Source organism: Flavobacterium suncheonense GH29-5 = DSM 17707 (genome assembly GCF_000430025.1).
Classification (GTDB): domain Bacteria; phylum Bacteroidota; class Bacteroidia; order Flavobacteriales; family Flavobacteriaceae; genus Flavobacterium; species Flavobacterium suncheonense.
In genome coordinates this window covers 71,434-186,776 of sequence record NZ_KE387021.1, presented here as the reverse complement: position 1 = coordinate 186,776, position 115,343 = coordinate 71,434, and the positions used below count along the sequence as shown (strand labels likewise).

Annotated in this window: 112 protein-coding genes, 1 tRNA gene and 1 other RNA gene (1 of these 114 running past the window's edge); 46 read left to right on the top strand and 68 right to left on the bottom strand. The window is 39.0% G+C overall.

Annotated features, from left to right (window positions below):
* Positions 1–1,960 carry the 5' portion of a putative LPS assembly protein LptD gene (locus tag G498_RS0113375; protein ID WP_240470449.1) on the bottom strand. 797 nt of this gene lie to the left of the window's left edge, so the window shows 1,960 of its 2,757 coding nt (coding positions 1–1,960); the start codon lies at positions 1,958–1,960; its stop codon lies beyond the left edge, outside the window.
* 40 nt (positions 1,961–2,000) lie between these two features.
* Here G498_RS0113375 and G498_RS0113370 point away from each other — a divergent pair, with 40 nt between their 5' ends.
* The 9 genes from G498_RS0113370 (at position 2,001) to bshA (ending at position 12,181) form a co-directional block, all read left to right on the top strand.
* Positions 2,001–3,104: an N-acetylmuramoyl-L-alanine amidase family protein gene (locus G498_RS0113370; protein WP_026981619.1), complete on the top strand. Its 1,104-nt coding sequence runs from the start codon at positions 2,001–2,003 to the stop codon at positions 3,102–3,104.
* Between the two features lie 55 nt (positions 3,105–3,159).
* Entirely contained in the window at positions 3,160–4,122 is a 963-nt protein-coding gene (locus G498_RS0113365; protein ID WP_026981618.1) for an MlaD family protein, read from the top strand.
* A 21-nt stretch (positions 4,123–4,143) separates the two neighbouring features.
* Positions 4,144–5,484, top strand: coding sequence for a (Fe-S)-binding protein (locus G498_RS0113360; protein ID WP_026981617.1), 1,341 nt, complete (start codon positions 4,144–4,146; stop codon positions 5,482–5,484).
* A gap of 28 nt (positions 5,485–5,512) precedes the next feature.
* Positions 5,513–6,304, top strand: coding sequence for a (Fe-S)-binding protein (locus tag G498_RS0113355; RefSeq protein WP_026981616.1), 792 nt, complete (start codon positions 5,513–5,515; stop codon positions 6,302–6,304).
* Complete coding sequence (locus G498_RS0113350) at positions 6,304–6,933, top strand: hypothetical protein (protein ID WP_026981615.1); 630 nt, start codon at positions 6,304–6,306, stop codon at positions 6,931–6,933. Before G498_RS0113355 ends, G498_RS0113350 begins: the two co-directional genes overlap by 1 nt.
* Before the next feature lie 102 nt (positions 6,934–7,035).
* Complete coding sequence (locus G498_RS0113345) at positions 7,036–7,518, top strand: hypothetical protein (protein ID WP_026981614.1); 483 nt, start codon at positions 7,036–7,038, stop codon at positions 7,516–7,518.
* Positions 7,519–7,549: 31 nt separating this feature from the next.
* Complete coding sequence (locus G498_RS0113340; protein ID WP_026981613.1) at positions 7,550–10,456, top strand: glycoside hydrolase family 3 N-terminal domain-containing protein; 2,907 nt, start codon at positions 7,550–7,552, stop codon at positions 10,454–10,456.
* Positions 10,457–10,490: 34 nt separating this feature from the next.
* Positions 10,491–10,961: a DUF1801 domain-containing protein gene (locus G498_RS0113335; RefSeq protein ID WP_035744117.1), complete on the top strand. Its 471-nt coding sequence runs from the start codon at positions 10,491–10,493 to the stop codon at positions 10,959–10,961.
* 68 nt (positions 10,962–11,029) lie between these two features.
* A complete protein-coding gene (bshA, locus tag G498_RS0113330; protein WP_026981611.1) occupies positions 11,030–12,181 on the top strand; it encodes an N-acetyl-alpha-D-glucosaminyl L-malate synthase BshA in 1,152 nt (383 codons plus the stop codon).
* A 45-nt stretch (positions 12,182–12,226) separates the two neighbouring features.
* Here the strand turns inward: bshA and G498_RS0113325 are convergent, their stop codons facing one another.
* Positions 12,227–12,736: a hypothetical protein gene (locus G498_RS0113325; RefSeq protein WP_026981610.1), complete on the bottom strand. Its 510-nt coding sequence runs from the start codon at positions 12,734–12,736 to the stop codon at positions 12,227–12,229.
* A 106-nt stretch (positions 12,737–12,842) separates the two neighbouring features.
* Positions 12,843–13,649 carry a hypothetical protein gene (locus G498_RS0113320; RefSeq protein WP_026981609.1) on the bottom strand — a complete coding sequence of 269 codons (807 nt, stop codon included), beginning with the start codon at positions 13,647–13,649 and terminating at the stop codon, positions 12,843–12,845.
* Between the two features lie 227 nt (positions 13,650–13,876).
* On the opposite strand from G498_RS0113320, the gene aroC reads away from it, so the two are divergent.
* Both aroC and G498_RS0113310 read left to right on the top strand, forming a co-directional pair.
* Positions 13,877–14,917: a chorismate synthase gene (gene aroC / locus G498_RS0113315; protein ID WP_026981608.1), complete on the top strand. Its 1,041-nt coding sequence runs from the start codon at positions 13,877–13,879 to the stop codon at positions 14,915–14,917.
* A gap of 61 nt (positions 14,918–14,978) precedes the next feature.
* A complete protein-coding gene (locus tag G498_RS0113310; RefSeq protein WP_131387675.1) occupies positions 14,979–15,725 on the top strand; it encodes a T9SS type A sorting domain-containing protein in 747 nt (248 codons plus the stop codon).
* A 52-nt stretch (positions 15,726–15,777) separates the two neighbouring features.
* On the opposite strand, the gene G498_RS0113305 is transcribed toward G498_RS0113310, so the two are convergent.
* The gene (locus tag G498_RS0113305) at positions 15,778–16,194 is read right to left on the bottom strand and encodes a thiol-disulfide oxidoreductase DCC family protein (protein ID WP_026981606.1); all 417 of its coding nucleotides are present in this window, start codon (positions 16,192–16,194) and stop codon (positions 15,778–15,780) included.
* Between the two features lies 1 nt (position 16,195).
* A complete protein-coding gene (locus tag G498_RS0113300; protein WP_026981605.1) occupies positions 16,196–18,367 on the bottom strand; it encodes an endonuclease MutS2 in 2,172 nt (723 codons plus the stop codon).
* An 83-nt stretch (positions 18,368–18,450) separates the two neighbouring features.
* On the opposite strand from G498_RS0113300, the gene G498_RS0113295 reads away from it, so the two are divergent.
* Positions 18,451–19,116 (top strand): uracil-DNA glycosylase, encoded by a 666-nt coding sequence (locus G498_RS0113295; protein ID WP_026981604.1) that lies wholly within the window; start codon positions 18,451–18,453, stop codon positions 19,114–19,116.
* Between the two features lie 32 nt (positions 19,117–19,148).
* On the opposite strand, the gene G498_RS0113290 is transcribed toward G498_RS0113295, so the two are convergent.
* The 5 genes from G498_RS0113290 to G498_RS0113270 all read right to left on the bottom strand — a co-directional run bounded on the left by G498_RS0113290 (position 19,149) and on the right by G498_RS0113270 (position 23,800).
* Positions 19,149–19,697, bottom strand: coding sequence for a hypothetical protein (locus G498_RS0113290; RefSeq protein WP_026981603.1), 549 nt, complete (start codon positions 19,695–19,697; stop codon positions 19,149–19,151).
* Positions 19,698–19,708: 11 nt separating this feature from the next.
* Positions 19,709–20,293 (bottom strand): hypothetical protein, encoded by a 585-nt coding sequence (locus G498_RS0113285; RefSeq protein WP_026981602.1) that lies wholly within the window; start codon positions 20,291–20,293, stop codon positions 19,709–19,711.
* Between the two features lie 44 nt (positions 20,294–20,337).
* Positions 20,338–21,258 carry a transglutaminase domain-containing protein gene (locus tag G498_RS0113280; RefSeq protein WP_240470450.1) on the bottom strand — a complete coding sequence of 307 codons (921 nt, stop codon included), beginning with the start codon at positions 21,256–21,258 and terminating at the stop codon, positions 20,338–20,340.
* Positions 21,259–21,285: 27 nt separating this feature from the next.
* The gene (locus G498_RS0113275; protein WP_026981600.1) at positions 21,286–22,131 is read right to left on the bottom strand and encodes a substrate-binding domain-containing protein; all 846 of its coding nucleotides are present in this window, start codon (positions 22,129–22,131) and stop codon (positions 21,286–21,288) included.
* Positions 22,132–22,285: 154 nt separating this feature from the next.
* Positions 22,286–23,800: a succinate CoA transferase gene (locus tag G498_RS0113270; protein WP_026981599.1), complete on the bottom strand. Its 1,515-nt coding sequence runs from the start codon at positions 23,798–23,800 to the stop codon at positions 22,286–22,288.
* 154 nt (positions 23,801–23,954) lie between these two features.
* Here G498_RS0113270 and G498_RS0113265 point away from each other — a divergent pair, with 154 nt between their 5' ends.
* Positions 23,955–24,758 carry an AraC family transcriptional regulator gene (locus tag G498_RS0113265; protein ID WP_026981598.1) on the top strand — a complete coding sequence of 268 codons (804 nt, stop codon included), beginning with the start codon at positions 23,955–23,957 and terminating at the stop codon, positions 24,756–24,758.
* Positions 24,759–24,764: 6 nt separating this feature from the next.
* On the opposite strand, the gene G498_RS0113260 is transcribed toward G498_RS0113265, so the two are convergent.
* The 5 genes from G498_RS0113260 to G498_RS15775 all read right to left on the bottom strand — a co-directional run bounded on the left by G498_RS0113260 (position 24,765) and on the right by G498_RS15775 (position 27,920).
* Positions 24,765–25,307, bottom strand: coding sequence for a GNAT family N-acetyltransferase (locus G498_RS0113260; protein ID WP_026981597.1), 543 nt, complete (start codon positions 25,305–25,307; stop codon positions 24,765–24,767).
* Positions 25,308–25,310: 3 nt separating this feature from the next.
* Positions 25,311–26,183, bottom strand: coding sequence for a nucleoside phosphorylase (locus tag G498_RS0113255; protein WP_035744120.1), 873 nt, complete (start codon positions 26,181–26,183; stop codon positions 25,311–25,313).
* A gap of 105 nt (positions 26,184–26,288) precedes the next feature.
* On the bottom strand, positions 26,289–26,621 hold the full coding sequence (locus G498_RS0113250) for a translation initiation factor (RefSeq protein ID WP_026981595.1): 333 nt from the start codon (positions 26,619–26,621) through the stop codon (positions 26,289–26,291).
* A gap of 75 nt (positions 26,622–26,696) precedes the next feature.
* Positions 26,697–27,650, bottom strand: coding sequence for an isopenicillin N synthase family dioxygenase (locus G498_RS0113245; protein WP_026981594.1), 954 nt, complete (start codon positions 27,648–27,650; stop codon positions 26,697–26,699).
* A 108-nt stretch (positions 27,651–27,758) separates the two neighbouring features.
* On the bottom strand, positions 27,759–27,920 hold the full coding sequence (locus tag G498_RS15775; protein ID WP_154656458.1) for a hypothetical protein: 162 nt from the start codon (positions 27,918–27,920) through the stop codon (positions 27,759–27,761).
* A gap of 123 nt (positions 27,921–28,043) precedes the next feature.
* Between G498_RS15775 and G498_RS0113235 the strand changes: the two genes are divergently transcribed.
* Positions 28,044–30,020, top strand: coding sequence for an alpha-ketoacid dehydrogenase subunit alpha/beta (locus G498_RS0113235; RefSeq protein ID WP_026981593.1), 1,977 nt, complete (start codon positions 28,044–28,046; stop codon positions 30,018–30,020).
* 64 nt (positions 30,021–30,084) lie between these two features.
* Here G498_RS0113235 and G498_RS0113230 read toward each other — a convergent pair whose 3' ends face one another.
* Together G498_RS0113230 and G498_RS0113225 are read right to left on the bottom strand one after the other, a co-directional pair.
* Positions 30,085–30,447 carry a DUF2200 domain-containing protein gene (locus G498_RS0113230; RefSeq protein WP_035744123.1) on the bottom strand — a complete coding sequence of 121 codons (363 nt, stop codon included), beginning with the start codon at positions 30,445–30,447 and terminating at the stop codon, positions 30,085–30,087.
* Positions 30,448–30,468: 21 nt separating this feature from the next.
* Complete coding sequence (locus G498_RS0113225) at positions 30,469–30,894, bottom strand: DUF1801 domain-containing protein (protein WP_026981591.1); 426 nt, start codon at positions 30,892–30,894, stop codon at positions 30,469–30,471.
* Positions 30,895–31,237: 343 nt separating this feature from the next.
* On the opposite strand from G498_RS0113225, the gene G498_RS0113220 reads away from it, so the two are divergent.
* Both G498_RS0113220 and G498_RS0113215 read left to right on the top strand, forming a co-directional pair.
* Complete coding sequence (locus G498_RS0113220; protein WP_026981590.1) at positions 31,238–31,900, top strand: hypothetical protein; 663 nt, start codon at positions 31,238–31,240, stop codon at positions 31,898–31,900.
* A 33-nt stretch (positions 31,901–31,933) separates the two neighbouring features.
* A complete protein-coding gene (locus tag G498_RS0113215; protein WP_026981589.1) occupies positions 31,934–32,335 on the top strand; it encodes a hypothetical protein in 402 nt (133 codons plus the stop codon).
* 38 nt (positions 32,336–32,373) lie between these two features.
* Here G498_RS0113215 and G498_RS0113210 read toward each other — a convergent pair whose 3' ends face one another.
* A complete protein-coding gene (locus tag G498_RS0113210) occupies positions 32,374–33,168 on the bottom strand; it encodes a hypothetical protein (protein ID WP_131387676.1) in 795 nt (264 codons plus the stop codon).
* A 464-nt stretch (positions 33,169–33,632) separates the two neighbouring features.
* Between G498_RS0113210 and G498_RS0113205 the strand changes: the two genes are divergently transcribed.
* Positions 33,633–34,127: a hypothetical protein gene (locus G498_RS0113205; RefSeq protein ID WP_051269912.1), complete on the top strand. Its 495-nt coding sequence runs from the start codon at positions 33,633–33,635 to the stop codon at positions 34,125–34,127.
* A gap of 166 nt (positions 34,128–34,293) precedes the next feature.
* Here the strand turns inward: G498_RS0113205 and G498_RS0113200 are convergent, their stop codons facing one another.
* From G498_RS0113200 to G498_RS0113135, 14 genes are all read right to left on the bottom strand, one after another.
* Complete coding sequence (locus G498_RS0113200; RefSeq protein WP_026981586.1) at positions 34,294–34,854, bottom strand: DUF4256 domain-containing protein; 561 nt, start codon at positions 34,852–34,854, stop codon at positions 34,294–34,296.
* Positions 34,855–34,877: 23 nt separating this feature from the next.
* A complete protein-coding gene (locus tag G498_RS0113195) occupies positions 34,878–35,291 on the bottom strand; it encodes an OsmC family protein (RefSeq protein WP_026981585.1) in 414 nt (137 codons plus the stop codon).
* Positions 35,292–35,387: 96 nt separating this feature from the next.
* Positions 35,388–35,753 carry a VOC family protein gene (locus G498_RS0113190; RefSeq protein ID WP_035744124.1) on the bottom strand — a complete coding sequence of 122 codons (366 nt, stop codon included), beginning with the start codon at positions 35,751–35,753 and terminating at the stop codon, positions 35,388–35,390.
* Between the two features lie 2 nt (positions 35,754–35,755).
* Entirely contained in the window at positions 35,756–36,505 is a 750-nt protein-coding gene (locus G498_RS0113185) for a maleate cis-trans isomerase family protein (protein WP_026981583.1), read from the bottom strand.
* On the bottom strand, positions 36,502–37,137 hold the full coding sequence (locus tag G498_RS0113180) for a class I SAM-dependent methyltransferase (RefSeq protein WP_026981582.1): 636 nt from the start codon (positions 37,135–37,137) through the stop codon (positions 36,502–36,504). The genes G498_RS0113185 and G498_RS0113180 overlap by 4 nt, the downstream gene beginning before the upstream one ends.
* Before the next feature lie 8 nt (positions 37,138–37,145).
* Complete coding sequence (locus tag G498_RS0113175) at positions 37,146–38,057, bottom strand: fumarylacetoacetate hydrolase family protein (RefSeq protein ID WP_026981581.1); 912 nt, start codon at positions 38,055–38,057, stop codon at positions 37,146–37,148.
* A gap of 78 nt (positions 38,058–38,135) precedes the next feature.
* The gene (locus G498_RS0113170; RefSeq protein WP_026981580.1) at positions 38,136–39,245 is read right to left on the bottom strand and encodes a cupin domain-containing protein; all 1,110 of its coding nucleotides are present in this window, start codon (positions 39,243–39,245) and stop codon (positions 38,136–38,138) included.
* Between the two features lie 202 nt (positions 39,246–39,447).
* Complete coding sequence (locus G498_RS0113165) at positions 39,448–40,428, bottom strand: carbon-nitrogen hydrolase family protein (protein ID WP_026981579.1); 981 nt, start codon at positions 40,426–40,428, stop codon at positions 39,448–39,450.
* A 10-nt stretch (positions 40,429–40,438) separates the two neighbouring features.
* Positions 40,439–40,861, bottom strand: coding sequence for an acyl-CoA thioesterase (locus G498_RS0113160; protein WP_026981578.1), 423 nt, complete (start codon positions 40,859–40,861; stop codon positions 40,439–40,441).
* Between the two features lie 12 nt (positions 40,862–40,873).
* A complete protein-coding gene (locus G498_RS15185) occupies positions 40,874–42,454 on the bottom strand; it encodes an FMN-binding glutamate synthase family protein (protein ID WP_035744126.1) in 1,581 nt (526 codons plus the stop codon).
* Positions 42,455–42,458: 4 nt separating this feature from the next.
* A complete protein-coding gene (locus tag G498_RS0113150; RefSeq protein ID WP_026981577.1) occupies positions 42,459–44,051 on the bottom strand; it encodes an AMP-binding protein in 1,593 nt (530 codons plus the stop codon).
* 16 nt (positions 44,052–44,067) lie between these two features.
* A complete protein-coding gene (locus G498_RS0113145; protein WP_026981576.1) occupies positions 44,068–46,371 on the bottom strand; it encodes an oxidoreductase in 2,304 nt (767 codons plus the stop codon).
* A 2-nt stretch (positions 46,372–46,373) separates the two neighbouring features.
* A complete protein-coding gene (locus tag G498_RS0113140) occupies positions 46,374–46,829 on the bottom strand; it encodes an SRPBCC domain-containing protein (RefSeq protein WP_026981575.1) in 456 nt (151 codons plus the stop codon).
* Position 46,830: 1 nt separating this feature from the next.
* Entirely contained in the window at positions 46,831–47,436 is a 606-nt protein-coding gene (locus G498_RS0113135) for a flavin reductase family protein (RefSeq protein WP_035744129.1), read from the bottom strand.
* A gap of 182 nt (positions 47,437–47,618) precedes the next feature.
* On the opposite strand from G498_RS0113135, the gene acs reads away from it, so the two are divergent.
* On the top strand, positions 47,619–49,526 hold the full coding sequence (acs, locus tag G498_RS0113130) for an acetate--CoA ligase (RefSeq protein ID WP_026981573.1): 1,908 nt from the start codon (positions 47,619–47,621) through the stop codon (positions 49,524–49,526).
* 28 nt (positions 49,527–49,554) lie between these two features.
* On the opposite strand, the gene G498_RS0113125 is transcribed toward acs, so the two are convergent.
* The 3 genes from G498_RS0113125 to G498_RS0113115 all read right to left on the bottom strand — a co-directional run bounded on the left by G498_RS0113125 (position 49,555) and on the right by G498_RS0113115 (position 53,056).
* The gene (locus tag G498_RS0113125; protein WP_026981572.1) at positions 49,555–50,157 is read right to left on the bottom strand and encodes a 3'-5' exonuclease; all 603 of its coding nucleotides are present in this window, start codon (positions 50,155–50,157) and stop codon (positions 49,555–49,557) included.
* Between the two features lie 3 nt (positions 50,158–50,160).
* Positions 50,161–52,080: a DUF294 nucleotidyltransferase-like domain-containing protein gene (locus G498_RS0113120; RefSeq protein ID WP_026981571.1), complete on the bottom strand. Its 1,920-nt coding sequence runs from the start codon at positions 52,078–52,080 to the stop codon at positions 50,161–50,163.
* 109 nt (positions 52,081–52,189) lie between these two features.
* Complete coding sequence (locus G498_RS0113115) at positions 52,190–53,056, bottom strand: EamA family transporter (protein ID WP_026981570.1); 867 nt, start codon at positions 53,054–53,056, stop codon at positions 52,190–52,192.
* A gap of 462 nt (positions 53,057–53,518) precedes the next feature.
* On the opposite strand from G498_RS0113115, the gene G498_RS15180 reads away from it, so the two are divergent.
* Positions 53,519–55,138 carry a T9SS type A sorting domain-containing protein gene (locus G498_RS15180; protein ID WP_081694243.1) on the top strand — a complete coding sequence of 540 codons (1,620 nt, stop codon included), beginning with the start codon at positions 53,519–53,521 and terminating at the stop codon, positions 55,136–55,138.
* Between the two features lie 60 nt (positions 55,139–55,198).
* Here the strand turns inward: G498_RS15180 and G498_RS0113105 are convergent, their stop codons facing one another.
* Genes G498_RS0113105 through pelF form a run of 5 tightly spaced genes read right to left on the bottom strand, consistent with a single transcriptional unit; the run spans position 55,199 to position 65,018 of the window.
* Complete coding sequence (locus G498_RS0113105; protein WP_026981569.1) at positions 55,199–59,071, bottom strand: DUF2194 domain-containing protein; 3,873 nt, start codon at positions 59,069–59,071, stop codon at positions 55,199–55,201.
* An 11-nt stretch (positions 59,072–59,082) separates the two neighbouring features.
* Positions 59,083–61,053 (bottom strand): hypothetical protein, encoded by a 1,971-nt coding sequence (locus G498_RS0113100; protein ID WP_131387677.1) that lies wholly within the window; start codon positions 61,051–61,053, stop codon positions 59,083–59,085.
* Between the two features lie 3 nt (positions 61,054–61,056).
* Positions 61,057–61,812 (bottom strand): endo alpha-1,4 polygalactosaminidase, encoded by a 756-nt coding sequence (locus G498_RS0113095; RefSeq protein ID WP_161625346.1) that lies wholly within the window; start codon positions 61,810–61,812, stop codon positions 61,057–61,059.
* A 40-nt stretch (positions 61,813–61,852) separates the two neighbouring features.
* Positions 61,853–63,517, bottom strand: coding sequence for a hypothetical protein (locus G498_RS0113090; RefSeq protein ID WP_240470451.1), 1,665 nt, complete (start codon positions 63,515–63,517; stop codon positions 61,853–61,855).
* Positions 63,480–65,018, bottom strand: coding sequence for a GT4 family glycosyltransferase PelF (gene pelF, locus G498_RS15175; RefSeq protein WP_081694242.1), 1,539 nt, complete (start codon positions 65,016–65,018; stop codon positions 63,480–63,482). Before pelF ends, G498_RS0113090 begins: the two co-directional genes overlap by 38 nt.
* A gap of 365 nt (positions 65,019–65,383) precedes the next feature.
* Between pelF and G498_RS0113080 the strand changes: the two genes are divergently transcribed.
* The 3 genes from G498_RS0113080 to G498_RS0113070 all read left to right on the top strand — a co-directional run bounded on the left by G498_RS0113080 (position 65,384) and on the right by G498_RS0113070 (position 67,440).
* Positions 65,384–65,752 (top strand): hypothetical protein, encoded by a 369-nt coding sequence (locus G498_RS0113080; RefSeq protein WP_026981565.1) that lies wholly within the window; start codon positions 65,384–65,386, stop codon positions 65,750–65,752.
* A 164-nt stretch (positions 65,753–65,916) separates the two neighbouring features.
* Positions 65,917–66,192, top strand: a complete 276-nt coding sequence (locus G498_RS0113075; RefSeq protein ID WP_026981564.1) for a DUF3817 domain-containing protein — start codon at positions 65,917–65,919, stop codon at positions 66,190–66,192.
* 9 nt (positions 66,193–66,201) lie between these two features.
* Positions 66,202–67,440 (top strand): mechanosensitive ion channel family protein, encoded by a 1,239-nt coding sequence (locus G498_RS0113070; protein ID WP_026981563.1) that lies wholly within the window; start codon positions 66,202–66,204, stop codon positions 67,438–67,440.
* A 132-nt stretch (positions 67,441–67,572) separates the two neighbouring features.
* On the opposite strand, the gene G498_RS0113065 is transcribed toward G498_RS0113070, so the two are convergent.
* Complete coding sequence (locus tag G498_RS0113065) at positions 67,573–67,947, bottom strand: acyl-CoA thioesterase (protein WP_026981562.1); 375 nt, start codon at positions 67,945–67,947, stop codon at positions 67,573–67,575.
* The gene (locus G498_RS0113060; protein ID WP_026981561.1) at positions 67,944–68,360 is read right to left on the bottom strand and encodes an NUDIX domain-containing protein; all 417 of its coding nucleotides are present in this window, start codon (positions 68,358–68,360) and stop codon (positions 67,944–67,946) included. Before G498_RS0113060 ends, G498_RS0113065 begins: the two co-directional genes overlap by 4 nt.
* A gap of 96 nt (positions 68,361–68,456) precedes the next feature.
* On the opposite strand from G498_RS0113060, the gene G498_RS0113055 reads away from it, so the two are divergent.
* Positions 68,457–68,852 carry a hypothetical protein gene (locus tag G498_RS0113055; protein ID WP_026981560.1) on the top strand — a complete coding sequence of 132 codons (396 nt, stop codon included), beginning with the start codon at positions 68,457–68,459 and terminating at the stop codon, positions 68,850–68,852.
* A 79-nt stretch (positions 68,853–68,931) separates the two neighbouring features.
* Here G498_RS0113055 and G498_RS0113050 read toward each other — a convergent pair whose 3' ends face one another.
* Genes G498_RS0113050 through G498_RS0113035 form a run of 4 tightly spaced genes read right to left on the bottom strand, consistent with a single transcriptional unit; the run spans position 68,932 to position 72,216 of the window.
* The gene (locus tag G498_RS0113050; protein WP_026981559.1) at positions 68,932–69,597 is read right to left on the bottom strand and encodes a DUF2461 domain-containing protein; all 666 of its coding nucleotides are present in this window, start codon (positions 69,595–69,597) and stop codon (positions 68,932–68,934) included.
* Between the two features lie 47 nt (positions 69,598–69,644).
* A complete protein-coding gene (locus G498_RS0113045) occupies positions 69,645–70,157 on the bottom strand; it encodes a hypothetical protein (RefSeq protein WP_026981558.1) in 513 nt (170 codons plus the stop codon).
* Positions 70,158–70,162: 5 nt separating this feature from the next.
* Positions 70,163–71,542 carry a sensor histidine kinase gene (locus G498_RS0113040; RefSeq protein ID WP_035744133.1) on the bottom strand — a complete coding sequence of 460 codons (1,380 nt, stop codon included), beginning with the start codon at positions 71,540–71,542 and terminating at the stop codon, positions 70,163–70,165.
* Positions 71,542–72,216, bottom strand: a complete 675-nt coding sequence (locus G498_RS0113035) for a response regulator transcription factor (protein WP_026981556.1) — start codon at positions 72,214–72,216, stop codon at positions 71,542–71,544. Before G498_RS0113035 ends, G498_RS0113040 begins: the two co-directional genes overlap by 1 nt.
* Positions 72,217–72,337: 121 nt before the next feature.
* Between G498_RS0113035 and G498_RS0113030 the strand changes: the two genes are divergently transcribed.
* A complete protein-coding gene (locus tag G498_RS0113030; protein WP_026981555.1) occupies positions 72,338–74,431 on the top strand; it encodes an LTA synthase family protein in 2,094 nt (697 codons plus the stop codon).
* Here the strand turns inward: G498_RS0113030 and G498_RS0113025 are convergent.
* Both G498_RS0113025 and fabG read right to left on the bottom strand, forming a co-directional pair.
* Entirely contained in the window at positions 74,428–76,455 is a 2,028-nt protein-coding gene (locus G498_RS0113025; protein ID WP_026981554.1) for a hypothetical protein, read from the bottom strand. The two genes, G498_RS0113030 and G498_RS0113025, sit on opposite strands and share 4 nt — an antisense overlap.
* A 49-nt stretch (positions 76,456–76,504) precedes the next feature.
* Positions 76,505–77,251, bottom strand: a complete 747-nt coding sequence (gene fabG / locus G498_RS0113020; RefSeq protein WP_026981553.1) for a 3-oxoacyl-[acyl-carrier-protein] reductase — start codon at positions 77,249–77,251, stop codon at positions 76,505–76,507.
* Positions 77,252–77,604: 353 nt separating this feature from the next.
* Here fabG and G498_RS0113015 point away from each other — a divergent pair, with 353 nt between their 5' ends.
* Genes G498_RS0113015 through G498_RS0113000 form a run of 4 tightly spaced genes read left to right on the top strand, consistent with a single transcriptional unit; the run spans position 77,605 to position 80,095 of the window.
* A complete protein-coding gene (locus tag G498_RS0113015) occupies positions 77,605–77,988 on the top strand; it encodes a hypothetical protein (protein ID WP_026981552.1) in 384 nt (127 codons plus the stop codon).
* Between the two features lie 5 nt (positions 77,989–77,993).
* Positions 77,994–78,764: a polyphosphate polymerase domain-containing protein gene (locus tag G498_RS0113010; RefSeq protein ID WP_026981551.1), complete on the top strand. Its 771-nt coding sequence runs from the start codon at positions 77,994–77,996 to the stop codon at positions 78,762–78,764.
* The gene (locus G498_RS0113005; RefSeq protein WP_081694241.1) at positions 78,745–79,383 is read left to right on the top strand and encodes a DUF4956 domain-containing protein; all 639 of its coding nucleotides are present in this window, start codon (positions 78,745–78,747) and stop codon (positions 79,381–79,383) included. The genes G498_RS0113010 and G498_RS0113005 overlap by 20 nt, the downstream gene beginning before the upstream one ends.
* On the top strand, positions 79,376–80,095 hold the full coding sequence (locus tag G498_RS0113000) for a DUF2490 domain-containing protein (RefSeq protein WP_081694240.1): 720 nt from the start codon (positions 79,376–79,378) through the stop codon (positions 80,093–80,095). Before G498_RS0113005 ends, G498_RS0113000 begins: the two co-directional genes overlap by 8 nt.
* Before the next feature lie 47 nt (positions 80,096–80,142).
* On the opposite strand, the gene sucD is transcribed toward G498_RS0113000, so the two are convergent.
* The 8 genes from sucD to G498_RS0112960 all read right to left on the bottom strand — a co-directional run bounded on the left by sucD (position 80,143) and on the right by G498_RS0112960 (position 87,543).
* Positions 80,143–81,015 carry a succinate--CoA ligase subunit alpha gene (gene sucD, locus G498_RS0112995; protein ID WP_026981548.1) on the bottom strand — a complete coding sequence of 291 codons (873 nt, stop codon included), beginning with the start codon at positions 81,013–81,015 and terminating at the stop codon, positions 80,143–80,145.
* A gap of 105 nt (positions 81,016–81,120) precedes the next feature.
* Positions 81,121–81,483 carry a nuclear transport factor 2 family protein gene (locus tag G498_RS0112990; RefSeq protein ID WP_026981547.1) on the bottom strand — a complete coding sequence of 121 codons (363 nt, stop codon included), beginning with the start codon at positions 81,481–81,483 and terminating at the stop codon, positions 81,121–81,123.
* Complete coding sequence (locus G498_RS0112985) at positions 81,473–82,414, bottom strand: UDP-3-O-(3-hydroxymyristoyl)glucosamine N-acyltransferase (protein WP_026981546.1); 942 nt, start codon at positions 82,412–82,414, stop codon at positions 81,473–81,475. The genes G498_RS0112990 and G498_RS0112985 overlap by 11 nt, the downstream gene beginning before the upstream one ends.
* A 15-nt stretch (positions 82,415–82,429) precedes the next feature.
* A complete protein-coding gene (efp, locus tag G498_RS0112980) occupies positions 82,430–82,996 on the bottom strand; it encodes an elongation factor P (protein WP_026981545.1) in 567 nt (188 codons plus the stop codon).
* Positions 82,997–83,041: 45 nt separating this feature from the next.
* Positions 83,042–83,830: an acyl-ACP--UDP-N-acetylglucosamine O-acyltransferase gene (lpxA, locus tag G498_RS0112975; protein ID WP_026981544.1), complete on the bottom strand. Its 789-nt coding sequence runs from the start codon at positions 83,828–83,830 to the stop codon at positions 83,042–83,044.
* A gap of 10 nt (positions 83,831–83,840) precedes the next feature.
* On the bottom strand, positions 83,841–85,229 hold the full coding sequence (locus G498_RS0112970) for a bifunctional UDP-3-O-[3-hydroxymyristoyl] N-acetylglucosamine deacetylase/3-hydroxyacyl-ACP dehydratase (RefSeq protein WP_026981543.1): 1,389 nt from the start codon (positions 85,227–85,229) through the stop codon (positions 83,841–83,843).
* Positions 85,230–85,248: 19 nt separating this feature from the next.
* Positions 85,249–86,277, bottom strand: coding sequence for a UDP-3-O-(3-hydroxymyristoyl)glucosamine N-acyltransferase (lpxD, locus tag G498_RS0112965; protein WP_026981542.1), 1,029 nt, complete (start codon positions 86,275–86,277; stop codon positions 85,249–85,251).
* A gap of 30 nt (positions 86,278–86,307) precedes the next feature.
* Positions 86,308–87,543: an HD domain-containing protein gene (locus G498_RS0112960; RefSeq protein WP_026981541.1), complete on the bottom strand. Its 1,236-nt coding sequence runs from the start codon at positions 87,541–87,543 to the stop codon at positions 86,308–86,310.
* 150 nt (positions 87,544–87,693) lie between these two features.
* Between G498_RS0112960 and porX the strand changes: the two genes are divergently transcribed.
* The 5 genes from porX (at position 87,694) to G498_RS0112935 (ending at position 91,568) form a co-directional block, all read left to right on the top strand.
* The gene (gene porX, locus G498_RS0112955; protein ID WP_026981540.1) at positions 87,694–89,247 is read left to right on the top strand and encodes a T9SS response regulator signal transducer PorX; all 1,554 of its coding nucleotides are present in this window, start codon (positions 87,694–87,696) and stop codon (positions 89,245–89,247) included.
* A gap of 103 nt (positions 89,248–89,350) precedes the next feature.
* Positions 89,351–89,770, top strand: a complete 420-nt coding sequence (gene tsaE / locus G498_RS0112950; protein WP_026981539.1) for a tRNA (adenosine(37)-N6)-threonylcarbamoyltransferase complex ATPase subunit type 1 TsaE — start codon at positions 89,351–89,353, stop codon at positions 89,768–89,770.
* 53 nt (positions 89,771–89,823) lie between these two features.
* A complete protein-coding gene (locus tag G498_RS0112945; RefSeq protein ID WP_026981538.1) occupies positions 89,824–91,017 on the top strand; it encodes an alanine dehydrogenase in 1,194 nt (397 codons plus the stop codon).
* Positions 91,018–91,061: 44 nt separating this feature from the next.
* Entirely contained in the window at positions 91,062–91,436 is a 375-nt protein-coding gene (locus G498_RS0112940) for a DUF4258 domain-containing protein (protein ID WP_026981537.1), read from the top strand.
* 57 nt (positions 91,437–91,493) lie between these two features.
* Positions 91,494–91,568: transfer RNA gene (locus tag G498_RS0112935), tRNA-Val, on the top strand.
* 387 nt (positions 91,569–91,955) lie between these two features.
* Here G498_RS0112935 and G498_RS0112920 read toward each other — a convergent pair.
* Positions 91,956–93,122 carry a proline dehydrogenase family protein gene (locus tag G498_RS0112920; RefSeq protein WP_026981536.1) on the bottom strand — a complete coding sequence of 389 codons (1,167 nt, stop codon included), beginning with the start codon at positions 93,120–93,122 and terminating at the stop codon, positions 91,956–91,958.
* 95 nt (positions 93,123–93,217) lie between these two features.
* Here G498_RS0112920 and aroB point away from each other — a divergent pair, with 95 nt between their 5' ends.
* From aroB to G498_RS0112895, 5 genes are all read left to right on the top strand, one after another.
* Positions 93,218–94,285 (top strand): 3-dehydroquinate synthase, encoded by a 1,068-nt coding sequence (gene aroB / locus G498_RS0112915; RefSeq protein WP_026981535.1) that lies wholly within the window; start codon positions 93,218–93,220, stop codon positions 94,283–94,285.
* Between the two features lie 56 nt (positions 94,286–94,341).
* Positions 94,342–94,521 carry a hypothetical protein gene (locus G498_RS16045; protein ID WP_026981534.1) on the top strand — a complete coding sequence of 60 codons (180 nt, stop codon included), beginning with the start codon at positions 94,342–94,344 and terminating at the stop codon, positions 94,519–94,521.
* 59 nt (positions 94,522–94,580) lie between these two features.
* Positions 94,581–95,987, top strand: a complete 1,407-nt coding sequence (locus G498_RS0112905) for an arginine decarboxylase (protein WP_026981533.1) — start codon at positions 94,581–94,583, stop codon at positions 95,985–95,987.
* Positions 95,988–96,011: 24 nt separating this feature from the next.
* Positions 96,012–96,986, top strand: coding sequence for a deoxyhypusine synthase family protein (locus G498_RS0112900; RefSeq protein ID WP_026981532.1), 975 nt, complete (start codon positions 96,012–96,014; stop codon positions 96,984–96,986).
* Between the two features lie 87 nt (positions 96,987–97,073).
* Positions 97,074–97,427, top strand: coding sequence for a hypothetical protein (locus G498_RS0112895; RefSeq protein ID WP_026981531.1), 354 nt, complete (start codon positions 97,074–97,076; stop codon positions 97,425–97,427).
* A 39-nt stretch (positions 97,428–97,466) separates the two neighbouring features.
* Here the strand turns inward: G498_RS0112895 and G498_RS0112890 are convergent, their stop codons facing one another.
* The 3 genes from G498_RS0112890 to G498_RS0112880 all read right to left on the bottom strand — a co-directional run bounded on the left by G498_RS0112890 (position 97,467) and on the right by G498_RS0112880 (position 99,792).
* Positions 97,467–97,994, bottom strand: coding sequence for a DinB family protein (locus G498_RS0112890; RefSeq protein ID WP_026981530.1), 528 nt, complete (start codon positions 97,992–97,994; stop codon positions 97,467–97,469).
* Between the two features lie 79 nt (positions 97,995–98,073).
* Entirely contained in the window at positions 98,074–98,553 is a 480-nt protein-coding gene (locus tag G498_RS0112885; protein WP_026981529.1) for an Lrp/AsnC family transcriptional regulator, read from the bottom strand.
* An 84-nt stretch (positions 98,554–98,637) separates the two neighbouring features.
* Positions 98,638–99,792, bottom strand: a complete 1,155-nt coding sequence (locus G498_RS0112880; RefSeq protein ID WP_026981528.1) for a M14 family metallopeptidase — start codon at positions 99,790–99,792, stop codon at positions 98,638–98,640.
* A 314-nt stretch (positions 99,793–100,106) separates the two neighbouring features.
* Here G498_RS0112880 and G498_RS0112875 point away from each other — a divergent pair, with 314 nt between their 5' ends.
* A complete protein-coding gene (locus G498_RS0112875; protein WP_026981527.1) occupies positions 100,107–100,595 on the top strand; it encodes a helix-turn-helix domain-containing protein in 489 nt (162 codons plus the stop codon).
* On the opposite strand, the gene G498_RS0112870 is transcribed toward G498_RS0112875, so the two are convergent.
* On the bottom strand, positions 100,596–101,153 hold the full coding sequence (locus tag G498_RS0112870; protein ID WP_026981526.1) for a 1-acyl-sn-glycerol-3-phosphate acyltransferase: 558 nt from the start codon (positions 101,151–101,153) through the stop codon (positions 100,596–100,598).
* Between the two features lie 57 nt (positions 101,154–101,210).
* On the opposite strand from G498_RS0112870, the gene G498_RS0112865 reads away from it, so the two are divergent.
* Positions 101,211–101,873, top strand: coding sequence for a spermidine synthase (locus tag G498_RS0112865; protein ID WP_026981525.1), 663 nt, complete (start codon positions 101,211–101,213; stop codon positions 101,871–101,873).
* On the opposite strand, the gene G498_RS0112860 is transcribed toward G498_RS0112865, so the two are convergent.
* The 3 genes from G498_RS0112860 to G498_RS0112850 are packed head-to-tail and all read right to left on the bottom strand — an operon-like array spanning position 101,874 to position 104,592.
* A complete protein-coding gene (locus G498_RS0112860) occupies positions 101,874–102,398 on the bottom strand; it encodes a GNAT family N-acetyltransferase (RefSeq protein ID WP_026981524.1) in 525 nt (174 codons plus the stop codon).
* Between the two features lie 2 nt (positions 102,399–102,400).
* The gene (kdsB, locus tag G498_RS0112855; protein ID WP_026981523.1) at positions 102,401–103,126 is read right to left on the bottom strand and encodes a 3-deoxy-manno-octulosonate cytidylyltransferase; all 726 of its coding nucleotides are present in this window, start codon (positions 103,124–103,126) and stop codon (positions 102,401–102,403) included.
* Between the two features lie 44 nt (positions 103,127–103,170).
* The gene (locus G498_RS0112850) at positions 103,171–104,592 is read right to left on the bottom strand and encodes an ATP-dependent DNA helicase (RefSeq protein ID WP_026981522.1); all 1,422 of its coding nucleotides are present in this window, start codon (positions 104,590–104,592) and stop codon (positions 103,171–103,173) included.
* A gap of 111 nt (positions 104,593–104,703) precedes the next feature.
* Between G498_RS0112850 and G498_RS0112845 the strand changes: the two genes are divergently transcribed.
* Both G498_RS0112845 and rsmD read left to right on the top strand, forming a co-directional pair.
* A complete protein-coding gene (locus G498_RS0112845) occupies positions 104,704–105,510 on the top strand; it encodes a DUF3822 family protein (protein ID WP_026981521.1) in 807 nt (268 codons plus the stop codon).
* Entirely contained in the window at positions 105,507–106,097 is a 591-nt protein-coding gene (rsmD, locus tag G498_RS0112840; RefSeq protein WP_026981520.1) for a 16S rRNA (guanine(966)-N(2))-methyltransferase RsmD, read from the top strand. Before G498_RS0112845 ends, rsmD begins: the two co-directional genes overlap by 4 nt.
* 80 nt (positions 106,098–106,177) lie before the next feature.
* Here rsmD and rnpB read toward each other — a convergent pair.
* Positions 106,178–106,489: RNase P RNA component class A (gene rnpB, locus G498_RS15550), an RNA gene on the bottom strand.
* Positions 106,490–106,613: 124 nt separating this feature from the next.
* Here rnpB and G498_RS0112835 point away from each other — a divergent pair.
* The 3 genes from G498_RS0112835 (at position 106,614) to G498_RS0112815 (ending at position 108,891) form a co-directional block, all read left to right on the top strand.
* Positions 106,614–106,916, top strand: a complete 303-nt coding sequence (locus G498_RS0112835) for a hypothetical protein (RefSeq protein ID WP_026981519.1) — start codon at positions 106,614–106,616, stop codon at positions 106,914–106,916.
* Positions 106,917–107,098: 182 nt separating this feature from the next.
* Complete coding sequence (gene dnaX / locus G498_RS0112830) at positions 107,099–108,184, top strand: DNA polymerase III subunit gamma/tau (protein ID WP_026981518.1); 1,086 nt, start codon at positions 107,099–107,101, stop codon at positions 108,182–108,184.
* A gap of 263 nt (positions 108,185–108,447) precedes the next feature.
* On the top strand, positions 108,448–108,891 hold the full coding sequence (locus G498_RS0112815; protein WP_081694239.1) for a hypothetical protein: 444 nt from the start codon (positions 108,448–108,450) through the stop codon (positions 108,889–108,891).
* Between the two features lie 24 nt (positions 108,892–108,915).
* Here G498_RS0112815 and G498_RS0112810 read toward each other — a convergent pair whose 3' ends face one another.
* The 3 genes from G498_RS0112810 to G498_RS0112800 form a co-directional block, all read right to left on the bottom strand.
* A complete protein-coding gene (locus G498_RS0112810) occupies positions 108,916–109,806 on the bottom strand; it encodes a Ppx/GppA phosphatase family protein (RefSeq protein WP_026981516.1) in 891 nt (296 codons plus the stop codon).
* A gap of 94 nt (positions 109,807–109,900) precedes the next feature.
* On the bottom strand, positions 109,901–112,015 hold the full coding sequence (gene ppk1 / locus G498_RS0112805) for a polyphosphate kinase 1 (protein WP_026981515.1): 2,115 nt from the start codon (positions 112,013–112,015) through the stop codon (positions 109,901–109,903).
* Positions 112,012–112,500, bottom strand: coding sequence for a SixA phosphatase family protein (locus G498_RS0112800; protein ID WP_026981514.1), 489 nt, complete (start codon positions 112,498–112,500; stop codon positions 112,012–112,014). The genes ppk1 and G498_RS0112800 overlap by 4 nt, the downstream gene beginning before the upstream one ends.
* 423 nt (positions 112,501–112,923) lie before the next feature.
* Here G498_RS0112800 and G498_RS0112795 point away from each other — a divergent pair.
* Positions 112,924–115,343, top strand: a 2,420-nt coding sequence (locus G498_RS0112795; protein WP_211227767.1) for an HYR-like domain-containing protein, incomplete at its 3' end; no start/stop codon positions are given.

Below are 115,343 nucleotides of genomic sequence, written 5' to 3'. Positions count from 1 at the left end.
CTTTAGCTTCAAAAGTGTTGCTTAACGACATACCGATGTTGTTCGAATAACTTTTGCCCGGAGCTCCGAAGATTCCGTTTTCAAATCTTGTGTAATCTGCGTAGGTTGTTCCTGTTGCGTCTAAGGCATAAGTGTCATAATACCTTTCAAAACTAGGAGTATACCCATAAGAAACCCCTGGGCGCATTACGTGACGGATGGCCTGAATTTTTTTATCCTCACCAAAATTAAAAGTACCGTAAATGGTAGTACCGATACTTGCGTTGAAATTGTAAGTTCTGAAAGCATCAAAGCCGTTCACATCTTTGGTTTCAACATTATTTGTTAAAGGATTATAAGCTTTCTCAATCGTTTTAAAATACCAGACTTCATTATAATTTGTACTGGTAGTTACACTAAAGTATTTAAATACCTTGAAGTTTGTACTGATTGGAATACTGTGCTGAAACCCGTTTTTAGAGTCACGAAACATTTCCGATTTGAAAAACAGGGAATCCGTTGTCCGTATTCGGTTTTCCCCTCTGATATTATACTGAAAGTTGATGTTTTTAAGAATTCCTTTTTTAGTCCCGTTTTTTGGTGCAAAAGGGTAAATACGATCGACACTTGCCTGAAAAGTAGGTAAGGTCATGTCAATCTGTTCGGAGTTTGTGTTTTGGGAATGTGTGGCCGTAATCGACATATTCACTTGAGGAACCGTCTGAAAAGTTCTGGAATAGGAAACCGACGAACTTAAATTATTGTTCATGGATGAACCGATATTCATCTGATTTAATGACTGACGGAAATATTGACTGCTCCCCATATTTACAGAAGCAGAAAATCTAGAATTCGGACTGGCTTTCGGGTCCTGCGAATGCGACCATTGGATGTTGTACTGTCTTGATTTTGAATAATCAGGAAACCCTTTTTCACTGAAAATCTGATTCTCAAAACGAATATTTACCCGTCCGTTAAATCTATAGCGTTGGGCATAACTGCTTTCAAATCGCAAGGCATAACTTCCATTAGTGTAATAATCACCCAAAACCGCCAAGTCATAATAATCACTCAAGGCAAAATAATAACCGCCGTTCTGAAGGAAATACCCACGCTGTCTTGTGTCTCCAAAGGTTGGGATGATAAACCCTGAAACAGCTTTTTCACTCATCGGAAAATAAGCAAACGGTAAGCCAAGCGGCGTAGGGACATCAGCAATAACCATATTGGTTAATCCTGATACTACTTTTTTTCCCGGCACAAATTTAATTTTCCGTGCTAAAAAATAATATTCAGGGTCTTCAATGTTTTCAGAAGTTGTGAAACGGGCGTTCTTCATGAAATAAACTGAATCGTTTTCCCGCTTGCTGATTTCAGCTTTTACGCGAAATTCGCCTTGTTCTGTTCTGGAATTCCAAACTAATGCTTTCTTGGTTTTAGTATTAAATCGAATCGAATCGGGTTCAATCACATTGGTTCCTTGCTTAAAAACCGGTCTCTGACTTAAATTTCCCACACTGTCTTTTATGCGTCCGGCGTACACTTCGTTTTTTTCATAATCGAAAACGATAATTCCGGATTTCAGTTCGAAGTCTTTATAGTATAATTCGGCCTGATTGTATAAAGTAAGCTGTTTTTTCTTTTGGTCTATTTTTTCGTAGTCAACAGCTTTTCGTTTTACAATTCCTTCTAAAAGGGGTTTCTTTTTTTTGATGGAATCGTTTTTCACGGTGTCTTTTACCTTAAGCACGTCGGAGATGCCTAAATTTACGCTATCTTTCTGTTTATCAACAGGTATAGATACAGATTTTGTTGGATTTTCCTGAGAGTAAATTTTCAAATTCCCCAATGTTAGGAAAAATGATAATAAAACGATATGAAATAAGTTTGTACGCAACGCTTTTAATACTATTTTTGTAAAAATCTGGCTTAATTTTTGACGGTTCAAACTTACATAATATTTTTCATCAAAATTAAGCATTTAGTAAAATTATAACCTATCCAGATTAAATAAAAAGAATATGACAGGGATTATCGGAAAAAAGCTATTGATTACAGGATTTTTGATCCTGTCAGGATATATTGTATCGGCTCAGAATAACGCAAAATTCCGCGTGGTTTTGGATGCTGGACACGGAGGAAACGATTTTGGCGCCACTTATCACGGCTATGTGGAAAAAAACAACGCCCTAAACGTAGTCCTGAAAGTAGGCCGGATTCTTGAAAAAGATGCCGGAACTCAGGTTATTTACACCAGGAAAACAGATGTTTTCATTCCGTTGGATGAGCGTGCGGACATCGCCAATAAGTCTAAAGCAGACATTTTTGTTTCCATTCACTGTAATGCCAATAAGAATACGGCCGCAAGTGGTTCGGAAACTTATGTAATGGGGGTAACCCGAAATGCCGCTAACCTTGAAGTAGCGAAAAAAGAGAATGAGGTAGTTACTCTGGAGAAAGACTATAAGGTAAAGTACGACGGTTACGATCCGAAATCGCCGGAGTCTGTAATCGGGATGACATTAATTCAGGAAGAGTATTTAGACCAGAGCATAGAACTGGCAGCAGGTGTTCAGGACCAATTTGACGGCAAAGTAGGAAGAAAAAACCGCGGTGTAAAACAAGCAGGTTTCCTTGTGCTTAGAAAAATCTACATGCCGAGAATCCTTATCGAGATGGGATTTGTGTCCAACAAAGAAGAAGGTGCCTTTTTAAGTTCGGATGAAGGTCAGGAAAAAATTGCCGAAGCGATTGCCAATGCGATTTTAGATTACAAAAAAGAATATTTCGTTCCGGGTACCGAAGAATATGTGGCTCCCGAACCCAGAAAAGTTGATACACCCAAAGTGAATACTCCGAAAGCAGTCAATACCAAGGGAATTGTTTTTAAGGTTCAGATTTCGGCCAGTTCTAAGAAGTTAGAGTTACGGGCCAATAATTTTAACGGTCTTGACAATATTTCTATGGAAGAAGGAACTGTCAACAAATATTTCCATGGTAATACCAATGATTATGAAGAAGCCAAAAAGGATCTGGAAGTTGCAAAATCCAAAGGGTATACATCGGCTTTTATCGTTGCCTATAAGAACGGAAAGAAGATTTCACTGAAGGAAGCTTTGCAATAATATAAAACCATTCTAAATTATTTTGTTTTAATTTTGTTTTAAAAATATATTGATTTTGAAAATTACCAGAGAAGTAAAGACAGCAATCTTAGTTATAAGTTCTATTTTATTATGTTTTTGGGGATATACATTTCTAAAAGGCAAAAACTTATTTGATAACTCAAGAAAGTTCTATGTAGTATACGATAATGTGGAAGGATTAGCACCTTCAGCAGCCGTTACGATAAACGGATTGACAGTTGGGAAAATCAACACTATTACCATTCAGGAAAATACTGGGAAATTGTTGGTTGAAATTCAGATGAATAACGATTTTCCAATTGCAAAATCAAGTACGGCAAGTATTTACGAACCTGGTTTTATCGGAGGGAAACAAATCGCCATTACTCCAAACTTTGAAGACAAAAACTATGCAGAATCCGGAGATTATCTTCAGCCGGAAGTAAAATTAGGATTAACCGCTTCCTTGGAGAAAAATTTAGCACCGATTCAGGAAAAATTAGACAAACTTTTACTGAATGCCGATGCCATGATTACTAACATTAACAATGTATTGGATGCTAATACACAGGCTAACCTTAAAAAAACCATTGCCGAACTGAATACTACCATGACGAATTTCAGCGCAGTTTCAGGCGATTTAAAGAAAATCACTTCTGAAAACAAAGAGAAATTAGGCTCAATGGTGGCCAATCTGGATAAAACTACGGGTAATTTTGCTAAAATTTCTGAAGATTTAGAAAAAGCCAAGTTAGGAGCAACGGTTGAAAATCTTGAAAAAACATTAGCTAATGTAAACAAATTAATGGCCGATATGGAATCCGGAAAAGGAACTATGGGTAAACTGATGAAAGATGAAGCGATGTATAACAACCTTACCAAAGCATCGAAAGAAATCGAATTACTTTTACAGGATTTACGATTACATCCAACCCGTTACGTAAACGTTTCGCTTTTCGGGAAAAAAGAAAAACCTTATGTAGCGCCAACAACCGCAACAGAACAACCAAAGAAATAACACCAACTTTAAACCAACCCTATGAGTATATTGCCTAATATAATGTTTGCCGTTATTCTTATTGCAGGAGGCGGATATTTTGCGATGAACCTTAAAAAGATTATCCGAAATATTAAGTTAGGACAAGATGTAAACCGTTCCGATAACCCTTCGGCCCGTTGGAAAAACATGGCGCTTGTGGCATTCGGTCAGAAGAAAATGTTTGCCAGACCTGTTCCGGCAATTCTGCATTTTGCGCTTTATACAGCGTTCGTAATCACTCAAATCGAGTTATTGGAAATTTTGATTGACGGGCTTTTTGGAACACACCGTTTTTTCAAACCGTCTTTAGGAGGTTTTTATACTTTTTTAATAAGTTTTATTGAACTGTTATCGGTATTGGCTTTAACAGCTACCGTGTTGTTTTTATCCCGAAGAAATTTACTGAAACTTCCGCGATTAAACATGAAAGAACTTATGGGTTGGCCTATGAAAGACGCCAACTTAATCCTTATCATGGAAATCATTTTGGTTTGTTGCATCTTCACCATGAACGGAACGGACGAAGTTTTGTATAATATTGGGAAATCTCATTTTGAAGGTCAGGGTTCTTTCGGATTCACGGTTTCACAACATTTAGGACCGGCACTTTTCGGAAATTTAAGCGAAGGAACTTTACATGTTTTAGAGCGAGCAGGATGGTGGGGACACTTTATAATGGTAATGGCTTTCCTTAATTATTTGTATTTCTCAAAGCATTTACACATCATTTTTGCTTTCCCGAATACTTATTTTGCAAATTTAAATCCGCAGGGGCAATTCGATAATCTTCAGTCAGTTACCAATGAGGTAAAACTGATGATGGATCCCAATGCAGACCCGTTTGCAGCACCGGCTCCAGACGCTGATGCAACACCGGCAAAATTCGGAGCAAGCGATGTTCAGGATTTAAACTGGGTTCAGTTACTGAATGCCTACACTTGTACGGAATGTGGTCGTTGTACCTCTTCCTGTCCGGCTAATCAGACCGGTAAGAAACTGTCACCTCGTAAAATCATGATGGATACCCGCGACCGTTTGGAGGAAGTTGGTAGAAATATAGATGCCAACAAAGGCGTTTTCGTTCCGGACGGAAAATCATTATTAAACGATTACATCACACCGGAAGAACTTTGGGCTTGTACTTCATGTAATGCCTGTGTGGAAGAATGTCCGGTAAACATCAGTCCGCTTTCTATCATTATGGATATGCGAAGATATTTGGTAATGGAACAAAGTGCCGCTCCGGTAGAGTTGAACAACATGATGACCAATATCGAAAACAACGGTGCGCCATGGCAGTACAACCAAATGGATCGTCTAAACTGGAAAGACGAAGCTTAATTATTAACGATTTCAACAATAAAGAGATATGTCAGCAAATTTAACAGTACCTACGATGGCCGAAATGATGGCACAGGGCAAACAGCCGGAAGTATTATTCTGGGTAGGTTGTTCAGGTAGTTTTGATGATAGAGCAAAGAAAATTACGAAAGCATTTGTAAAATTATTAAATCAGGCAAATGTTTCTTTTGCGGTTTTAGGTACGGAAGAGAGCTGTACCGGAGATCCTGCAAAACGCGCCGGAAACGAATTTTTGTTTCAGATGCAGGCCATGACCAATATCGAAGTCATGAACGCTTACGAAATTAAGAAAATCGTAACGGCTTGCCCACACTGCTTCAACACGATTAAAAACGAGTATCCGGAATTGGGCGGAAAATACGAAGTTGTACACCATACGGAATTTTTGAAGTCGCTTTTAGACAGCGGCCGTTTGTCTATTGAAGGCGGTCAGTTTAAAGGAAAGCGAATCACCTTCCACGACCCGTGTTATTTAGGACGTGCCAACAATGTTTACGAAGCACCTCGTGATTTAATCAAAAAATTAGATGCCGAACTGGTAGAGATGAAGCGTTCCAAAAAGAACGGTTTATGCTGTGGTGCCGGAGGAGCTCAGATGTTTAAAGAACCTGAAAAAGGGAACAAAGACATCAACGTGGAAAGAACCGAAGATGCTCTGGAAACCCGACCGGAAATTATCGCGGCAGGTTGTCCTTTCTGTAACACCATGTTAACCGACGGTGTGAAATTCAAAGAAAAAGAAGGTTCAATCAAAGTAATGGACGTAGCCGAATTAATCGCAAATGCCCAGGACTTATAATGAAGAAAATTCTTTTAACAGCATTAATTTTTTCGGGCACTGTTACCGTTTCCGGACAACAATTAGACAAAGAAGCACTACTCAGCCTTATGGCAAAAGAAACCTGTGAGTGCTTACAATCCAAAAAGGAAAAAATTGTTGATGAAAACAAGTTAAAAGCGGAAACAGGTTTTTGTATCATTGCCAGTTACACCAAGCATTCCGAAGAAGCTAAAACGGTTTTCGGACCTATATTTGAAGACACCAAAAAGGCTGAAAAATTAGGGGAAGAAGTAGCCATGAAAATGATTACGGTTTGTCCTGATACTTTTAAGACTTTGGTGGAAACCTTTATGACAGAAGAAGCAGCAGCTGATGAAAAAGCATCAGAAGTTTTCACACCTTCTGTTTCAGGTAAAGTTGTAGAAGTTAAAACGGGTGATTTTATCACATTAGTCATTGCTGATGCATCCGGCAGAAAACATTCCCTTTTATTATTAATGCCGTTTGAAGGTGCCAACTTGCTTATCGAAAACAAGCTGAAGAAAAGCCAATCTGTAGAAGCCAGATATTTCGAACAAGAGTTTTACGATCCCAAAACTAAGGATTATAAATATTTCAAAGTTCTTGATTTTTTAGAACTGAAGTAAAGCAAAATTTAAAACCTTAAGCACTTTCTTAAGGTTTTTTTATGCTGATAAGTTTTCAGAAAGTTCATTTAATAGCTTACTTTTGTGCTTTAACCATTTTATATGTTAGTAGATTTTAATACATTACCGGAAGATTCCAGAATTTGGGTATACCAGTCCGACCGTAAATTCACCGATGATGAAATTCAGGAAATCGAATCGGCCTTGGCAGAATTTGTGAGCCAATGGTCGGCTCATGGCTCAGGTTTGGAAGCTTCCTTTTTAACGAAATACAATCGTTTTATTATTATAGCTGTAAATCAGGGCATTCAGGCAACTTCGGGCTGTTCGATTGATGCTTCTGTAAGTTTTATTCAGAGTCTGGAGAAAAAATACAACGTAGATTTACTGGACCGTATGAATGTAACTTTCCGTTTAGGAGAATTCATTGCCTACAAACCGCTTATTGATTTTAAAAAAATGGTCAAGGAAAAAGCAGTTTCCGAAAACACCATTGTTTTTAATAATTTGGTGAATACCGTAGGAGAATGGCAGGATTTTTGGGAGGTTCCTGCTAAAGAAAGTTGGCACAGCCGCTTTTTTTAATCAACTGTAATTTTAATTCCGATTCTTTATAATGCGTTATCTTTCTTTACTTTTTCTTTTTTTTGCTCAATTTGTCTGGTCGCAGGCAGATGTCGATCCTATTCTGAAATATGACGATGTCCGTGAAAAAGTATGGGTAGACAGCATCTACAACCAGCTTACTTTTGAAGAAAAAGTAGGACAGTTGTTCATGGTGGCCGCGTATTCCAATAAAGACGCTGAACATGTAAAGTCCATCGATAAATTAATAGAAGAATACAAAATCGGAGGATTGATTTTTTTCCAGGGCGGACCGGTTCGTCAGGCGAAACTAACCAATCGCTATCAGTCCAAATCGAAAGTGCCTTTGTTCGTGGGAATTGATGGGGAATGGGGACTGAGCATGCGTTTGGATTCCACGTACCGCTACCCTTGGAACATGACTTTGGGCGCTGTTCAGGATATGAAACTCATTGAAAAAATGGGAAAACAGATGGGAAAACAGGCCAAACGATTAGGACTTCACTTTAATTTTGCACCGGTTCTCGACATCAACACTAATCCTCTAAACCCAATTATCGGAAACCGTTCTTTTGGGGAAGACAAGAACAATGTAACCGAAAGAGCACTTGCCCTAATGAAGGGAATTCAGAGTGAAGGTGTTTTAGCCACCGGAAAACATTTCCCCGGACATGGCGATACTTCCACCGATTCGCACCATACGTTGCCGTTCGTGAATTTTTCAAAAGAACGTTTTGAAGAAGTTGAATTTCATCCGTATAAAAAACTGTTCCGCGAAGGACTTGCCAGTGTAATGGTGGCTCATTTAAACGTTCCGAGTCTTGAACCCAGAGACGGGTTTCCTACTTCCATTTCGTATAATGTGGTAACCAATATTCTAAAAAAAGAACTGAATTTCAAAGGTTTAATATTTACCGACGCTTTAAACATGAAAGGCGCCAGCAATTTTAAACAGCCTGGCGATATTGATTTAGAAGCGTTCTTAGCCGGTAATGATATTCTGTTATTTGCCGAAAATGTTCCGGTGGCGCTGGAGAAATTCTGTCAGGCGTATAACGATTCGTTGTTTGATGACGCGCGTTTGGAACATTCCGTAAAGAAAATTTTAAAATACAAGTACAAAGTAGGGCTTAACAAATACAAACCGATAGATTTAAAAAATCTGTATGAAGATTTAAATGCTTCCGAATATGAGGATTTGAACTATCAGTTGTATGAAAATGCCGTTACCGTTTTAAAGAAAGAAGAACATAATTTCCCGATTACCAACTTAGCCGAAGAAAATATCGCTTATGTAAAGTTGGGAGATGACAGCAACGATACGTTTCTGAACGGCCTGAAAACCTATTCAAGAATTGACGAAATTGAAACCGACAGCATTCCTCTGATGCTGGAAAACCTTGAAAAATATTCTAAGGTAATTGTTGGTTTTCACAAAGCCGATGGTGCCTGGAAAAAACACGATTTCAAAGCAAATGAATTGGCCATTTTAGATTCAATAGCTAAACGAAAGAACGTTACGTTAGCGGTTTTCGCTAAACCGTATACGCTTTTATCGGTTAAAGATTTCAGCAAAATAACGAATGTGGTTTTGGCGTATCAGAACAACGCTATTGCCCAAACCGTTGCGGCGGAAGTTATTTTCGGCGCCATTGGTGCTAAAGGGAAAATTCCGGTTTCGATAAACAATTTCGTTAAAGTTGATGATGGCTTAAAAACGTCTAAAACCAATATTTTATCGTACTCTACACCCAAAAGTGTAGGGATGGACCCTTCTGTTTTATCGAAAATTGATGTTTTGGCCAAAAAAGCAATTGACGGGAACATGACACCGGGCATGCAGATTCTGGTTGCTCGAAAAGGGAAAATTGTGTACCAGAAAGCTTTTGGCTATCACGATTACAGAAAAGACACGAAAGTAAGTAATTCAGATGTTTACGATTTGGCTTCCTTAACGAAAATCCTGTCTACGTTGCCGAATGTGATGCAGTTGTATGATAAAGGGAAAATCAAATTTGACACCAAGCTGGGGCAAATGCTGCCGCTGTTTCAAAATACCGATAAGAAAGACATCACGCTGAAAGAAATGTTGACCCATCAGGCAGGACTTCAGGCCTGGATTCCGTTTTATCAGGCTACTTTAGACAGTACAAACCATCCGTCTAAAAAGTATTACCGTAAAACCTATTCCCCGGAATTTTCGTTGCAGGTTTCCGAAAATTTATTCCTGAGAAAAGACTATCAGGACACCATTATGAAACGCATCGCAGACAGTAAATTACTGCCAAAAAAACAGTACAAATACAGCGATTTTACGTTCATCATTCTCAAAGAATATCTGGAAAAAACACAGCACAGAAGCTTGGATTTTTTAAGTTATCACAACTTTTACAAACCAATGGGCATGAATTACATGATGTACAATCCGTTGCACAGAATGGATATGAGTGTAATTCCGCCAACGGAAAAAGACAAATACTTCCGCTATACGACGGTTCAGGGGTATGTGCACGATATGGGCGCGGCTATGCAAGACGGTGTAGGAGGACATGCCGGTTTATTTGCCAATGCGGTGGATGTAGCGAAAATGATGCAATTGTTCCTTCAGAAAGGAAATTACGGCGGACATCAGTATTTCTCCGAAAAAACCTTTGATGCGTTCAACGATTGTGCGTATTGTAACGTAGGCAACCGAAGAGGAATGGGCTTCGACAAACCACAATTACAAGGAGAAGGGCCAACTTGCGGATGTGCTTCCATGACCAGCTTCGGACATACCGGTTTTACAGGTACAATAGCCTGGGCCGATCCTGAAAAAGACCTAATTTACGTGTTTTTATCCAACCGTACATTCCCGGATTCAGCGGATAATAAGCTGTCTAAAAACAATATCCGAGAAGACATTCAAAAAGTGATTTACGAAGCTTTGACAGATTAATTAAATAGTTTATTTTAGAAGGAAAAATTATAAAATGCAGTCATCAGCAAAATCAACGGAAGACTATTTAGATTCTTTGCCGGACGACAGAAAACCGGCCATGGAAAAACTGAGAAATACCATTGTAAAAAACCTTCCCAAAGGATTTGAAGAAACCATGAGTTACGGTATGTTGGGCTGGGTGGTTCCGCATTCGATGTATCCCAAAGGCTATCATTGCGATCCTAAACTGCCGTTGCCTTTTTTAAGCATTGCTTCCCAGAAAAATTTCATTGCCGTCTATCACATGGGGATTTATTCCGATTCCAATCTTTTAAACTGGTTTACTTCAGAATATCCTAAACATGTGAAAACCAAATTGGATATGGGCAAAAGCTGTATCCGCTTTAAAAAGCCGGACCTGATTCCTTTCGAACTGATTGGCGAACTGGTACAGAAAATGTCACCGGCCGATTGGATTTTAAAATACGAAGAGGCTTTAAACAAAGGGTTCAGACAAAGTTAATATTATCTAAAAGTAAGGCAAAACCTTACTTTTTTGCTGTAAATTAGTGTCCACTTAGAAACAAAAAAATGAAAATCGCTATTGTTTGTTATCCTACTTTTGGTGGTAGTGGTGTTGTAGCAACAGAATTGGGTCTTGAACTGGCCCGTCGCGGACACGAAATCCATTTTATTACGTACAGTCAGCCGGTTCGTCTGGCGCTTTTAAATCCGAACATTCATTATCACGAAGTTAATGTTCCGGAATATCCGCTGTTTCATTATCAGCCTTATGAACTGGCGCTTTCCAGTAAGCTGGTGGATATGGTAAAATTGCACAAAATCGAAATTTTGCATGTGCATTATGCCATTCCCCATGCATACGCCGGTTATATGGCAAAGCAAATGCTTAAGAGTGAAGGCATCCGGATTCCGATGATTACAACCCTGCATGGTACGGATATAACACTTGTGGGAAATCATCCGTTTTATAAACCGGCGGTTTCTTTCAGCATTAATAAATCGGATTATGTTACTTCGGTTTCCCAGAGTTTAAAAGAGGATACGTACAAACTGTTCGACATCAAAAAAGAGATTGAAGTAATTCCGAATTTTATAGAAATAGACAAGGAAAGAACCGATGTGAATTCGGCCTGTCATCGTTCTTTGATGGCAACTCAGGATCAGAAGATTATCACGCATATCAGTAATTTCAGAAAAGTAAAACGTATTCCGGACGTAATCAAAACCTTTTACGAAATCCAAAAGACGATTCCCTCCAAATTAATGATGGTAGGGGAAGGCCCTGAAAAAGAAATTGCAGAGAAAATGTGCGATGACCTGAAAATCAACGACAAGGTAATTTTCTTCGGAAACAGTAACGAAATCGACAAGATTCTGAGCTATTCTGATTTGTTTTTACTTCCGTCGGAAACGGAAAGTTTCGGGTTGGCCGCTTTGGAAGCAATGGCATCCGGAGTTCCGGTGATTTCAAGTAATTCAGGAGGATTACCTGAGGTAAACAAACAAGGTTTTTCAGGTTATCTGAGTAATGTTGGAGATGTGGAAGACATGGCCAAAAATGCCATTACAATTTTATCCGACGACGAAACCCTTCTGAAATTCAAGAGAAATGCACTCGAACTGGCTAAAGAATTTGATATTCTGAAAATTATGCCGATTTATGAAAAGCTTTATGAAAAGGCTTTGCAGAAATATGAAGATAAAAACATGGTGAAATAAATAATAAAAAAACCCGACTTAAAAGTCGGGGTTTTTTTATTCAGTTTAGAATTTGTATCGGATACTCAAACCAAAGTCGGCTCCAAAACTATCATCTCTAACATCATTGTAATCACTACTTACATAAATTTCAGGTCTAAAGTCTAAAGAGATTTGTAATGGGATATCAAAGTTATATTCGATACCTATATCTCCGGTTGCTACAAAGAACGCACCAGATTCATCGTAATGAATGTCATGGCCAGGATTCCAATATTCTGCTCTCCACGTACCTAAACCGGCTCCTGGACCAGCATACCATTTAAAACCGTTGTCGATATTCCAAACCCATTGGTAAATCCCTATTAATTTTGCAGCATCGTAATGTTTTGTGTCTCTCCATCCCAAGTCAAACTCAAGTCTGTTTTTGTTTGAAATCCATCTTTGGTAGGATACTTCACCGCCAAAACCATCGTTATCACCTAAACGCAAACCAATTGCATTCTTACGATCCTGTGCTTGGGTGCTCAACGCTAATCCAAATAGCATTACAGATAAATAAAATAACTTTTTCATATTGATTATTGTTACAATTACTTTACAAATTTAGAGATACTGAGGAAACGATTGCTTATATCATTAATTTAATTTCTTACATAATTTACATTTGATGTGAAATCGTTTAATTGTAAGTGTCTAAAAACTCCTCTTGTGTTTGACTGCCTGAATCCGGAAAAGGTATAGGGATAGTTGGCGGTAAAGAGGCTAGCTGGTATTGCATTTCTGTTTTTACGTAAGCTACACCAATTTCATCTGCAATATATTGTCTTGAAATTAGGACGTCCTGTTCCGGCATTATGGTTACTGTAATCGGAAAGCCTCCAACAGACTGTTCCGTGGTGATGGAGGCTCTTAAAACAATTTTGGATGTTCTTACATTAGTATAAACATCGTTATTAGGAGAGGTAAAATTAGAGATTGTTTCTCCTCCAAATGATTTTAAGGTATAATTAATTTTGATTGGGTAACCACTGAATTCTTGTTCGATAACACCGGTTTTGGAAGATAATTGTTCGTTAACCGCTGCATTTTTTTTGAAAATAACAAAATTAGAAAGCGTTAAATCCAAAGCAATCGGCAATTGTTCTCCCATTCCTAAGGATAAATCTCCTGATAAAAGCAATTTGTTATCGGATTCTCTTACACCATTGTTTCTGAGTGACGATGAATAAAACCCTGCAGCCACATCATCTTTTACTTTGAATTTTTTATGTGTGATCCCATTGATAAGAGTGTCGCCGGAGATATAAAGGGAATCTCGGAATTGGTTTGCATTACTGTCCTCGACGTCATAAGTCCAATACTTGCCGGTTATAAGAGAAATTGTGAAGTTGGTGTCCGGTGTTGGGTTGTCGCTGCTAGAATCGTCAGAAGAACACGAAAACAGGATACCGCACAGTGCGGCTGCAAGCAATAATTTTGATTTCATAGTTAGTTTAGGTTAGTAATTTCCGCTAAGATACTAAAAATGATACACTAATCATTTAAGTGTTAAAATTTCACAGATAATTAATTTTTGAACTGTTTTTTGTAATATTTTTCGATTGTTTTATTGAATTCTGATAAAACTAAAAGGTTTGAGAAATTCCCGGATTAGTTGTAAAAAACCTGTAGCATAAAATTGAAAAAACTTACATTTGTTTAAAATATCAAGTTATGGCAGGAAATACCTTTGGAAGAAAATTTCAATTGATGACTTTTGGAGAATCACACGGAGAAGCAATCGGTGGTGTTATTGATGGTTGTCCTCCGGGGATAACACTCGATTTCGAGGCCATTCAGCGGGAACTAGACCGCAGAAAACCGGGACAGTCTGCCATAGTAAGCCAAAGAAAAGAATCGGACACGGTTCAGTTTCTGTCCGGAATTTTTGAAGGCAAAACCACGGGAACTCCAATCGGGTTTATCATTCCGAATGAAAACCAGAAATCCGGCGATTATGAGCATTTAAAAGACAAATATCGTCCCAGTCATGCCGATTATGTGTATGAAAAAAAATACGGAATACGGGATTATCGCGGCGGCGGAAGAAGTTCGGCCAGAGAAACGGCCAATTGGGTAGTAGCCGGAGCTGTAGCCAGGCAAATAATCCCTGAAATTAAAATAAACGCCTTTGTCTCTTCGGTTGGTGATATTTTTATCGATAAACCCTATCAGGCCTTGGATTTTTCCTTAACCGAAACCAATGCCGTACGCTGTCCGGATTTAGCAACGGCTGAAAAAATGGAAAATTACATCAAACAAATCCGGAAAGAAGGTGATACGGTAGGCGGTACCATTACCTGTGTAATTCAAAATGTTCCTGTTGGTTTGGGAGAGCCCGTTTTCGATAAACTGCATGCCGAATTAGGCAAAGCCATGCTCTCCATAAATGCCGTAAAAGGGTTTGAATACGGAAGCGGTTTTTGCGGCGCAAAGATGAAAGGAAGTGAGCATAACGATTTGTTTAATCCGGACGGAACTACAAAATCTAATCTGTCCGGGGGGATACAAGGCGGTATTTCCAACGGAATGGATATCTATTTCAGAGTGGCTTTTAAACCGGTTGCAACATTAATGCAGCAACAGGAAGTTCTGGATAATAAAGGTAATATTGTTGAACAGCAGGGTAAAGGACGTCATGATCCTTGTGTTGTACCGAGAGCGGTGCCAATTGTAGAAGCTATGACAGCGTTGGTAATTGTTAATTTCATATAAAAAATTTTGTTTGTCGGAAAAATTGTCTAATTTTATTGGCAATCAATTAAAAATAATAATTATGAAGAAAAAATTACTTTTACTTATTTTTTTAACGGCTTTTAAGTTAAGTTACTCGCAGGTTACCGTTAATATTCCTGGACCGGTTACATTTAATGGTTTTACTTTTAATGAATTGTATTCAACTAATGAGTTACAGGGTACTCTTACATCAGTACAGATTAACGCTACATTAACCGCAAGCGTTTCGGAAACTTACGCAAATGACTTAACCTTATATGTTACACCAACAGCCACACTTGCAGCAAATGGTTTATTGCAGATTGGAGGATTTTCCGATACTGGAGCTACTGAACTTCAATCCTGGCCTTGTGGAGCAGCTTGTGATTCAGATGCTCCGGGTACTGTAGTTTCGGGTACAGTTACTTTAGATACACCACTTAATTTTACCGGTTCAACTTATTCGGTTTGGCTTGGCAATGGTTATAGTGGTGCAGGTACTTCTGGTACTTGGGCTAATATTACTTTAACTTTAACAGGTGTTACGGAAGTAACAACCGCTACTACTGATTTTATTTCTTCTAAATTTTCAGTTTATCCTAACCCTGTAAATTCAATTATTAATATTGCGAATACAAACAATATTGATATTACCAAAACATTTGTAACAGATATAAATGGAAGAACTGTTAAAACAGTAAGTGGAAATGTTTCTCAAATCAACGTTTCAGACTTAAACGCTGGTGTTTACTTCATGAATATTGAAACAAACGAAGGAACAGCAGTTAAGAAAATAGTTAAAAACTAATTTTTTTAGCATTTAACATAAAAGTAAAAGTCCCGTTAATGCGGGACTTTTTTTATTCCAAAAACTTTGCTTTAATTTCCGGTGACGGAATCATGCAGCTTTCTTTTTTGCCAAACCATTTGTAGCGGTTTCGGGCTACAAAATCATATCCGATATCTTTCAGCCAATCCGGAAATACGGAAAACAAAACTAAAAGCGAATAAATTCCTCCAATGGTTCTGGCAATTTCAATGGCCGCTCCAGCCTTGATATGATAGGCGATTCCGGGTTCATATAAAATGATGCTGTCTGTTTTTTCAGGATCAACCCCAATATAATTCAGGATTTCCTTGCCCAAATCAGATTGTAAAGCAACAAAACGAAACGTATCGTTTTTATCCGCTTTAATAACTTTCTGAACGGTTGCATCACACAAATTGCAAACCCCGTCAAACAGAATAATCTTTTTATCTTTTGGCAGTTTTTCCATATTATTTCATTCGTTCTACCAATTCCAAACTGTCTAAATCAACTTTTGAAGTGAAAATGCCGTAGTTTACCGTGGCTTTGTTTTTTTCAATTAAATCGATGCTTCCGACCGCTTTTCCGTCAATCATTCGCACGCGGTCGCCCACTTTTAAAGGAATTTTTGGTTTGTTGGCTTCCTCTTTCTGGGCTTTGATTTTCTTCTCTTTCTTTTCCTTGCGGATTTCTTCGACTTTTTCTTTCACTTCTTCAATAACCTGTTTCTGAACAACTTCCTTGGCTTTTTTCTCTTTGGCTGTGATTTTTTTGCGTTTGGAATTTTCAATCTCCACCATTTTTAAAAATTCGCCAATCAGTTCTTTCTTGTTCTTGTTGTTGAAGTATTTCTCGGAAATATCATCAATTTTCTGTCCCATGTAAATCAAGCGCTGGTTCGCATCGAACAACTCCTGATAACTTTCCAGTTTCTGCTGAATTTTGGTGTTGATGTTTTCCATTTTCTTGCTTTCTTCGCGCGCCCGGATTTCTTCTTCCTTCAGGTTTTGAGACGTTTTTTCCAGTTTCGAGCGTTCTTTCTGAAGATTGGCAATTGTTTTGTCGAAGCGCACTTTTTCGCCTTCCACTTTCTTTTTCGCCCGATTAATCAACCCGTACGGGATGCCGTTTTTCTGCGCCACTTCAAACGTAAACGAACTTCCGGCCTGTCCCAGATGCAGCTTGTACATCGGTTCCAGCGATTTTTCGTCGAAAAGCATGTTCGCATTGGTGGCATAAGGCAACTCGTTCGCTAATATTTTCAGATTGGTGTAATGCGTGGTGATGATTCCGAAGGCTTCCCGTTCGTAGAATTCTTCCAGAAAAACTTCTGCCAAAGCGCCGCCCAATTCCGGATCAGATCCCGTACCGAATTCGTCGATTAAGAACAAAGTTTTGGCATTACACTTTTTAAGAAAATAATTCATGTTCTTCAGTCGGTAGCTGTAGGTACTCAAATGATTTTCAATGGATTGGTTGTCGCCGATATCCGTCAGAATCCGGTCAAACAGGAAGGTTTCGCTTCGCTCGTGCACCGGAATCAGCATGCCGCACTGCAGCATTAACTGAAGCAATCCTATGGTTTTCAGCGTGATACTCTTTCCGCCGGCATTCGGTCCTGAAATCACGATAATCCTACTGTCGTTTTGCAATTCAATGGTTTGCGGAAATGTTGGTTTGTTTTTTGCCTTATTGTTCAGCAACAAAATAGGATGGAAGGCTTCACGGAAAAACAAATGCTTTTCTGTGGTAATATGCGGCAGAATTCCGTTGATTTTATTGGCATAACGCGCTTTTCCTGCAATAACATCCACATCGCTCAAAAAGTCCTGATACTGATGCAAAAGTTCGGTATAAGGACGAATCGTATTGGTAAGTTGTTTTAAAATTCGGGTGATTTCTTCCCGTTCTTCATACTCCAGATTTCCCAATTCTCTGGAATAGCGCAAGGTAGCTTCCGGTTCAATATAAGCGATGCTTCCGGTTTTGGAACTGCCTAAAATTGAGCCTTTTACTTTTTTTCGGTACATGGCCAAAACAGCCAAAACCCGTCTGTTATCCACTATAGTTTCACGGATGTCGTCCAAATAACCTAAGCTGTTATAACTCGATAACGCCATCCCAAAACTCTGGTTGATTTTTCCGCGAACCAGATTCATATTTCTGCGGATTTCGGCTAAGGCAGGCGAAGCGGTATCTTTGATTTCGCCATATTTATCAAGTACTTCGTCAATTTTCTGAATGATGAATTTTGTCAGTTCAATCCCGGAAGCTTTTTCGTTCAGTTTAGGATAATAATCCTCAAATTTTCTGAGAAACAACAATAAGGTGTTTGTGGTTTCCGATAAGGTCGCAATTTTTTTAAAACTGCCGGCTTCCAGAAAACTGTCTTCGATGGCCAACATCTTCAAATCGCCCGAAATCTCATCGAAATAATGATTGGGAATCGCATTATTATTGGTGTAGGAGGAAACGTACTCGGATGTCTGCAGTAAAACATCCATCAGCATTTCTTTGTCTCTGAAAGGTTTTATGGCAAGTGCTTTTTGTTTTCCCAATTCGGTGGTACACAAATCGGAAATGGTTTCCAGCACGGTGTTAAATTCTAAATCCTGTAATGTTTTATCGTTAATTGCAATCATTGGCTGTATAGAAAACTTCAAAGTTACAAAGGATGCCAGTCACCTTGCAACAGAATTTCATATTTTTGGCAAAATTTTAGCCGATGCAAGTTGATATTCACCCGTCGTGGAGCAAAGTTTTAGCTTCCGAATTTGAAAAACCGTATTTTGAAAAACTGATTGCCTTCGTTAAAGAAGAATATTCCAAACACAAATGTTTTCCGAAGGGAAGCCAGATTTTTGCCGCTTTTGACCGTTGTCCTTTCGATAACGTAAAAGTAGTAATCATCGGTCAGGACCCGTATCACGGTACAGGTCAGGCAAACGGTTTGTGTTTTTCGGTTAACGACGGCATTGCTTTTCCGCCCTCACTGATTAATATTTTTAAGGAAATTGAAACGGATTTAGGTATTCCGATTCCAAAATCCGGAAATTTAGAGCGCTGGGCAGACCAAGGCATTTTACTTTTAAACGCGACCTTAACGGTTCGGGAAAGCCAGGCGGGAAGCCACCAGAATCAAGGTTGGGAGACTTTTACAGATGTGGTAATTCAGAAGATATCCGAGGAAAAAGAAAAGGTGGTTTTCCTGCTTTGGGGCGGTTTTGCCAAAAAGAAAGGCGCCAAAATTGACCGCAGCAAACATTTTGTGCTCGAAACCGGGCATCCGTCACCTTTGAGTGCGAACCGCGGATTGTGGTTTGGAAATAAACATTTCAGCAAATGCAATCAGCTGCTGAAAGCGAATAATAGGACGGAAATAGTCTGGTAATAAAAAATCCACCAATTTGGTGAATTTTTTTATCATTCTACTGTAAAGTAATAATAGCCCTGACTGTCGATATGATCGGCATTAGTGATTATTGAAACCATGGTTTTGTTTTCCTGATTTCTTGAAACCAGATTGGTTTTTAATATATTGCCGTCATTGTATTCCAAACGGAAACGGTATTCTCCCGGTTCATCTAAAGGGTAGGCCTCATCAAATTCATAGGTTTCGGTTGCCGGAACATACAAAACATCGCCAATACGGAATTCGTCTTCGTTAGGGAAAACAGTCTTCCAGGTTCCGCCGTCATTTCGTTCCAGATAATAGGCAAAACCAAAAGAAGTTGCTCCTGATGTTTTGTAAACATCCAACGGGGTTGTGTATCCGGGTTCCATAATATATCTTGAAAAATCAATTGAAAATTCAAGATTGTCACCTGCAGTATAGCCGCCAGCCGGAACATTAATTTTAATTAAATCAGGCGAATCAACATATACGGCATTGTAAAATTCGTCGTCATCGTTACAGGAAATCAATGCTAAAGAACTGATTAGTCCTAAAATATATAATCGTAGTGTTTTCATAATGCTGTAATTTAAAATCTGTAACCGAAACTTGCACCAACTCTTTGTACAATCTCCGGACTTTTATCGGTGTTGAAAAGATTTTTTCCCATTCCCACAAATAAATCTACGGCAAATTTATCTTTGAAATATAATTTATAACCTACGGCACCGCCAAGCGCTACATCAAAATAAGTGTTTTCAACAGCTTGGTAATAACCGTTTCCGCCTTCAACAAAGCGTTCTTTTGTTTTGTATTTTCCACCGTTGGCCGATGCAAAAGCTTCAACATAATAATAACTTACCTGACTTTTGGAAAGCGAATAACGCAAATAAGGAATAACTTCATATTGCGGCAAAGTACGATCGAAATTCTCATCAAAATCTTTTTTCTCTTTGTTGCTTTCAGATATGCTTGCACTCAATCCTACGGAAAAATCCTTGTTTAGGAAACGTTCGTAGCTCGCATGAATCCGCATTTTGGTAATAAGCGAAACAACATCCAGACGGACTTCATTTTTTTTCAACGAGATAGGGCTTACCACTTCGGTGGAATCCTGTTGTTGTGCATGTGCAAACTGAAAAAAGAATACAGCCACTAATGCCAGTTTTTTCATAAATCAAAATTTATTTAATAGCGGTAAATATAAGAAAAGGTTGTTTAATTAAGTGTAAGTGCTCCCAGAATTTCTTCACTCATAAACGGCCCGCCCGGATATTTGGCTGTATAATCGAGATTCAGCCAGACCTGACCGCGTTCGTCAATATGGTAATGCACTTCTTTCCCTTTGGATTCTTCTTTAAACAACACTTCTTTAATAAGGAAGTTGATGTTTTCAAAATCCGCTCTTGTTCCGATTAACATTTCCGGATACAAATGTCCGCCCGTGTGGATGATTCTCGGAGTTCCGCCAATAGCACGGATTAAGGCAGAAGTGAAAATAGCATGGTCGTCGCAATCACCCGAAAAATGCTCTAACGATTCGCTGGCGTAGGCTATATATTCACGGCCTTTCGGATCATTCACATAATTCCAGCGGTTGCGTATTTCCTTAAAAATGGCAAAACACTGAATGATTTGCCTGTATTCGCGATGCCCTTTAACATCCTGAAAATGCAGCGTAGTTGCTTTTAGGGCAAAATTGCGCACTTTTGGATTGTTGTAATCCACAGCGTCAATAATCTGGGATTTATTCGGAAAAGGCAGGAGTTTTGAAATGATAATGTCTTGTGGGTTAGGATTTTCATTCATCGTATAAATCATCGCCTGATAATCTTCAAAAACGGAACGGAAGCCATAACCGCCAAAAAGTGTCCCCCAGACTAGAGCAATTAAATACAGAAAAATACAGATGATGATAATCGTTTTCAACAGTCTTAAAACCAACTGGATTACCGTTAAAATGAGAATAAAAAGCAGAATTCGGTCGAGATGTCCCGGCCATTCCGGATCGATTAAAACCTGATGCGCAATAATAAAAGTCGGAATAGCAATCAGGATGTTCAGCAAAAAAATGACAACAGTGTCCCAAGGCTTTGGCAAAGAAAACCGTTCTTTAATTACCTGGAGTTTTGTTGGCATTGTCGGGAGCATCCTTTTGAAGCTGTTTTATTGTACCACAGTTTCGTAGCTTCTTTTTTCAGTAATCAAATGTAAATCAAATAATTGATTTTGTATTTTTTCAAAGGTAGCTTTGTCCAGTTTCTTCTGAGACCAACGCGTCAGTTTCAGCCATTCCTGAATGTCTTCCAGTTTTTGATTGTAACGGGTAGCCAGTGTTCGGTCGATACTAGGAATCTCTTTAAACTCAATAGTGGTATTGTTGATGATTTCCAGAATCTGATTAATCACATGCTTGTTGGTTTTCAGGAATTCGTTGCGAACCGCAATCACAAAACACGGCCAGGGAGTAGGACAGTCGGCAATTCTGCGGAAGGTTCCGTTATCCACCAGAGGTTTGGTCATGAAACGTTCCCACATGAAATAATCGGCTTGACCGGAAGACAGCGCCTCCACAGCACCATCAATAGTATTTACAATTTCAAATTGCAGGTTTTGCGTGTTCCAGTTTTGGTTTTTGGCATTCACTACCGCCATCAGATGCGAACCGGAACCCATTCGGCTAATGGCCACTTTTTTGTTTTCCAGGTCGGATAATTGCTGAAAACCGGATTTGGCGTCCACATGAATGCCCCAGATTAAAGGTGATTGCACATAAACCTGAACGATGGAAGAATCGTTTCCGCTCACAATATCCTTTACAATACCTTCCGAAAGAATTACCGCTATATCCGTGTCGCCATCGCGTAACATTTGGCACATTTTTCCGGTGCCTTCCGGTACATCCGTCCATTGCAAATCGATGTCAACTTCGTCAAATTCACCGTTTTCGATGCATAAATGCCAAGGTAAGTTAAAATGTTCGGGAACCCCTGCAATACGTACTGTTTTCATTGTGGAAAAAATTAATTGCTAAGATAGGGATTGCAATTTTATTACAGGAAAAGAAATGGGGTAAAGTTGGTAAAAAAAATAAACTTTCCCCGATAACAATACCGGGGAAAGTCAAAAAAACTAACAAACTAAACCAATTAAACCAAAAAGATGTTTACAACAAGTTCACTAAACAATTTTGCTTCATAGTGCCGGTTTCATTGTAAGACGTGTGAAAAGAAAACGCCTCTTCAAGAATATGCGGGGTATGACCGCCGCGAATACAGGCCCGGTTGAAATAGTCTATTAAAGCCTCTTTGTATTCGGGATGAGCGCATTTTTCAATAATTAATTTGGCCCGTTCTCTTGGAGCTAATCCGCGTAAATCGGCTAAACCTTGCTCGGTTACCAAAATATCGACATCGTGTTCCGTATGGTCTACGTGCGAAACCATCGGTAAAACGTGGGAAATCGCGTTAAATTCTTTTGAGGCTGATTGGGTTACAAAGATGCTCAGGTAAGCATTTCTCGCAAAATCTCCCGAGCCGCCAATGCCGTTCATCATTTTGGTACCGGATATATGCGTGGAATTCACGTTCCCGTAAATATCAAATTCGATAGCAGTGTTAATGGCGATGATGCCCAATCGTCTGATAACTTCCGGCGAATTGCTGATATTTTGCGGCCGCAGGATGATTTTGTCTTTGTATTGCTCAAAATTAGCTAACAGATGCTTGTAATATGCTTCGGAAACCGTAATCGACGAGGCGGATGCAAACGTCATTTTTCCGCTGTCAATCAATTCAAAGGTGCTGTCCTGAAGTACTTCGGAATACATCGTCAGATTTTCAAAATTTCCTTTTGCAAGGCCGGACATTACCGCATTGGCCACTTTTCCGATGCCTACCTGAAGCGGCATGAGCGACGGCGTCATTCTTCCGGCTTCGATTTCACTTTCAAAGAAATCAACGAGATGTTTACCTATTGCGGAAGTTTTTGCGTCCGGAGCGGTTACCATTGCGGCGCTGTCTGACAGGTTGGTGTACACAATTCCGATTACTTTTTCAGGATCAATTGTGATGAAATCCTGTCCGGTTCTGGCGTCCGGTTTGGTAATGTTTACAGGTTGGCGGTTAGGGTAAGATTCGTGTAAAATTATATCATGTATTCCTTTGAAATTTAAGGGTATAGATTCGTTTATTTCAATAATTATTTTAGAAGCTATTTTGGCAAAAGATGCCGAATTTCCAACCGAAGTTGTCGGGATAATGTTACCGTTTTCATCAATATAAGCGGCTTCAATAATGGCCAAATCCAATTGCGGCAGGTGTTTGTTTTCCAGTAATTCGGAAGTTTCACTTAAATGCTGGTCGGTAAAATAAATGTCTCCTTCGTTAATTTTGCCTCGTAAACCGGCATCTGCCTGAAATGGCATTCGTCTGTATAAAGCATTGTTTTTAGCGAGATCGTTGTCCGTAGTAAAACCCAGCGAAGCACCGGTAATTAAAGTAATGCCAATGGATTCGGTTTCAGCTCTTTTGGCAAAGGCAGGTAGCACGGCCTTGCTGTCTCCGGCTTTGGTAAAACCGCTCGAGCCAACGGTCATTTTATCTGTAATCAGATTTGCTGCTTCTTTTGCAGAAATAATTTTCGAATGGTAGCCTTGAAATAAAATTCTGTTTTCTGTCATATTTCTGAATATTGTTTAAAAAAAGTGCCTAATAATTAACGACTATCTATTTTTTTAAGATCCTTTACAATTGCTTTTACAATGTTAGGAATATTAAACAGTTGTAAATTATTTGAAAAAGACATATATTTATCCGTTTCGGACACTCTGACTTATGGATTCAGATAAATACTATATTAAAAACGTTGATACAGAGCAAGATAGCATCTACTGTCATCATGATTTAATGGGTGAATTGCTCATTCCGGCCCATCAGCATAAAAAATCGCAAATGCTTTATACGGAAGGCGGTATCGTTTATGTGGAAACCGAAAACAAAACGTATTTTCTTCCGGCGAGACATTTCATGTGGATTCCGGCAGGCATTTCACACAGCATTCATCCCAGTTCCGAAGATGTAATGATGCGGAATTTATATTTTCCGACCGATAAAAACGAACCTGATTTATTATTAAAAGAAGGTATTTATCCGGTAAACGAAGTGCTGCTGCAAATGCTGCTATTTACCAACCGATGGAACGGAAATTTAGAAAAGGGAAGTCCTAATTATACGATTGCAAGCGCTATAAAAGCGATGTTGCCCGAAATCTGCAAAAACAATCTTTCCCTGGCGTTACCGTTTCCGAAGGATCCCCGTTTGGTGAAACTTGCGGCTTTTCTAGATGCAAATCTGGCTGAAAACATCAAATATTCAGAATTAGCAGACCGATTTGGTTTTAGCGAGCGATCACTGCACCGGTTGTTCCTGAAAGACATGGGCATATCGTTTATTCAGTACTTCACCATCAAAAGAATCCTTAAAGCTTTGGAACTTCTGATAGAAAAAAAAGCGCCGGTCAATGAAGTGGCGCTTGCGGTAGGCTATAACAGTGTGCCTACTTTCAGTAATACGTTTTTTAAATTGCTCGGGCAGCGTCCTTCGGATTATCTTAAAGGACAGGAGATTCTTAAAAAATAGTGTGATTTATTGATTTTGAAGCAGATAATCTTCTTTGCTAAGTTCAAACCAGACGCATTCTTCCTTATCGTGAAAAAACGTTCCGGTATTTTTCATGCCGATTTTCTCCAAGATACGTTTAGAGCCTTCGTTGCCAATCATGGCATGTGCGTAAACATTTTTCAGATGCATTTCGTTGAAAGCGTAATCAAGGCATGCTTTTGCGGCTTCATAACCGTAGCCTTTTTGCCAGAAACTTTTAATAAAACGATAGCCCAAATCATAGAAATTCCGGTGGCCGTTAATTTCTTCTTTCACCAGTTTTAATCCGGCCCAGCCAATGAATTCATGAGTTTCTTTCAGCAAAACCGCCCAGCGCCCGATACCGTTTTCCTGATATTGCAAACGGACAAAATCGATGATGTTCTGTGCTTCTTCAATGGTTTTTATCGGGTTTTTGCCCAAATATTCATGCACATCCATATCCGAATCCAAATGAAAAATTCCTTCTTTATCGGAAGGAAGTAATTCACGGATGAGCAGGCGCTCGGTTTCTATGATGATTTTCATGGATTAGTTCACTAATTTGTTTAAAACGTATACAATCAGTTCATCCACAGCTTTGTACGGATCTTCACTGAACGTACCGTTGGCTCTGTTGGCAATGATCGCGTTCATTGAAAGTGTTTCGTGACCAAGCAGTTTACCTAATCCGTAAATTGCAGCCGTTTCCATTTCAAGATTCGTCATTCGGATACCGTTGTAATTGAAACTGTCCATTTTTTGGTTTAGTTTTTCATCCTGAATGTTCAAACGTAATACACGACCTTGTGGTCCGTAAAAACCTCCGGCTGTTCCTGTAAATCCTTTATGAATGGAATCACTTTCAATCAGTTTGGCCAGTTTTTCACTGCCTTTTATAACGTAAGGGCGTCCTTTTCGTAAATCCCAATTGGTATGATTGATAAAAGCTTCCTCAATGTTTTTATCGGTTACGCTGTCAATTAAATAGGAGCGAAGCATGTTGTCCAGGCCAATTGCGGAATCCGACATAACAATACCATCCACAGGAATATCAGCCTGTAAAGAGCCCGAAGTTCCGATGCGGACGATGTTCAGCGAAGTTAAATTTGCTTTAGGCGTTTTGGTTGCCAAATCAATGTTAACCAACGCGTCCAGTTCGTTCATCACGATGTCGATATTGTCCGGACCAATTCCGGTAGACATTACGGTTATGCGTTTGCCTTTATACGTTCCGGTTTGGGTTTTAAATTCTCGTTTTTGCGTGCTGAATTCCACCGAATCAAAATGTTTGGTGATTTTTTCCACACGGTTCTGGTCGCCTACAAAAATGATATCGTGTGCGATATGTTCCGGTTTCAGGTTTAAGTGATAAACACTGCCGTCCGGATTTAAGATTAATTCTGATGATTTTATTTCTGCCATAATTTTAGTTTTTGAGTTACTTAATTGTTTGGTTGTGTGTTTTTATAGTAGCTCAACTCGGCTGCGACTGCGACTGCGACTGCGACTGCGACTGAAAATGATTAATTAGCCTCCAACGCGTTTTACTTTAAATCCTTTGGCTTTTAGAATTTCCATGATTTTGTCACGGTAATCGCCCTGAATGATTATGGAATCATCTTTAAAACTACCACCAACACTCAGTTTCGTTTTGATTTCTTTGGCTAAAAGTTTAAAATCTTCCGCATCGCCTTCGTAACCTTCTATAACAGTGTTTATTTTTCCCTTACGCTTTTCGAATTTGCAGATTAACGGTTCTTTCTGAATGAAAAGCTCGTGGTTTTCCTGCTGAACTTCTTCCGGTTCATTCGATTCTTTGTGCTCGGGAAACAGGTTTTTTAACTGATCTCTTAAATCCATTGTAAATATTCTTAAAAATTAAAAAGACATCAAGAATAAACTCAATGTCTTTTCATAAGAGTATAAAATTAAAGATTATTTTTTAATTAATCCTAAATCTACTAAACGTTCGTATAAGAATTCACCGGCTGTGATGTCATCGTACAATTTCGGATGATCTGCATCAATACAGTTCTCTAAACAATTCAACGGCATCTCGCTGATTGGGTGCATAAAGAACGGGATAGAGTAACGGGAAGTTCCCCACAATTCTCTAGGCGGATTAACTACCTGGTGAATAGTTGATTTCAATTTATTGTTAGTATGACGCGATAACATATCACCAACATTAATTACTAATTCGTCTGGTTCTGCAATAGCGTCAATCCACTGACCGTCATGGTTTTGTACCTGTAAGCCTTTACCCTGAGCCCCCATTAATAAAGTTATCAGGTTGATGTCTCCGTGAGCGGCCGCACGAACGGCACCGTCTTTTGGTTCATCTGTAATAGGAGGGTAGTGAATTGGGCGTAGGATGCTGTTCCCGTCTTTGATGAATTTATCGAAGTAGAACTCGTCCAAACCGATGTAAATTGCCAAAGCTCTTAATACATAGATACCTGTTTTTTCAAGCATCTGATACGCTTCTTTTCCAACGGTATTGAATTTTGGTAATTCTGTAACAGTTACGTTTTCAGGATATTCCGAAGCGTATTTTGAACCTTCACTTAAATATTGTCCAAAATGCCAGAACTCTTTTAAATCTCCGGCAGAACGTCCTTTGGCATGCTCTTTTCCGAAAGAAACATAACCTCTCTGGCCACCGATTCCGGGAATTTCGTACTTCTCTTTTACTTCTAAAGGAAGGTTGAAGAAATTGCGGACTTCACTATAAAGTTCATCCACTAACCGGTCATCTAAAAAATGACCTTTTAATGCTACGAAGCCAATTTCTTCGTAGGCTTTTCCGATTTCATTTACAAATTTTTGTTTACGTGCCGGATCATCCGACAGGAAATCACGTAAGTCAACACTAGGAATGTTTTGCATTGTACTTAGTTTTTGTTAATAACTTTTTCGGTTTGAAACCATTATAAAAACAAATGTAGAGAATAATTTCCGGAAAAAAATAATTAAGTTATAAACAATGGTAAAAAATCATTTTTCCGGTTTTGGCTCCTTTTTTTTATTTTCCTCACTTTCCGGATTACTGCGATATTCCGGTCGGAGCTCATCGCTTTCCAGATAACACACCGGGGAAGTATTCTCCTGCAGTGATGCTTTGTTTTTTACCGACTTATTTTTATTTAAACGATTCATTTTAAACGTATTATAAAAGGGATGTTACAACCTTTTAAAGTTACTTACTATTTTGTTATAATTTAACGAATTGACGTTGTTTTTATTATTAATTTTGACAGCGTTTTATAAACCACTATAATAATGAACTTCGACAGAAAAAATCTAACCAACGAGCAATTATTAGATTTATATAAAAAGATTTTAAAGCCTCGCTTAATCGAGGAAAAAATGCTGATCCTGATCCGTCAGGGTAAAGTGTCTAAATGGTTCTCCGGAATCGGGCAGGAAGCGATTTCCGTGGGAATTACTTCCGTTTTGGACAAAGACGAATACATCTTACCGATGCACCGAAACTTAGGGGTGTTCACTACAAGAGAAATTCCGTTACACCGTTTATTCTCGCAATGGCAGGGAAAACGAAACGGATTCACCAAAGGCCGCGACCGTTCGTTCCACTTCGGAACCCAGGAATATAACATTATCGGGATGATTTCGCATTTGGGTCCTCAGATGGGAATTGCAGACGGAATTGCCTTAGCCAATAAATTAAAGAAAAACGGAAAAGTAACAGCCGTATTCACCGGAGAAGGCGCTACTTCCGAAGGAGATTTCCACGAAGCCTTAAACGTTGCTTCCGTATGGGATTTACCGGTTTTATTCGTCATTGAAAACAACGGTTACGGATTATCCACACCAACTAACGAGCAATACCGTTGTAAGCAATTAGCAGACAGAGGTGTAGGTTACGGAATGGAAAGCCATGTGGTAGACGGAAACAATATTCTGGAAGTATACCATTTAATTTCAGAGCTGAAAGCCTCCATGATTGAGAATCCGCGTCCGGTGTTATTGGAGTTCATGACGTTCCGCATGCGAGGTCACGAAGAGGCGAGTGGTACCAAATACGTTCCGCAGGAATTGATGGACATGTGGGCGGTTAAAGACCCGGTGGAAAACTACAGAAGTTATTTAAAAGCCACAGCCGTTTTAGACGATGCTGCCGATGAAGCCGTCCGTGCCGAAATCAAGAAAGAAATTGATACCGACTGGGCCAAAGTTCAGGAAGAACCGGCTATTGTAGCCGATTTAGACGAAGAATTAAACGACGTTTACGCTCCGTACACGTTTGAAGATATTGCGCCAAAAGGCGAAACGGAAAACATCCGCGTGATTGACGCTATTTCACAAGGGTTGCGTCAGTCTATGGAACGTCATGAAAATCTGGTAGTGATGGGACAAGACATCGCGGAATACGGCGGTGCGTTCAAAATTACCGATGGTTTTGTAAACCAGTTCGGAAAAGACAGAGTGCGCAACACGCCAATCTGCGAAAGCATCATCGTTTCAGCCGCTAACGGATTGTCCATCAACGGACACAAAGCGGTTGTTGAAATGCAGTTCGCTGATTTCGTATCCACAGGATTCAACCCGATTGTAAACTTATTAGCAAAACAGCACTATCGCTGGCAGGAGAAATCCGATGTGGTTGTGCGTATGCCTTGCGGAGGCGGTACTCAGGCAGGACCTTTCCACTCGCAAACCAACGAGGCCTGGTTTACCAAAACTCCGGGATTAAAAGTAGTTTATCCTGCTTTCCCTTATGATGCAAAAGGATTGTTGGCCACTGCAATTAACGACCCGAACCCGGTGATGTTTTTCGAGCACAAATTGTTGTACCGAAGCATTTATCAGGATGTGCCTAAAGATTACTACACTTTGCCTTTCGGAAAAGCTTCTTTGCTGAAAGAGGGTAAGGATGTAACCATCATCTCTTTCGGTGCCGGGGTACACTGGGCGTTGGAAACTTTAGCCAAACACTCCGATATTTCAGCCGATTTGTTAGACTTAAGAACTTTACAGCCACTGGATTGGGACGCTATTTATGCCTCAGTTAAGAAAACCAGCCGCGTCATCATCCTTCAGGAAGATACGTTGTTCGGTGGTGTGGCCAGTGATATTTCCTCCATGATTATGGAAAACTGTTTCGAATACTTAGACGCTCCGGTTAAACGTGTCGGAAGTTTGGAATCGGCCATTCCGTTCATGAAATCGCTGGAAGACCAATATTTACCAAAACAGCGTTTTGAAACCGAGTTGTTGGAACTTTTGAAATACTAAGACTTTAGTTTGTATAGAAAAAGCCGTAATGTGAGTTACGGCTTTTTTATTTCATAAAAGAGAATTACGATCTTAAAATCTTCTCCATCGCTTTCCCCTTAGCCAATTCATCAATCAGCTTGTCTAAATAGCGGATTTGCTGCATGAGTTTGTCTTCAATGTCTTCCACACGGTAACCACAGATTACACCGGTAATTTTCGAAGCATTCGGGTTGATTTGCGGTGCGTTGGTAAAGAAATCTTCAAAATTGGTTTTGCCCTCAAGGATTTTTTGAAGGCTTTGTTCGTTATAGCCGGTCAGCCAGAAAATAATTTGATGCACTTCTTCTCTGGTTCGGCCTTTTTTCTCTGCTTTTGCAATGTAGTGCGGATAAACGCCGGCGAAGGACATTTTAAAAACTCTGGAGTAGTCGGTTGAATTTCCCATTAATAATATCAATATTTAAATTTAACAGTGGCTGTACTTTTCCTTCAAATAAGCCATAGAAGCCGACATCAGTCTTTTTAAAACATCGATATTAATGTCGGATAATTTGTTAACATAAATACAGGCTTTCCCCATTTTGAATTTGCCCAAGCCTTCCAAAAGATGTTCGTGTTCCGGCAATCCGGTGAAAACGTATAAGGAAATGGATGCTTTTCTTGGTGAAAATCCTAACATTGGCGCATCGCCTTCATGACCGCTTTCGTATTTGTAATGATAACAGCCAAAGCCTATAATAGTTGGACCCCACATTTTAGGTTCGTGACCGGACATTTCCTTCATGAGTTCAATCAAAGCATAACTGTCTTGCTTTTTTTGTTCTGAATTGGCGAAGGCGTGGATGAATTTTAAAACATCTTCATCCGTATAAACTGTTTTTGTTTTAGCCATGATAAAGTAATCTGTTGATACAAATATAGGCGATAGTTCACTTTTCGCTTCATTGGAAGACTAATTTTCTTCTTCATAAAGAGAAACAGCATCCTTCAATATCTTCGTTATTCGGACAAAGTACTTCCAGTTTATTTCCGAATCTGAGCAGAATCCGTTCATATACTAAAGGAAACATGAACGATGGTGTTTTTGCACGCAAAACCTTTAAAAATCACTAAATTTAATGATTGTACAGTTGTTTTTTTATTCATAGGTTTGCTGATAGGCATTGAGAAGTTTTTTATTTGGAATTGCTTTTAAATACTTTTCATATAGTAACAATAAACTTTAAAAAAAACAAATGAAAAAAACTATCTCAATACTGATTTTATTAATTGCTTTTGCAGCGAAATCACAAACCATACAACAAATTGATTCTCTGAATAATCAGATTTGCATATCGCTAAAAAAACTAAATTCTCTTAACGAAGCGGTCTTTGAGGGAATCTTAGTGCAGCATATGCCTGATTTTTACACCAAACATAAAATTGACACCCAGGTAAAATCGGATTCATTATTAGACTTGATTTATTTCCGGCTTCAAAAAAATTGCGACACCTTCGTAACATTGCTGAATCAATTAGAAGAAAATAAAAGTGATTGGGAAATAGCCAATCAAAAGCCAAAGACAAACATAAGTGATCGCGATTTAAAAAAATTCTTTTCCTTAAAAAACCTGCATTACAAAGAATATGACGGAAAAAAAGTACTGGTAACGCATGCTTCCAACCTTTGGACAGAAAAATTTGAAGACGGAACCTTCTCTAAATTAGAATTAAAGCAAACCTCAAAGGCAACGTTTACTTTAAAATTCATAGAGAGTAATAATGAAATGCGGAAAAATTTAAGTGTAAAAGGGGAAGAATACAATTACGGCATCTACGATAAAGGTGAAAACTATTATTCCATTTGGGTTTTATCCAAAGAAGGTACTTATTACACCTCTAGAATTTATATAGATTAACAACTGCAACGGACCACCTAAAAGTAAAGATCTATGCATCCCTTTTTAGAAATAAAAAAAACTGTGCTCAGCCTGCAATTGGAAATCATTGGGTTGGAAGCACAAAAAGAACCTTTGTTAAAAGCACAAAAATTTGATCAAGCGACTCCATTTAACACGGCTATCCGCCAGAAGAAAGCAGCCATTGAAGAAGCTGTCGAACAACTAAAAACAATCCTGAGAAGCGGTGATTTAAACGATTCCGAAGAAAAAAGCCTTTTCATGTTTCTGCTCCAGTTTGAAGAAACGTACTACGACATCTTTCAAAAAATAAAGAAAGAGGAATATGCAAAATTATTAGAAGAATACGCCAAACTAAAAGACACAGCGTTACAGAATTTCGAATTCAGCGAAGCGGAACGGATTAGGGAAATGATGCGGGGAGTAGGGAAGTAGACTCTCTTTTCCCTTCTCCCTTTTCACTTTTCACAATTCTATTCATAAAAATACTGAACCGTTTTAGAATCCACCGAAGACCCTGAATTTTCCGGATAGGTAACCAGTGCATCGGTAGGGAAATTGTTGCCGTCATATTGGAATTCACTCGGAATTTCAACCACCTCATAGTCCCAGTCCCCTAAATCATTTTGATAAGGATTGGATAATTTCGTAAGCACAACATTATTTTTCTTGCCTACATTCAAAAAGAATAGCTTATCATAGCCAGTAACATTTTTATATGGTGAATTCTGTGTGTCATATATATATTCTATTTTAATAGGAGATTCACCTACATATTCCTCAATTTTAGACACCTCATTATTGTTGTTAAAAAAATATTTTCCCGAACGCTCAAAAGTGTCCTGACTGCTAAAATCCCCGGAATAACGGTCAAAAGAAACGGTATTGTCGGCATTGTGAGTAAAGACAAATTTTACCGCGGTAGTATTATAATAATACAACTGCACCGCCTGCGAAAGCCTGTTGCTCCCGTCATAAGTAAACAGTTGCTCATATCTAGGGTTGGGTTCATCCGCTACCTGAAAGGTAATCTTGGTAATTAAATCTCCCGTATATTCGTAGGTAAACGAAGCGGCTTCCCAGGTTTCACTGACAATCTTATTACCATCATAGTCATAAAGTCTTGTCGATACATCATCACCAACAGTTTCAATAGTGCTTTGCAATAAAACACTGTTTTGTGTATTGGCTATATTTTGACTGTCGTTCTCATCTGTACACGACATCAAAAACAAAGTAGTGGTAATCAATAAAAATACTTTTTTCATAATCTGTAATTTAGGGCTTTTTAATTCGTTCAGGCCTAAAGAATTGCATTTTTCAACCTCTTGCAATTTTGTAAAGATATTGTTTTTTTTAAACTAAGCGTTTCTCTTTTACTTTTTTAGGGGAATAGGAGTAATGTGTTTTTATTGATTTTGGATGCTGATGGTTTTTTAGTTTGGTGACTGAGGATCTCTTTTTTCATAGTGGTGGTTTCGATGTTTCTTTTCATAACAATTCATAACAATGCCTGATAGGTTTTTAAAACCCGTCAAAATGCTAACCCAATTAGATGACAAATCCAGCCGCTAACAAGGCATACACACAATTCCTGATTTATTGTTTTTTCAGACGGCATTCAAATAGCTGAAAATTAAAGTTGTTTTAGTAAATTTACAAAGACATACAATACTGATATTCAATTGATTATTTTGATTCAATAACAACTGTGCAACAAAAACAGACAACAATGAAGCAGTTTTTTATCCTCATACTGACCTTTGCACTTTTTGCCTGCAATCGGCAGGCTGACCAAACACAGCAGTTGCAAAACCGGATTGACAGTTTGGAACAAAAACTGGCCAACACCTACAAACCTGGTTTTGGAGCGTTTATGAGTAACATTCAAACGCATCATGCCAAACTTTGGTTCGCAGGTCAAAACGAAAACTGGAAACTTGCAGACTTTGAAGTGCACGAAATAAGAGAAACCATTGAAGCCATTCAGAAATTCCAAACCGAACGGAAGGAAAGCCAAAAGATAGAAATGATATACCCTGCGTTAGACAGCATCGAAAAGACTATAAAATTTCAGAATCTATCCTTATTCAGGCACAGTTATACCGAGCTGACTAATACCTGTAACAGTTGCCATCGTGCCACCGACTTTGAATTCAATGTTGTTAAAATCCCTGACAACCAATCTTTCAGCAACCAAGATTTTAAAGAAAGCAGAACAAAGTGACTTAAAAAATGGTTACGCATGTTAGTTTTCAGAGTGCGGTTTGTGTGATGGATTAATCGCAGTTTTCAGTTTACGGTAGATGTTTTTCAGTCTGGGTAATCCTACAGGGCTTGAGATATGAAAGGCAGGCAAATAACATATTGAATATCAATAAGAAATAAAGGAATTAAACCCGTAACAACCCACGAAACCCTCTCGCCGCATAATACGAATCCGCACCGTTATGGTACACAAAAACGGTATCATACCTGCGGTCACCAAACAAAGCGCCGCCTAATTTTCGGATTTTGGCAGGCGTTTCAATCCAGCTGGAAGTCTTTAAATCGAATGCGCCAAGTTCTTGTAAAGCACGATATTGTTCTTCGTTTAAAATTGTAATCCCCATAGCGGATGCCATATTCAGGGCGCTGTCTGCCGGTTTGTGCTGTTTTCGGGCGGCTAAGGCTTCCGGGTCGTAGCAAATGCTTCTGCGGCCTTTCGGACTTTCGGCAGAACAATCACAGAAGATGTATTCGTCTGTATTTTTATCATAGCCGATGACATCGGGTTCGCCTCCGGTTTCCTCCATAAAGTTCAATGACCAAAGCTTATCGGGATTGGAGAGAAGTTTTTTTTCTGCTTTAGTCCAATCCAAACCTTTATGACGGTCTTTGTTTTTTTCAAAGCGGTCTTTCAGAATCTTTAGAAGTTCTGTCTGATTTTCAACCCTTAATGTTTTGACATTCATTAGCAATAGTTTTTTTGAGGGTATTAAGAATTCAAAGTAAACGATACATTAATCTTGGTATTCAGCAACTTCGAGATAGGGCAGTTGACTTCGGCATCTCTAACCAATTCTTCGAATTTAGCAGCGTCAATACCGGGCACAGAAGCCGTAAGATTCAGGTTAGACGCTACAATACTACCGTCTTCAAACACAATTTCACAATCGGTTTTCAGCTCCTCCGGGGTAAAACCCGCAGCCTGTAAATTGAAAGCCAGTTTCATGGTAAAACAGCCCGAATGCGCCGCTCCAATCAATTCCTCGGGATTCGTTCCGATACCTTCTTCAAAACGGGAAGAAAAAGAATATTGTGTTTTATTCAAAACGGTACTTTGTGTGGTTAAATGCCCTTTACCGTCCTTTCCGGTGCCGTTCCAAACGGCGGTTGCTCTTCTTTTCATGTGTTGTTTTTTTTAGTAATTAAGGACATCTAATTTACGAAAATGTAGCGAACTGGTTATCAATAAAAACAAAAAAGCCCCAAATATGAGGCTTCCTTACACTTTAAAATGCGGATTATAAATCAATCCGATAACATTATTCCACGGGTCTTTTAACGTCGCCACCACAATGCCGCCACCCACTTCCTGAGGGGCTTCGTGCGATACTGCACCAAGTTCCGACATACGGTTAAATTCTGTTTGAACGTCATCCACACCCCAGTAACTTACCACATTATCCGATTTGGAAAGCAGTTGTTCTTCCGGTTGCAGTCCTAATTCATAACCGCCGATATTGAAACCCACATAAAAAGGTTCGTCAAAATAAGGTTCGGTCTGAAAGACTTTTGTATACCATTCTTTCGCTTTTGCAATATCGCTTACTTTGTAAATGGTAGTGCGTAATCCCTGAATCGTTTTCATGATTAATATTTTCCGCTTAATAATTCCCCACCAATCGGAGCTTTTGCTTCGATACCTAATTTCTTCATCATTTCGTATGTCGTACAAACGGCTGCTGAAGTCACCGGAATACCAACTTCCTTCTGAATCAGGTCGATAGCTTCCAGTGAAGGCATTTGTACACATGCTGAAGCCACTAATACATCCACGCCGGTTAAATCCAAACGCTTGTAAATCTCCAATAAATTCATAGGATCCTGAGCCGCAACTTCCAGATTATCAGGAATCTCCAAAGCAATGGAATCTACCACTTCAAACCCTTGGTGTTCAATGTAATCCACCACTAAATCCGTTAACGGACGCATATACGGAGTAATTACAGCTACTTTCTTAGCCCCCAAAACTTTCAATCCGTTAATCAAAGCTCCGGCTGAAGTGACAATAGGAGTAGGGAAGTCGTTTTTTATAGTTTCCTGATGCAGGTTTACCTCCGAAACACAGTGATACCCGCGCCCCATACTCATAATCGCCACCAAACAGGCATAGCCCATAACGTCAACGTGCGCATCGGATAATTCGGTGGCGCATTTTAAACTCATGGCGTCCATGGCTTCCAGTTCTTCTTTGGTTACCTTTTTCATGCGCATACGGCTGGAATGAAAGGTAAAGCGCTCCGGTAAAATCGTCTCACGGGAACGGAAAACTGCCGGAATCTCTGTTTCCATAGTTACGTTTGAGGAAGGTACAATCTGCCCAATTCTGTATTTTTTCATTTTATTTTTTTTGCAATTAGTATTAAATCTGTTGTGTATGATCCGTCTTGTTCCGGAAATTTTTTGCGCTGTAAAGCTATGATTCTGAAACCGTTTTGTTCAAGCGCTTCCGACAAATAATCGGCCTGATGATAATGCATGAATATCTCATCACCGGTGCTTCCTTTTTTAAATCCTGATTTGCCGTAATCGTCTTCCATCGTACTCAAATACAAAACACCTTGCGGATTGAGGCAAGTTGAAGCATCTTTTATCAGTTGAACTGCTTCTTCCTTAGAAAGATAAGGCAATCCGAAACCACACATGATTCCGTCAAAATTCCTTTTTAATTTGAGAAAATCACGACAGTCCAACAATTGGAACTTAGCCATTGGATTGTTCTTTCGAGCCAGTTCAATCATGTTTGGCGCTAAATCGGTTCCTAAAATCTGAAAATCAGGACGTTGCTGTAACAGATATTTCGTGATGTTACCCGGACCACATGCTAATTCTAAAACTTCAGCATTTTTCTTTTCAATGGCTTCGCAAAACAATTCGAAGGTATCGTTGTACAAATCAAAATCCATGAACCGATCCTGGTACAGATTTGCATATTTATTGAATGCTTCGACCGCTTTTTGCGTTTTGTCCACTTTAAAACTTATTTAATTTCCTTTACGGTATTAATGATCGTTCCTATGCCTTCCACAGTAGCTTCCACCACGTCACCGTCCCACATCCATTCCTGAGGATTCCTTCCGGCACCAACTCCTGCAGGTGTTCCCGTAGCAATAATATCGCCCGGTTCCAGCGTGAAAACCGTACTCAAATCTTCAATTAAATCGTTGATGTTGAACAACATGAATTTGGTATTGGAATTCTGTTTTTCTATACCGTTGAGTTTTAAAGACAAATTCAGGTTATGAGGATTCTCAATTTCATCCGCCGTTACCAAAACCGGTCCCATCGGAGCAAACGTATCTTGTCCTTTAGACACAATCCATTGGCCTTCACGACGACAATCTCTCGCAGAAATATCGTTAATCACTGTATAACCGAAAACGTGGTTTAACGCTTCCTCTTTCGGGATGTATTTGCCGCCTTTGCCAATAATAACTGCCAATTCCACTTCCCAATCCAATTGCTGTGTCAATTTAGGGTTCAGTAAAATGTTTGTATTGGTTGCTGTTACCGTTGTTGGCGGTTTCGAGAAAATGATTGGCTTTTGAGGCAGTTTTCCCGTGGTGTCCAGCGTTCTGGCACTTTCAGCCACGTGTTCGGTATAGTTTAACCCAATACCAATAATGTTTTTTCTCGGCTTCGGAATAGGAGCGAGGAAAGTTACATTGGATAACGGATACGAACAATTGCTTAATTGCTCTGAAGTCAGACTGTCAATAATGCCCTGAATCCGTTTTACTTCAAACAATCCCATATCGATTAAATCCAACATGGTTTTCGGTAAATGTTCTTTCGTGATTTGCGCCACATCTTCCAAATCAATCATGTGGTTGTTCTGTACAACCCCTAATCTTGGGGCAGCGTGGTTTATCTGGTACGTTGCTAGTTTCATCTTTATTTTGAGGTGCTAAGGTTCTAAATTGCTAAGGTTCTGAGGTTTTGTGAATCTCAACTCTTAAATTTCAAATTGTTACTCTGTTTTTTGATTTCCATTATTTTCCGAATACACTCTTTCCTGATACAAGCCCAATCCTTCAATCACCGGTAAATCGTTGAAAGAGAACAGACAAGCGTCTTCAGTATCGGAAGCATTGTGATGTTCGTGCCAAGCCCAGGAAGGAACACAGAAAATATCCCGTTCTTTCCAGTCAAATCGTTGGCCGTTGATGATGGAATAGCCGCTTCCTTTGGCACACTGATATACAAACGAACCGGTATGCTTATGCGCTTTTCCTTTGAATCCGGCCGGTAACAACTGCATCGAAGCGCCCATCGTCTGCATCACATGACCGCCTGTTAAAGGATTGGAATACTGCATGATAATCCCGTCAAAAGGTGAGCCTTCGTTTACTTTGGCAGCTTCTAAAAGTGCGGGATAGACTTGCTTCCACGAATATTTGAAAAGTGGTGAATAGGGTTTATCCCAAACTTTATCCGCAGGAATAATTCCGGCGCCGCCATAGGTTAACGGCGAGTAATTCAGTGGAACTTCTAACGGTTGTTTACCGTCAAAAACCGCATAATCGTTGGCTTCCAAAGCATTTACCAACGGAATATCCAAACCGTCCTGCCAAATACAGGTTTTTCCGCCTTCAGCAACACCATGCTCATGCCATGCGGAATTCGGTGTAATTACAAAATCGTTTACTTCAAAAGTTACTTTGTTTCCGTCGACAACGGTATAACCGCCTTCACCTTCCATAATAAAACGCAGGGCAGAAGCCTTATGACGGTGCGCCGAAGTACTTTCACCCGGACGCGTTACCTGAATTCCGGTATACAGCCAGCCCACAGCCGCCGAAACATCTTTACGTTTATCGTTTACCAAATATACCACGCGACGTCCGGCTTGTTCTGGCGTAACCAATTCGGAGGATTTTAAAACCAATTCCCTTAAATCGTCATATTTCCAAAGCATTGGAACAGAAGAAGTTCTCGGTTCCCAAGGCTCAATATCATTAGCTACCGTCCATAAAGCACCGGCGCCTAAACCTTCCAGTTCTTTGTAGTAGGCTTCCAGCTCCGGCGTGTCTTTAACCCGTGCACGACCGATTACGTCGTCTGAAAATTTATCTTCCATTGTTTTATTTTTTGGAGCGAATGGTTCGGGCATTTTTGCCGTCCCTGTTCCTGCTTTCCGCTTTTGCGCGGCAACCGCTGCAATCAGGGCTGGGTGAGGAAACTATCCGCTTGTTTGTTATTGTTTTTTATTAAACCGCAAAGCACACAAAGAAAATCGCAAGGTTCACAAAGTTTAAAATCTGTGTCATCTGTGTCCCTATTTATCGTTTATTGAATTCCTCGTGTGTATCAATAAACGTAATCTTCCGCGTAGGCGCTACATTCACCCGCAAATCGAAAATATCAAAACGGTTGTAATGTCCTAAAATGTCGTGCATTTGTTTCGGTTGAATGCATTTTGCCAAATCAATATCAGCATACACAATTCCCTCGTCATCAATTAAAGGTTCTCCGATTACCGCACCATTCGGTCCGATAAAACCGGAAAACGCCGAATTTTTACGGGTCAGCAATTCTTCAATATTCGGAATATCATCTTTCAAAGCCTCCATAATCTCCTTGGAAATCGTTGAACACGAAACGATTGTAAACAATTTCCCTTCAAACGAATGCGCTGCTGCACGGATTTTAATTGCTTCCGCCATATTGTAATCGGGTGGGGCAACCGGCAGGGAAATGTAATTCGCAATGTGAATCAGTTCGCCTTGAGACAATAACGTAAAACGTGCTAACGTATTCGTGTTTTCACCGCAAGCTAACGTTCCGATGGGACCAACTTCTGTATCATAAACCTTTAAAGACGAACCGTCACCGGAAGTCCAGGTGAGTTTTTCAGCCCAGGTTGGTACTAATTTTCTATGTCTTCCGATTAAGTTTCCTTTATTGTCAATGATTAAATTTGTGTTGTAAATTTCACCGTAGCTGTTACCGCGCTCGTTAATTCCGATGACAATATGGATGTTGTTGTCTTTGGCGGCTTGATACAAACGTAACATATCGGCATCTTCAGTCGTTACGGAACATTTATACAGTTCTTCGTACCATTTGCTGCCCTGAACCGGCGTCATGACCCAGTTCCAGTACGGATAACCGGCTACGAATACTTCCGGGAAAGCAATTAATTTCGCGCCGTTAGACGCAGCTTCCCCAACAAACGAAATGGCCTTATCGATTGTTTTTTCGACATTTAGGAAAACCGGTGCGGTCTGAACGGTTGCGGCTTTAAATCTTTTAAATTCCATTTGTTATTGATTAGGATTGTAAATAAAAAGCAATTTTGCTTCGGATTTCCTCGTTAAAAGGTTCCGATTTAATGGCTTTTCTGTCGGCTTCAATGGTTACGTTTACTAAAGTGACTTCGCCTTCCAGAATGGTTTCATTGTCCTGATTTTTAAACAGAAAGCCACAAAGCAGGGAAGAGGAACGCAACTCTTTAACCCACAATTCTTTAGTTAATGTTTCTCCCAAACGGGCAGCCTTTTTAAACTGGACTTTTAAATCGACAGTCGGTATTCCGTTGGATTCATGCATTTTATGGAAAGGGCGGTGTAAAGCTTCTTCAAACCAGTCTTCTACCAAAGCGTTGAGCATTTCTAAATACCGCGGATAAAAAACAATGCCTGCAAAATCTATATGGTGAAAACGGATTTTTTCTTGTTTGATAAAATAGTTCATAGGTTTTAATCTTTAAAATTGTTCGGCAGTTGCCTTTTTCCAAAAATACGAATATTCTTTGGGAACTGAGCTTTCGTTTAGCAAACAACCCGGTTCTAGTTCCGGAAACATTTCGTAATAGGTTTCGATTTTCGTGCTTCCGGTTCGGGCACTGATAACGGTTCGGTCTACTTCATCCGGATGACGTAATCCTGCAGAAGCCATAAGTTCCATTGCACTTTTAACGGTTTCGTGCTGAAAACGCGCCACGCGAATGCTTTTTTCTTCCGGAACCAAGCCTTTGGTAAGTTTCGGATCTTGTGTGGCAACCCCGGTAGGACAGGTGTTTTTATGACATTCCAAAGCCTGAATACAGCCCAAAGCAAACATCATCCCACGTGCCGAATTACACACATCCGCACCAATGGAAAGGCATTTGATGATATCGAAACCGGTAACGACTTTTCCGCTGGCTATGATTTTGATTTCGTCTTTAATGCCGAAACCGTTTAAACTGTCGTACACAAAAGCCAAAGCTTCGCGTAAAGGCATCCCGACATGATCGGAATATTCCTGTGGTGCTGCTCCGGTTCCGCCTTCACCACCGTCAACCGTGATGAAATCGAAATAAGTTTGGGTTTGCACCATCGCTTTACAAATGGCTAAAAACTCCGATTTGTTTCCGATACAGATTTTCATACCGATTGGCTTTCCGCCGGAACCTTTGCGTAGCAATTTGATGAAATCCATCAGTTCCAAAGGTGTTGAAAACGCGGAATGTCTTGGCGGCGAAATGATGTCGTTGCCTTTTTCCACCAATCGGATGGCAGCAATTTCATCGGTTACTTTTTGTTTGGGAAGGATTCCGCCGTGACCGGGTTTGGCACCTTGCGAGAACTTAATTTCAATCATTTTAACGTTGTCGAGCGTCGCACGCTTAACATATTCCTCGTAAGAGAAATTGCCGTCTTTATCACGACAGCTGAAATAACCTGTTCCGATATTCCAAACTACATCGCCACCCTGCAGGTGATAAGGAGACAGACCGCCTTCGCCTGTATTATGGTAAAATCCGCCTTGTTTGGCTCCGTTATTTAACGCAATTATGGCGTTTTTACTAAGCGAACCGTAACTCATCGCGCTGATGTTGAACAAGCTCGCCATATAAGGTTTTTCACATTGCGAAGAACCGATTTTAATTTTAGGATTGGCATCCACTTCCGCAAACGGGATGGCTTTAACACTGTGGTTAATCCATTTGTAGCCCGTTTCGTAAACGTTAAGTTGTGTTCCGAAAGGCATGGTGTCAATTTCTTTTTTACTGCGCTGGTACACCAAACTGCGCTGCAAACGGTTGAAAGGTTTTCCTTCGGTATCAGTTTCGATAAAGTACTGGCGCATTTCCGGTCCGATAGATTCCAGCAAATAACGCATTCTCCCTAAAAGCGGGAAATTGCGTTTAATAGTTTGTTTGGACTGATACATGTCGTAAAATCCCATCAGTATCAGCGGAATAAAAATCAGTAAGAGCAAACTGAACTTCCAATTTACATAAATCAGCATTGCAGTGACTGAAAGTACTGTGATACTGAAAACGATAAAAGCCTTTCTCATAGTTTTACTGTTTTAGTTTGAATCGTTGAATTTTTCCGGTTTCCGTTTTCGGTAAAACATCAATAAAATTAATGATTCTCGGATATTTATATGGTGCAGCTACTTCCTTGAACCACTGTTGGATAGCCTTTGCAAACTCATCTGTTGCTTTATGTTTTTCTTTTAAAACGATGTGGGCACAAACCAACATGCCTCGTTCCTCATCCGGTAACCCCACAACGGCGCATTCCAGAATTTCTTCGTGAGTTAAAAGTACGCTTTCCACTTCAATGGCTGCAATATTATAACCGGAAGAAATAATCATGTCGTCGCCACGCGCCACAAACCAGAAATAACCTTCCTCGTCCTGACGAAAAATATCGCCGGTCAGATTCCAGCCGTTTTCCATATATTCACGCTGTTTGTCTTCGCGGTTTAAATATTTACAGCCTGTAATCCCGCGAACAGCCAATCTTCCGGGCTCATTTCTTGGGACTTCATTTCCCTGATTGTCAATGATTTTTGCTTCGTAACCGGTGATTGCAACACCCGTGGCTCCGGGTTTCATGTTTGCTTCATGGGACGAAATGAAAATATGCAGCATTTCTGTAGCGCCAATTCCGTCGATGATTTTCAATCCTGTGGTGTTGTACCAGTCTTCCCAAACTTTTAACGGCAACGTTTCTCCGGCAGACACACATTTGCGTAAACTCGAAATGTCAAATTCATTAACTTTTGCAGTCAATACGCGCCAGGCAGTCGGAGCCGTGAAACAAACAGATATTTTATAATCCTGAATGGCCTGTAGCAGTAAATCCGGCGTTGGTTTTTCAATCAGAAAAGTCGAGGCTCCAAAATACATCGGAAATAACACCAAACCTCCCAAACCGAAAGTAAATCCAATTGGCGGACTTCCCGTAAATACATCATTTGGAGTAGGTTGCAAAGAATAATTCGGGAAAGCTTCACAGATGTTCAGTACGTCTTTATGATAATGCGCAGTCATTTTCGGTAATCCCGTTGTTCCGGAAGTAAATCCGATTAAAGCCACACTGTCTGATTTTGTGTGGTAATTGGAGAATGTTTTTTGTTTGTGCTGCATCAAATCTTCCAATTCAGAAGCTCTGTAATAGCAGGTTCTTTTCAAAAATGGCGATTGTACCAATTCCATCTCTTCCGCTAAGGAACTGTCGCAAAGCACATGTGAAATTTCCGCACAATCAATAATAGTCGTTAATTCTTTGGATCGGAGCAGCGGCATGGTTGCCACCACAATTCCGCCGGCTTTTAAAATCGCATACCAGCAAGCGACCATCATCGGGTTGTTAGCCGAACGGATCAAAACGCGATTACCCGATTTTAAACCCAAATCTTCCACTAAAACGTAAGCAATCTGATTTGCTTTTTCGTATAAATCATTGTAAGTCCAGCGTTCTTCAAATGTCTGGATACAAACTGCATTGCCGTGACCGTTATGAATGTGATAATCCAACAAACGCTCGACACAGTTTAGTATATCCGGACGATTGAACTGTGGTAAATCCAGGAATGTATAATCCGGTTGCAATTCCAATGCCGGTAAACTATTGTGAGCGAAATTATCTTCGTAATGTTTCATTCGTAATTCGCAATTTCTAATTCGTAATTATTTTATGACTTTCCGGTTTTAACGCTTTTTTCATGCCTTCGACCATTTTTCGTTCCGAGGCTTTCAGCGGATATAAATGTGTGGTTCCGGCCATGTATTGCTGCGGAATATCCATCGGTCTGAAATTCTCGTAAGCCTGTGCATTTCTCACAAAATACGGATCTAAAAGCAATGGTCTTCCCAATGAAACCAAATCCGCCCGACCGTTTAATAAAATCGTATTGATCTGATCGATATCCTGAATATAACCGGCTGTAATCGTCGGAATATGAACGGTGTTGCGAACCATGTCCGAAAAAGGCGTTTGCCACATTCTTCCTATTTGTGGTTTCTGATGTGCTACCGTATTTCCGGTTGAAACACTGATAATATCGGCTCCGGAATTTTTAAAAGCTTCGGAAATTGTAATCACATCATCTTCCGAAATTCCGTTTTCTGCCCAGTCACAAGCCGAGATTCTTACGGACATCGGTTTGTTTTGCGGAAACACTTTACGCATTTCGGTAAAAACACGAAGCGGGAATTTTAAACGGTTTTCGATGCTTCCACCAAATTCATCGGTTCGGATGTTGGTTAAAGGCGACAGAAAAGAAGCCAGCAAAAAACCGTGATGTGCCTGTAACTCAATCATATCGAAACCGGATGCGTCGGCATTTTTGGTTGCCTGAACGAATTCCGAAATTACCTGATTCATATCGGCCAAAGTCATTTCTTTTGGAATTGTAAGTTTTTCGTTAAACGGAATAGGAGAGGCCGAAAGTAATTCCCAGGCATTGCTAATTGGTTCCGAAGCACCTTCCCAAGGTTTTTTAATCGCTCCTTTTCGTCCGGAATGACCTAACTGGATTCCTATTTTTGTTTGTGTGTTTTGGTGGATAAAATCTGTGATTCGTTTCCAGTTAACTATTTGTTCTTGTGAATATAAGCCTGTACAACCTGGAGTGATTCTTCCGGTTTTTGAAACAGCGGTCATTTCGGCGATAATCAATCCGACACCGCCAATTGCACGACTGGTATAATGTTGGAAATGCCAATCATTTGGTACACCATTTTCTGCTGAATATTGCCCCATCGGTGACATTACGATGCGGTTTTGTAATGTCATTTCCCTTAATTTAAAAGGTGTGAAAGCTGCAGGAGTATTGGTTTCTGTACCGATTTTAGCATTGAATTCTGACAGTACTTTTTCAGGATAAGAAGCATCGCGAATGGCTAAGTTTTCAAAGGTAACTTTTTTGGAACGTGTCATTACCCCAAAGGCAAACTGCTGAAAATCATGCTGTATATGACGATCCATGTGTTCAAACCAATCCAAAGAAACGTTTGCGGCGTGTTGTATCATTTCCACGCGGTTTTTTCGGGCTTTTTCGTAGTGTTCAAAAGCGGCTGAAACATTGTTTTGATTGGCAACCACAGCATCAGACAAAGCAATCGCACATTCCATTGCTAATTTGGTTCCCGAACCAATGGAAAAATGTGCTGTGGCTTTTGCGTCACCCAGCAAAACAATATTGTCTTTGTGCCATTTTTCATTGGCAACATGTGGAAACTGACGCCAATGCGATTTGTTGGTAATCAACGGATGACCGTCTAATTCTTCTTTGAAGATATTTGCGATTTTATCGATGGTGTCTTGCTCGTTGGTTACTTCAAATCCGGCTTTTTCCCAGGTTTCGTTGGAACATTCGAAAATCCAGGTACTCATGCCGGCTTCATATTGATAAGTGTGTGCCACGAAAGTTCCGAATTCCGTAGTCCTGAAGAAATAAGTAAAAGCGTCTAAAGGTTTTGTGGAACCTAACCAAACGAATCGGTTTTTCTGAAGTTTGACTGATGTACCAAAATCTTCTGCGAATTGAGTTCGAATCGCGCTTCCGATGCCGTCTGCTGCTACAATAATGTCGCTGTCTTTGAATTGAGACAAATCCGTAACATCGGTTTCAAAATGAAGATTTACACCTTCTTCAGTACATCGTTGTTGCAAAAGCTGTAATAACGTTTTTCTGGAACAGCCGCAGAATCCGTTTCCGGAAATGCTTACTTTTTCTCCGTTACGCGCTACTACGATGTCGTCCCAATAGGCAAATTTACTTCGGATTAATTCATACGATTTTGTGTCGCGTGTAAGGAATTCGCCCAAGGTTTCATCGGAAAACACAACACCGAAACCGAAACTGTCGTCGGCTTTGTTGCGTTCGTAAACATCAATCTGACAATCGGGAAGGGCTTTTTTGGTTAATATGGAAAAGTAGAGACCACCCGGGCCGCCACCAATTACGGTTATTTTCATAATTATTTGTTCATAAAATCAAAGGAACCTTTTCTGAGATTGATTCCGTATTCTAAATAGGCTTTTAAGCAAGCTAAGAAATTGGACCAGCCGAAGGAATTGCCGGACAGCCATTTTAAACCGGCTTCGTTGTTTTCCATTTCTTTTTCGGAAATCGATACCAATGTGGAGCCATTAAGACTTTCGGATAACGTAATTTCCACCAACAATTCATTACCGGAGTTTTCCCAATAGTAGGAGATGTAGTTGTTTTGTTCTATCTTACCTACACGAACCGGGCATTCGAAATCGAATTCGGGGAATTTCCAGATCAGGTTTTTGCCTTCTTCCATTCTTCCGGTGCTTTCGGAAATGAAATAATTAGTCATTTTTTCAGGGTTGACAATTGCTTCAAATACCTCGTTCACAGGTTTTTGAATTTGCATAGCGACGTTTATTGCTAATTTTTTCGGTGTCATTTTATGTTCTTTTGATGGAGAAAATTTCGCCTAATTTTGAATAATTCGAGCCGGCTAAACGGGCCACAGGTTTATAAGTTTCCATGTTGATTTTGAAATCGTCCAGTAAAACGCTTTCGTCTACATGAAACATAACAATTCTTCCGACAATAATGGTTGCGCCACCGTGTTTGCTGTCTTCTAAAGTATAATGGTGTACTAATTCACATTCCATGTTGACAGGGCTTTCCAATACTCTCGGGGCTTTCACCTTAACTGATGGAGTGGGAGTAAGTCCTGCCAATTCAAATTCATTAATATCCGGGCTGACAGCCTGAGAAGTTGTATTCATTTTTTCCACAATTTCTTCCACCACCATATTAACCACAAACTGACCCGTTTCCAGGACGTTGTTTAAAGTATCTTTGTTGCTGTTATTTGGCCGGACAGTTGAAAACATTACGTGCGGCGGATCTTCTCCAACTGCATTAAAAAAGGAAAAAGGGGCAAGATTTGGTATGCCGTCTTTACTGATGGTGGAAATCCAGCCGATTGGCCTCGGGATAACTGCACCGGTTAATAATTTATACGTTGCTTTTTGATCAATTAGCTGGGGATCAAAGTCCATAATAGTTTTATACTTTTTTTACAAATTAAGGAAAAATATCCAAATAGTAATAGTAAATAACAAAGCCTTTTTGTTAAAAAAATAAAGGGCATAAATAAGCAATAAACCATAGGGAAATCGATGTTCAAAAAGTTTTATGTTTTGAAAGGATTTCTGTAAATTGTCAACTTAAAATTACAGTTATGAGCTACTATAAGATAAACAACCTTGAGCAATATTTTAAGCATTACAACAAATCCATACGCGAACCCCGTAAATTCTGGGGAAAAATTGCCGAAGAAAACTTCGTGTGGTATCAGGGTTGGGATAAAGTACTGGATTTCGACATGGGAGAAGCTCAGGTAAAATGGTTCACAGATGCGAAAGTTAACATCGTTAAAAATTGTATTGACAGACATTTAGCCAAGCGAGGCGACAAAACGGCCATCATTTTTGAACCGAATAATCCGGAAGAAGCCGCTCAGCATATTTCGTACAATGACCTTTACGACCGCGTATCCAAAATGGCAAACGTGCTACGTGAACAAGGTATCAAAAAAGGTGACCGGGTTTGTATTTATCTTCCAATGATTCCGGAATTAGCGGTTTCGGTTTTGGCTTGTGCGCGAATTGGTGCGATTCATTCGGTGGTTTTTGCCGGTTTTTCGGCTTCGGCTGTAGCTTCCAGAATTATTGACTGTGAATGTAAAATGGTCATTACTTCAGACGGTGCATTCCGCGGAAACAAATCGATTGATTTAAAAGGAATTATAGACGAAGCACTGGAAAAATGTCCTTCGGTAACAAAAGTATTAGTAGCAAAAAGAACCAATACAGCGGTAAACATGAAAGAAGGTCGCGACCAATGGTTACAACCGCTTGTAGATGCGGCTGTTCCGAACTGTGTGGCTGAAATCATGGATGCGGAAGATCCGTTATTCATCTTATATACTTCAGGTTCAACAGGTAAACCGAAAGGAATGTTGCATACAACGGCAGGATACATGGTACAAACCGCGTATTCTTTTAAAAACATTTTCAATTACGAAGAGAACGATATTTTCTGGTGTACGGCGGATATCGGCTGGATTACCGGGCATTCTTATATTTTATACGGACCGCTTTTAAACGGTGCAACCACCGTAATTTTCGAAGGTATTCCGTCTTATCCTGACTTCGGTCGTTTCTGGGAAGTAATCGACAAGCACAAAGTAACACAGTTTTATACAGCGCCAACCGCTATCCGTTCTTTGGCCAAAGAGAATGATGAATGGGTGGATAAATACGATTTGTCAACCCTGAAAGTTATCGGTTCGGTAGGAGAACCCATCAATGAGGAAGCCTGGCACTGGTACAACGATCACGTCGGAAAGAAAAAATGTCCGGTTGTGGATACCTGGTGGCAAACCGAAACTGGAAGCATCATGATTTCACCAATTCCGTTTGTAACGCCCACAAAACCAACTTATGCCACGTTGCCATTACCGGGAATTCAGCCGGTTTTAATGGACGAAAAGCGCAATGAAATTGAAGGTAATCAGGTGGTTGGAAGTTTGTGTATCAAATTTCCTTGGCCGTCGATGGCGCGAACAATTTGGGGCGATCATGAGCGTTATAAAGAAACGTATTTTTCCGCTTTCCCGGGTAAATATTTCACCGGTGACGGGGCTTTACGCGATGAAGTAGGCTATTACCGAATCACCGGAAGGGTAGACGATGTGGTCATTGTTTCCGGACACAATTTAGGAACCGCACCTATTGAAGATGCGATTAACGAACATCCGGCTGTAGCCGAATCGGCTATTGTTGGTTTCCCTCACGACATTAAAGGAAACGCACTTTACGGCTTTATTATTTTGAAGGAAACCGGTGAATACCGCGACCGTGATAATCTGACCAGAGAAATCAATGAGCATATTTCCAGTCATATCGGGCCAATTGCGAAATTAGATAAAATTCAGTTCGTAAGCGGATTGCCGAAAACGCGTTCGGGTAAAATCATGCGCCGTATTCTCCGTAAGATTGCGGAAGGCGATTTCTCAAATTTCGGCGATACCACCACCTTGCTGAATCCTGAAATTGTAGATGAAATTAAAAGCAACCGAGTATAAAGAAAAAGCCCTGAATTACAGGGCTTTTTTATTTCATTTTCAGCTTTTTCCGCAGCTTCAGGAAAACCAAAGCGGATGAATAAGCATCGCCGGACGCTGTACTTCGACTGTTTTTCTTGACTTTATAGATGTCACAAAGCTGATCGAGTGTATGATACTGATCTTCAGAAAGGTTTTTTAAACGCTGGTGCATGACGTTAATGTCGATGGCTTCGTTTTTCAGTTTTCCGAGATTCATTCGTTTAAGCGCCTGATTGATCATTTCAATATCGAGATTGGTACTGTGGCCAACCAGCGTTGCATTTTTAATAAAACCAATGAATTTTATCATGGCTTCAGTTTCAGGAATAGCATCGGTGTTTACCTTAAACAGTTTTTCCACGGCTTCGTTTTCATGTTTTTCTTTGTGGTCGGCTATGAATACTTCAAAAAAATCGCCTACTTTAATAGCATCATTTTCAACACCGACGCAGCCAATGGATAAAATATGATCTTCTTTCCAGTCTTGTCCTGTTTTTTCGCAATCGAACACGATATAGCGAACCGGTGCGTTTGCATCAGCTTTATCGAAACTTTCGGAATACTTTTTCCAGAAATCGGGATCGCCTTTACCTGTTAGCCAGTCTAGCATAAATTATGTGAAATAAGTTAATTGGAATCGGTTTTTAATTAAATCCTGTATGTCATTTATCGGCTGGAAGCAATTTTTAAGTTTTACTTTGTCTACTTTTGTCAATTCTTCCAGATTGATGTATTGTCCGCCGGAGTCGGTTTTCAGACCTTCTTCGGTTCTGAACCAGTGTAAGGTGTGAAAGGCTTCGGCACATTCTAAATACAAATCGGCATTTTGCGGTTCCAGATCGGCTAATTTTTTATAGCGCTGATAGGTGTTGGTTATACCGCGAATATCCCGGCTGATGGCAAAAACCCTTGCAGCATCTACCAAAGGTGTAATCGCACGGCTTTTAATGTCGAAAGTATCCTTGTGTTCTTCGTCCTGTTCCAGTAAAAACTGACGGAAAAACCCAAGCGGCGCCGGTTTTTTAATCGCATCAGTTCCCAAAAATGCATAAAACAAATGATTGTTGTTGGCACTTGCAAAAATCTCGTCAGTTAACGCTTTTTCAATAAACGGATCGCCGTAGACAAAATCGTAATCGAAGAAAATAGTACTTAAATGAATGCCTTTTTCACCTGGAGTATTAATCCAGGTATTGTATTGTTTTATCCAGTCTGTCAATGATTTACACCAAAGTTCATTATTAGAATTGGAACCTTGCGGACTTTTTTCAAATCCAATTTTTTCAAAGGTTTCCAGAACTCTTTCGGATAGTTGTAAAAAATAGTTTTTTACTTCATCGTATTTTTCGGCAGGAACGTCTTCAAAAACAAGGGAATTGTTAATGTCAGTCATCAGCAATTGCTCCCTGCGGCCTTGACTGCCTAAACTAAACCAGGCAAAACGAACGGGTGGCGTTCCTGTTTTTTCAATACCCAGTTCAATCGCTCTTCTGCTGATGGCATTATTAATTTCGCTTGCAACGCTTGTAATATGGGAAATCGGGATGTTTTTATCAATCGAATTCTGAATCAGATCGGTTAATTTATCGCGAACAACTTTTAACTCTTTGGAACGGTTGGCTCTTTTGGCCTGTTTCAGCAAAACGCCCGGATTGTTCGCTTGAGCAGCCACAACATCATGCTCGGAAATAATTCCCGTAATGATTCCTTTTTCAGTACCGTCGCGCGTTACACACAAATAGCCGACGTTGTGTTTCAGCATCATCATTTGCGCCTCGGCAATGGAAATATCCTCCGGAACGGTTACCACCGGAGTTGTCATGATTTTTTCTGCCGTAGTGTCTATGGAAAATTGTCCGGTAGCTATTTTTGATGTCAGTTCAAAATCGGTAACAATACCAATCGGCATCTGGTTTTCCTGAATGATTACACTTCCGATCTGACGGCTCGCCATAGTCTGCGCAATATGGCGGATCACATCGTGGGTACTTGCCGTAATTGGATTTTTGGTATATTTAATCGGCTGAAAATATTGGATATCCGTAGCGCTCTGTTCGTTGAAAATGATGTTTTCGGAAATTAACTTACCGCGATTGTCTTTGTCGTAAGGATTTCGGGTGTTGGAAGCAAAACTTTCGAGCAAAAAGCTCAAAACATGAGTGTTACCGGCAACATAAGGTCGGAAAGTTTCAATAGGAATGGCGTAAACAATTGAATCCTCGCGGGATTTTGCCGTCATCAGATAGTTGTTCTTGGCGAAAAACGGACGTAATCCTAAGATATCACCTTCGTCACATTTGTCGATTAAGGTTTCTTCCGCATCGGAAATGACCGATAAACCAATAGCACCGGAAGCCACAACATAAAAGGAATCGTGTGTAGGATCACCAATTTTAAAAAGAATCTGGTTTTTCTCCAGATAGACCACTTTAATATGTTCGGCAATAGCCACTAATTCGGTGTATTGCAAACTGGAAAAAGGCGGGTAATGCTTTAAAAAATCAGCTATACGTTCGGCAATTGGGTTTTTCATGGCATTTCGGTTCTTTAAGTTTCTGAACAGCGCAGGCTTATCAAAAACAACATTAGTTCTTAAAAATAATAATTTTTATTGAATATAAAAAGGAGGGAAGCCCTGCCTCTCAAACGTAAAGTTGGGATAAGGTTATCAGAGCAACCGCTATCAATGCTAACGAAATTCCAATATAGTTTATTTTACTGAGCTTTTCCTTAAATAGGACAACACCGACTAAACTGCCCAAAACAATAACACCGAAATTCATGGACGCAAAAACAGTAGACGGATTCTGTGACAAGGATTTATGCGCCTGCAGATAAAAATAAATGTTGCCGAAATTCAGCAATCCTAATAAAATACCGGCGTAAAGCGTTTTACGATTCAATTTATATGACTTCTTAATTATGTAAAATAGACTTATCAGCAGCGATATGGACAAAGCGCCTGAGAAAATATAAAATAAAGAGGTTGTAAAAGGAATCTGTTGCTGTTGTGCCACTTTTTTGAAGAAAACATCAATTACGCCAAATCCGATAAAAACGATGCATGGATACAGCCAATTGTTTGATTTTGAAGTGTTTTTATTTTTTTTATGAAGTGTTAAAAATATGGCTGAAAATCCGACAGCTAATCCGGATAGCTTTAAAACTCCGATATTTTCATTAAAAATAAAATACGCGGCTAATATTGAAATAAACAAGGACAAACGTTGGGCAATATCCGTTTTTACAATTCCGATATTTTTTACGGACATTCCCAGGAATATAAATACCGTCGGCAATAATACAACCAACGGAATGTAAATATGCCAGGGAATTTCAGAAGCTGAGAATTTTTGAATATCCGGCGCAAACAAATAATAACTCAGCAACAGCGCTGTAATATAATTGAGCGTTACAATCGGTTCTACCGGAATTTGAAATTTCTTTGTGAGCTTAAGAAGGGCAGCAACAGATACGCTGCACAACACACTGAGTACTATATATAACATCCGTGAAACTTTGATGCAAAGAAACTATATAAAGTGTATGGAAGCAAACAAATATTCTATTTTACATAATGTATATTATAGTTCAAAATATGTAATAGTAAAAAGAGCTAAAAAAGATGCATTTCATCGATGATTTTTTGCACTTTACCGAAATTTGACGTTTTGAACATTTAAAATAAAAATATTTCTTACTTAAAAAATTGAAAATTAGATAGTTACATGAAATATTTTTGAATTGTCGCATATAATAATTACGTGTATTCTTACATGAAAACAATGTTTTTGAATGATTAATATTACAGAATCTGTCTTTTTATGCATTTTGGCGATAAAAAACGCATTTTAACGATAATTTAATTTTTTATTTTGAAGCTAACTTATAGATTTGCAACGAGTTACAAACCAAAAATGATTTGAAACTCAAAACAGTACAACTCAAAAATTAAAAAAACGAATTGAATTATGAAGAACAGATTTTTTATTTTTTTGCTCCTAGCTACACTAAATGTTTTTGCTCAAACTACTAATGTTAGTTACACTACAACAAGTGAGAATTTTTCAAATCCGGAACGCGGAATGTATCACCATACTGAAACCCACTCAACCGGGTATTCAAGTTTAAGTCAATCTACCTTAACGAATTACAGAGTTAACGAAAAAATCACGCTTATCGTACGTGTTTTCTATCTGGAAAATTTCAGAAACGCTCCGATCTCTCAGGATTATCTAAACAAAATACAGGCAGATTTCAACGCTGTTCGTAATGCCGGTATTAAAATTATACCTCGTTTTGCTTATTCAGATTCTGATGTGGCCGGACAACGCGATGCTTCTAAGGCTCAGATTTTAAGCCATATCAGTCAATTACAGCCTTTATTACAAAACAATGTTGATGTAATTGCTTCTGTGCAGGCGGGTTTCATCGGTTCTTGGGGAGAATGGTATTATACAGACTACTTTGGTATTTCTCCTACCGCAACAGATTATGCAAACAGAAAAGATGTAATAAATGCTCTGTTAGCTGCCTTGCCGGCATCCAGAATGGTACACATGAGAACTCCGGTTTTAAAACAAAAAATGGCGGGAACTACAACGCCGATTGCTGCTTCGCAAGCTTATAACGGTTCAAACAATTCCAGATTAGCACACCATAACGACTGTTTCTTGGCAAGTTCTACCGATTTTGGAACTTATTCAAATATTTCGTCGGAATACCCATTTTTGGAAAGCGAAACTAAATATTTAGCAATGGGTGGTGAAACTTGTGCGCCTAATGCACCACGTACCGATTGTAGCACTGCATTACAGGAAATGAAAAAATTCCACTGGTCTTATTTAAATACTGATTATCATGCTTCTGTTTTAAACGGATTTATTTCCAACGGATGTATGAACGAAATTAAAAACAAATTGGGATACCGTTTTGAATTGGTGAACGGAACATTCACACAGTCTGCAAATGCAGGATCTAGTTTTCCGTTGGTGCTGAAAATTAACAACTCAGGTTGGGCAACGCCTTTCAACGAAAGAAAAGCGTACTTAATTTTAAGAAACACCGGAACAAATCAGGAATATGCAATTCAGTTGGCTTCCGATCCTAGATTATGGACCAGCCAGGCAGAAACTACTATTAATGAGAATGTTACATTGCCGGCGAACATTGTTCCGGGAAGTTACAAATTGTATTTAAGCTTACCGGATTCCGATGCAAACCTAAGACCGCGTCCTGAATATTCCGTAAGAATGGCTAACACCAATACCTGGGAATCCACTACAGGTTACAACAACCTGAACTTTACAATGAATGTGGCAAGTTCAACACTTGGTACTCAGGACAATAATGTGGCTAATGCAACCATCTTCCCGATTCCTGCAAACAACCAGATTACTGTAGAAATGACTAACATTCAGCAATATACTTTGGCCATGTACAATTCACTTGGACAAATGGTTAAAGTTAACACCACTGTTACAGCAACTAACATGGTTATCAATACAGAAAGCTTAAGCGACGGCGTTTACTATCTGCAGTTTTCAAACGGAACTACTAAAGATTCCAGAAGAGTAATCGTTAAGCACTAAAATACTGTTTTTTAATAATTTGATTTTTGAATGAAATGGGAATCGGTTTTTAACTGGTTCCTATTTTTTTTGTTTCCGTTTCAGATTGTGTTTGATGCCGAATTGCAACGCATTGGAATAAAATTTAGATTGCAGGTAAAATTCAAAAGTCGTGGTAATGTAGGTATAATCGAAAATCTGATAGTTCAGGTTTCCGATAAAACGGGTGAATTCGTTAGCATAATCATCGTTGAACCACGCTCCTTCTACTTTCATGTTAAAATCATCTTCACTCTTTCCGATGGAAAAACCCAAACCGCCGCCAATGAAAAAACGGTCATCAATCATCCAATACGGATAACCGGTAGACAGCGGAATTGTCGATTTTCCCAAAGAAGCCTGCGATCTTGATGCTTCAACAAAAGGCTGTAAGCGGTACTTGTTGTCCATCCAGCGATCGAAAATAATTTTACCGGTTGCACTGCCTTCGTATGATTCGTGAGTATAATATTCCTTGTTGAGAATTTCGCTCCTGTTATAATAATTGCCTTCCAGCGATAAAGCCGTATTCCAGTATTTAAAGAAATAATTGTTCTGATAAATATTTAACTGATAACGGTAAATGCTTTTGCTGTGACTCGGTCCGTTTTCCACCGGAGCCACATTGAATTCTGCAGACGAATAACTTTTATTTTTTGAAAAATTCGCGCCGGCACCAAACTGGATAAATCCTTTTTTCAAATCGCTGTATTCCAGACGAAGTCGTGAGTAATACTGAAGTTTGTCATACGATTTCGGATTGTTAAACTGATACTGAATTCCGAAAACATCGTGCGTTTTATTATCGTCCCAATCCAGATCATTTTCAATGCGGTACATCGAACTGTAGGTTAATCCAAAACCGTGAAGTCTGAGTTTTTTGTCATACATATTATAAGACCAGACATTTTGAAAGGAAGACAAATTCTCTTTGTTACTTTCGAATGAAGTATCGTAATTCAAAAAATTCCCGTTTTCCCGCCGTTCGTTTTTCAGGATTTTTTCAAGCACATCCGGGTAAAACAATGCGGTCTGGTTTTCGGCAAGATACAACTGAACATCCCGTTCTTCATAGATTACATCGGTATTCAGCATTTTCTGAATCGCTTCCTTGTCTGCGGATTCTTCTGGTAACTCATTGGCCAGAATCCAGGCTTCTTTGAATTTTCCCATTTCGTGGTAGGCCATGCTCATTTGCGCTTTTACTCTGAAATCATCCGGATTTTTGGCTATGTATTCGTCGTATTCCTGGATGAGTTTAGCATTGTCTTTTAGTTCAATTAACCATTGCATTTTGGAATAAAAATCGATTTCACTGCTAAACGCCGCCCAATCATAAGCTTTCTGAAACTGGTTGTTGTCAGCATACGTCCAGGCAATTGTTGTGGCATATTCGGAAAACTCCGCAGATGGCTGGATTTTATCTAATTCCGGAATGGCGTTTTGAGGTTCGTAACCCAATAAAAAGTCGATGTATTTCATAAAACTTTCATGGGAAGTATCCACCCTCAAAAGTTTAAGAAGCGCATCCTTGATTTTTGCTTGATTTTCAGGAGTATAAAAATTAGCCACGTAACTGTTCAGTAAGTCTTTATCATTCGGAGTTACCAATATTTGGGCATTAATCCATTTTTCATAAATTAAATCGTTCGGATAGTAAACAATCTCCGCCAATCGTTTGGAAAACATGACATTTTCTGCTGTCGGATATTTTATGCAATGTTCTTCCAGTAATTGCCATATTTCATCAGCATTGTCATTCCATGACAAATATTCGGCATATTTTTCCCATACTTTCGGATCGATTTTCGGGCTGTTCACGATTTGTTTGCGCAATGATTCAATTTCCAGTTTCAGGTTTTCATCGTAATTGTCGTACCATAAATCTTGTTTGGCAATTCTTGCGGCTTCAGCTAAAAAAGCGCGGAAATCACTTTTAACTTTTCGGGAAACAGCTTCAAGATTACTGTTGCTTTCGGTTGTTTTAATATTAAAATCCGGAACGGTCAGATACGGTTTACTGGTTTTAACCGAATAAAGATAACCGTCCAGATATGGTCTTTTTTTATACGAAGTATTGGTGCTTTTAAAGTGATTTTCAATTCGTGAGGCGTTGGCGTTGCTTCCGTACATAAACCAATATTGCTCGCTGTAATCGGATTCTTCGGGGTTGAGCTTTTCAACTCTGTACAGGCCTTTTTCAGATCTGTGACTGAATTGTGAAGCTCTCCAGTCGTTGGTAATCATTCCGCTTTCCCGTGCGTTCATAAAACGGATGTACGGAAAATCGCCTCGCAAAGTGGTCAGCAGTTTGCCAAATTCCGGAAGCATTGCCCGATTGCTGTTTGGGGTTTTATACCAGCCCAGATTATCGTAATTTCTGAAGCCGTAACTATTGTCCAAAAGAACATGGTTTTTCCCTTTAATATCGTATATGTCGTCCGGATGCAGAAAATGGGTCCAGATTCCGGTAAACATATACATCGAATACATGGTGAATTTTAAATCGTCGTCTACATAAAATCCGCTGGAAATTCTCGGAAAATCAAACAATTCCGGTTCATAGGGGTCAAAGTCGAACTCTCTGTTTCCGCCCTGAGCTTTTTCACCTACATAAATGCTGCACATAAAATTAACGGAAGGCATTCCTTTTTTTAGTTGCTTCAGCCCTATTCTGTCAATATAATTTGAAGGCGGTACATAGGTTACGGGCAAATCTCCGAAATTGTTCACTTCCCATTTTTTTTCGGCTGCTTTTAACGAGGTAATCATAAAATCCGGGTTTTTCCAGTCCGGAACCAACAGGGAAACGTGGTTGTAACCGTGAAAGGCAAGTTCGTGACCGCGTTTGGCAACATCTTCCATCAGCCAATTACTCAATCCAACTTCTTTGTCTCCGATTTTCACTTTTTTAGCATCCCATTCGCGAAACAAAAAAGGCGGTTTAACATTAACATTATAATCGAAAGTAGTCATGGCAGAATACTGTATGTCGAACTTTTTCGAAATCTTGACTAAATCCGGCCACCAGACATTATGAACAAAGTCTGTTATGGTTAAATTCATTTCCGAATTAACCGGCTCCTGTTTAATGTCGTATAGTGGTGAAGGAAAATCATCCAAAAAGATTACGCCGGCATTCACCACAGGATACGGAATTCCTTCCAGTCCTTTAATAATGCCGGAGAGCAGCAAGCCTCTGTCGTCCTTAATCAGGAAATAGGTGGAATTGTAGTAAATAACCCTTCCCTTCCCTACTTCATTTTCGATAATTAACGGATAATTTTTGTCGTTTTCCGCGGTGGCCAGAACCCTTATCCTGTCTGAAAAAGCTTTGCTTTTCAATCCGAAAAATTTAAGGTCCTTTTTATATACGTGATGGTCAAAACCCGGAAATATCGAAGTGTTGAAATGAAATCCTGAAGCATTAACATCGGTTTCAAAATCATTCTCAGGTTTACAGCCAACCAAAAATGAAAAGCGTTTGTCTTCACTCCCGAAGGGCATAAAAAGCGTTCCGCCTTTGGCTACAAATTCGGTAATTACTTCGATGCTTTTATTGTTGAGTTTTCGGGTGTCTAACAAACACAGTACCCGGACGTTGTCTGCTATTTTCGGCTCTTTGTTCCAGTCTTCCACGGTTACGGTTTGTATCGGGATTTTAGTGTAATCACATACTTTTCTCAGATTGCTGTTCAGGGTTAAACTTTCAACTTCTTTCTTGTCTAAAATGTATTGTACCAAAGGCGGTAGGTTTAACGGAATATTGGAATATTTTCTCAGTTTGAGACTTCCTTCCCTCCTGTTCATATTATTTACGCCTGTTAATTCGTCAATTTTTGCACAGCCAAACACCATAAACAACGCAGACAGCACCAATAAACAACGAAATTGTATTGTGGTATTTTTACGCATAATTCTAATTGTTAAAAAATTAAATCATCAATTTTACTTTCATTTGGAACATTCTCGATTTCATATACTTTTATTAAATCACTTTCGTAGAAAACAGCTACTTTTCGTCCTCTTTTCTGAAGAATTCCTATTTTTTGAAGGATATCCGGAACCATTTTGCAGTTGGTGGCAATGCGGTTCGTTTTATCGTCCGGTTTTTTATAAATGAATACCAGAATGCTTTTGGGGACAACATATTCCGGATGTTTGAGCAGAAATTTTTTGTTCTTCTGATTCTTAAAATAAATGGAATCCCGTTTTAAATAATCGCTCATAAACTCCGTATAATGAATGAAAAAATGCTTGTTAATGCTCATCGTCTGCGTCGTGTAATCGTTTACTACCGCGTAAGAATAAGGAAAATAGGTTGCGGTGATTCTTTCGTAAACGCTTATGATTTCTTTCGGAATATTATCAGTACGCTGTAGTTTTTCATACTCTTTTTCCTGATAGAAATAAGCCGAAAACAATACTCCGACAATCATCAAAACGGCAAAGGCCGGCTTAACAACTTCTGTTTTAGTTGTTATGAAATAAGCAAATCGGATAACAATGGAAACAGAAATTCCCAGAAGTACCGGAATGAAAACGCCTAAGGACAATTTAATCATATCAGTATCAATCCAATTGTTATCTATTTCTGAAATAATAACCAAAAAGTTGAAGTAAATCAGAAAACACAGTGCGGCATTCCATTTTTCGTTTTTCCAGAACATCAGCAGCAGGCAAATCAGTATACAGCCGTAACTTACATACTGATAATAAATCATGAGCTCTTCATACGATACAATCAGGTGGGAAAAATAGGTATAGGAACTTACATTCATTAATCCTGAGTGAATCAGCAGGCGTAAATCGTCTCCAAAATGGTTACAGGCTATACCGTAAATCATCAGAAGAATTGCAATGGAGATAAAATAAGCGCCCAAATCGATAAGGTTTTCCAATTTATGTTTGAGGCCTGAAGTAAACAGTCCGATCACCATAAAAGGCAGCACCAAAACTACAAGGGTGAAAATATCGATAAGACCAATAGCAGTAAAAGCAAGGATGTAATTGATAAAACCATTGCGGTTACTGCTGTGCATAAATCCGGGTTTCATGTAAATAACCATGGCCGGTAAAGCAAAACAAATAGCCAGCAACAACGCCTGATGCTGCAAAATATAAGTAATATTGACCGGCATAATGGTATAACTAACGCTGTAAAACAACGATGCGGCCAATGGCGCGACAATTTTCGAATAACTGATTTTATTAACAACCCAAAACAACAGAATACTGATTAATACCGATTCGAGTATTCCCATAGATTGCAGCGCTACTTCCGGGCTGATACTCACCAGTTTGCCGTAAAAATTGACCATAGCCAACTCGCCTATTGTGGCTACACCGTTTGTAAACCAACGCTGTGAATCGAAGTCGACTACGCTTTCTAAATCGGTTAGCCAGGAACCGGACATGGAAAACAAATCGAAAGGATAAAAAATATAACGACTGTAAACCGCCACAGCTCCCAAAACAGAAAGGATAAACAAATACCAGAGGCGGTTTTTCCTTTCTTTGGGATCGGAACGGGTTAAAAGGAAGAATCCGACCGGTTTTTTCAGTTCGAGGTTTTTAATAAGCTCAAAGATGTTTTTCTTTACCTTATGAGCAATGATGTTCACGGATTGCGGTAATTGCTTTATTCCAAAATAATCCACATAAATAACGGTCAGTAAAATGATTATCATGTTTATGAGGTTGTAAATTCCCAATTGAACCAACGTAAAGACCAGCAACATGATAAGACTTCCGTATTTAAACCATTGTTTGGCTATGAAATCGAAGTAATTTACAGAACGTGAATAGGATACAAACTTTCTGTTGAGATAAAACAAAAAGAGTATCATCAGACATAGTCTGGCAAAACCGGTTAATATGGAGCCTGAAATGATCATGCGTTATTCTGAAAATTTTGGTATTCCCTGTAAGTCTATCGAACCGATAAAATACAGAAAACCCGTTCGGTCAATTCGTCTGATTATCTGATCGTACAGCGCACGCGTATCGGCATATTCTACAAGGATTACGGGTAATTTATATTTTCTCCTGATTTGCTGCAGTTGTCGGATATACTTATCGTATTCGGCCTGGCTGCGCAGTTTGTAAACATTGTCATCAAAGGTGAAATCGGTGGCTACCGATTCTACGACTATCGCGTCTACAAGCCGGAACGTTTTTTCCAAAAGCTCCAGTCCTGCATTTTGTATAAAAGTGTGATTTGGATATCTGGCATCTAAATCGGCCATGAATTGCAGGACTTCTTCTTTCTGGTCTTTCTGAAAACCAAAAGAGCAGAAATTGTCGATATTGTCCAGAAAAAGCCCGTCGTATCCATCGGCTAAAATCTGATCGATGATGGTGAAAAGTATTTGGGAAGTTCCGGAAGCTTTCAAATCAAGGTAATAACTGTCCCAGTTTTCATTTTTACCTATAGTGTTGTTTTTTAGGGAATTATAATGCTTTGCCTGACTGTTTACTTCACCTAAACTAATGTATGCTAAAACTTTGCCATTCAGCTTTTTGAACTTTTTAACATCCGGAATGGTGTAGTTTTTTGATTCAATAACTACATAACTATATCCTTTTACATCAAGAGGATTTAGTTTGCCGTAACAAAAAAAAATGTCAGACTGAACAACATTATTATTGGCCATTCCAAATCCTATAATCGAAGGAAACACTAAAAAAAACAGTCTAATATGCCGCATAGTAATAATAATCTAAGTTTCTGAAAAAATGAATGTTTTCCCTTAAAGTCAAGAGCATAAACAGCAGTGATCCGCAAAACAATCCGCCAACACTGTATTCGTAGGAAATAAAACGACTTAGCAAAAATCCGGTAATTACATTTACGATACAGGCCATTACCAACGCTCTTAAAGGTTTTGCGGGTTGTCCTAACGTAAACAGGTAAAGTGTATTCAGAATTCCCCAGGCAAAAAAGAAGTAGCCTAAACCGCCTATTATACAGACTCTTATGCTCAATTCTTCAAAAACTTCTTTAAAATGTGCCTGATATCCCCAGGAAGACGTAATAATGAAATAAATGATGATAAAAATGAACAGACTTGTAACAAACATCAGCGAAATGTGTTGCCAGTACATTCTGAACAAGCTTTGGTTATAATGTTCCGGATGCTCAAACGGTGTGTTTTTCTGTCCGATATCGATGAATTTTGAAAAAGCCGCCAGACTGTATTCCATTACTCCTGAAAGCAACAAAAAAACCAAAATGGCCACATCCATTCCCAATTCGTAATTTTTTTCGAAATAAATTATATACGGAATTGTCCCGCTGATATCGGCAGACCAGGCCAGTATGCGGTCTATGAAAATGAAAACATATACCAAAAGTCCGTAAAAGAAGTAGTGATAATTCTGGTACAGCATTACCGGGGTTTTAACTTCCATGTTGCAGTCTACCTGACGTTTATCGATTTTATTTCTGAAGAAAAAATAGAGAAAGCCTTTCGACAGCAGAATGGCAATCAAAATACCAATCCAGTGCGTCATATAAATCGGAACAACGGAATATTTACTGAGCAAAACAGCAACAGTTGTAGCGGTGAAAATGGCCACCGAAATAAACCAGCGCTGTTTTATCGTATGCAAAGGCGCTATCATTAAAAGCAACAAGCCTATCAAAAACGCATAAATGAACAAAATCAGCAATAGTTTTACTGGGAAAATGTGAAAGAAAAAATTGAGCGCATAAATCCCAATCAGTACGATTGAAATTGACTTCGCTCCCATTTTTACGAGAAAATTTATGGTTTTCCGCGTCATGGTATAATCTTCATAATTCCAGTAAAATGAGGCCTGACGCCCGATAACCTGAACAAAACCTCCGGTGGTAATCAGGCCGATAATCACTCCTAAAACCACTGCGGTAGACTGCATGTGATTGAAACCCACAAAAGTCCAGAGAGAATATCCGAACAGGATAATAGCCAGAATCTGTACAAAAACAGGCAATAAATGCAAAATCCCGGTGGGATAATATCTTGCGAAGATTTTCAGTTTAACAATCAGATAATCGGACAGTTGCAGGGTTTTACTTTTTTCTCCGGCTTCTAATTCCCGTTCTTTTTTATTCCTGATGCTGATATAGTCCGGAGCCGTTAAAATTTTCTGATAAATCAAATCCGCCAGCGATTTTATGGACGGAACACCAAAATCGTTAAGAGTATCTTTATCCCTGATTCCCAACGATTCTATGGTTGCGGCAACTACACGGCTGCTTACCGGTTTTCCGATTTTATCGCGCACCGTAAGGATCAGATTGTCAATATTTAAAGCGTGACTGGTCATTTTAATTGTATTATGATGCTGCAATAGCACTTCTGGCTGCCAAATCAATTAATATAGATTCTTTGTGTCCTTTAGGAGCCATAACTCTTTCATAAGCTTCTTCATATTCCTTTATAAATTTGCCGATAGTGAAATTTTCGATTACTTTTCTTCGGGAGTAGCTGCCCATTCGCTCTCTTAATTCCTTATCCTGAAGCAGTTGAATGACTTTTCGTCCGATATCTTCATAATCTTTCGGTTTGCAGATAAACCCGCAATTTTCATCCAGCGCTTCGGTTACTCCGCCCACATCGGTGGCAACTACCGGAACGCCGCAACTCATGGATTCCAAAACGGTATACGGAAATCCTTCCGAAATAGAGGTTAGTATGGAAATATCGCCCTCACAGAACAATTGATGCGGTTTGCTGTGAAATCCTGCCAGTTTGAAATTATCCTGAAGCTCAAGTGCCGCAATCAGGTCTTCGCATTCTTTGGTATACTCCGGTACAGCGGTTTTATCGCCGTAAACCAAGTATTGTACATTCGGTATTTGTTCTTTTACAACCTTACAGGATTTTATCATGGTAATAATGTCTTTCAGGTCGAAAATTCTGGCCGCCGCCACCACCGTTGGAACATCTTTAGTGGCTTCGGGTTTTGGTGCGGGAACGAAAACGTTGTGGTCGATGCCGTTGTAAATAACCTCCAGAATCTCCGGATTTGCGCCGTACATTTTTTCCCATATTTTGTTGAACCGGTTTACGGATAAGATTAAATCGGCTTTATAGTACACTAATTCTGTGATGCTTTCTGAAAACTTAATTAGCAGTTTTTTAAGGAAAAAGGAATATTCCGAAGAGTTAATCGCCAAAAGCCGTTCCCGAATAAAAACACCGTGTTCTGTTGCAATGATTGGCGTTCCGTATTTGTATTTCAGTACCAAAGCCGGAATTACCGGAAAACCGGATATTGTTAAATGTGAAATATCCGCTTTAGGAACGTCTATGGAAAGCGGAATCAGAAAACGGTAAATCCAGCGCATTCCGAAAGTTAAATCGTTAAGCGTTGCGGTTTCTTTGGTATTTTGGCTCAGTTCGAGAACCAAGTCGCAAAAGGCCCGCCAAACCGCCATGCTCTGCATCGTTTTCTTGTAGTCGTTCTCCTGAAAAAACAGCCACATTTTATAGATGATATCATCGAAATCTTCCGCTTTTCGGGTATCGGAATAAATATTGGCTATAAGCCGCCTGAAAATCGGTATAAAATCTTCATTGATATTTCCTTCGTTGAGTTTCTCCTTTTCGTCTACTATGGTATGGAAATTTTTGCCGTAGTTAATCATTTCCTGAGGTTCTAACGGCGACCATAAGGGAACTTGTACAACCTCTTTAACATTCGGACTCAATTCATATTTTGGCCGGCTTTCATACTGTGCATTAATCGAATACAGTATAAACTCCGCATTTTTTACTTCATTGCAAAGCATGTGTGCCCATGTGGAAACTCCTCCGCCATTAAAAGGATACGTACCTTCGAGAATTAAAAGGACATCATATTTATTCTTCATATTCAAAAACAATTATCAATTAGTAAGGCTTTCCAAGTAAGAGCCTGAGCACTCTGTTGAATAATTTTGGGCTGTTTTTGAAAATAAAGTCAGTTTGTGGTAACTGATAAAGGCAGATTTTGCCTAACGAATCATAAAGATACTATATTCTGTTTTTGGAGAAAAACATAAGCTTTGTTATTAGTTAAATCCAAAAAAAACATCGACGAAATACAGCATATTTTAAGGTTTTATCAGCATTACTGTATGAATGGACAACTAATGACAGAAAACTGAAAAATAAAGCAAGAATTTTATTTTAAAAAAGAGAATAAATCTTATTTTTGCAAACCAATTCGAGTTTTTAAACCAATCAACTTATTATCGTGGAAAATCCAACTGCACAAAAATTAATTCACAAAATCCAATTAGATTTATTTAAAAATGGATTTGTAGCCGAAACATTAGTAGCTGATTTGAAAAAATTACGCGAATATGCTCTTGAAGAACAAAATCCTGTTCTGGTAAAAGCTATTCGTCTGGCTTACGAACATATTGAAGAAAACGGCGCGTTTTTAATCGGAATTCCTGATGATGAGCCTTTGGAAGGTGAAACTGAAAATGCCGAAGTTAACGTTTCAAGCGAAAACAATCTTGAAAGTTTAGAATACCTGCTAAACCTTTTTACGGATTTGAAGAACAAAAACAATATTTCAGATTTAAGAGAATACAATAAAGCATTTCAGGCTTATTAATGTTTTGAATCTCAAGAATCATAAACTACGCCGAACAGCGTAGTTTTTTTATAAGTTTTAGTTAAATACTGCGAATTCTATCGGTTTCTGTACTACATTTGACTGCTTTTCTGAAGATTTACCAAGAAAATGCATTCGTTTAATTTTCATTATTTTACACTATCATGAATCGTATTTTTAAAATTACGGCGTTACTGGAAGGAGTTTCATTGTTGGTTTTGTTTAGTAACATGTTATTCATTAAGCCCACAAATTTAGAGTTGTACAAAACCTTACTGTTTCCGGTTGGCATGGCGCATGGTTTGTTGTTTATCGCTTACATTATTTTTGCCACTATGTTCAAAATCGAAGACAACTGGCCGTGGAAAAAATACGGAATCGTATGTGTGGCATCGGTTTTACCGTTCGGAACTTTTTACGTAGAGAAAAAAATATTGTAATTTTAAGACATGAAGATCTTTAACTGGGCGTACAAAATATTTAAAGAATTGGGATTCAGCGAACTTTGGGCTGATTATTCCAATCTCGTCATCAATATTATCATCCTGATAATCACCGCTTATGTTATCGATTATATCTTTAAAAAGATACTTATCATTGTAATGGCCATTGTGGCAGCAAGAACAAAATCAACCTTTGACGATTTTCTGGTTGCCAATAAAACAGCCAAGTATGTAGCGCATTTGTTTACGCTTTTCTTCATTTACAAAACCGTTCCGATTATCATGAAGGATTTTGTGTATTGGGAAGGGATTTTTACAAAAGGCGTTAAATTCTACATCATTATTTTATCGCTTTGGATTATCCGAAGTATTCTTAATTCCCTTAAGGATTATTTAAAAGGAAAAGAAAAATACAAAGACAAGCCCATTGACAGCTACATTCAGGTAATCATGATTTGTTTGTGGGTTTACGGAATCATCTATTTTATATTGACGCTTTTCAATACCAGTATTGGTCAGCTGCTTACTACTTTAGGAGCCGTTTCAGCTTTAGTTTTATTAATTTTCCGCGATACGATTTTAGGATTTGTAGCGAGTATTCAGGTAACGGTAAACGATATGGTACGCATCGGCGACTGGATTACGATGGAAAAATACGGAGCCGACGGAGACGTAATCGAAATCAACCTGGCAACGGTAAAAGTGCAGAATTTCGACAATACGATTACCACAATTCCAACCTATTTCCTGATTTCGGATTCGTTTAAGAACTGGCGCGGTATGCTGAATTCCGACGGAAGACGCATGAAACGTTCCATTTTGCTGAAATCCAGCAGTATTCGTTTTTTAACGGATAGTGAAATTGAAAACCTGAAGAAAATCCAGTTAATTGCTCCGTATCTGAATCACCGTCAGGCGGATATCAATAAATACAACCTCGAAAAAGGAATTGATAAATCGGTTTTAATCAACGGCCGTAATCTGACCAATTTCGGAATCTTCAGAAAGTATATCGACCAGTACATTGCCAATCATCCGGGCATCAACAAAGACATGCTTTTTATGTGTCGCCAGTTACAGCCTACCCAAAACGGAATGCCGTTAGAGATTTATGCGTTTGTAAACGACAAGCGTCTTGTGCAGTACGAACACATCATGTCTGACATTTTCGACCACATATTGGCTTCTGTTCGCTATTTTGATATGGAAATTAATGAAACCGGTGCGATTAAGATTGAATATTAATTGATTTCATTTAAAGAATAATAAACCACGAATTCACGAATTAGACGTAAAAACAAATAATTTTATCAATCCGGTTTTATTATTGAAAGCCTTAAAATCAGTGCATTTGTGGCAAAAAAAAAATCTAATAATTTATTCTCCAGATTCCAGCGACGTTTTCCCGTGAATAGCCGGTTGTCCGAAACTGTCCAGATTCACCATCGTAATGGCATCAACGGTAATAATCACGGCTTTGGTCATCACATTTCGCACTTCGCAACGCATGGTTATGGAAGTTTTTCCGAATTTAACGATATCCAGTCCGATTTCAATAATATCACCTTGTCGTGCCGAACTCATAAAATTGATTTCCGACATGAATTTGGTCACAATTCGGTTGTTTTTCAGGATGATAATCGAATACAATGCAGCTTCGTCATCAATCCAGGATAATAATTTTCCTCCGAATAACGTTCCGTTGGCGTTTAAATCTTCGGGTCTTACCCATTTTCTAGTTTGGTAGTTCATAACGCAAATTTCTGTAAGGACAAAGTTACAATTTCTTCGTGATCGAAAGCCATTTTCGGCAAATCTTTTACAGCAAACCAACCCGTTTCTTTGGCATCGTCGGCAGCAACCGCAATAGTATTGTCAGGAACAATTCCGAAATAAGCAACCGAAACCACATGACTTCTCGGATCGCGAAACGGTTTTCCGAAAGCGCCAACCTGTTCTAGATCAGTTACTCTTATTTGGGTTTCTTCTTCCAGTTCGCGAATGGCTGCGGCTTTTAAATCTTCGTTTTCATCCACAAAACCGCCCGGAAGCGCCCAACAGTCTTTAAAAGGCTCGTTCTTACGCTTTATTAAAAGCAGTTCGTAATCGCTTGATTTTCTTAGGATAACCGCATCTACGGTTACAAATATTTTGGAGGTTCTCATACTAAAAGTTTTCAACACTAAACTACTAATAACTTTTTAAATGCATCGACAATCGGCATTTCTTATTTAGTAATTTTAATTCAAAGGATAGGAACCATGGAAAATCGCGACACATTTCTTATTGATTTGAGAGGTGAACCTCTTGGAACGATTTCGGCTCAGTCTACCTCTGAAGAAGTTTTTCAGAACAGGACTTTACGACCTATACTGGTTTTACAGAACGAACTTTTTATTGAAGTTTTTCTGAATTATGCCATCAAACAGAAAAACGTCTTCTTTTCCCTGTCACCGGAAAAGAAAATGGCTTACATCGAAAACGTGATTCAGCGCGACATCAAATTCAGAAATTCATTAAAAGGAATCATTATCGGACTTTTTACGGTGGAGGAATACAAAGAATACATCCAAAACTCCTCAAACATCAACAAAAGAATGATGAACATGCTGATTGAACGTTTAAAAAGCCAGGTTCAGATTCTTACAGACGAGTAACCACAACCAAAAACAAATACCACTAACCGAAAAAGCTGTCGTACAAGGACAGCTTTTTCATTTATGCCTGATTTTCAGGTTAGTAAATACTTTCTCCGTTTAAGTTGGTTCCCAAAACTTCACTCATATAATCAAAAAAAGGTCGCATGGCCAAAAAGGTATTTACAACTTCCGCTTTAAAATTTTTGTCCGTTACTTCTTTGTCGGTGAATTTTCTGGAAATCAGATACTGTTTTTTTCGGATTAAGTCGATGGCCGGATGCTCTTTGTCAAACCCTTTGGGAGCTGTTTTTAACTCCTCGCCTTCCAGTTTGCCGAAAGTTTTTACGAAATTTTCATCGGAAATGATTGCTCTTATCTCACTGTCGTCCATTTCAAATTCTTTTCGGATACGGTTTAAATCTTCGGCATTGGGTTCCCAAAAACCGCCGCCTACAAAACTTCCGCCTGGTTCAATATGCAGATAATAACCGCCGCGCAACATCGGTTTGGTTCTTCCCAAAGCCACTCCGAAATTGGTTTTATAAGGCGATTTGTCTTTAGAAAAACGAACATCGCGATAGATTCTGAACATTTGGATTTTATCGATACTGTCGGTTTTGGATAAATCGGTTACAATTTCCATTGTAAAACTTTTGAACTCTTTTTCAAGTTGCTGAAATTCTGTCTTATTATCGGCAAACCACTCGCGGTTGTTGTTGTTTCTGAGTTTGGTAAGGAACTCTAAAGTTGCTTTTGAAACCATTTTTTTCTTTTAAAGATAATAATTCTTCATTAAAAATTCAGGCAGTACTATTGCTCGGTCTCATTTTTATGTTCAACAGCATCATCGTTGTTGTGGTGATTTTCTTCCCCTGAAACCGTAACATTTTCCCGAATTTCCGTGTGACGGATTTCACCACCAGAAGTCCCAACCGGTTTCGACAACACGGAAGAACCAAGCGCCAAAACCAAGGTTACAAAGGCAAAAACTTTCGCTTTTCCGTGATTTCGGATGGAAGTAATTAACGCTAAAAGGGAGACAGCGCCCGTCAGATAAAGCAGAATTGCTAATTTCTCTGCAATTTCTTCGTGCTCATGAATAAGGTTGTGAGCGATTCCTAAATCTTCGGCAATATCCTCTGCTCCTTCTCCGGTTCGCATGGCTACTAAACCCAAAATTGCTGTAATGATCAGCAAAACAAAAGCGGTATGCTGTACTGATTTGTTTTTCAGGATTATTCCGGCAAGTAAAATACCAAACCCGAAAATACTTCCGATAATCGGGAAATGGTTGAAAATCATGTGTAAATGTGCGTCGTTCATAATATTTATTTTTTAAAAATGAGTTTAAAAGTGGTTTTCTGATTGGTATTGCTTTCAATCTGTATGTTGATTTGCAGTAAATCACAAAGTTTTTTTACTATAGACAAACCCAAACCAACGCCTTTTACGGCCGTGATATCCGACGAATGGGATCTGAAAAAAGGACGGAACACCTTATCAATATCTTCTGTGGGAATTCCTGTCCCGGTGTTGGTGATCTGAAATTCAAGCTGATGTTCATTTTCAGCGGCACTCAGCATCACTTCTCCTTCTTTGTTACAGTATTTAAGAGCATTGGAAACCAGATTTGACAGGATAATCTGAAATTTATCGGGGTCTGTATGAATCTGAAAATCTTTCTCAAAATTCGTTTTTATGTTGATTTTATCGTTGGTAATCTTATCGGAAAACCGGGCAAGGGTTTCGAATGTCATGGTGTTTAAAGAAAAGGCTGTATTCCTGATATTGGCTTTTTGATTTTCAAACCGGGCAAGCAGCAACAGTTCGTCTACGAGATTATTGAGGCGGTCTACTTCTGAAATGCAAAAAATAATTTTCTTTTCATATTCTTCTTTTTCACGAGGTTTGCGTATTAATACTTCAAGTGTTCCTTTAATTACAGCTAACGGCGTTCTCAGCTCGTGGGAAGCATCCGAAGTGAATTGTTTTTCCCTTTCCACCGCACTTTCGATCCGGTCCAAAAGCTTGTTGATGTTTTCGGAAAGCGAGTAAATTTCGTCTTTATTTTTGGGAAGTTCCATCCTGTAACCCAGATTGTCTTTGGTTATTAAGCCGGAAGTCCTGATAATTTCGTTTACGGGCTGAATACTTCTTCCGGCAATAATTCTAGCAACCAGAAAAAGGACAATCAGAACAATCGGATACAGAATAAAAAGAATCGTTTTGAGGCTTTCCAGAAGCTGTAGAGGATGTTCAATCGACATGGCTATCAATAAGTAACCGACCTTTTTTTCTTTGTCAAAAATCGGTGTTTGGGAAAGCTTAATGTCCTGATGGTTAATCGTTGAATTTTTATAGGTTTTGGAAGAAATGTTTTCCTGAAATTCCAGATGTTCTTTTTTAAGGTTAGGAGACTTTTCAATTGTGCGCCCTTGTAAATCCGTGATCTGAACGAAAACCGGATTCAGGTTTACTACGTTATGTTCCTTTTCCTCCCACTCTTCTTTGTTTATCCAGACAATCTGTTTTCCGTTAAACTTCATCTCAGCCTGATGCATTTTGATTTCTTTTTCAATATCTTCTGTAACACTTTGAAAAACAAGATGTTTCACAGTCGAATAAACAGCAAAAAACACCACAAACACTAATAAGGCCGTGGAAATTATATAGTATAAAGCAATTCTGTTTTTAAAGGAAAGCTGCATTATTTAGGGTTTGCGTCATCAATCATGTAACCAACACCACGTATGGTTTTGATAAAATCGTCTTCTTTTTTTAAATTCATTTTTTTGCGGATCGCATTGATAAATACATCTATAACTCCGGTGTCGTATTCAAAATATATTCCCCAGACATCTTCAATAATATTATTTCGGGTACAAACACGGCCTTTATTTTCAATGAGATACTTTAATAATTCATATTCCCGCTGTGTAAATGCGATTTCTCTTTCTTCTACCAAAACTTTTCTTCGCAATACATCCAAAGTAACAGGGCCTAACTTTACAACTTCTTCTTTACTGTTATCCCGGAAGTGAATTTTAATCCGTTCCAGCAATTCTTCAAAACTGAACGGTTTTTTGATGTAATCGTTCGCACCGGCCTTCAAACCTTCAACCGTTTCCTGAACCGTATCTTTGGCGGTTAAAAACAAAATGGGCACTTTCCTGTTTTTCTCCCGTATTTTTTTACACACTTCCAATCCGGACATTTTAGGCATAAGCCAGTCTAAAAGCACCAGATCCGGCTTGTTAGCATTAAAAGCTTTTAACCCTGAATCGCCGTTGTTGGCCACTGTAACTTTATAATTTTCTTCCTCTAAACCTTGTTTCAAAAAACCGGAAATACCGGTTTCGTCTTCAATAATGAGAATGTGCATAATTAACGTTTGAAATGTACTACAATATAACGATTAATGACGAATTGGGAAACGAATCTTAAGCGAAATTTAAGCATCTATTATTCAGTGTTTTATAGGTTTACACCAGAATAATTGCCCTATGAAATTTTTAAAAAACACATATCCGTTTTACCTTATCGGAGTTTTTTACCTGATGGTAAACCTTGTGCTGAGAATTGTATTGCTATTCCACCCGTTAACTCAGGCAAATTATAAGCTAACGTTTGTTATCAGGATTTTACTGCTTGGAGCAGTTTCTGATTTCTTTATCTACCTGATTGCCGGTTCGGTATTGGTTTTATACCTGCTTTTTATATCGGACAGTAAATTTATCAAACCTTGGGGATATCTCATTTTCGGAATGTTGCTGTGCCTGTTGGTATACGTTTCATTTTTTAACACAATTCTGAATGAATATGGCGGTGTTATTCCGGAAATCGGCATAAGTCTGATTGGCCTGAAAACCTTTTTGTTCGGAATGCTGCTTTTTCTTCCAAAATACCGAAAATCAATTCGGTTGGCCTTGTACTCAATTGCCGTTTTTCTTTTTGTTCTTGTAATTATTCAGAATGCGGTAAGCGAATTTTTCTTTTGGAATGAATTCGGGGTACGCTACAATTTTATTGCCGTGGATTATCTGATTTACACCAACACCGTAATCGGTAACATTATGGAATCGTATCCGGTTTTACCGCTTTTTGCAGGAATTGGCGTAATTGCTTTGGTTTCCACTTTTATAATCGTCAGAAAGTCTAAAAGTTTTCTTGACCATCTTCCTACCTTTGAAGAAAAACTGAAAACAACCTTTGCTTACGCCGTAATGTTTGTTGCAGCGCTGTACGCTGTTCCGTTTTTCGCAAAATATGAAAATTCGCAGAACGTTTTTAATAACGAGTTGCAGGCTAACGGGCTTTATAAATTCTATACAGCCTTTAACAGCAGCGAATTGGATTACCTGAAATTTTACCATACCATTCCTGAAAATGAAGCGTATACGCTGCTTAGGCATGATATTCACAGTCATTCGAATAATTCCACTTTTCGTCCTGTAATCAATAAGCAGCCGGAAATTCATAAAAATGTGGTACTGATTACGGTGGAAAGTTTAAGTGCCGATTTTATGAAAACCTACGGCAACGAAAAGAACATAACCCCTTTTCTGGATGAGCTTGCTTCGGAAAGCCTGCTGTTTTCGAATTTATACGCTACTGGTAACAGAACCGTCAGAGGCTTGGAGGCATTAACACTGTGCATTCCTCCGACAGCGGGCGAAAGCGTTGTGAAAAGGCTTGACAATAAAAACAAATTTTCAACGGCTTCAGTATTTAAAAGCAAGGGATATCAGGTAAAATACCTTTATGGCGGCGATGCATTTTTCGATAATATGCATGATTTTTTTACCGGCAACGGTTATACGGTTGTGGATAAAAAATCATTTTCGAAAGAAGAAATTACTTTTTCCAACGTTTGGGGCGTTTGCGATGAAGACATGGCACATAAAGCCATTCGGGTGATGAATGACGAAGCCAAAAGTGGGAAACCGTTTTTTAACCATTGGATGACCGTAAGCAACCACCGTCCTTTCACCTATCCCGAAAATAAAATCGACATTCCGTCCGATTTCAAATCGCGTGAAGGCGGCGTAAAATACACCGATTATGCCCTGCGTCAATTTTTTACAGAAGCAGCAAAACAGCCCTGGTTTAAGAAAACCGTTTTTGTCATTGTTGCTGATCATTGCGCTTCCAGTTCCGGAAAAACAGAATTGCCTCTGGAAAAATACAGAATTCCGGCGATGATTTATGCGCCGGGGTTTGTCAAACCTAAAAAATACACAGAGCTGATGTCGCAAATTGACATCATGCCGACAGTTTTCGGATTGCTCAACTTTACTTATAACAGTAAATTTTACGGTCAGGATGTTTTTAAACCGGATTACAGTCCCAGAGCCTTTATTGCAACGTATCAGGATTTAGGACTGATAAAAGATAATGTTCTGACGGTTATTTCACCTGTTAAAAAGATCAGACAGTTTGAATTGGTGCCGCAAAAATCAGATTGGGACATAGCGGTTCGGTACGATGAAAAACCAATCCGAAAAATAAGAAAAGATTTGGTGATTAAAACCGTTGCGTATTATGAAACGGCTTTCGAAATGCTAAAAAGTAAAAAATATCAGCGTTTTAACAATTAAAGCAATCCGTTATACTTTCTGATAAACCATTCTGCAGCTAAAGAAGCAGCGAGGATTACCAGCAGCCAAACCCAGTCTATCAATGGTGTTTGTCTGATTATAGCTTTTTCAACAGGTTTATACGTTTCATTTTTAGACAGAATATCAATCAGTTGGTCAATCTGGTTTGGATAATACGCTTTTCCTTCTGTATTGGAAGCCAACTGGTTCAGACGGCTTACATCCGGATTGATGAACTGTTTTTCGATTTCAAAATCAAGCACCTGGAAACTTCCGGAATATTGCGTTTTGGAATTGTTTTCTTTAACGGTAAAACTGTAAACACCGTGTTCCAGACCGTCCAGATTTACTTTGTATTCATTATTGCCTTTTAAGAAATCGTATGATTTTACAGCTTTGGTCTGATTGTTCTTCAGTTGAATAGTTAATCGTGCATTTTCGTCAAATTCATAGTTTTTATTGAAATACTGCGCTGAAATTTCGATGGTTTCACCGGAATTGTAAAAACTGTCGTGGGTAACCACCAGAGATTTTTTGGCTGCATTAGAGGCCAGATACTGAATGATTTTATCCGTAAAAATGTCGAAATTTTCAAAGGATTTGGTTTTGAGGTGGCTTTCCATACGCCATTTCCAGATGTTCTCGCCAAAAAGAAAAGCATTTCTGTGCAACCCATTTTCCGAAAAAGCAAGCAGCGGATTTTCAGTAGCAAGATTTCGGACTTTCGATTTTAAAAGCGTATTGGCGTTTCCTTTCAGCGAAATCGTTCCGAACGGATGCTCTAAAGGCGGAAATTGCTCAAACCCAATATCATCTAAAGCAAACGAATTGAACTGCGGGTTAAACTCCGCCGTGTAATCTTCTTTAAGACCGGAAACCTTACACTGCACCTGATTCTGATATTGATTCAGCAGGTTAAAATCCGTGTTCATTCCGGTAATTACAAAACTGTTAAGCTGGAGTTTCTGATTCTGTTCCAAAACGGTTCTGAACTGTGCATCGGGCTGATATAAAATCAAAACATTGTAATCTTGTAACGATTTGATTTCGTTTGGTTTAACAATGGTTACTTTGCGCTGTTGATTAGCTTCAATAGAGCGTTTTAAAGCGCTTAAATCCGGATGATTAACCGATGAAATTAAAGCGATTTCAGAACGCTGATCGATGATTTCAACGGCAAAATTCTTAACGTTATTGTATTGATTTTTCTCTTTTTCCGAAGACGAAATAACAGCTTTAAAAGACTGTACGCCTACCTTATCCGCATTGAGTAAAACCGAAACCGCCTGCGCTTTTTTGGCCGGTGAAAATGAAATATTCTGTTTGTGAAGGGTTGCATTTCCCTGTTGTATGCTGAAGGTTGCGTTTACCGGTTTGGTTCCGCTGTATTGCAGAAATACTTCTACAGGGAATTTGTTTTTCAGAAAAGCGTATTTGTTTACATTCAACTGATTGATTTTCAGATCTAAGAACGTAGTAGTGTCACCCAAAACCAGCGGATAAACCGTTGTATTCTGTTGAAAGCTGTACACGTAATCATTCCCAATCGTCTGATTTCCATCGGTTAAAAGCACCACCGGATAATGCTGATTTCTGTAAAACTGCTTCAGATTTTGCGCAACCTGATCGATATGGGTTTGCTTTCCTTTAAAATCCAATTCGTTACCGGTGTGAAAATCAGCATCAAAACGGTACAATTGTACTTCGTATTTATCTTTCAGGGAATTGCTTTTCGATAATTTCTCAGCAAGTTCTTTGGCTAAAGTCTCCTGCCCTAACTCCTTGACAGATTGGGAATTATCCACCACAATTGGCAATGGCGTTTTGATTACTTCGTATGTCTTTCGGGAAATAATCGGATTGATTAACAACACAAAAACCGAAAACAGCGAAATAAAACGCAAAAAAGCCAAAAAGCGATTTACTTTCGATTCGCTTTTGGCTTTGTATAAATATTGGTAAAACGACAAACCGGCAGCAATCAATACGGATACTACTAACAGTAAAATTGTGCTTGTTGTCATTTTTGATTGTTTTTTTAGGTCATTCGTTCCGAAAAACGGATAACGCAGATTATGTTAACATTCCGCCGTCTACGTTGATTACCTGACCGGTAATATAAGCACTCATGTCACAAGACAGGAATACACAGGCGTTTGCTACGTCTTCCGGAGTTCCGCCACGTTTTAAAGGAATGTTTTCTCTCCAGCCTTTTACTACGTCTTCGTTTAATTTTGCAGTCATTTCCGTTTCAATAAAACCTGGTGCAATTACGTTACAACGGATATTTCTGGAACCTAATTCCAAGGCTACGGATTTCGAGAAACCAATTACACCCGCTTTAGACGCCGCGTAATTCGTTTGCCCGGCATTTCCTTTCACACCAACTACCGAACTCATGTTGATAATGGAACCCGCACGGTTTTTCAGCATAATTTTCTGAACCGCTTTGGTCATGTTGAAAACAGATTTCAGGTTTACGTCGATAACCGAATCAAAATCTTCTTCTGAGATACGCATCAACAAATTATCTTTGGTAATTCCGGCGTTGTTGATTAATATGTCTACGTTTCCGAATTCTGCGATAACGTCGTCTACCAGTTTTTGAGCTTCGTTAAAATCAGCAGCGTTGGACTGGTATCCTTTGGCTTTTACACCTAAAGCTGTCAATTCATTTTCCAATTCCTGGGCCGCAGCAGCGGATGAACTGTATGTAAAAGCAACATTAGCTCCGTTTTTGGCAAATACCTCGGCAATTCCTCTTCCGATTCCTCTGCTCGCTCCGGTTATGATGGCGGTTTTTCCTTCTAATAATTTCATATTTTGTTTAGTTTGTTCGGTTTTACAAGGAAACAAATATATTATTTTACAAGCGAAGATAAAACTATTTGCTGCAAGATTTTATCCACATTTCATCTTGATAAACCATCCTGATAACCAATAACAAATTGTGTAACAGAATTTTACCTTGTTTATGCTCTTTAACGTTTTTTTCTTCACTTTAAAAGAGTTCCTTGTCAGATATAAACTATAGTTTTAAATTTATGGTTGAATTGATACCACAATTTAATTTATCTGTCATTATCCACTTCTGTGACAGTGTTTTACTAGACTTCCAGACGATTTACACCTGAAGCTATTGTTTATTAAGTATTTGATAAAGTTTAGTCGATATGAAAAAGTTATTGGTTTTGTTAATTGCCCTTATGGCGTTAACATCGTGCTCTAAAGAAGAAGGATACGGAGGATTAGCCTCGATTAGCGGCAAAGTATACGCTAAAGATTATAATTCCAGCGGTACATTGGTTTCAGAAGGCTATCTGGCCGGAATGAAAGTGTACATCAGTTCTCATGACGGGAATTCCTTTTATGATGATGTAGACACGTATCCGGACGGCTCGTTCAAATTTGACTTTCTCCATAAAGGCACTTATGATGTTTGGGTAATCGGGGATTGTGATTATTGTCCTTGGGATCAGGTTTATGTGCTGAAAACCATTGAAGTAACCTCCAAAAAAGAAGATGTTGTTGTAGAAGATTTTGTGATTTCAATTTAAAAACCATGCTAGAAAATTTTACTTCCAGACTTGCTTCACTTAAACCGGTTTCAATTGATAAAATAGAAAATGTCGCATTGTTAAACCGGGTTGACCGCAAATTCGTCCTTACCGAAGACGAACTGGAAAGTATTATTCCTTGCCTTGTCGACAATTATTACATACTGGAAATTAACGATATACGGATTTTTTCCTATGAAAATAATTATTTCGATACTCCGGATTTACAGTTTTTCCGTGATCATCATAACGGATATGTTAACCGCATAAAGGTTCGTACCCGAAAATATGTGGAAACGGATATGTGCTTTTTCGAAATCAAGAAGAAAGAAAAAGTGGAACGTACCAACAAGCACAGGGAATCTGTCCCGGAAATGTTTTCGGATATCGACCAGGAACGCATTAACATAATACAGTATTATTCCAATAAAAATATCAAGGAAGTCCATTTGGTGCTGAAGAATAACTTTCATCGCGTAACGCTGGTTAACAATTCCTTTACGGAAAGAGTTACTATTGATATGGATTTGCATTTTATGGACGATAAAAAAGAGGTAGACTTTGGAAGAATTGCCATAGTGGAAATCAAACAGGATAAAAACTCCCAAGGCTCGCCTTTAACCAGATTTTTGAAACAGAACACCATCCGGAAACAAAATATCAGCAAATACATTTACGGCGTGATTTCTCTGAACGATTCCGTGAAGAAAAACAACTTCATGCCCATGATTAAAAAAATAAACAAACTTCAGCATTATGGAACTAATGGACGATAATACTCTAATGGCTGGCCTTAACGCCTCCGATTTTATCTGCCGGGCAATCATTGATGCTGTGTCAATTTTGTTGTTGGTATGTATTTATTATCCAAAGCATAAAAACAAAGATTTTATTTTTACTTTCTTCTTATTTAACATTGTCAATTTTCTGATATGCAGTTTGTTAGCTGCGGCAAAAATTAAAATTGCGTTTGCTTTTGGGCTGTTTGCCATGTTTTCCATTATCCGTTACAGAACGATTGCCATTTCCATTAAAGATATGGGCTATTTCTTCGTTTGTGTTGCCATGGCCATGCTGAATTCATTGGCTGCGGTAGATAATTATCAGCTGCTGATTGCCTGTAATGTTCTTGTACTGTTTTTAACTTTTGTGTTAGAGCGATTGGATTTTCTTAAAAATGAAAACGCTAAGGAAATCGTTTACGACAGAATTGATTATATCAAACCCGATTATAACGATCAGCTTTTGGAAGATTTAACCGAAAGAACCGGTTTAAAAATACACCGTGTTGAAATTATTTCCATTGATTATCTGAAAGATACCGCTTTGTTACGAGCCTTTTATTACGCCAAAGAAAGTGAAAACAACTTGCCTAATTCGGAAGACAATGACTAAGAAGTTCTTTGTAATATGGCTGTTAATGTGTCCTCTTGTGGTTTTGGGTCAGGAAAACACAGATCTGCAGTTGCGCATGGTGCCTTCCGTAAGTTATAAGTTTACTAAAAAATGGGGCGTTGCCGTCGCGTATCGTTACGATATTTATAAAGATTTGCAGGAATTTAAATCGAGTATGTTTCAGGGGGAAATTCGTTACGATCTTTCGAAAAAGTTTCGTTTGGAAACCGGATATCGCTTCCGGACCTCTTATACCGAAGACCAGCATCGGATTTATGGAGGATTGCGTTACGATCAGGAAATCATAACCGGTCTGAAAATTTTCCTTGCGACAAAATACCAATTTTCAACCGGCAGTTTTGATAAAGAATATATGGCCATTTACGACAGACCAAACCATGTTCTCAGAGAAGATTTAAGTTTTGAATACACCATTCCGCAAACAAAACTCTCTTTGTCTGTGGGAACCGAATTTTTTATCAAACAGGATAACACAACAAAAGAATGGGAACTGAACCGTATCCGTTCATCTTTCGGAATCGATAACAAATTCAAATACGGAAATACCGTCGGCATTGGCATCTTCTACGACGACAAAACAAATCCCCGAAAAGAAGACCGCATCGTTTTGGTTACAAAATACAATCTTTCCATTGATGACATGATTAAAAAAATCAGGAAGGAAAGACTTAAAAAAGAAGAAAAAAAATAAGCCCTACATTATGCAGGGCTTATTCTTATATAGTTTAAAACTTGAGATTATCCCAAAACTTCTTTCACTTTTTTACCAATTTCAGCCGGAGAATCAACCACGTGGATTCCATTCTCTCTCATGATGCGTTTTTTAGCTTCCGCTGTATCATCTGCACCACCAACGATGGCTCCTGCGTGACCCATTGTACGTCCTTTTGGAGCTGTTTCACCGGCGATGAAACCTACAACCGGTTTTCTGTTTCCGTCAGCTTTAACCCAACGTGCAGCATCTGCTTCTAATTGTCCACCGATTTCACCAATCATGATGATTAATTCCGTTTCAGGATCGTTCATTAACAACTCAACGGCTTCTTTTGTAGTAGTTCCGATGATTGGATCTCCACCGATTCCGATAGCTGTTGTGATACCAAAACCTTGACGAACCACCTGATCAGCAGCTTCATACGTTAAAGTTCCTGATTTAGAAACGATACCAACTTTTCCTTTTTTGAAAACGAAACCTGGCATGATACCAACTTTAGCTTCTTCAGGTGTAATTACACCCGGACAGTTAGGACCAACTAAACGACAGTCTCTTGTTTTGATGTAATCGTATGCTTTAATCATATCTGCAACAGGAATTCCCTCTGTAATACAAATGATTACTTTGATTCCAGCGTCTGCAGCTTCCATAATCGCATCGGCAGCAAAAGCAGGCGGAACGAAAATGATAGAAGTATCTGCACCAGCCTGATCTACAGCATCTTTAACGGTGTTGAAAACCGGACGGTCTAAGTGCATTGTACCACCTTTTCCAGGAGTTACACCACCAACAACGTTTGTTCCGTATTCAATCATTTGGGAAGCGTGGAATGTTCCTTCACTTCCTGTAAATCCCTGAACAATTATTTTAGAATTCTTATTAACTAAAACACTCATGATATAGTTTTTAATGTTGTTTTTAAAATTGCATTGCAAAAATAGACTTTTGAAAGAAATATCTAAAGTATTTTACAATAAACTTTTGAAGATTTTTATGGAAATTTAACCCAACTGACTCATTTGGTAGCCACGGAATAATTTACCGTCTTTCACTTCCCAAAGCGTTACAAAATGTGCTAAAACTTCTTCCTCATTCGGATTTTCTATTGGCGTGACAAAATAAGTATAGCGCGCCATAACGCTGCCGTTTTCTTCCAAAATATGAGAAATACTGATACGGGACGAACTGTACGAACGTTTCATTTCATTCGCAAGCTCCACTAAATCGCTTTTAGTCATTTTGAGAAATCCTTTGGAGCTGTGCCAGTCGAATTCCATTTCATCGTGAAGAAAACGTTTTATCGCGTCGCTGTTTCGTAACGCATCCGATTGATAAAACTCCGTAACGAGTTCTTTAGCCATCATTCTTGTTGAGTTTGTTTAATATTTCAGGAATTTTTTTAACGTTGGCAAGTTGTTTCAGCTTTTCGCGGGATTCTTCAATTGGTGTACCGAAATAAATCTTTCCGCCTTCAACAGATTTGGTCACTCCGGTTTGCCCTAAAATCACGGCTTTTTCACCAATGGTGATTCCGCTGGTAGTTCCTACCTGTCCCCAAAGGGTAACTTCATTTTCAATGATTACACAACCTGCAATACCGGTTTGGGCTGCAATCAAACATTTTTTTCCGATTACGGTATCGTGCCCCACATGCACCTGATTGTCCATTTTGGTTCCTTCGCCAATGGTTGTATCGCCGGTAACACCTTTGTCTATAGTACACAATGCTCCGATTCCGACATTGTCTTCGATAATCACACGACCTCCGGACAATAACTGATCGAAACCTTCGGGACGTTTTTTATAATAGAAAGCGTCTGCTCCGATTATGGACCCGGCGTGAATGATTACATTATCGCCAATTACCGTATTGTCATAAACCGAAACATTGGAATGAATAATACAGTTTTTACCAATGAAAACATTATGTCCGATGAAGCAATTAGGCTGAATCACAGTGCCCTCGCCTACTACTGCAGAATCGGAAACCGAAACACCGGCAGCGGTAAACGGTTTGAAATGTCGGGTTAATTTATTGAAATCGCGAAACGGATCGTCGGAAATCAGCAAAGCTTTGCCTTCCGGACAATCTACTTTCTTATTGATTAAAACAATGGTTGCGGCAGATTCCAATGCTTTGTCGTAATATTTCGGATGATCGACAAAAACGATATCACCCGGTTCCACTACGTGAATTTCATTCATTCCGTGTACCGGAAACAAAGCATCGCCAACAAAATCACTTTGGATAATGTCGGCGATTTCTTTTAAGGTATGTATTTTGGGAAACTTCAAGGTTTCTGAGCTTAATTATTCTTTAACACGCTCCATGTAAGAACCTGTAGCTGTGTCAATTTTGATTTTATCTCCTTCATTGATAAACAAAGGCACATTGATTTGCGCTCCGGTTTCTACTGTTGCAGGTTTTGTCGCGTTGGTAGCGGTATTTCCTTTAACTCCCGGTTCTGTGTACGTTACTTCCAAAACAACGGATGCCGGCATATCTACCGATAAAGGCGCTTCGGTTTCCGCATTAATCTGAACCATAACGTTTGTGCCTTCTTTTAACAATTCCGGAGCGTCCAAAATATCTTTGTTTAAGGAAATTTGTTCGAAAGTTTCAGTATTCATGAAATGGAAGTCATTTCCTTCGGCATATAAATACTGGAATGTATGTGTCTCTACACGAACTACATCAATTTTATGTCCTGCCGAAAACGTGTTATCCAACACTTTTCCGTTGGTTAAACTTTTAAGTTTGGTTCTTACGAAAGCCGGTCCTTTTCCTGGTTTTACGTGTAAGAACTCAACGATTTTGTAAATATCGTGGTTAAATTTAATGCACAATCCGTTTCTGATATCTGCTGTAGTTGCCATTTATGTATTTAATTATTTGAATTTATTATTTGTTTTCGTTTTCGATTAAAATCCGCCTCCGGTATAACCTTTCATAATTCCTCTTGAAGAATTACGGATGAACATAATGATTTCATCGCGCTCCGGTGTTGCTTCCATTTCGGCTTCAATGATACTTAAAGCCTGTGTGGTATTATAGTTTTTCTGATACAAAATTCGGTAAATATCCTGAATTTCCCTGATTTTTTCCGGAGAAAATCCTCTTCTTCTCAAACCTACCGAGTTGATTCCCACATAAGAAAGCGGTTCTTTTGCAGCTTTCGTAAACGGCGGTACATCTTTACGGACAAGCGAACCACCGGAAATCATAGCGTGATCACCAATATGAATGAACTGATGAATCGCAGCCAATCCTCCGATGACAGCAAAATCTCCAACAATAACGTGCCCGGCCAATGCTACACCATTTACGATGATGGCATTATCCCCGATATGACAGTCGTGTGCAATGTGAGCGGTTGCCATAATCAGACAGTTCTTTCCGATCTTGGTTTGTCCTGACGCAATTGTTCCTCTATTGATGGTAACACATTCTCTTACAGTGGTATTATCACCAATTATTGCAAGTGATTCTTCACCACCGAATTTCAAATCCTGAGGAATTGCTGAAATAACAGCTCCCGGAAATATATTACAGTTCTTACCGATTCTTGCGCCCTCCATAATGGTTACGTTTGAACCGATCCAGGTTCCTTCGCCAATCTCCACATTGTTATGAATGGTTGTGAAAGGCTCAATCACCACATTTTTGGCAATTTTTGCACCCGGATGAACGTATGCTAAAGGTTGATTCATAATTCTTTTTTTAGTTCTTTTTTACAATTTGCGCCATTAATTCGGCTTCTGTAACTAATTTACCGTTCGCGTACGCACTGGCCTGCATGTGACAGATTCCGCGACGGATTGGCGATAATAACTCTAATTTAAAAATTAAAGTATCGCCCGGTAACACTTTATGTTTGAATTTAACATTGTCGATTTTCATGAAATACGTCAAGTAATTCTCCGGATCCGGAACCGTACTTAAAATTAAGATTCCTCCGGTTTGCGCCATGGCTTCAATAATCAGAACACCTGGCATAACCGGCGCTCCAGGAAAGTGCCCTACGAAAAACTGCTCGTTCATGGTAACATTTTTCAGTCCCACCACATGAGAATCAGACATTTCAAGAATTTTATCCACCAAAATAAACGGATAACGGTGCGGTAACATCGACTGAATCTTTGTTACATCCATTAACGGCTCCTTGTGTAAATCGTACACCGGAACGTGATTTTTTTGCTCGTTTTTGATAATCTTCGACATTTTTTTAGCGAACATCGTGTTTACAAAATGCCCAGGTTTGTTAGCAATTACTTTTCCTTTAATGCGTGTACCGATTAAAGCCAGATCCCCGACAACATCTAACAATTTGTGACGTGCTGCTTCGTTAGGATAATGCAGGGTAAGGTTATCTAAAATTCCGTTTGGTTTTACACTGATGGAATCTTTGCCGAAAGCCACTTTCAAGCGCTCCATGGTTTCCGGTGAAATTTCTTTGTCAACGTAAACAATCGCGTTGTTTAAGTCTCCGCCTTTAATTAACCCGTGCTCCAACAAGCCTTCCAGTTCGTGTAAGAAACTGAAAGTACGACAATCCGCGATTTCATCCTTAAATTCCGAAATCGATTTCATGGTCGCATTCTGCGTTCCTAAAACTTTGGTTCCGAAATCCACCATGGCAGTTACCTGATAATCATCAGCCGGAATTACGGTGATTTCGCTTCCGGTTGCCTCATCGGTAAAAGAAATAACTTCTTTCACAACATATACGGAACGATCGGCTTCCTGCTCTACCACTCCTGCTTTTTCAATGGCTTCAACGAAATATTTCGCAGAACCATCCATAATTGGCGGTTCTGATGCGTTTAATTCGATAATAACATTATCAAGATCACAACCCACTAAAGCTGCTAAAACGTGTTCTGAGGTTTGAATCTTAACCCCTAATTTTTCAAGGTTTGTCCCGCGTTGAGTCGTTACCACATAATTGGCATCGGCTTCAATTACCGGCTGGCCTTCCAAATCTACACGTACAAAAGTGAATCCGTTGTTTACCGATGCAGGTTTAAAAGTCATTTTTACATTCTGACCTGTGTGCAGTCCTACTCCTTCTAATGTAATTTCGCTTTTAATGGTTTTTTGCTTAACCATGGTTTTTGTTATTTAAGTTTTAGTTTGTTTCTTTTTTGTTTTTTTTCAGCTGATGCAATTCATCAACGATTTTCGGTAAATTTTTGAAATGTACATACGATTTGTTAAAATCGCTGTAACCCAGAGCCGGACTTCCCTGAATCGCTTCTCCGTCTTTTACATTTCTTCCTACTCCGGATTGCGCCTGAATCCGCACGTTATTACCGATTGTGATATGGCCGACAATTCCAACCTGCCCGCCGATGATACAATTTTTTCCGATTTTGGTAGAACCCGCCACTCCGGTTTGGGAAGCAATTACGGTATTCTCACCTATTTCCACATTGTGGGCTATCTGAATCTGATTGTCTAATTTCACGCCTTTTCGGATGATTGTTGAACCCAATGTAGCTCTGTCGACTGTCGAACAGGAGCCGATTTCCACATTGTCTTCAATGATTACATTTCCGATTTGCGGTACTTTGGAATAGGTTCCGTCTTCCTGAGGAGCAAAACCAAATCCGTCTGACCCGATAATTGTTCCGGAATGAATGGTACAGTTTTTACCGATTTCCGATTCGGAATAAATCCGCACACCGGCAAATAAAACCGTTCCGTCTCCGATGGTTACATTGTCGCCAATAAAACTGTTCGGATAAATTTTTACATCGTTACCAATCGTAACATTTTTTCCGATATAGCAAAAACTCCCTAAATACAGGTTTTCACCGTAAGTAACGTTTTCGGAAATAACGGAAGGCTGCTCAATACCCGATTTCATTAACTTTACCTGATTGTAATACTCTAAAAGCTTAGAAAACGCTTTATAGGCATCTTCTACTTTTATTAAAGTGGTAAAAAGTTCCTGTGTAGGTTCAAAGGTATTGTTAACGATGGTAACGGTTGCCTGAGTTGTATATATGAAATTCAGGTATTTAGGATTCGCCAAAAAAGTAAGTGAACCTTCTGTTCCTTCTTCTATTTTTGCCAGTTTGTAGACTTCTGCCGAAGGGTTTCCCACGACTTCCCCGCCTAAAATACCTGCTATTTGTTCTGCTGTAAACTTCATCTTTGCAAAAATATAAAATTTAATTAAATTTTAACTTTCCAAAAGCACTTTTGGGAAGCAAATAAAATATTTGGTAACGGGTTTTGACAGTGCTTTCAGATGCAACTGATCTGACGCTTCCACCACATCTTCAATGGTTCTGTCCTTCTTTAAAATATGAATCGGCTCACTGGATTTGTTATAGGCCTGATTTTTCAGTTTTCCTTTAAAAACGAAGTATTCCGCTTCTTTTTCCGAAAGCTGATACTTGTGCATATAACGGGTTTTCAATTCATTTAATTGTACTTTGCCTATTTTGTCTTCCGCTATCTGAATCTTCAGTAAATCACGGTTGATAATCATGCTGCTCAGATTTGACAGTACATAATCGTCATGAAACTGCCACGATTTTATAGCGCTGACGATGTCAAAATCGTCCAATAAGGCGAATCGTTTTAAAATATCGGCATTGAAATCGTCTAAAGTGACGCGGTTTTGCATGAAATATTGTAAAGGCTCGCTGCAAGGAAGCACCACTCCTTTTTGTGTAAGTTCTTTGGCGCGCTTGAGAATTTTGGTAAGAATCAGTTCGGCGACAACGCTTGTTTTGTGAAGATAAGCCTGCCAATACATTAAGCGTCTGGCAACCAGAAACTTTTCTACGGAATAAATGCCTTTTTCTTCAATTACCAAGACATCATTTTCAACATTCATCATCTGAATCAGACGTTCGGAATTAATGTTTCCCTCAGCCACGCCGCTGTAAAAACTGTCGCGCTTTAAATAATCCATCCGGTCCATATCCAATTGACTTGATATCAGTTGCAGCATAAACTTTCTGTGATAATCGCCTCTGAATATTTTAATGGCTAACGACAATTTTCCGTCAAAATCTTCATTCAGTTGATTCATAAACAATTGCGAAATCTCTTCATGATGCACGTCTTCCACAATACTGTGTTCCATAGCGTGTGAAAAAGGCCCGTGACCGATGTCGTGCAGCAAAATGGCAATGTAAAGAGCGGTTTCTTCATCGGAGGATATTTCCACTCCTTTAAAACGTAAAGTCTGAACCGCTTTCTGCATCAAATGCATACAGCCCAAAGCATGATGAAAACGGGTATGATGGGCGCCCGGATATACCAAATACGACATTCCCATCTGCGATATTCTCCGCAGACGCTGAAAATAAGGATGCTGAATTAAATCGTAAACTAAAGTATTCGGAATGGTTATGAAACCATAAATTGGATCGTTGAGAATTTTAAGCTTGTTAATCTGGCTCACTTAATAATGTATTTACTACAAATATAATTATTTTTAGCTTTTATGAAAGTACGGATAAAATACGGAAGCAATCCAATAATTTTTACAATAATTTTAACCACTATCCGTTCATAAAAGTATAAATTGCACATTAATTTGAATCCGCACACTATGAGCCAAATAAAAATACTTTGGGTAGACGATGAAATCGACTTGCTGAAACCACATATATTATTCCTTGAAAAGAAAGGATACCACGTAACCACTTGTAATAACGGTCAGGACGCCATTGAATTGTTCGATACGGATAATTTCGATATTGTTTTTCTTGATGAAAACATGCCCGGATTAAGTGGTTTAGAAACGCTTTCCGAAATCAAAGAAAAAAAATCGGCCACACCGGTAATTATGATTACCAAGAGTGAAGAGGAATATATCATGGAAGAAGCAATCGGTTCTAAGATTGCAGATTATCTTATAAAACCGGTAAATCCGAATCAGATTCTACTGAGTTTGAAGAAGAATCTGGACCATTCACGATTGGTTTCCGAAAAAACGACTTTAGATTACCAGAAAGAATTCCGCAAAATAGCTATGGATATGGCTATGGTGAATTCCTATGAAGACTGGGTTGAATTGTACAAAAAACTGTTGTTCTGGGAGATCGAACTGGAAAACATCGAAGACCAGAGTATGGTGGAAATTCTTGAAAGCCAGAAACTTGAGGCTAATTCTCAATTTGGTAAGTTTATTGAGAAAAATTACGAAAAATGGTTTACTTCCGAAGATAACCGTCCGTATTTATCGCATGAAATTTTTAGAAAATTAGTGGTTCCGGAAATCCGCAAAAAAGACAAACCGATTCTTTTTGTGGTCATTGATAATTTGCGTTACGACCAATGGAAAGCCTTTGAAAACGTGGTGAACAACCATTACAAACTGGAAAAAGAGACGAGTTACTTCTCCATCCTTCCGACTGCCACGCAATACGCCAGAAACGCTATATTTTCAGGGTTAACACCTTTGGAAATGGAGAAAAATTATCCGCAATACTGGAAAAATGATGTGGACGATGGCGGAAAAAACCTTTTTGAAGGTGAATTTCTTACCGAACAATTAAAACGTTTGCGCATTGACATCAAACAGGAATATTATAAAATTACCAATTTCAAAGACGGTAAAAAGTTAGTGGACAACTTCAAAGGCTTGAAAGGCAACGATTTAACAACCGTAGTTTACAATTTTGTAGACATGCTTTCCCATGCTAAGACAGAAATGGATGTTGTTAAAGAGTTGGCTTCCAATGATAAAGCGTACCGTTCGTTAACGTTAAGCTGGTTTAGAAATTCACCATTGCTGGAAATCATACAATTGGCACAGCAACAAGGTTTTAGACTAATTTTAACAACCGATCACGGAACGATAAACTGTAAAAACCCGTCCAAAGTGATCGGCGACAAAAACACTAGTTTAAATCTCCGTTACAAAACCGGCCGAAGCCTAACCTACGAAGACAAGGACGTTTATGCGGTAAAAGATCCTAAAAAAATCGGCTTACCGGCCATCAACATGAGCAGTTCTTTCATTTTTGCCAAGAATGATTTGTTCCTGGCGTATGTGAACAACTTCAACCATTATGTGAGTTATTACCGCAACACTTATCAGCACGGTGGTATTTCGTTAGAAGAAATGATCATCCCGTTTTTGGTGTTCGAACCGAGATAAATCAGGGCTTTGTAACTGATTTTTAGAATTGTAGGAATTAGTCTTTGAATTTAGGTAGTTTTTACTACATTTGAAAGCGAAGATTAATTCCTCTTTTTTATATATGACTGACCAATTCCAAATTACCTTTTCCTTAGACGAAATTAAGGATGTGGCCCGTAAAATTTTATCACAGCCGCTAAAAAAAGTAATTACGTTTCATGCCGAAATGGGTGTCGGAAAAACAACGCTTATCAAGGCACTTGCAGAACAATTGGGCGTTCAGGATATGACTTCGAGTCCTACTTTTTCATTAGTAAACGAATATGAAACTGCAGACGGAGAAATCGTGTATCACTTTGATTTGTATCGGTTAAATTCGGAAGAAGAAGCCTACGACATGGGAATTGACGAATATTTTTATTCCGGAAACTGGTGCTTCATCGAATGGCCGGAAAAAACACCCAACCTGATTCCTTTGGATCATGCGGCAATCCATATAAAACAGTTGCCAAACGGTAATCGAATTTTGACGCTTAAATAAAATATTCGTTTGTTAATTTTTTGTAACTTGTCCAAAACAATCACAACACCATCATGCCGATAACACCTTTTACTTCGCAACAGTTAATTCCGCAGGAAGAAAAGCTGGAAATAATGAAACACAAAAGCCAGCTTTTTATTGGTATTCCTAAAGAAACTTGTTATCAGGAACGTAGAATTTGTTTAACTCCCGATGCTGTGAATTCACTTACCTATCACGGTCACAGGGTTTTACTGGAAGCCGGAGCCGGTCTAAGTTCCAGTTATTCAGACAAAGAGTACAGCGATGCCGGTGCGGAAATCACCAGCGATACCAAAAAAGTTTTCAGTTGTCCGATGATTTTAAAAGTAGAACCGCCTACTTTGGAAGAAATCGAGATGATTAACCCGCAAACGATTGTAATTTCGGCGCTTCAGATAAAAACACAGAAAAAAGCCTATTTTGAAGCTTTAGCAACCAAACGCATTACTTCATTAGCCTTTGAATTTATAAAAGACGAAGACGGTTCCTACCCTGCTGTCCGGTCCCTTTCCGAAATTGCAGGAACGGCCTCGGTACTGATTGCCGCCGAATTAATGATTAACCAATCCATCGGAAAAGGGCTGCTTTTCGGAAATATTACCGGAGTGCGTCCTACGGAAATTGTCATTTTGGGTTCCGGAACGGTTGCGGAATATGCGGCCAGAACGGCCTTAGGTTTAGGAGCAAGCGTAAAAGTTTTCGATAATTCCATTACAAAACTCCGCAGGTTACAAAATTCTTTGAATCAGCCGATTTTTACTTCCACCATTCAGGAAAAATCTCTTTTAAAATCGCTGATGCGTTGTGATGTAGCCATCGGAGCCATGCGTGGTAATAACAGAACTCCGGTCGTGGTTACCGAAACCATGGTAGAACACATGAAAAAAGGAGCCGTAATTGTAGACGTAAGTATTGATACCGGCGGTTGTTTCGAAACTTCGGAAATCACCACGCATGAAAAACCAATCTTTATAAAACACAACGTGATTCATTATTGCGTACCTAATATTCCTTCCCGCTATTCTAAGACGGCATCAATGTCCATCAGTAACATCATTACACCTTTCCTGATTCAGATTGCCGATGACGGCGGAATTGAAAGCGCCATCCGTTGCAATAGAGGTTTGAAAAACGGGGTTTATATGTATCACGGCTTACTGACCAACAAATCCATAGCCGATTGGTTTAACATTCCGTACCGCGATATTAATTTGATTGTATTTTAGGCCATCGCAAATTGTTTGCTTATTTTTGCAGCAAATTAAATACCATGAAATTTGTACATCGTTTAGCGTATTATCTTTTCGGACTGCTTTTAGGCGGAATGTTTCTTGTGTTTTTCTTTCAGAAGAAGAAAACAGAATTTTGTTATTTACCCAATTGCAGAGTTTTGAAAGATCTGAGAAGCAAACAGTTAAGCGTTTCCCCGGAAGCCCAGCAAAAATTAAATGAAAAATGGGTAACCCTGGAAGATATTAAAGCCTGTCTTCAAAACGGCGATGTAGATTTTTCAAAAAGCAACCAACCGGCAGAAAACGGAAAACTATACGTAATAGAAGGATTAAGTGCTAAAAATGAAGAAATTACTGTGGAAATGATAAATTATACTGAAAAAGTAATTTTGAAAGACATAAAAAGACCGTAAAAATATTCGGGAAAGCCTTGTGTAATTAAATATTGAATGTATATTTGCAACACAAAAGGGCGATTAGCTCAGCTGGTTCAGAGCACCTCGTTTACACCGAGGGGGTCGGGGGTTCGAACCCCTCATCGCCCACAAAAAACTTCTTAAGCAATTAAGGAGTTTTTTTATTTTTATACTATTCCGTTAAAAGTTTCGTTATGACTAAAAAAGTAACATGAAACTTAATCTTACTTTGTTTTCGGCGCTTAACAGCTTTCTTGTAACGCAGTTTCTTTTCTTTATTGATGAAGGTTTCTACGATTTCCGATGGATGAAAGATATCGGAAACTGAATTGTTTTCACAGTTTATTTCATTGTGCTGTTTGGCATGTTACTGCTGATTAATTTGGGACTGGAAAAAATTAACGTAAGCAGGTTTTACCAGATACTTATCAATCTGCTTGTTTTTCCGGTAATTCTTATCCTGATTAACCGTTGTTTTTAAATAAAAACTCCGGAACAATCCGGAGTTTTTGTTAATTATAATTTTCTTCTTTTCTTTTCGGTTTCCAGAAGCATCAGTTCTCTTCCGGTTTGTCCTGCAACTGAAGTATTTTCTTCAGCTCTTCGTATCAAATACGGCATCACATCACGAACCGGTCCGAAAGGTAAATATTTGGCAACATTATATCCGTTTTCAGCTAAATTATAACTGATATTGTCGCTCATTCCGTACAATTGTCCGAACCAAACACGGTTATCATTTTTGGAAATTCCTTTCTGTGCCATTAACTCCATCAGCTTATAAGAACTTTGTTCGTTGTGGGTTCCGGCAAAAACAGCCATAGTATCAATATTTTGCATCATATAATCTATACAAGCATCGTAATTATCATCTGTAGCCTGTTTAGACGGGCAAATCGGGTTTTTATACCCTTTTTCTTCCGCGCGTTTCGCTTCTTTTTCCATGTAGGCACCGCGAACTACTTTCATTCCGATATAGAAACCTTCCGCTTTTGCCAGTTCGTGTACTTTTTTCAGATAATCCAAACGGTCCCAACGGTACATTTGCAGTGTATTGAAAATCAAGGCTTTTTGTTTGTTGTATTTGCGCATCATTTCCAGGGTCAAATCATCTGCGGCATCCTGCATCCAGCTTTCTTCGGCATCAATCAGCAGCATTACCTCTTTATCGAAAGCGGTTTTACAGATCACTTCAAAGCGGTTTACAACCCTGTCCCACTCTGCTTTTTCACTTTCGGTTAATTCTTTCTTCTCTCCTACTTTTTCATACAATCCTAAACGACCTACACCTGTTGGTTTAAAAACCGCGAACGGAATGGCTTCCTTTGCTTTGGCAAATTCAATGGTTTTCAGGGTCATTTGCAAAGCAGCATCAAATTGCGCTTCTTCTTCTTTTCCTTCCACAGAATAATCCAGAACGGAAGAAACACGCTTGGTGTACATTTTATCGACAACTTTCAGACAATCTTCCTCACTTACGCCACCGCAAAAATGATCAAAAACAGTACTTCTGATGATTCCTTCTACCGGTAAATGAAATTTTAAAGAAAAATTGGTTAATGCTGTTCCTATTTTAACTAATGATGGGCTTGCAATTAGCCTGAAAAGAAAATGAGCTCGGTTTAATTCTCTGTTATTTTTTAAGGAGAATGCGACTTGGGTATTGTTAAATATTTTTTCCATTGTTTATTAATAAATCGGCTTACAAATATACGTAGTGTTTGAGAATAATTAATAAAATTTGCCTTATTTTGCTGTTCCATTATCAATACTTCAAAATGCAGACAATAAACGCCAACGGATATTCTGTTTATTTTAATGAAACGATCTATAACTATTTAAATGAAACACTGCTGCCGGAGCATTATTCCAAGGTTTTTATACTGGCAGACAGCAGCACCAGCGAACTTTGCCTGCCGGATTTCATAGCCAATTTAGCAACCGAAACCCCCATAGAAATTATTGAATTTGAAGCCGGTGAACAGTTCAAAAATATCGAAACCTGTTACGAAATCTGGTCTGCACTTACAGAACTTGGCGCCGACCGGAAAAGTATTATCCTAAACCTCGGAGGCGGTGTTGTAACGGATTTGGGCGGATTCGTAGCCTCTACATTTAAACGAGGAATCGAATACATAAACATCCCGACAACGCTTTTGGCTATGGTTGACGCTTCCATTGGCGGGAAAAACGGAGTCGATTTGGGAAATCTTAAAAATCAGATCGGAACCATTACCACACCGAAAGCTGTTTTAATTGACACACATTTTTTAACTACATTACCACAAAACGAAATGCGTTCGGGTTTGGCCGAAATGTTAAAGCACGGTTTGATTCAGGATAAAGATTACTGGGACAAATTTAAAATGCTAAGCAGTTTAAATACAGAAGATTTAGACATTTTAATTCATCAATCTGTTGAAATAAAAAACAATGTCGTTTTACAGGATCCTACGGAAAACGGAATCCGGAAAGCGCTCAATTTCGGCCACACTTTAGGGCACGCCATTGAAAGTTATTTTCTGGAAAATGATGACAAAAAATCATTGCTGCACGGAGAAGCCATTGCTGTGGGAATGATTCTGGAAAGTTATCTTTCGATGGAAAAGAATCTGCTGTCCAAAGAAGAGTACCAGGAAATTAAATACATTATTTCTGATATTTTCGAGCCGGTGGATTTCGACAAAACGGATATTGAAAAAATCACCGAATTACTGATTCACGACAAAAAAAACGAATTCGGAAAAGTACAATTTGCGCTACTCGACGGAATAGGAAAAATAAAAATCAATCAATTTGTTACCAACGATCTGATTAACAGTGCTTTTGAAGATTATAAAAACTGATATTTTTTGTAAAAAATCTTTTTAAATACGTTTTAATATTTTTTACATTTGCGGTGATGAAAAAAACTCTGCAAGTACAGCACGTATACAGCGCTAACAGCCGAATGAACAAATTGTTGTTTAAACCGCAACAAATCGTTTTTTCTATTAAAAGCTTCCGGAATTTTGATATTTTTCATTTTACCAATCCGCTTCACGACGAACTGCAGATTATTTACGCTAATCTAAGGGTTTGAAAATCAGTTGTTTTAGGAAATATTTTATAAATTTATAATCTTATACAACAACGATTCAAATGAACACCAAATATTACGACTTAATCAATCAGACTTTTTATTTTCCTCAGGAAGAGTTTACGTTAAATAAAGACAACCTGCAATTTCACGGTATTGACCTGATGAAATTAGTAGAACAATACGGAACGCCGTTAAAATTCACCTACTTACCTAAAATTTCCGAAAATATCAACAAAGCAAAGATGTGGTTCCGGAATTCGATGGAAAGACATGGTTATGAGGCAAAATATTTCTATTGCTATTGCACCAAAAGCTCTCATTTCGAATTCATTCTGAACGAAGCGTTAAAAAACAATATTCATATTGAAACCTCTTCCGCATTCGACATCGATATCGTGGAACGTCTTATGGAAGAAGGTAAAATCAACAAAAACACCTTTGTGGTCTGTAACGGTTTTAAACGCGATCAGTACATCACAAATATTGCCCGTTTAATCAACAACGGCCATAAAAACACGCTTCCGGTAATCGACAATTTCGAAGAACTGGATTTGCTTCAGGAACAAATTGAAGGAAAATTCAAAATCGGTATCCGTATTGCCGCGGAGGAAGAACCTAAATTCGAGTTTTATACTTCCCGTCTGGGAATTGGTTACAAGGATATTGTACCGTTTTACCGCAAACAAATCCAGGACAATAAAAAGGTAGAGCTGAAAATGCTTCACTTCTTTATTAACGCCGGTATTCGCGATACGGCTTATTACTGGAACGAGCTTTTAAAATGTATGAAAGTGTACATCGCCCTGAAAAAAGAGTGTCCGACTTTAGACAGTCTGAATATCGGCGGCGGTTTCCCGATTAAAAATTCATTGGCCTTTGAGTACGACTACCAATATATGGTTGATGAGATTTTAAATCAGATTAAAATTGCCTGTGACGAAGCTGAAGTTCCTGTGCCTCACATTTTTACGGAATTCGGATCGTTTACCGTTGGAGAATCCGGTGGTGCCATTTATCAGGTTTTATATCAGAAAAAACAAAACGACCGTGAAAACTGGAACATGATTGATTCGTCTTTCATCACTACCCTTCCGGACACTTGGGCAATCAACAAGCGCTTTGTTATGATGGCCGTAAACCGTTGGAATGACACTTATGAGCGCGTACTTTTGGGCGGTTTAACCTGTGACGGAGATGATTATTACAACTCCGAACAACACATGAATGCGGTTTATTTACCGAAATACAACAAGGAAAAGCCTTTATATATCGGCTTCTTCAACACCGGGGCTTATCAGGAAACCATTGGAGGTTTTGGCGGCTTACACCACTGTATTTTACCGCATCCGAAACACATCCTGATCGATAAAGACAAAAACGGAATCTTCGCCACAGAAGTATTTTCCGAACAACAAAAAGCAGAAGATGTCTTGGAAATCTTAGGCTATAACAAGAAAAAACAATAATTCAATTACATAAAAGAGATAAAAATGAGTAAAGGCCCTATCAGTCAGTTTATTGAGAAACATTATCTTCACTTTAATTCAGCAGCTCTTGTTGATGCCGCTAAAGGATACGAAGAGCACTTGTTAGACAACGGAAAAATGATGATTACACTTGCCGGTGCCATGAGTACTGCTGAGTTAGGAAAATCATTGGCCGAAATGATTCGTCAGGATAAAGTTCACATCATTTCATGTACTGGTGCTAATCTTGAAGAAGATATCATGAACCTTGTAGCTCATAATTCCTATAAACGAGTTCCAAATTACCGCGATTTAAGCCCGCAGGAAGAATGGGATTTACTGGAAAACCATTACAACCGCGTAACCGATACCTGTATTCCGGAAGAAGAAGCTTTCCGTCGTTTACAACAACATTTATACGATATCTGGAACAATGCCAATTCTAAGGGAGAACGCTATTTTCCTCACGAATTTATGTACCAGATGATCAATTCCGGAGTGTTACAACAATACTACGAAATCGACCCTAAAGATTCCTGGATGGTTGCAGCAGCGGAGAAAAACTTACCAATCGTAGTTCCGGGATGGGAAGACAGTACCATGGGAAACATTTTTGCTTCTTACTGCATTAAAGGTGAATTTAACGCCACAACAATGAAAAGCGGTGTGGAATATATGATGTGGTTAGCAGACTGGTACACTAAAAACTGCGAAGGCAAAGGAATTGGTTTCTTCCAGATTGGCGGTGGTATTGCCGGAGACTTCCCTATTTGTGTGGTGCCGATGTTGTATCAGGATATGGAAATGCACGATGTGCCGTTCTGGAGTTATTTCTGTCAGATTTCAGATTCGACAACTAGTTACGGTTCTTATTCGGGAGCGGTTCCGAACGAAAAAATTACTTGGGGTAAGTTAGATATCACAACTCCGAAATTTATTGTGGAATCTGATGCTACTATCGTTGCACCCCTTATTTTTGCTTATGTTTTAGGCTGGTAAAATTTTTCAAAAAAAAAATAAATTTTATTTGAAAATAAGAATTAGGATATTACATTTGACCACATACAAAAGATTAAAGCACAACGAATGAAAAGAGTAATTGTAGATTACGCTAAATTGACGAATGAGATCTTAACCCTTTTGGTTGAGAAGTTTCCGGACGGATATGATGATTCTGATGTAATCCGTTTTAAAAACGCTAAGAATGAAACAGTTGAAGCTGTAGAAGTTCGCACAGAAGACACTATCTATTTGGTAAAAGTAAGTACAAAACTGGCAGACAGAATTGAAAATTACGACGAAGACGATGAAGACATCGACGGCGGTGAAGATTCATTAGATGCATTAAAAGAACTGGACATTGAAGACAGTTCCGACGATGAAGAAGATGAGCCTAAAGACGAACCGGTTGATGACGAAGAGGATTCAGACGAAGATTAACAAAAAAGGAACTCAATTGAGTTCCTTTTTTTATGCTTTTTAATCTAAATAACGTTGCTTAAATACCCTCATGTGGTGATTCTGATGCCCGATAATGATAAAACCTATGGCGCGAACCGACATTTCCCTTTCAGACGCCACTCCTATTTTTAGAAAATCTTCCGGTGTAAAACTTTTAAATAGACAGATTGTCGAATGACGAACAGCCGAAAGCTCTGTCAGCAAATCTTTCAGATGCCTTTGATTGGCCATCGGATTAACTGTGTCGGCAAACAGATTTTCATCGTAACCCGGAAGTTCTGTTTTGTCGTTTCTTGAAAACCGTAAGGCTCTGTAACTAAAAACGCGTTCGGCATCAATAATGTGCTGGATGATTTCCTTGATGGTCCATTTTCCTTCCGCATAGCGATAATCAAATTTATCCATCGGAATATCCTGTATGAAATGAATGGTATTGTACAAACTGATTTCAAGTTCGTCAATCAGGTTGATATTTTCCTCTAAAGCATCCAGATACGGCTGATAAAAAGATGCATATTCGTTTTTTTGAAGTACCGTAGGTTTCATAATTGGTTTTTGATTGTTCGAAATAAATGTAAACAAAAAACCCGAAGCGTTAACTCCGGGTTTTGATATTTTTAAGAAATTACATGTCCTTGAAGATGGTGTGCATCAAACGTTTTTTGTCGTTGATACTTTCTTCTAAGGAAATCATGGTTTCTGTTCTGTAAACACCTTCAATATCATCAATCATGAAAATTACCTCTTTTGCGTGTTTGGTATCTTTAGCTCTGATTTTACAGAAGATATTGAATTTACCGGTAGTAACGTGAGCCACAGTTACAAACGGAATTTCGTTGATTCTTTCCAATACAAATTTCGTCTGTGATGTATTGTGAAGAAAAACCCCTACATAAGCAATAAATGAATAGCCTAATTTCTCGTAGTCTAATGTTAATGAAGAACCTTGGATAATTCCCGCATCTTCCATTTTTTTCACACGAACGTGCACCGTACCGGCAGATATTAATAATTTTTTAGCAATATCGGTAAAAGGAACTCTAGTGTTATCAATCAGCATATCTAAAATCTGATGATCTACTTCATCCAAACGAAACTTACTCATACTATGAATTTATCAGTTATTTATTTTAAAAGTTTAAAATTAAGAATATTTTTATAATATTTTATCAATAAAATACAAAAATTATTATTTTTTTAGCAATCCATTAACAATTTTATTATGCGTTCCTATTAAAAAATCGGCATTCTGATCCAATTGCGGAAATTTACCTTTCTGATTTTCAAATAATTCTCCCTGAAAATCATACTCAACATGGCCAAAATTTCCGGTCAACGCTCCTATTTCAACGATTTTGGCTTCAAACTCGATTTTACCGTTAGCCAAAACCTCCTTGTAATGGGCTGCAAAATTAGTTATTTTTTCCACACCATCAACTATTATTTTGACATTTTTATAAATAAAATCAAAAAACACGGCGTTATTTTGAGGAATTTTAAAATATTCAATGCTTTTATCGTCAATAAATTCATTATTCATAATACAACTTAGTGCCGAGAGATACGAAACAAATATAAACTTACGAGTCACTTCCCTATCGTAATCGTTTTGAAAATGCCCGGCCTCAAATAATATAGTCGGAACATTTAAAGACTGAAAACGATCGCCAATACAATTAATATTAAAAGCATCATCAAACTGTCCTACTTGTCCGGGAATCAGATTTTGCAATTCCGAATACATCGCAACAATAATATTGATAGCTTTTAAACGGACTTCATTAATTTGACAGGCTTCATTATACGAAGGCGCTAAAAACGAGACTGTTGCAGGGTTAGCCTCGAAACCCGCAGCAAAAATGGTACGCTGATCGTGCAGATTAAAACAAAAATCAGGCTGAAAGTCGTCAAAAACCTTTCGCAATAGCCTACTTTCCGGCTGCGACAAGTTTACCGAATCGCGATTTAAGTCTACTTCATTGGTATTTACACGTGTGTAAGCTTCGGCGCCGTCAGGATTTACAATCGGAATACATAATAAGGTGCATTCCTTTTTTAGTTGATTAGCTAACGGATTATCGCTTTTAAGGAAATTAAACAAATCAAATAACGCTTTAGTACACGTGCTTTCATTTCCGTGCATTTGCGACCACATGTAAATTTTGGTTTTTCCGGAACCGATTTTTACCTGATAGATCGGTTTCATTTTTACCGATTCACCAATAACTGAGATTTCAAAATGTTCCTTTAGTGTTTCTAAAAGGGGTTCTATATGACGGTTCGTAATGTAACGGCCAAAGAGATTTTGCTCTCTATACTTTTCAAACAAAAGCTGATAATTCATGAGGTTGGATTTCTATTTACAAAAGTAAACATCTTATTTTTTACAAATGTAAACTAATAAATTAATCAATTAGTTTAGTAATGTAAACAGCTCGTTTGTCGAATATCCACAATAAACAGCTAAACATATCAATCATTACTATCATTGTTTTTTATAAAATTTATATAATTGCAAATCAGTTATTTATAATTAAATACATGAACGTATACTTTCAATAAAAATGGCTAAAATAACCCGTTCACAAGTGTGGATTTGGTTATTTCAGATTGTTTGTTTACATTTGTAATTATTTAATTTTCGCAATACAATTTACAATGGTAAACATCGACGATTTTGTAAAAAGACTGGAAATTATCTTCGAATATTACGGTTTATCTGCTTCTGGTTTTGCAGATAGAATTGGCGTTCAGCGTTCCAGTTTATCGCACCTACTCTCCGGAAGAAATAAACCAAGTTTAGATTTCGTGATGAAAATTACAGAAGTTTTTCCAGAAGTGGATTTGTATTGGATTTTAAACGGTAAAGGAAATTTTCCGAAAAGTGAAAATAACGAACCCGTAATTCAAAAACCGGAAACGGTTTCTACTCTTTTTTCCGAAAACCGAAATGAGGTTTCAAAAGATCAAAATGAGCAGCCTGATTTATTTACCAAACCAAGCGTCGAAAAAAATCGCGTAAATGAAAACTCCGAAGAAAAATTTTCAAATACGCGAAATTTCGAAACTTTAAAAAACAACTCAGATATCGACCGAATTGTCGTATTCTACAAAAACGGAACGTTTAAAAATTACATTCCCGAATAATCAGTCTTTTGGTTCAAAACTGTATTCCGGAACTTTCCCGATGGCTCCTTTGAAATTTTGTGCTAATATTTTAAAATCAGCTTCTTTGTTTGCCGTCGGCCAAAACGGTTCCGAAATTTTAACAGTCTTTCTGCCCCAATCGAAGGCTACGGGAATAATCGGAACGTTGGCTTTTAGGGCGATGTAATAAAAACCGGTCTTCCATTCGGTCACTTTTTTTCGGGTTCCTTCCGGCGCAATCGCTAAACGAAAAACGTCATGGCTTTCAAAAACTTTAGCAATCGCATCCACTTTGTTTTCATTTTTCTGTCGGTCTAAAGGCGCGCCGCCCATCCAACGAAAATAGGCTCCAAACGGAAACCGGAACAGTTCTTTTTTCGCCACAAAGTTCATATCTAAACCTATTATTCCTCTGGTAAACAGACCAATATAGAAATCGTGCCAGCTGGTGTGCGGCACCACTATCATTACACATTTTCTAATTTCCGGCGGAATGGTTCCCTCAATCTTCCATCCCATTAACCTGAAAAATATAAACTTGTACAGAATTTGTTTCATGACGAAAAGTTTGGTTCAAAAATAGCATTATATTTACGAATAGAAAATGCAACGTTGATGATTAAGAAAATCCTGAGTTATTTCATCCCCATAAACATTTACCGAAAGAACTCCGAAATCAATAAAAGCCTTGAAGTTACCTGGGCTAACGGGCAATTGGTGCTCGATTCCAAGAATACGAATTACTCCTACGGGAGCTTACAGCGGATTCTTCGCAAAGGGTTGCATTATATAGGATTTGAACGCATCAGAGGTTTTGAAAACGTTTTGGTTCTTGGAGTTGCCGGCGGAAGCGTGATTAAAACGTTAGTCGATGAAATAAAATTCAGCGGAAAAATAACCGGTGTCGAACTGGATGCTAACGTAATCGAAATCGCCAATAAGTATTTCGGATTAAATCAGATTCCGAACCTTGAAATCGTAATCGGCGATGCTTTTGAATACATTTTGAAAACCAAAGAGAAGTACGATTTAATCATCATCGACATCTTTCAGGACACGACAATGCCTAATTTTTTGTTTGAGGATTTCTTTATCAATAGAATTAACTTTTTACTTAAAGTAAATGGTTTTATTCTATTTAATACCATGACTTTAAATAAAAAAGATAAAGAAAGAAATCTAAATTACCGTTCCCGTTTTGATGACAATTATTCCGTCAGAATGTATCCGAAGGTGGAAGATCATAACGAACTTTTTACCATTAAAAAACTAGGATAATTACAACAGAAACCGGAACCCGAAAACTTCCAGTTCGCCTTGTTTGAAATCCAGATCTTCAGACCTTTTAAAACCAATGTTTTCATACATTCTCCAGGCCGGTTTCATCGCATTGGTAGTATGAATAATCATTTGCGGCAACTGCTGCTGCTTTGCTTTTTCCAGACAGAACATGGTTAGTAACTTGCCAATCCCTTTTCCTCTCTGGCTGTCGTCTACCGCCAAAAGTCTGAAACCTGCAGCATTTTTCTCCTGAGTCGCTGTGCCGCCTGAACCATAATATTGCATATCGCCGAAATAAACCACAACTCCTGCGATATTTCCTTCAGAGGAAACGGCCACTAAAATTTCTGTTCCGGGCTTGTTGGTCAGTTCTCCAACATTGGCGAGCATTTCGTAATATTTAGGATGCTGATGCGGCTTCGGGAAACCGTCTAATGCGCTGTACACCTTAACCATAAGTGCTCCAATGTTCTGATATTCTTCTGGTTTGGCATTTCGGATTGTGAATTCGGTAGTATTCATTTTTACAGCATTTTACGGGCTTTTTCCAAATCTTCGGGTGTATCAATTCCGATGCTGCCGTGATCGGTTTCCACCATTCGGATGCGTTTTCCGTATTCTAAATAACGTAATTGTTCCAGTTTTTCCGAGGCTTCGAGCGACAACATCGGCAAACGGTAAAAATCCATTAAGGCTTCTTTACGGAAGGCATAAATTCCAATGTGTTTCATATATCGAACACCAACATTTTCTTCTCTCGGATACGGAATTACCGAACGGGAAAAATACAGCGCAAATCCTTTTTGATCTACGATAACTTTCACATTATTAGGGTTCTCTATTTCCGATTTCTCCTTGATTTCAAACATTAAAGAAGCTAAATCGACTTTCTTTTCAGTATCATTTCTGAAGATTTCGATTACCTGTTCCAACGGTTTTTTATTGATGAACGGCTCGTCTCCCTGCACATTGATTACTACGTCAACGTCCATATTTTCAACGGCTTCCGCAATTCGGTCGCTGCCGGATTCGTGTTCTTTGATGCTCATGATCGCTTTTCCTCCGTTAGAAATGATTTCGTTGTAAATCAAATCGGAATCGGTTACCACAAAAACATCGTCAAACAGTTTTGTATTGATGGCGGCTTCATACGTTCTCAGGATTACGGTTTTCCCAACCAAATCCTGCATCAGTTTGGCAGGAAATCGTGTGGAAGCATAGCGTGCGGGAATTACGGCGATTATTTTCATTTTTAATGTGTTGTAAAATAGCTAAATTACGGAGTTTTTATTTTCTAATTGTCAAAATATTCATCCTGAAAACCAATCAGATACAATTTATCTTTGGCGCGGGTCATGGCTGTGTACAACCAACGGATATAGTCTCTGTCGATTCCTTCCGGTAAATACGGTTGTTCGATAAAAACCGTATTCCACTGCCCACCCTGTGATTTATGACACGTTATTGCATACGAGAATTTTACTTGTAAAGCATTAAAATATTCGTTGTTTTTCACTTTCTGCAAACGACGGTATTGGCTGGTTTCGTCTTCATAATCCTTCATAACTTCCTGATACAGTTGATTGTTCTGTTCGTAGGTTAACGAAGGGGCTTCACTCATAACCGTGTCGAGAATTAAAATCGTTTCCAGAGGAATCTGGTTCGGATAATCGACCATCCGGATTTTTACTTTGGCGAATTTGAAACCATAAAGTTCCACAATTCTGAAGATTTCAAGAATTTCGATGATGTCGCCGTTGGCAATAAAACCGGCTTCGTCACTGTCTTTCAGCCAGAAATAGTTGTTTTTAACCACCATCATGAAATCTCCGGGAGAAAGTTCGCTTTCCTTATCCAAAATTTTGAGGCGAATTTGCTGATTGTACTGATTCGCCCGTTTATTGGAACGCACGATAAACGCCGTATCTTCAATCGAATAATTGGAATAGGCCGCATGAATCGCGTCCTGAATATCGTAACCGTCAGTCAATCGGACAATATCTTTAAAACCTCTAAGCTGAAACTGAAACGTGTCGATAAAATGCGATTTCAGAATCTCGCGCAATTCCGTAGCATTGAACAGAATTCCCGATTTTTCTTCCTGACGCATTACTTCATCCAACTCAATATGAGGTACTTCCATATTGTAATTCATGGAAAGTTTGTCCATATCCAACGCCGGACTCACATCCATTCCAACGGGCGGTAACTGAGCCGTGTCGCCTACCAAAATCATTTTGCAATTGTGACCAGAATAGATGTACATGATTAAATCGTCCAACAGCGAACCGTTTTCGTACATGCTTGATTCTGTGGGCGAATCCGAAATCATAGACGCTTCATCGACGATAAAAATCGTATTCTTGAACTTGTTGGTCTGCATCGTGAAACTTACGCCGCCACTGCTCTTTTTCGGAAAATAAATGCGTTTGTGAATGGTATGCGCCGGTTTTTCGGAATAATTTGCCATCACTTTAGCCGCACGACCGGTTGGCGCCAGTAAAACGTATTTTTTGTTGATGTCTTTCAGATGTTCGACTATCGTAGAAATCACGGTTGTTTTCCCGGTTCCGGCGTACCCTTTCAGCAGAAAAATTTCGTCCGGATTCTCATTACTCACAAAATCAGCGACTTTCTGAAAAAAAATATCCTGTTTAAGCGTGGGCTGAAAAGGAAAACTATTTCGGAGTGTGTTGTAAAATTTTGCGGAAATCATCGGCAGTCAGTAATGAAATGGAATCCAAAGATAATGATGAAAATTGAGCATATTCGGTTACGGTTGGAAAAAAAATGTAAATTTGTTGCGCTTAATCATTTTACAGCTTTCATGTCAGACACTTCCATTGTTTCCAAAAATTACAAAAAACTGTCCCTTCAGATTGCTTTGAACGGGCTTTCGTTTTGTGTTTTCGATACGTTGAACAACAGCGTAAGGGACATTCAGGAAGTAAAATTCAATCACACTCAATCGCTGGAAGATCAGTTGTGGCGCACTTTCGTGGATTATCCGCAACTTACCAGAACGTATGATGAAATAACCGTACTGCACGACAACAACTTAAACACGTTTGTCCCGAAATCGCTTTTTGAAGAGGACGCAATGGGAAGTTATCTGCAATACAACACCAAAGTTTTCGAAACGGATTTCTTTTCTTACGACGAAATGGAAACCTACGAAATGAACAATGTTCACGTGCCTTATGTGAATGTGAACAACTTTTTGGTGGATCAGTTCGGCAGTTTTGATTACAAAAACGTAAACTCGGTTTTGGTAACTAAATTACTGGATTTGTCGAAAAACAAAATCGATAAACAGGTTTACGTTCATTTGCAGGAAACGCATTTTGAAATCGTCATAACCAATCAGTCTAAACTGTTGTTATACAACTCTTTTGAGTATAAAACGCCGGAAGATTTTGTGTATTATCTGTTGTTTACCTTAGAACAGTTGCAGTTAAACCCGGAAACGATTCAGGTAAATTTACTCGGAAAAGTTTCGGAAAATGATGCTTGTTTTGCCATTGCCTACCGCTACATCAGACATATTTCTTTGTTAGATGTTTCCGATGCCGCTTTCAGATTATCCGTTAAAAATGAAGAGGCACTTCACTATTTCACGCTTTTACATTCATGAGAATAATTTCCGGTAAATATAAAGGAAGAAGAATTACGCCTCCGGGTAACCTTCCCGTTCGCCCGACGACAGACATGTCTAAGGAAGCTTTGTTCAATATCCTTAACAACTATTTCAATTTCAGCGAATTGCGCATTTTGGATTTATTCGCCGGAACCGGGAATATCAGTTACGAATTTGCCTCCCGTGGTGCCGAACCGGTTGTCGCTGTGGATGGTGATTTCGGTTGTGTGAGTTTCATCAAAAAAACCGCCAAAGAATTCGACTTCGACATCACGCCGATAAAAAGTGATGTTTTCAAATTCCTGGAGAAAAACAAAGCGAGTTACGACATCATTTTCGCCGATCCGCCATACGGGATGGAGCAAAAGGATTTTGAAAGAATCATTCAGCTGGTTTTTGAAAACGAATTACTGGAAGAAGATGGTATGATGATCATCGAACACTCCAAACACACCAAACTGGAACATATGGAGAACTTCTCCTTCAGCAGAAATTACGGCGGTTCCGTATTTTCATTCTTCGAATTTGAAGGCAATGAAGAGGATATTGACGAAGAAGCAGAAGATGATGAGTTTGAGAGCTAAAAGTAGTAATTTAGAAGTTAGAAGTTAGAAATTAGAAAACTTTAAACCTCAAAAAACCTTAGCACCTTAGAATCTTTTAAAAAAAATGCAGACCTGTAAGCCGGATTCTGTACCAACCGAAGTCAGCCCTTATCATTTATCTGGACCTGCAATTGCTCACAGGTTCTATCTGCCTACCCCTCAGCAACGGACGAGCCGCCCTTAACTGCTGATATACATGGCATTTCACCGCATAGAGTTTACCTGATTTCACTACAGCATTACCTGTACATCCTTTCTGTTGCACTTGTCCTCCCCTGATTGCTCAAGGTGACGGGCGTTACCCGCTATGCTGCTCTGTGGTGTCCGGACTTTCCTCCCCAACGAATTGGAGCGATAAGGCGGTCTGCGGTGCAAACTTACAACAAATAACCGGTAAGAGCGAATATTTCTAACGGGACTTTAACACTTGTTTGAGGAAAGGACTGCTTAAAAAGTCGTAATTTTATTCTGATGAACTATTTTATTTTTTGAGTTATGTCACATACTTATAATTATGCCAGTGTTGCTGAAGCCTTAGAAGAATTGAAAGCATTAGGATTTGATTACGATTTCAATCAAAATGAAGCCGAATTCAAAACCAATCCGCACGATTTTGAAATTGTTCATATCTATCGTTATGAAGGCGATTCCAGTGCCGATGACGAAGCCACAGTGTACGCCATCAAATCCAAAAGTGGTAAAAAAGGAGTCTTTGTTTCCGGATATAACGCTAATTCCCACAGTGATGCCGCCAGATTTCTGATCGGACTTACCATCAAAGGACGAAAAGGACTTTAAGTGAGTAGTGAGTAACAAAATTATAAATTCTACTGTCACACTGAGCGGAGTCGTAGGGTTTTTATTAAATCTTTAATCTAAAAATCTAACAATCCTTTTTGTGAATAACTTTTACTCAAATCCTCAAATCCACAAATAAAAAAACCAACAAAACTTCTATATTTGTGTCCGAATACTTTTCTATGGAACAATTTATCGTATCAGCCCGTAAATACAGACCTCAGACGTTTAAAGACGTTGTGGGGCAGCAGGCTATTACCAATACGTTACTGAATGCCATAGAAAACAATCACTTAGCGCAAGCCTTGTTGTTTACAGGACCTCGCGGGGTTGGAAAAACCACCTGTGCCCGAATTTTGGCCCGTAAAATCAATCAGGAAGGTTATGACGATCCGTATGAGGATTTTGCGTTTAACGTTTTCGAACTGGATGCCGCTTCCAACAACTCGGTAGACGACATCCGAAATCTGATCGATCAGGTTCGAATCCCGCCGCAAACCGGAAAATATAAGGTTTACATTATTGACGAGGTACACATGTTGTCGACATCGGCTTTCAATGCTTTTCTGAAAACATTAGAAGAACCGCCGCGTCATGCCATATTCATTTTAGCGACCACCGAGAAACACAAAATCTTACCGACGATTTTATCCCGTTGTCAAATCTTTGATTTTAAACGAATTACGGTTAAAGATGCAAAAGAACATTTAGCAGAAGTTGCCCGCAGCCAAAACATTACGTTTGAAGACGATGCTTTGCATATCATTGCCCAAAAGGCAGATGGTGCGATGCGTGATGCTCTGTCTATTTTTGACCGCGTGGTTTCGTATTGCGGAACCAACTTAACCCGTCAGGCCGTAACCGAAAATCTGAATGTCCTTGATTTTGAATACTATATCAGAGTAACCGATTTGATTCTAGAGAACAAAATCCCGGAATTGTTATTGGCTTACAACGATATTTTAGCCAAAGGTTTTGACGGACATCATTTTGTGGCCGGTTTGGCGTCGCATTTCCGCGATTTGTTGGTTTGCAAAAATCCTGCTACCCTGATTTTACTGGAGGCCGGCGAACATGCGCAACGTCTTTACGGCGAACAGGCACAAAAAGCCTCTCAGGAATTTCTTTTACAGGGCATTGAGATTGCCAACGATTGCGATTTAAAATTCAAAACCTCCCAAAATCAGCGATTATTAGTTGAATTATGTCTTATGCAGCTTGCCTCTATCACTTTTGATGGAGAAAAAAAAAAGCTGACAAATTTATAATTCCGCCTACTTATTACCGAAATTCCGGTTATTCCATCACGGAAGTAAAGCCTAAAACGGAAATTTCACAGCCAGGTTCGCAAGTTTCAACAGAACAACCGGTAATTTCAAATTCTGAAACAGTTGCTGCAACTGAAACCCGTACAGAAGCACCGGTTCAAACAGCGACAATTCCTGTTGCGGAAACAAAAGTTGTTTCCCAAGCGCCAAAAGTTGCCATTGAATCGCCTGTTGCGCTTAACGGCGGTACAAAAGTTTCTGCGTTGTCGTTAGCCAGCATCAAAGCAAAGCGCGAATTGGAAGCCAGTCAGAAAAATGCCGTAAAACATCACGATGAGTTACCGAAAGAACCGTTCAACGAAACGGACATGTTGTTGCATTGGACCAATTTTGCCGAAAGGTTAAAAGCCAAAGGACAACACATCATGGCAACCTATATGCTGATGGATGATCCGGTTTTAGAGGGAACAACAATCAAACTTCAGTTACCCAACGAAAGTTCAAAAGTTGATTTTGACAACAATAAAAATGATTTATTAGGATATTTACGAGGTCATCTGCACAATCACGACGTATCAATTGAAGTCCAGGTAAATGAGATTGTGGAATCCAGGTACGCTTTTACCCCACAGGAAAAATTCGAGAAATTAAAATCTATTAATCCCGCCTTGGAGTTGTTGAAGAAGACTTTTGATTTAGATGTTTAGAAGAAGGCCTGAGGCTCTAAAAAATCATATTTTCCCATAATACATCGCTTTCACCACACCATCGGAAAGACCGATTTTTGGCACATAGATATTACGTGCGCCGCTCCATTTCATTGCGTTCAGATAAATTCGCATGGCCGGGATGATTACGTCGGCACGGTCTGTATTTAAAGCTAATTCTGCGATGCGCTGTTCGTAACTTAAAGAACTCAGATATTGGTATTGGGAATTCAGGTAAATATAGGAAAGCGGTTTATCCTGAGCTTTTCCGGATAATTTGAAGATTTTATTGATGTTACCTCCCGAACCGATTAACGTAATGTTATCATAAGGTTCGGTTTGTGTTTTGATCCATTTTTCGATTTCCACCCAAACTACGTCGTTTACCATGTTGTTCAGCAAACGAACGGTTCCGTTTTTGAAGGATTTGGAAGCGACCATTTTGCCTTCTGAGAATAATGAAAATTCGGTACTTCCGCCACCAACATCTACATATAAATAAGTGGCGTCGGTTTTTATGAAATGATGCAAATCGGAAGATGCGATAATGGCAGCCTCTTTTTTACCGTCGATGATTTCAATTTTTACATCGGCTTTTTTCTTGATGATTTCGGTTACTTCTTTTCCGTTATATGCCTCACGCATAGCGGATGTAGCACAGGCCATGTAACGTTCTACTTTATATACTTTCATCAACAGTTTGAAGGCTTTCATGGCGTCGATCATTCTGTCGATATTCTCCTCGGTAATTTCGCCAACGGTAAAAGCATCCTGTCCCAAACGAATCGGCACACGGATTAACGCACTCTTGTTAAACTGTGTTTCCTTTCCGGGTTGTTCCACGATATTGGCAATAAGCAATCGCATGGCGTTGGAACCAATGTCTATTGCTGCATATTTTTTAATTGTAATCATTCAGGCAATTTAATTATTTGAAATTTGAGATTAGAAATTTGGAATTCAGTAGAAAAGCGCAATTTCTAATTCGCAATTCGTCATTCGTAATTATCTATATTTTTTCCGCAATTACTTCCAGTTTGTCCCGGTAATAATTGTACAATTCGTGTTGTGCCCGAAACATTTTCTGATCGGGTTGCTTGCGGTATTTGTTATCCAGTTTTTCGGAATGTAATCGGGCTTTTACATTGGCTTTCCATCCTATTTCAAAGGTTTCAAGCATTTCTTTTTTGATTTCCTCGTCGTAAATCGGACAGGTTACTTCTACCCTTGCATCTAAATTCCGGGTCATGAAATCGGCAGAGGAAATGTAAACTTCGGGATCGCCGTTGTTTCCGAAAATATACACACGGGAATGTTCCAGATAACGGTCTACGATACTGATTGCTTCAATATTTTCGCTCATGCCCGGAACGCCAGGAATCAGCGAGCAGATACCGCGTACAATCAGATGAATTTTTACTCCGGCCCGGCTGGCATCGTACAATTTGTCAATCATTTTATAATCAGACAAACTATTCATTTTCAGTCGGATATAAGCTTCACGACCTAAATTGGCATTCATTATTTCCCTGTCGATTAACTTCATGAAACGGGTTCGGGTGTAATGTGGGGAAACAATCAAATGTTTATAACGGTGTACCCTGTAATTCACATCAAAAAAATCAAAAATTTTAGCGGCATCCTTCAAAATCTGCTGATGACTGGTCAGTAAGGTTACATCTGTATAGATTTTTGCCGTTGCTTCGTTGAAATTACCGGTGGAAATAAAGCCGTAACGGAATACTTTTCCGTCTTCAATCCGCTCAATAACACAAATTTTACTGTGTACTTTCAGTCCTTTTACTCCAAAAATCAACTCTACCCCTTCGGTTTGCATCATTTCGGCATAGGAAATATTACTCGCTTCGTCAAAACGCGCCTGCAATTCGATTTGAACCACTACTTTTTTACCGTTTTTCGCAGCATTAATCAGAGAGCTGACAATCTGTGAGTTTTTCGCCAGACGGTATAAGGTTATTTTAATGGACGCCACTTTAGGATCGAGCGCTGCTTCTCTCAGAAACTTAATTACATAAGCATACGATTGATACGGAGCATTCACAATAAAGTCACGCTCCTTAATTTTTTCGAGTATACTTCCTTCTAAGCTTAAACCCTGAACCGGTAATGCCGGATGCTGTTTAGCCAGCAAATCATAACGTCCCATATTCGGGAAATCCATGTAATCGCGTCGGTTGTGATAACGGCCGCCCGGTATTATACTGTCTGTGGAGTCAATCTGCATTTTGGTAAGAAAGAAAGCGAGAGTGTCTTTTTCTATTGATTGGTCATAAACAAAACGAACCGGTTCTCCCACTCGCCTTTCCTTAACGCTGCTGGAAATTTTCTCAATGAAACTCTTGCTCAGATCACTGTCAAATTCGAGTTCGGCATCCCGTGTAATTTTTATCATGTGTGCTGAAATGCTTTCGTAGTCAAAGATGTTGAAAATCTGATTTAAATTGTATCGGATTACATCGTCCAACAGGATAACATACTGTTTATCAGTATTTGACGGAAGCACCACAAAACGGTTGATGGTTTTAGGAATTTCAATTACGGCATAACGCACTTCTTTCTTCTGCAAAAGCTTTGAAACAATGGTGTTTTGCTCCTTCGGTTTCATAACGAGTTTTACCGCAAGATAACCGGAAGTGTCTTTCAGGAGCGGAAATTCCTCTAAATCGTTAAGGATGATGGTAATAAGTTCCGGACTTACTTTCTGAATAAAATAATCGTGAAGGAAGTTTTGTTGTTCTTTATTGATTTGATTTTCGTTGATGATAAAAATATTCTCCTTCTCAAGTTGTTTTTCAATCACGCTCAAAATGCGCAAACTTTCAGACTGCTGTTCGATTACGATTTCGGTGATTTCTTTCAGCAACTGTTCGGCCGAAATACCGCCCAAAACTTTCTCTCCCGAAATCCCTTCGGCGTTCATTCGTCTGATGGCCGCATAGCGAACCCGGAAAAATTCATCAAGGTTATTGGAAAAAATTCCTAAAAACCGAAGTCTGTCGAGCAAAGGAACACTTTCATCGGCAGCTTCCTGAAGTACTCTTGCATTAAAGGTTAACCAACTTTTTTCTCTGTCTATATACCTGTTCTCGTGTGTCGTATTCATGATTTTAAATGACTGGGAAACACAGCTTTCTGTATTTTCCCTTTATGTATTTCTTTCCAATCGTCTTCTTCAAACGTTAACGAAACAACGCCCGAAGTTGGCACATTGTCTATGTAACGATCCCCAAATTTATTAACAAAATCGGTTATCGCACCATTATGACCGAAAAGAATTAAGCTATCGTATTTATTTTCACAATTTTTTATGGCATTCTCAAGGCCACGCTCATCAAAAGTATACAAATCATCTTTGTAAATGATGGTTTCTAAAGGTATGGCAAGATTCTGAGCATAAATCATTGCGGTTTCCTTTGCTCTTCTGGCCGGACTGCTCCAGACTATGAAGGTTTTAGGTAAAAGTTTATCAATGTGATGTGACGTTATATGAGCATCTCCAATGCCACGCTTCGATAAAGGTCTGTCTATATCTTTAAGCGGAGCATCCCAGTTAGATTTGGCATGACGGATTAAAACTAAATTTTTCATAATAATTGAATTTTGATATATAAAGTAACTCAAAAAAAATTACAAAAACCAGAGAATATTTGTCAAAAAATTGTTAATTCAAAGAGAAAAGGTATGATTTCATCGAAAATTCATCCTATTTGAAATCAATGATAAATTTTATTGAATAATTTAGAACCTACAAATAAGCGAAATACCACTAAATTGATTCATCAGGTACTTTAAATCGAAATACCACTTCAGGATTTAAATTACTTCCAAATTAGTGAGTTCCTCACTTTGCCAGATTACCACTTTCGGTTAATCTTTTTCAAGAACATTTTTTTGCAGTGTAATTTCAGAATTGGGCTAACCACTTGGCTTTTCATGTCTTGCTGTTACCTTATTGGTTCTGGAATAAGTTTTTTTATATGATTTTAAAAGATTAAACTAAAAGTAATGTCCATGAAATCAAAAAATACCTTACTATTGTTATTTTTACTGCTTGGAATTAACAATGCTTTTTCGCAATTCACACCACAAAAACCAGATTTAAGACTTTGTGGCAGCCCTCCGAATTATTACGAGGACTATTTTAACTGTACATCAAACAATTATACATTAGACCATGTGTTTCTGAGTCTTACAAATGTTAATGGTGTACCACTTTCCAATACAACCTGCACACCCGGTACCTCACAGGAGATGTACGTAATGCTTAATTACACCTCAAATTCAAACAGCATTATCACACAGGTGAGAATTTTTGCCGATTTATCAATCGATGGAAATATTATTCCCTTGAATGTTTATTTGCCTAATGGTGTAAATCCTGGTGCCGGGCAAAGACAAATTTACGGTCCTTTTACCTGGACATGCGGGCAAGAACTGAGACTGTGCAGAATATTAGCCGTCTGGAAAACATCCGGAAGTGCAAGTGATCCGGAGTTGGCCAGTTACAATTGTAATACATACAACAAATCTCAATGTGAATTTGGAGGCTGTATGGTTGTAGCTGCTCCTTTAGCCGTTGAATTTGATTACACCGTTTGTACTAACGGAAATCAGTCTACTGTAACTTTTAACGATGAAACTTCGGGTGGTATAGCTCCATATTCCTATTCCTGGAATTTTGGTGACGGTTCTCCTGTTTCAACACAGCAAAATCCGACACACAACTTTCCTTATCCCGGCGGCCCATACACCGTTACGCTGACCGTTACGGATTCTAATTTACCGAACCATTTGGTAAGCACTTATACTCAGGTAATTAACCCACCGGCTCCTATTACCATTTCCGGTGATGTGAATGCCGCGAGTTGCAGCAGCAATAATAACGGTTCCATTGATATTACCGTTTCCGGCGGAACACCTGCATACACCTATTCCTGGAGTAATGGTGCCACAACACAGGATATTTCAGGTTTATCGCCCGGGTCTTACACGGTAACGGTAACAGATACTTTTGGTTGTGTTAAAAGTGAAACTTTTGTGATTGGCAGCGGTGATGTTTCCAATCCGGTGGTTACGGCTCCCAATGATTTGTCTTTGGAAGGTTGCGGAACTGCAGCAATAGCATCACAAGGATATTTAGCTTTTTCCACAACGCCGGTAGTCATTACATTAGCCCAATTTAATGCAGCGGGTGGTACATATACCGATGCTTCTCCAATTGCATCAATCACTTATCAGGATGTTGCTTCCGGCAGCTGTCCGACCGTGGTAACCCGTACCTTTACCCTAACCGATCTTTGCGGAAATACCGGAACCGATACACAAATTATCAGTATTGACGACACTCAAGCGCCTGTTATTGACCCTTTACCGGCTCCTACAACGATAGTTTGTCCGGCTGTACCTCAATTTGCGCCGGCAACTGCTACAGATGCTTGTGATTCGAGTGTAACTTTAACTTATGAGGATGTTACCACTCCTGGTGACTGTATCCGCTCCTACACTACTGTAAGAACCTGGACCGCAACCGATGATTGTGGCAATAGCTCAACCGCAACACAAACCATTACGGTGATTGACAATGTTCCTCCGGTAGCTCCTGCTCCTCCGGCAGACGTTACCGTATCTTGCGGAAGTCTGGTTCCGGCCATGATTTCGTTAACCGCTAACGATGCCTGCTGCGGCGATTTAACCGTTCCGGGTGTAGATACCATAACTCCGGGCCAATGTGCGAATTCTTATGTAATCACCAGAACCTGGACTTTTGTAGACGCTTGTGGCAACACTTCATCAGTATCACAAACTATTACGGTTAATGATAATGTTCCGCCTGTGGTTCCAACACCTCCGGCTAACGTGACGGTTTCCTGCGGAAGTCAGATTCCAGCCATGATTTCGTTAACCGCTAATGATGCTTGTAGTGGTACTATAACTGTTCCCGGCGTAGATGCTGTTACACCAGGACAATGTATCAATTCCTATGTTGTTACAAGGACCTGGACCTTTGTGGATGCTTGTGGTAATACTTCATCTGTTTCACAAATCATTACGGTAAATGACAATATTGCACCGGTAGTTCCAACACCTCCGGCTAATGTAACAGTTTCCTGCGGAAGTCAGATTCCAGCCATGGTTACTCTAACCGCTAATGATGCCTGTGGCGGCCCTATAACTGTTCCGGGTGTCGATTCTATTACTCCGGGACAATGTAATAATTCTTATATCGTTACGAGAACCTGGACTTTTGTGGATGCTTGTGGCAACACTTCATCAGTATCACAAACTATTACCGTGAACGATAACATTCCACCTGTAGCACCTTCTGCTCCGGCTAATATTACCGTAAGTTGTTCCTCATTAGTACCAACAGCTGCCGTACTTACCGCTAACGATAATTGTGGCGGAAGCGTAACCGGTGTACCAAACGATGT

Bases quoted from the DNA above. Each gene is read 5' to 3' on its own strand.
- G498_RS0113370 (WP_026981619.1), top strand. From the start codon at position 2,001: ATGACAGGGATTATCGGAAAAAAGCTATTGATTACAGGATTTTTGATC.
- G498_RS0113360 (WP_026981617.1), top strand. From the start codon at position 4,144: ATGAGTATATTGCCTAATATAATGTTTGCCGTTATTCTTATTGCAGGA.
- G498_RS0113355 (WP_026981616.1), top strand. From the start codon at position 5,513: ATGTCAGCAAATTTAACAGTACCTACGATGGCCGAAATGATGGCACAG.
- G498_RS0113350 (WP_026981615.1), top strand. From the start codon at position 6,304: ATGAAGAAAATTCTTTTAACAGCATTAATTTTTTCGGGCACTGTTACC.
- G498_RS0113345 (WP_026981614.1), top strand. From the start codon at position 7,036: ATGTTAGTAGATTTTAATACATTACCGGAAGATTCCAGAATTTGGGTA.
- G498_RS0113340 (WP_026981613.1), top strand. From the start codon at position 7,550: ATGCGTTATCTTTCTTTACTTTTTCTTTTTTTTGCTCAATTTGTCTGG.
- G498_RS0113335 (WP_035744117.1), top strand. From the start codon at position 10,491: ATGCAGTCATCAGCAAAATCAACGGAAGACTATTTAGATTCTTTGCCG.
- bshA (WP_026981611.1), top strand. From the start codon at position 11,030: ATGAAAATCGCTATTGTTTGTTATCCTACTTTTGGTGGTAGTGGTGTT.
- G498_RS0113325 (WP_026981610.1), bottom strand. From the start codon at position 12,736: ATGAAAAAGTTATTTTATTTATCTGTAATGCTATTTGGATTAGCGTTG.
- G498_RS0113320 (WP_026981609.1), bottom strand. From the start codon at position 13,649: ATGAAATCAAAATTATTGCTTGCAGCCGCACTGTGCGGTATCCTGTTT.
- aroC (WP_026981608.1), top strand. From the start codon at position 13,877: ATGGCAGGAAATACCTTTGGAAGAAAATTTCAATTGATGACTTTTGGA.
- G498_RS0113310 (WP_131387675.1), top strand. From the start codon at position 14,979: ATGAAGAAAAAATTACTTTTACTTATTTTTTTAACGGCTTTTAAGTTA.
- G498_RS0113305 (WP_026981606.1), bottom strand. From the start codon at position 16,194: ATGGAAAAACTGCCAAAAGATAAAAAGATTATTCTGTTTGACGGGGTT.
- G498_RS0113300 (WP_026981605.1), bottom strand. From the start codon at position 18,367: ATGATTGCAATTAACGATAAAACATTACAGGATTTAGAATTTAACACC.
- G498_RS0113295 (WP_026981604.1), top strand. From the start codon at position 18,451: ATGCAAGTTGATATTCACCCGTCGTGGAGCAAAGTTTTAGCTTCCGAA.
- G498_RS0113290 (WP_026981603.1), bottom strand. From the start codon at position 19,697: ATGAAAACACTACGATTATATATTTTAGGACTAATCAGTTCTTTAGCA.
- G498_RS0113285 (WP_026981602.1), bottom strand. From the start codon at position 20,293: ATGAAAAAACTGGCATTAGTGGCTGTATTCTTTTTTCAGTTTGCACAT.
- G498_RS0113280 (WP_240470450.1), bottom strand. From the start codon at position 21,258: ATGCCAACAAAACTCCAGGTAATTAAAGAACGGTTTTCTTTGCCAAAG.
- G498_RS0113275 (WP_026981600.1), bottom strand. From the start codon at position 22,131: ATGAAAACAGTACGTATTGCAGGGGTTCCCGAACATTTTAACTTACCT.
- G498_RS0113270 (WP_026981599.1), bottom strand. From the start codon at position 23,800: ATGACAGAAAACAGAATTTTATTTCAAGGCTACCATTCGAAAATTATT.
- G498_RS0113265 (WP_026981598.1), top strand. From the start codon at position 23,955: ATGGATTCAGATAAATACTATATTAAAAACGTTGATACAGAGCAAGAT.
- G498_RS0113260 (WP_026981597.1), bottom strand. From the start codon at position 25,307: ATGAAAATCATCATAGAAACCGAGCGCCTGCTCATCCGTGAATTACTT.
- G498_RS0113255 (WP_035744120.1), bottom strand. From the start codon at position 26,183: ATGGCAGAAATAAAATCATCAGAATTAATCTTAAATCCGGACGGCAGT.
- G498_RS0113250 (WP_026981595.1), bottom strand. From the start codon at position 26,621: ATGGATTTAAGAGATCAGTTAAAAAACCTGTTTCCCGAGCACAAAGAA.
- G498_RS0113245 (WP_026981594.1), bottom strand. From the start codon at position 27,650: ATGCAAAACATTCCTAGTGTTGACTTACGTGATTTCCTGTCGGATGAT.
- G498_RS15775 (WP_154656458.1), bottom strand. From the start codon at position 27,920: ATGAATCGTTTAAATAAAAATAAGTCGGTAAAAAACAAAGCATCACTG.
- G498_RS0113235 (WP_026981593.1), top strand. From the start codon at position 28,044: ATGAACTTCGACAGAAAAAATCTAACCAACGAGCAATTATTAGATTTA.
- G498_RS0113230 (WP_035744123.1), bottom strand. From the start codon at position 30,447: ATGGGAAATTCAACCGACTACTCCAGAGTTTTTAAAATGTCCTTCGCC.
- G498_RS0113225 (WP_026981591.1), bottom strand. From the start codon at position 30,894: ATGGCTAAAACAAAAACAGTTTATACGGATGAAGATGTTTTAAAATTC.
- G498_RS0113220 (WP_026981590.1), top strand. From the start codon at position 31,238: ATGAAAAAAACTATCTCAATACTGATTTTATTAATTGCTTTTGCAGCG.
- G498_RS0113215 (WP_026981589.1), top strand. From the start codon at position 31,934: ATGCATCCCTTTTTAGAAATAAAAAAAACTGTGCTCAGCCTGCAATTG.
- G498_RS0113210 (WP_131387676.1), bottom strand. From the start codon at position 33,168: ATGAAAAAAGTATTTTTATTGATTACCACTACTTTGTTTTTGATGTCG.
- G498_RS0113205 (WP_051269912.1), top strand. From the start codon at position 33,633: ATGAAGCAGTTTTTTATCCTCATACTGACCTTTGCACTTTTTGCCTGC.
- G498_RS0113200 (WP_026981586.1), bottom strand. From the start codon at position 34,854: ATGAATGTCAAAACATTAAGGGTTGAAAATCAGACAGAACTTCTAAAG.
- G498_RS0113195 (WP_026981585.1), bottom strand. From the start codon at position 35,291: ATGAAAAGAAGAGCAACCGCCGTTTGGAACGGCACCGGAAAGGACGGT.
- G498_RS0113190 (WP_035744124.1), bottom strand. From the start codon at position 35,753: ATGAAAACGATTCAGGGATTACGCACTACCATTTACAAAGTAAGCGAT.
- G498_RS0113185 (WP_026981583.1), bottom strand. From the start codon at position 36,505: ATGAAAAAATACAGAATTGGGCAGATTGTACCTTCCTCAAACGTAACT.
- G498_RS0113175 (WP_026981581.1), bottom strand. From the start codon at position 38,057: ATGAAACTAGCAACGTACCAGATAAACCACGCTGCCCCAAGATTAGGG.
- G498_RS0113170 (WP_026981580.1), bottom strand. From the start codon at position 39,245: ATGGAAGATAAATTTTCAGACGACGTAATCGGTCGTGCACGGGTTAAA.
- G498_RS0113165 (WP_026981579.1), bottom strand. From the start codon at position 40,428: ATGGAATTTAAAAGATTTAAAGCCGCAACCGTTCAGACCGCACCGGTT.
- G498_RS0113160 (WP_026981578.1), bottom strand. From the start codon at position 40,861: ATGAACTATTTTATCAAACAAGAAAAAATCCGTTTTCACCATATAGAT.
- G498_RS15185 (WP_035744126.1), bottom strand. From the start codon at position 42,454: ATGAGAAAGGCTTTTATCGTTTTCAGTATCACAGTACTTTCAGTCACT.
- G498_RS0113150 (WP_026981577.1), bottom strand. From the start codon at position 44,051: ATGAAACATTACGAAGATAATTTCGCTCACAATAGTTTACCGGCATTG.
- G498_RS0113145 (WP_026981576.1), bottom strand. From the start codon at position 46,371: ATGAAAATAACCGTAATTGGTGGCGGCCCGGGTGGTCTCTACTTTTCC.
- G498_RS0113140 (WP_026981575.1), bottom strand. From the start codon at position 46,829: ATGACACCGAAAAAATTAGCAATAAACGTCGCTATGCAAATTCAAAAA.
- G498_RS0113135 (WP_035744129.1), bottom strand. From the start codon at position 47,436: ATGGACTTTGATCCCCAGCTAATTGATCAAAAAGCAACGTATAAATTA.
- acs (WP_026981573.1), top strand. From the start codon at position 47,619: ATGAGCTACTATAAGATAAACAACCTTGAGCAATATTTTAAGCATTAC.
- G498_RS0113125 (WP_026981572.1), bottom strand. From the start codon at position 50,157: ATGCTAGACTGGCTAACAGGTAAAGGCGATCCCGATTTCTGGAAAAAG.
- G498_RS0113120 (WP_026981571.1), bottom strand. From the start codon at position 52,080: ATGAAAAACCCAATTGCCGAACGTATAGCTGATTTTTTAAAGCATTAC.
- G498_RS0113115 (WP_026981570.1), bottom strand. From the start codon at position 53,056: ATGTTATATATAGTACTCAGTGTGTTGTGCAGCGTATCTGTTGCTGCC.
- G498_RS15180 (WP_081694243.1), top strand. From the start codon at position 53,519: ATGAAGAACAGATTTTTTATTTTTTTGCTCCTAGCTACACTAAATGTT.
- G498_RS0113105 (WP_026981569.1), bottom strand. From the start codon at position 59,071: ATGCGTAAAAATACCACAATACAATTTCGTTGTTTATTGGTGCTGTCT.
- G498_RS0113100 (WP_131387677.1), bottom strand. From the start codon at position 61,053: ATGATCATTTCAGGCTCCATATTAACCGGTTTTGCCAGACTATGTCTG.
- G498_RS0113095 (WP_161625346.1), bottom strand. From the start codon at position 61,812: ATGGCCAATAATAATGTTGTTCAGTCTGACATTTTTTTTTGTTACGGC.
- pelF (WP_081694242.1), bottom strand. From the start codon at position 65,018: ATGAAGAATAAATATGATGTCCTTTTAATTCTCGAAGGTACGTATCCT.
- G498_RS0113075 (WP_026981564.1), top strand. From the start codon at position 65,917: ATGAATCGTATTTTTAAAATTACGGCGTTACTGGAAGGAGTTTCATTG.
- G498_RS0113070 (WP_026981563.1), top strand. From the start codon at position 66,202: ATGAAGATCTTTAACTGGGCGTACAAAATATTTAAAGAATTGGGATTC.
- G498_RS0113065 (WP_026981562.1), bottom strand. From the start codon at position 67,947: ATGAACTACCAAACTAGAAAATGGGTAAGACCCGAAGATTTAAACGCC.
- G498_RS0113060 (WP_026981561.1), bottom strand. From the start codon at position 68,360: ATGAGAACCTCCAAAATATTTGTAACCGTAGATGCGGTTATCCTAAGA.
- G498_RS0113055 (WP_026981560.1), top strand. From the start codon at position 68,457: ATGGAAAATCGCGACACATTTCTTATTGATTTGAGAGGTGAACCTCTT.
- G498_RS0113050 (WP_026981559.1), bottom strand. From the start codon at position 69,597: ATGGTTTCAAAAGCAACTTTAGAGTTCCTTACCAAACTCAGAAACAAC.
- G498_RS0113045 (WP_026981558.1), bottom strand. From the start codon at position 70,157: ATGAACGACGCACATTTACACATGATTTTCAACCATTTCCCGATTATC.
- G498_RS0113040 (WP_035744133.1), bottom strand. From the start codon at position 71,542: ATGCAGCTTTCCTTTAAAAACAGAATTGCTTTATACTATATAATTTCC.
- G498_RS0113035 (WP_026981556.1), bottom strand. From the start codon at position 72,216: ATGCACATTCTCATTATTGAAGACGAAACCGGTATTTCCGGTTTTTTG.
- G498_RS0113030 (WP_026981555.1), top strand. From the start codon at position 72,338: ATGAAATTTTTAAAAAACACATATCCGTTTTACCTTATCGGAGTTTTT.
- G498_RS0113025 (WP_026981554.1), bottom strand. From the start codon at position 76,455: ATGACAACAAGCACAATTTTACTGTTAGTAGTATCCGTATTGATTGCT.
- fabG (WP_026981553.1), bottom strand. From the start codon at position 77,251: ATGAAATTATTAGAAGGAAAAACCGCCATCATAACCGGAGCGAGCAGA.
- G498_RS0113015 (WP_026981552.1), top strand. From the start codon at position 77,605: ATGAAAAAGTTATTGGTTTTGTTAATTGCCCTTATGGCGTTAACATCG.
- G498_RS0113010 (WP_026981551.1), top strand. From the start codon at position 77,994: ATGCTAGAAAATTTTACTTCCAGACTTGCTTCACTTAAACCGGTTTCA.
- G498_RS0113005 (WP_081694241.1), top strand. From the start codon at position 78,745: ATGGAACTAATGGACGATAATACTCTAATGGCTGGCCTTAACGCCTCC.
- G498_RS0113000 (WP_081694240.1), top strand. From the start codon at position 79,376: ATGACTAAGAAGTTCTTTGTAATATGGCTGTTAATGTGTCCTCTTGTG.
- sucD (WP_026981548.1), bottom strand. From the start codon at position 81,015: ATGAGTGTTTTAGTTAATAAGAATTCTAAAATAATTGTTCAGGGATTT.
- G498_RS0112990 (WP_026981547.1), bottom strand. From the start codon at position 81,483: ATGATGGCTAAAGAACTCGTTACGGAGTTTTATCAATCGGATGCGTTA.
- efp (WP_026981545.1), bottom strand. From the start codon at position 82,996: ATGGCAACTACAGCAGATATCAGAAACGGATTGTGCATTAAATTTAAC.
- lpxA (WP_026981544.1), bottom strand. From the start codon at position 83,830: ATGAATCAACCTTTAGCATACGTTCATCCGGGTGCAAAAATTGCCAAA.
- G498_RS0112970 (WP_026981543.1), bottom strand. From the start codon at position 85,229: ATGGTTAAGCAAAAAACCATTAAAAGCGAAATTACATTAGAAGGAGTA.
- lpxD (WP_026981542.1), bottom strand. From the start codon at position 86,277: ATGAAGTTTACAGCAGAACAAATAGCAGGTATTTTAGGCGGGGAAGTC.
- porX (WP_026981540.1), top strand. From the start codon at position 87,694: ATGAGCCAAATAAAAATACTTTGGGTAGACGATGAAATCGACTTGCTG.
- tsaE (WP_026981539.1), top strand. From the start codon at position 89,351: ATGACTGACCAATTCCAAATTACCTTTTCCTTAGACGAAATTAAGGAT.
- G498_RS0112945 (WP_026981538.1), top strand. From the start codon at position 89,824: ATGCCGATAACACCTTTTACTTCGCAACAGTTAATTCCGCAGGAAGAA.
- G498_RS0112940 (WP_026981537.1), top strand. From the start codon at position 91,062: ATGAAATTTGTACATCGTTTAGCGTATTATCTTTTCGGACTGCTTTTA.
- G498_RS0112920 (WP_026981536.1), bottom strand. From the start codon at position 93,122: ATGGAAAAAATATTTAACAATACCCAAGTCGCATTCTCCTTAAAAAAT.
- aroB (WP_026981535.1), top strand. From the start codon at position 93,218: ATGCAGACAATAAACGCCAACGGATATTCTGTTTATTTTAATGAAACG.
- G498_RS16045 (WP_026981534.1), top strand. From the start codon at position 94,342: ATGAAAAAAACTCTGCAAGTACAGCACGTATACAGCGCTAACAGCCGA.
- G498_RS0112905 (WP_026981533.1), top strand. From the start codon at position 94,581: ATGAACACCAAATATTACGACTTAATCAATCAGACTTTTTATTTTCCT.
- G498_RS0112900 (WP_026981532.1), top strand. From the start codon at position 96,012: ATGAGTAAAGGCCCTATCAGTCAGTTTATTGAGAAACATTATCTTCAC.
- G498_RS0112895 (WP_026981531.1), top strand. From the start codon at position 97,074: ATGAAAAGAGTAATTGTAGATTACGCTAAATTGACGAATGAGATCTTA.
- G498_RS0112890 (WP_026981530.1), bottom strand. From the start codon at position 97,994: ATGAAACCTACGGTACTTCAAAAAAACGAATATGCATCTTTTTATCAG.
- G498_RS0112885 (WP_026981529.1), bottom strand. From the start codon at position 98,553: ATGAGTAAGTTTCGTTTGGATGAAGTAGATCATCAGATTTTAGATATG.
- G498_RS0112880 (WP_026981528.1), bottom strand. From the start codon at position 99,792: ATGAATTATCAGCTTTTGTTTGAAAAGTATAGAGAGCAAAATCTCTTT.
- G498_RS0112875 (WP_026981527.1), top strand. From the start codon at position 100,107: ATGGTAAACATCGACGATTTTGTAAAAAGACTGGAAATTATCTTCGAA.
- G498_RS0112870 (WP_026981526.1), bottom strand. From the start codon at position 101,153: ATGAAACAAATTCTGTACAAGTTTATATTTTTCAGGTTAATGGGATGG.
- G498_RS0112865 (WP_026981525.1), top strand. From the start codon at position 101,211: ATGATTAAGAAAATCCTGAGTTATTTCATCCCCATAAACATTTACCGA.
- G498_RS0112860 (WP_026981524.1), bottom strand. From the start codon at position 102,398: ATGAATACTACCGAATTCACAATCCGAAATGCCAAACCAGAAGAATAT.
- kdsB (WP_026981523.1), bottom strand. From the start codon at position 103,126: ATGAAAATAATCGCCGTAATTCCCGCACGCTATGCTTCCACACGATTT.
- G498_RS0112850 (WP_026981522.1), bottom strand. From the start codon at position 104,592: ATGATTTCCGCAAAATTTTACAACACACTCCGAAATAGTTTTCCTTTT.
- G498_RS0112845 (WP_026981521.1), top strand. From the start codon at position 104,704: ATGTCAGACACTTCCATTGTTTCCAAAAATTACAAAAAACTGTCCCTT.
- rsmD (WP_026981520.1), top strand. From the start codon at position 105,507: ATGAGAATAATTTCCGGTAAATATAAAGGAAGAAGAATTACGCCTCCG.
- G498_RS0112835 (WP_026981519.1), top strand. From the start codon at position 106,614: ATGTCACATACTTATAATTATGCCAGTGTTGCTGAAGCCTTAGAAGAA.
- dnaX (WP_026981518.1), top strand. From the start codon at position 107,099: ATGGAACAATTTATCGTATCAGCCCGTAAATACAGACCTCAGACGTTT.
- G498_RS0112810 (WP_026981516.1), bottom strand. From the start codon at position 109,806: ATGATTACAATTAAAAAATATGCAGCAATAGACATTGGTTCCAACGCC.
- ppk1 (WP_026981515.1), bottom strand. From the start codon at position 112,015: ATGAATACGACACACGAGAACAGGTATATAGACAGAGAAAAAAGTTGG.
- G498_RS0112800 (WP_026981514.1), bottom strand. From the start codon at position 112,500: ATGAAAAATTTAGTTTTAATCCGTCATGCCAAATCTAACTGGGATGCT.